Origin of the sequence: Effusibacillus pohliae DSM 22757 (genome assembly GCF_000376225.1) — a bacterium.
GTDB lineage: Bacteria > Bacillota > Bacilli > Tumebacillales > Effusibacillaceae > Effusibacillus > Effusibacillus pohliae.
The window spans coordinates 1-103238 of the sequence record NZ_AQXL01000129.1 but is presented as its reverse complement, the minus strand read 5'-3'; the positions used below and the strand labels follow the sequence as shown (position 1 = coordinate 103238).

General features: G+C 55.2%; 112 protein-coding genes and 3 pseudogenes. 37 read left to right on the top strand and 78 right to left on the bottom strand.

Annotated features, from left to right (window positions below; all coding sequences use genetic code 11):
- A partial coding sequence (locus C230_RS23015; RefSeq protein ID WP_169332854.1) for a hypothetical protein occupies window positions 1–245 on the top strand: 245 nt, incomplete at its 5' end.
- Between the two features lie 26 nt (window positions 246–271).
- Here C230_RS23015 and C230_RS0114165 read toward each other — a convergent pair.
- Window positions 272–520, bottom strand: a complete 249-nt coding sequence (locus C230_RS0114165) for a helix-turn-helix domain-containing protein (protein WP_018132710.1) — start codon at window positions 518–520, stop codon at window positions 272–274.
- Between the two features lie 163 nt (window positions 521–683).
- Here C230_RS0114165 and C230_RS0114160 point away from each other — a divergent pair, with 163 nt between their 5' ends.
- From C230_RS0114160 to C230_RS0114135, 6 genes are read left to right on the top strand one after another with little or no spacing between them, the layout of a single operon-like run.
- Window positions 684–1103 carry a helix-turn-helix domain-containing protein gene (locus C230_RS0114160; protein WP_018132709.1) on the top strand — a complete coding sequence of 140 codons (420 nt, stop codon included), beginning with the start codon at window positions 684–686 and terminating at the stop codon, window positions 1101–1103.
- 5 nt (window positions 1104–1108) lie between these two features.
- Window positions 1109–1300: a hypothetical protein gene (locus tag C230_RS0114155; RefSeq protein ID WP_018132708.1), complete on the top strand. Its 192-nt coding sequence runs from the start codon at window positions 1109–1111 to the stop codon at window positions 1298–1300.
- Between the two features lie 28 nt (window positions 1301–1328).
- Window positions 1329–1880, top strand: a complete 552-nt coding sequence (locus tag C230_RS0114150; RefSeq protein ID WP_018132707.1) for an ImmA/IrrE family metallo-endopeptidase — start codon at window positions 1329–1331, stop codon at window positions 1878–1880.
- Window positions 1881–1918: 38 nt separating this feature from the next.
- Window positions 1919–2791, top strand: coding sequence for a DUF6731 family protein (locus C230_RS0114145; RefSeq protein ID WP_018132706.1), 873 nt, complete (start codon window positions 1919–1921; stop codon window positions 2789–2791).
- Between the two features lie 6 nt (window positions 2792–2797).
- The gene (locus C230_RS0114140) at window positions 2798–3256 is read left to right on the top strand and encodes a hypothetical protein (protein ID WP_018132705.1); all 459 of its coding nucleotides are present in this window, start codon (window positions 2798–2800) and stop codon (window positions 3254–3256) included.
- A 53-nt stretch (window positions 3257–3309) separates the two neighbouring features.
- On the top strand, window positions 3310–4851 hold the full coding sequence (locus tag C230_RS0114135; protein ID WP_018132704.1) for a recombinase family protein: 1542 nt from the start codon (window positions 3310–3312) through the stop codon (window positions 4849–4851).
- 11 nt (window positions 4852–4862) lie between these two features.
- On the opposite strand, the gene yhbH is transcribed toward C230_RS0114135, so the two are convergent.
- Window positions 4863–5885 (bottom strand): sporulation protein YhbH, encoded by a 1023-nt coding sequence (gene yhbH / locus C230_RS0114130; RefSeq protein ID WP_018132703.1) that lies wholly within the window; start codon window positions 5883–5885, stop codon window positions 4863–4865.
- 194 nt (window positions 5886–6079) lie between these two features.
- Window positions 6080–7978: a PrkA family serine protein kinase gene (locus C230_RS0114125; protein WP_018132702.1), complete on the bottom strand. Its 1899-nt coding sequence runs from the start codon at window positions 7976–7978 to the stop codon at window positions 6080–6082.
- A gap of 357 nt (window positions 7979–8335) precedes the next feature.
- On the opposite strand from C230_RS0114125, the gene C230_RS20525 reads away from it, so the two are divergent.
- Entirely contained in the window at window positions 8336–8917 is a 582-nt protein-coding gene (locus tag C230_RS20525; RefSeq protein ID WP_156807466.1) for a TetR/AcrR family transcriptional regulator, read from the top strand.
- A 41-nt stretch (window positions 8918–8958) separates the two neighbouring features.
- Here C230_RS20525 and C230_RS20520 read toward each other — a convergent pair whose 3' ends face one another.
- The 7 genes from C230_RS20520 to C230_RS21470 form a co-directional block, all read right to left on the bottom strand.
- On the bottom strand, window positions 8959–9630 hold the full coding sequence (locus C230_RS20520; protein WP_026174326.1) for a L,D-transpeptidase: 672 nt from the start codon (window positions 9628–9630) through the stop codon (window positions 8959–8961).
- Window positions 9631–9738: 108 nt separating this feature from the next.
- Entirely contained in the window at window positions 9739–11028 is a 1290-nt protein-coding gene (locus C230_RS0114110; protein ID WP_018132699.1) for a helix-turn-helix domain-containing protein, read from the bottom strand.
- Between the two features lie 75 nt (window positions 11029–11103).
- Window positions 11104–11265: a metallophosphoesterase family protein gene (locus C230_RS22665; protein ID WP_018132698.1), complete on the bottom strand. Its 162-nt coding sequence runs from the start codon at window positions 11263–11265 to the stop codon at window positions 11104–11106.
- Window positions 11262–11996 (bottom strand): HAD family hydrolase, encoded by a 735-nt coding sequence (locus tag C230_RS0114100; protein ID WP_018132697.1) that lies wholly within the window; start codon window positions 11994–11996, stop codon window positions 11262–11264. Before C230_RS0114100 ends, C230_RS22665 begins: the two co-directional genes overlap by 4 nt.
- A gap of 16 nt (window positions 11997–12012) precedes the next feature.
- On the bottom strand, window positions 12013–12843 hold the full coding sequence (locus tag C230_RS0114095) for an MTAP family purine nucleoside phosphorylase (protein WP_018132696.1): 831 nt from the start codon (window positions 12841–12843) through the stop codon (window positions 12013–12015).
- Window positions 12844–12858: 15 nt separating this feature from the next.
- On the bottom strand, window positions 12859–13317 hold the full coding sequence (gene trmL / locus C230_RS0114090) for a tRNA (uridine(34)/cytosine(34)/5-carboxymethylaminomethyluridine(34)-2'-O)-methyltransferase TrmL (protein WP_018132695.1): 459 nt from the start codon (window positions 13315–13317) through the stop codon (window positions 12859–12861).
- 210 nt (window positions 13318–13527) lie between these two features.
- Window positions 13528–14469 (bottom strand): amidase domain-containing protein, encoded by a 942-nt coding sequence (locus C230_RS21470; RefSeq protein ID WP_018132694.1) that lies wholly within the window; start codon window positions 14467–14469, stop codon window positions 13528–13530.
- Between the two features lie 231 nt (window positions 14470–14700).
- Here C230_RS21470 and C230_RS0114080 point away from each other — a divergent pair, with 231 nt between their 5' ends.
- Together C230_RS0114080 and C230_RS0114075 are read left to right on the top strand one after the other, a co-directional pair.
- Window positions 14701–15450, top strand: coding sequence for an IclR family transcriptional regulator (locus C230_RS0114080; protein ID WP_018132693.1), 750 nt, complete (start codon window positions 14701–14703; stop codon window positions 15448–15450).
- A gap of 152 nt (window positions 15451–15602) precedes the next feature.
- Complete coding sequence (locus C230_RS0114075; RefSeq protein WP_018132692.1) at window positions 15603–16679, top strand: isocitrate/isopropylmalate family dehydrogenase; 1077 nt, start codon at window positions 15603–15605, stop codon at window positions 16677–16679.
- A gap of 70 nt (window positions 16680–16749) precedes the next feature.
- Here the strand turns inward: C230_RS0114075 and C230_RS0114070 are convergent.
- Window positions 16750–18189: pseudogene (locus tag C230_RS0114070) on the bottom strand (immune inhibitor A domain-containing protein); the annotation flags it as partial.
- Window positions 18190–18734: 545 nt separating this feature from the next.
- Between C230_RS0114070 and C230_RS0114065 the strand changes: the two are divergent.
- The gene (locus tag C230_RS0114065) at window positions 18735–19973 is read left to right on the top strand and encodes a phosphotransferase (protein ID WP_018132690.1); all 1239 of its coding nucleotides are present in this window, start codon (window positions 18735–18737) and stop codon (window positions 19971–19973) included.
- 36 nt (window positions 19974–20009) lie between these two features.
- On the opposite strand, the gene C230_RS0114060 is transcribed toward C230_RS0114065, so the two are convergent.
- The 8 genes from C230_RS0114060 to C230_RS20510 all read right to left on the bottom strand — a co-directional run bounded on the left by C230_RS0114060 (window position 20010) and on the right by C230_RS20510 (window position 27200).
- On the bottom strand, window positions 20010–20459 hold the full coding sequence (locus tag C230_RS0114060) for a DUF523 domain-containing protein (RefSeq protein ID WP_018132689.1): 450 nt from the start codon (window positions 20457–20459) through the stop codon (window positions 20010–20012).
- Window positions 20456–20962: a methylated-DNA--[protein]-cysteine S-methyltransferase gene (locus tag C230_RS0114055; protein WP_018132688.1), complete on the bottom strand. Its 507-nt coding sequence runs from the start codon at window positions 20960–20962 to the stop codon at window positions 20456–20458. The genes C230_RS0114060 and C230_RS0114055 overlap by 4 nt, the downstream gene beginning before the upstream one ends.
- Window positions 20946–22118: a tRNA epoxyqueuosine(34) reductase QueG gene (gene queG / locus C230_RS0114050; protein WP_018132687.1), complete on the bottom strand. Its 1173-nt coding sequence runs from the start codon at window positions 22116–22118 to the stop codon at window positions 20946–20948. The genes C230_RS0114055 and queG overlap by 17 nt, the downstream gene beginning before the upstream one ends.
- 89 nt (window positions 22119–22207) lie before the next feature.
- A complete protein-coding gene (gene rnhA / locus C230_RS0114045) occupies window positions 22208–22639 on the bottom strand; it encodes a ribonuclease HI (RefSeq protein ID WP_018132686.1) in 432 nt (143 codons plus the stop codon).
- Window positions 22640–22730: 91 nt separating this feature from the next.
- Entirely contained in the window at window positions 22731–22910 is a 180-nt protein-coding gene (locus tag C230_RS0114040) for a hypothetical protein (protein ID WP_018132685.1), read from the bottom strand.
- 16 nt (window positions 22911–22926) lie between these two features.
- The gene (locus C230_RS0114035) at window positions 22927–24201 is read right to left on the bottom strand and encodes a Ger(x)C family spore germination protein (RefSeq protein ID WP_018132684.1); all 1275 of its coding nucleotides are present in this window, start codon (window positions 24199–24201) and stop codon (window positions 22927–22929) included.
- The gene (locus tag C230_RS0114030) at window positions 24176–25291 is read right to left on the bottom strand and encodes a GerAB/ArcD/ProY family transporter (protein WP_018132683.1); all 1116 of its coding nucleotides are present in this window, start codon (window positions 25289–25291) and stop codon (window positions 24176–24178) included. The genes C230_RS0114035 and C230_RS0114030 overlap by 26 nt, the downstream gene beginning before the upstream one ends.
- Entirely contained in the window at window positions 25284–27200 is a 1917-nt protein-coding gene (locus C230_RS20510) for a spore germination protein (protein WP_018132682.1), read from the bottom strand. Before C230_RS20510 ends, C230_RS0114030 begins: the two co-directional genes overlap by 8 nt.
- A 172-nt stretch (window positions 27201–27372) precedes the next feature.
- On the opposite strand from C230_RS20510, the gene C230_RS0114020 reads away from it, so the two are divergent.
- The gene (locus C230_RS0114020) at window positions 27373–28086 is read left to right on the top strand and encodes a YhcN/YlaJ family sporulation lipoprotein (RefSeq protein ID WP_018132681.1); all 714 of its coding nucleotides are present in this window, start codon (window positions 27373–27375) and stop codon (window positions 28084–28086) included.
- A 61-nt stretch (window positions 28087–28147) separates the two neighbouring features.
- A complete protein-coding gene (locus tag C230_RS0114015) occupies window positions 28148–28960 on the top strand; it encodes a DUF2935 domain-containing protein (protein ID WP_018132680.1) in 813 nt (270 codons plus the stop codon).
- A 59-nt stretch (window positions 28961–29019) separates the two neighbouring features.
- Here C230_RS0114015 and aroF read toward each other — a convergent pair whose 3' ends face one another.
- From aroF to C230_RS20505, 8 genes are all read right to left on the bottom strand, one after another.
- Window positions 29020–30069, bottom strand: coding sequence for a 3-deoxy-7-phosphoheptulonate synthase (gene aroF / locus C230_RS0114010; RefSeq protein ID WP_018132679.1), 1050 nt, complete (start codon window positions 30067–30069; stop codon window positions 29020–29022).
- A 376-nt stretch (window positions 30070–30445) separates the two neighbouring features.
- Window positions 30446–30742 carry a DUF2614 family zinc ribbon-containing protein gene (locus C230_RS0114005; protein WP_018132678.1) on the bottom strand — a complete coding sequence of 99 codons (297 nt, stop codon included), beginning with the start codon at window positions 30740–30742 and terminating at the stop codon, window positions 30446–30448.
- Between the two features lie 76 nt (window positions 30743–30818).
- Window positions 30819–32246 carry a bifunctional metallophosphatase/5'-nucleotidase gene (locus tag C230_RS0114000; RefSeq protein WP_018132677.1) on the bottom strand — a complete coding sequence of 476 codons (1428 nt, stop codon included), beginning with the start codon at window positions 32244–32246 and terminating at the stop codon, window positions 30819–30821.
- Between the two features lie 96 nt (window positions 32247–32342).
- On the bottom strand, window positions 32343–32498 hold the full coding sequence (locus tag C230_RS23010; protein WP_018132676.1) for a hypothetical protein: 156 nt from the start codon (window positions 32496–32498) through the stop codon (window positions 32343–32345).
- Window positions 32499–32593: 95 nt separating this feature from the next.
- On the bottom strand, window positions 32594–34177 hold the full coding sequence (locus tag C230_RS0113990) for a long-chain-fatty-acid--CoA ligase (RefSeq protein WP_018132675.1): 1584 nt from the start codon (window positions 34175–34177) through the stop codon (window positions 32594–32596).
- Window positions 34178–34460: 283 nt separating this feature from the next.
- Complete coding sequence (locus tag C230_RS0113980; protein WP_018132673.1) at window positions 34461–35039, bottom strand: HDIG domain-containing metalloprotein; 579 nt, start codon at window positions 35037–35039, stop codon at window positions 34461–34463.
- Window positions 35040–35058: 19 nt separating this feature from the next.
- Window positions 35059–35679 (bottom strand): YktB family protein, encoded by a 621-nt coding sequence (locus C230_RS0113975; RefSeq protein ID WP_018132672.1) that lies wholly within the window; start codon window positions 35677–35679, stop codon window positions 35059–35061.
- A 22-nt stretch (window positions 35680–35701) separates the two neighbouring features.
- Window positions 35702–36931 (bottom strand): glycosyltransferase family protein, encoded by a 1230-nt coding sequence (locus tag C230_RS20505; RefSeq protein ID WP_018132671.1) that lies wholly within the window; start codon window positions 36929–36931, stop codon window positions 35702–35704.
- 75 nt (window positions 36932–37006) lie between these two features.
- Between C230_RS20505 and C230_RS0113965 the strand changes: the two genes are divergently transcribed.
- Together C230_RS0113965 and C230_RS21465 are read left to right on the top strand one after the other, a co-directional pair.
- On the top strand, window positions 37007–37909 hold the full coding sequence (locus C230_RS0113965; RefSeq protein WP_018132670.1) for a complex I NDUFA9 subunit family protein: 903 nt from the start codon (window positions 37007–37009) through the stop codon (window positions 37907–37909).
- A gap of 170 nt (window positions 37910–38079) precedes the next feature.
- Window positions 38080–38409 (top strand): cupin domain-containing protein, encoded by a 330-nt coding sequence (locus C230_RS21465; protein WP_018132669.1) that lies wholly within the window; start codon window positions 38080–38082, stop codon window positions 38407–38409.
- A gap of 67 nt (window positions 38410–38476) precedes the next feature.
- Here the strand turns inward: C230_RS21465 and C230_RS0113955 are convergent, their stop codons facing one another.
- The 4 genes from C230_RS0113955 to bioA form a co-directional block, all read right to left on the bottom strand.
- On the bottom strand, window positions 38477–38842 hold the full coding sequence (locus C230_RS0113955; RefSeq protein WP_018132668.1) for a type 1 periplasmic-binding domain-containing protein: 366 nt from the start codon (window positions 38840–38842) through the stop codon (window positions 38477–38479).
- Window positions 38843–39003: 161 nt separating this feature from the next.
- The gene (gene bioB / locus C230_RS0113950) at window positions 39004–40005 is read right to left on the bottom strand and encodes a biotin synthase BioB (protein ID WP_018132667.1); all 1002 of its coding nucleotides are present in this window, start codon (window positions 40003–40005) and stop codon (window positions 39004–39006) included.
- Between the two features lie 21 nt (window positions 40006–40026).
- Window positions 40027–40737 (bottom strand): dethiobiotin synthase, encoded by a 711-nt coding sequence (gene bioD / locus C230_RS20500; protein WP_018132666.1) that lies wholly within the window; start codon window positions 40735–40737, stop codon window positions 40027–40029.
- Window positions 40734–42089: an adenosylmethionine--8-amino-7-oxononanoate transaminase gene (bioA, locus tag C230_RS0113940; RefSeq protein ID WP_018132665.1), complete on the bottom strand. Its 1356-nt coding sequence runs from the start codon at window positions 42087–42089 to the stop codon at window positions 40734–40736. Before bioA ends, bioD begins: the two co-directional genes overlap by 4 nt.
- 209 nt (window positions 42090–42298) lie before the next feature.
- Between bioA and bioF the strand changes: the two genes are divergently transcribed.
- Genes bioF through bioC form a run of 3 tightly spaced genes read left to right on the top strand, consistent with a single transcriptional unit; the run spans window position 42299 to window position 45073 of the window.
- On the top strand, window positions 42299–43483 hold the full coding sequence (gene bioF, locus C230_RS0113935; protein ID WP_018132664.1) for an 8-amino-7-oxononanoate synthase: 1185 nt from the start codon (window positions 42299–42301) through the stop codon (window positions 43481–43483).
- Window positions 43480–44238: an alpha/beta fold hydrolase gene (locus tag C230_RS21460; protein ID WP_018132663.1), complete on the top strand. Its 759-nt coding sequence runs from the start codon at window positions 43480–43482 to the stop codon at window positions 44236–44238. Before bioF ends, C230_RS21460 begins: the two co-directional genes overlap by 4 nt.
- Window positions 44216–45073, top strand: coding sequence for a malonyl-ACP O-methyltransferase BioC (gene bioC / locus C230_RS0113925; RefSeq protein ID WP_018132662.1), 858 nt, complete (start codon window positions 44216–44218; stop codon window positions 45071–45073). The genes C230_RS21460 and bioC overlap by 23 nt, the downstream gene beginning before the upstream one ends.
- Here bioC and C230_RS0113920 read toward each other — a convergent pair.
- Window positions 45060–45737, bottom strand: coding sequence for an MgtC/SapB family protein (locus C230_RS0113920; protein ID WP_018132661.1), 678 nt, complete (start codon window positions 45735–45737; stop codon window positions 45060–45062). The genes bioC and C230_RS0113920 overlap by 14 nt on opposite strands.
- Before the next feature lie 32 nt (window positions 45738–45769).
- Window positions 45770–46567, bottom strand: a complete 798-nt coding sequence (locus tag C230_RS0113915; protein ID WP_018132660.1) for a Cof-type HAD-IIB family hydrolase — start codon at window positions 46565–46567, stop codon at window positions 45770–45772.
- Window positions 46568–46818: 251 nt separating this feature from the next.
- On the opposite strand from C230_RS0113915, the gene C230_RS0113910 reads away from it, so the two are divergent.
- Window positions 46819–47373 carry an RsfA family transcriptional regulator gene (locus tag C230_RS0113910; protein ID WP_018132659.1) on the top strand — a complete coding sequence of 185 codons (555 nt, stop codon included), beginning with the start codon at window positions 46819–46821 and terminating at the stop codon, window positions 47371–47373.
- Between the two features lie 151 nt (window positions 47374–47524).
- On the opposite strand, the gene fabL is transcribed toward C230_RS0113910, so the two are convergent.
- On the bottom strand, window positions 47525–48283 hold the full coding sequence (fabL, locus tag C230_RS0113905; RefSeq protein WP_018132658.1) for an enoyl-[acyl-carrier-protein] reductase FabL: 759 nt from the start codon (window positions 48281–48283) through the stop codon (window positions 47525–47527).
- Between the two features lie 55 nt (window positions 48284–48338).
- Entirely contained in the window at window positions 48339–48815 is a 477-nt protein-coding gene (locus C230_RS0113900; RefSeq protein ID WP_018132657.1) for a DUF402 domain-containing protein, read from the bottom strand.
- 131 nt (window positions 48816–48946) lie between these two features.
- On the opposite strand from C230_RS0113900, the gene C230_RS0113895 reads away from it, so the two are divergent.
- Complete coding sequence (locus C230_RS0113895) at window positions 48947–49828, top strand: metallophosphoesterase (protein ID WP_018132656.1); 882 nt, start codon at window positions 48947–48949, stop codon at window positions 49826–49828.
- A gap of 206 nt (window positions 49829–50034) precedes the next feature.
- Window positions 50035–50805 carry an enoyl-ACP reductase FabI gene (gene fabI, locus C230_RS0113890; RefSeq protein ID WP_018132655.1) on the top strand — a complete coding sequence of 257 codons (771 nt, stop codon included), beginning with the start codon at window positions 50035–50037 and terminating at the stop codon, window positions 50803–50805.
- A 68-nt stretch (window positions 50806–50873) separates the two neighbouring features.
- Here fabI and C230_RS0113885 read toward each other — a convergent pair whose 3' ends face one another.
- Window positions 50874–51068 carry an iron-sulfur cluster biosynthesis family protein gene (locus C230_RS0113885; RefSeq protein WP_018132654.1) on the bottom strand — a complete coding sequence of 65 codons (195 nt, stop codon included), beginning with the start codon at window positions 51066–51068 and terminating at the stop codon, window positions 50874–50876.
- 196 nt (window positions 51069–51264) lie between these two features.
- On the opposite strand from C230_RS0113885, the gene C230_RS0113875 reads away from it, so the two are divergent.
- The gene (locus C230_RS0113875; protein ID WP_018132652.1) at window positions 51265–51489 is read left to right on the top strand and encodes a hypothetical protein; all 225 of its coding nucleotides are present in this window, start codon (window positions 51265–51267) and stop codon (window positions 51487–51489) included.
- A 139-nt stretch (window positions 51490–51628) separates the two neighbouring features.
- Here the strand turns inward: C230_RS0113875 and C230_RS22660 are convergent, their stop codons facing one another.
- Window positions 51629–51805 (bottom strand): hypothetical protein, encoded by a 177-nt coding sequence (locus C230_RS22660; protein WP_018132651.1) that lies wholly within the window; start codon window positions 51803–51805, stop codon window positions 51629–51631.
- An 83-nt stretch (window positions 51806–51888) separates the two neighbouring features.
- Here C230_RS22660 and C230_RS0113865 point away from each other — a divergent pair, with 83 nt between their 5' ends.
- Complete coding sequence (locus C230_RS0113865) at window positions 51889–52926, top strand: glycosyltransferase (protein WP_018132650.1); 1038 nt, start codon at window positions 51889–51891, stop codon at window positions 52924–52926.
- Here the strand turns inward: C230_RS0113865 and C230_RS20490 are convergent.
- The 9 genes from C230_RS20490 to C230_RS0113810 form a co-directional block, all read right to left on the bottom strand.
- A complete protein-coding gene (locus tag C230_RS20490) occupies window positions 52883–53599 on the bottom strand; it encodes a FadR/GntR family transcriptional regulator (RefSeq protein ID WP_018132649.1) in 717 nt (238 codons plus the stop codon). The two genes, C230_RS0113865 and C230_RS20490, sit on opposite strands and share 44 nt — an antisense overlap.
- 113 nt (window positions 53600–53712) lie before the next feature.
- Complete coding sequence (locus C230_RS0113855; RefSeq protein WP_018132648.1) at window positions 53713–54357, bottom strand: Bax inhibitor-1/YccA family protein; 645 nt, start codon at window positions 54355–54357, stop codon at window positions 53713–53715.
- Between the two features lie 95 nt (window positions 54358–54452).
- The gene (locus C230_RS0113850) at window positions 54453–54833 is read right to left on the bottom strand and encodes a hypothetical protein (protein ID WP_018132647.1); all 381 of its coding nucleotides are present in this window, start codon (window positions 54831–54833) and stop codon (window positions 54453–54455) included.
- 14 nt (window positions 54834–54847) lie between these two features.
- Window positions 54848–55021 (bottom strand): hypothetical protein, encoded by a 174-nt coding sequence (locus C230_RS22655; protein ID WP_018132646.1) that lies wholly within the window; start codon window positions 55019–55021, stop codon window positions 54848–54850.
- A gap of 140 nt (window positions 55022–55161) precedes the next feature.
- Window positions 55162–55473, bottom strand: a complete 312-nt coding sequence (locus C230_RS0113835; RefSeq protein ID WP_018132644.1) for an MFS transporter — start codon at window positions 55471–55473, stop codon at window positions 55162–55164.
- 12 nt (window positions 55474–55485) lie between these two features.
- Window positions 55486–56565, bottom strand: coding sequence for an A/G-specific adenine glycosylase (mutY, locus tag C230_RS0113830; RefSeq protein WP_018132643.1), 1080 nt, complete (start codon window positions 56563–56565; stop codon window positions 55486–55488).
- Between the two features lie 63 nt (window positions 56566–56628).
- The gene (locus C230_RS22650) at window positions 56629–56799 is read right to left on the bottom strand and encodes a hypothetical protein (protein ID WP_018132642.1); all 171 of its coding nucleotides are present in this window, start codon (window positions 56797–56799) and stop codon (window positions 56629–56631) included.
- 494 nt (window positions 56800–57293) lie between these two features.
- A complete protein-coding gene (locus C230_RS0113815) occupies window positions 57294–58484 on the bottom strand; it encodes an ornithine--oxo-acid transaminase (protein ID WP_018132640.1) in 1191 nt (396 codons plus the stop codon).
- 35 nt (window positions 58485–58519) lie between these two features.
- A complete protein-coding gene (locus C230_RS0113810) occupies window positions 58520–59635 on the bottom strand; it encodes an aminopeptidase (RefSeq protein WP_018132639.1) in 1116 nt (371 codons plus the stop codon).
- Window positions 59636–59800: 165 nt separating this feature from the next.
- Here C230_RS0113810 and C230_RS0113805 point away from each other — a divergent pair, with 165 nt between their 5' ends.
- Window positions 59801–60022, top strand: coding sequence for a hypothetical protein (locus C230_RS0113805; RefSeq protein ID WP_018132638.1), 222 nt, complete (start codon window positions 59801–59803; stop codon window positions 60020–60022).
- 121 nt (window positions 60023–60143) lie between these two features.
- Here the strand turns inward: C230_RS0113805 and C230_RS0113800 are convergent, their stop codons facing one another.
- From C230_RS0113800 to rlmD, 4 genes are all read right to left on the bottom strand, one after another.
- Entirely contained in the window at window positions 60144–61424 is a 1281-nt protein-coding gene (locus tag C230_RS0113800) for a DUF4097 family beta strand repeat-containing protein (protein ID WP_018132637.1), read from the bottom strand.
- Between the two features lie 25 nt (window positions 61425–61449).
- The gene (locus C230_RS0113795; RefSeq protein ID WP_018132636.1) at window positions 61450–62979 is read right to left on the bottom strand and encodes a fumarate hydratase; all 1530 of its coding nucleotides are present in this window, start codon (window positions 62977–62979) and stop codon (window positions 61450–61452) included.
- Between the two features lie 116 nt (window positions 62980–63095).
- On the bottom strand, window positions 63096–63860 hold the full coding sequence (locus tag C230_RS0113790) for an EAL domain-containing protein (protein WP_026174324.1): 765 nt from the start codon (window positions 63858–63860) through the stop codon (window positions 63096–63098).
- Between the two features lie 191 nt (window positions 63861–64051).
- Window positions 64052–65467 carry a 23S rRNA (uracil(1939)-C(5))-methyltransferase RlmD gene (rlmD, locus tag C230_RS0113785; protein ID WP_018132634.1) on the bottom strand — a complete coding sequence of 472 codons (1416 nt, stop codon included), beginning with the start codon at window positions 65465–65467 and terminating at the stop codon, window positions 64052–64054.
- A 461-nt stretch (window positions 65468–65928) separates the two neighbouring features.
- On the opposite strand from rlmD, the gene C230_RS0113780 reads away from it, so the two are divergent.
- The gene (locus C230_RS0113780; RefSeq protein ID WP_018132633.1) at window positions 65929–66315 is read left to right on the top strand and encodes a helix-turn-helix domain-containing protein; all 387 of its coding nucleotides are present in this window, start codon (window positions 65929–65931) and stop codon (window positions 66313–66315) included.
- Between the two features lie 20 nt (window positions 66316–66335).
- Window positions 66336–66740 carry a MerR family transcriptional regulator gene (locus tag C230_RS0113775; protein WP_040393629.1) on the top strand — a complete coding sequence of 135 codons (405 nt, stop codon included), beginning with the start codon at window positions 66336–66338 and terminating at the stop codon, window positions 66738–66740.
- Here C230_RS0113775 and C230_RS0113770 read toward each other — a convergent pair.
- The 5 genes from C230_RS0113770 to csaA all read right to left on the bottom strand — a co-directional run bounded on the left by C230_RS0113770 (window position 66737) and on the right by csaA (window position 69866).
- Window positions 66737–67234, bottom strand: coding sequence for a hypothetical protein (locus C230_RS0113770; RefSeq protein ID WP_018132631.1), 498 nt, complete (start codon window positions 67232–67234; stop codon window positions 66737–66739). The two genes, C230_RS0113775 and C230_RS0113770, sit on opposite strands and share 4 nt — an antisense overlap.
- 197 nt (window positions 67235–67431) lie before the next feature.
- Window positions 67432–68040, bottom strand: coding sequence for a GNAT family N-acetyltransferase (locus C230_RS21455; RefSeq protein ID WP_018132630.1), 609 nt, complete (start codon window positions 68038–68040; stop codon window positions 67432–67434).
- A 76-nt stretch (window positions 68041–68116) separates the two neighbouring features.
- Window positions 68117–69172 carry an HD-GYP domain-containing protein gene (locus tag C230_RS0113760; RefSeq protein ID WP_018132629.1) on the bottom strand — a complete coding sequence of 352 codons (1056 nt, stop codon included), beginning with the start codon at window positions 69170–69172 and terminating at the stop codon, window positions 68117–68119.
- A gap of 34 nt (window positions 69173–69206) precedes the next feature.
- Window positions 69207–69377, bottom strand: a complete 171-nt coding sequence (locus C230_RS22645) for a hypothetical protein (protein WP_018132628.1) — start codon at window positions 69375–69377, stop codon at window positions 69207–69209.
- A gap of 159 nt (window positions 69378–69536) precedes the next feature.
- A complete protein-coding gene (gene csaA / locus C230_RS0113750; protein ID WP_018132627.1) occupies window positions 69537–69866 on the bottom strand; it encodes a chaperone CsaA in 330 nt (109 codons plus the stop codon).
- A 241-nt stretch (window positions 69867–70107) separates the two neighbouring features.
- Between csaA and C230_RS0113745 the strand changes: the two genes are divergently transcribed.
- Complete coding sequence (locus tag C230_RS0113745) at window positions 70108–71784, top strand: S8 family serine peptidase (protein ID WP_018132626.1); 1677 nt, start codon at window positions 70108–70110, stop codon at window positions 71782–71784.
- 100 nt (window positions 71785–71884) lie between these two features.
- Here the strand turns inward: C230_RS0113745 and C230_RS0113740 are convergent, their stop codons facing one another.
- A complete protein-coding gene (locus C230_RS0113740; RefSeq protein WP_018132625.1) occupies window positions 71885–72139 on the bottom strand; it encodes a DUF6154 family protein in 255 nt (84 codons plus the stop codon).
- A 276-nt stretch (window positions 72140–72415) separates the two neighbouring features.
- Here C230_RS0113740 and C230_RS0113735 point away from each other — a divergent pair, with 276 nt between their 5' ends.
- From C230_RS0113735 to C230_RS0113710, 6 genes are all read left to right on the top strand, one after another.
- Window positions 72416–73144, top strand: a complete 729-nt coding sequence (locus C230_RS0113735) for an amino acid ABC transporter ATP-binding protein (RefSeq protein ID WP_018132624.1) — start codon at window positions 72416–72418, stop codon at window positions 73142–73144.
- A gap of 28 nt (window positions 73145–73172) precedes the next feature.
- Window positions 73173–74030, top strand: coding sequence for an ABC transporter substrate-binding protein (locus tag C230_RS0113730; protein WP_018132623.1), 858 nt, complete (start codon window positions 73173–73175; stop codon window positions 74028–74030).
- 81 nt (window positions 74031–74111) lie between these two features.
- Window positions 74112–74771 carry an amino acid ABC transporter permease gene (locus C230_RS0113725; protein WP_018132622.1) on the top strand — a complete coding sequence of 220 codons (660 nt, stop codon included), beginning with the start codon at window positions 74112–74114 and terminating at the stop codon, window positions 74769–74771.
- A 4-nt stretch (window positions 74772–74775) separates the two neighbouring features.
- Complete coding sequence (locus C230_RS0113720; protein WP_018132621.1) at window positions 74776–75426, top strand: amino acid ABC transporter permease; 651 nt, start codon at window positions 74776–74778, stop codon at window positions 75424–75426.
- Between the two features lie 86 nt (window positions 75427–75512).
- Entirely contained in the window at window positions 75513–76787 is a 1275-nt protein-coding gene (locus C230_RS0113715; RefSeq protein ID WP_018132620.1) for a sensor histidine kinase, read from the top strand.
- The gene (locus C230_RS0113710; RefSeq protein WP_018132619.1) at window positions 76788–77690 is read left to right on the top strand and encodes a response regulator; all 903 of its coding nucleotides are present in this window, start codon (window positions 76788–76790) and stop codon (window positions 77688–77690) included.
- Between the two features lie 13 nt (window positions 77691–77703).
- On the opposite strand, the gene trmB is transcribed toward C230_RS0113710, so the two are convergent.
- The 4 genes from trmB to pepF all read right to left on the bottom strand — a co-directional run bounded on the left by trmB (window position 77704) and on the right by pepF (window position 83093).
- Window positions 77704–78351: a tRNA (guanosine(46)-N7)-methyltransferase TrmB gene (trmB, locus tag C230_RS0113705; RefSeq protein WP_018132618.1), complete on the bottom strand. Its 648-nt coding sequence runs from the start codon at window positions 78349–78351 to the stop codon at window positions 77704–77706.
- Window positions 78352–78481: 130 nt separating this feature from the next.
- Window positions 78482–79984, bottom strand: a complete 1503-nt coding sequence (locus C230_RS20480; protein ID WP_169332853.1) for a bifunctional diguanylate cyclase/phosphohydrolase — start codon at window positions 79982–79984, stop codon at window positions 78482–78484.
- Window positions 79985–80276: 292 nt separating this feature from the next.
- The gene (locus C230_RS0113695; RefSeq protein ID WP_018132616.1) at window positions 80277–80852 is read right to left on the bottom strand and encodes a DUF5317 domain-containing protein; all 576 of its coding nucleotides are present in this window, start codon (window positions 80850–80852) and stop codon (window positions 80277–80279) included.
- Window positions 80853–81269: 417 nt separating this feature from the next.
- Window positions 81270–83093 (bottom strand): oligoendopeptidase F, encoded by a 1824-nt coding sequence (pepF, locus tag C230_RS0113685; RefSeq protein ID WP_018132614.1) that lies wholly within the window; start codon window positions 83091–83093, stop codon window positions 81270–81272.
- A gap of 207 nt (window positions 83094–83300) precedes the next feature.
- On the opposite strand from pepF, the gene C230_RS0113680 reads away from it, so the two are divergent.
- Window positions 83301–83702, top strand: coding sequence for a globin domain-containing protein (locus C230_RS0113680; protein WP_018132613.1), 402 nt, complete (start codon window positions 83301–83303; stop codon window positions 83700–83702).
- A gap of 54 nt (window positions 83703–83756) precedes the next feature.
- Here the strand turns inward: C230_RS0113680 and C230_RS0113675 are convergent, their stop codons facing one another.
- The 4 genes from C230_RS0113675 to C230_RS21450 form a co-directional block, all read right to left on the bottom strand.
- Window positions 83757–87560, bottom strand: coding sequence for a dynamin family protein (locus tag C230_RS0113675; RefSeq protein WP_018132612.1), 3804 nt, complete (start codon window positions 87558–87560; stop codon window positions 83757–83759).
- Between the two features lie 68 nt (window positions 87561–87628).
- Complete coding sequence (locus C230_RS0113670; protein ID WP_018132611.1) at window positions 87629–87916, bottom strand: MurR/RpiR family transcriptional regulator; 288 nt, start codon at window positions 87914–87916, stop codon at window positions 87629–87631.
- 5 nt (window positions 87917–87921) lie between these two features.
- Complete coding sequence (locus C230_RS23725; protein WP_018132610.1) at window positions 87922–88440, bottom strand: aminotransferase class III-fold pyridoxal phosphate-dependent enzyme; 519 nt, start codon at window positions 88438–88440, stop codon at window positions 87922–87924.
- Window positions 88441–88448: 8 nt separating this feature from the next.
- Window positions 88449–90362, bottom strand: coding sequence for a diguanylate cyclase (locus tag C230_RS21450; protein ID WP_018132609.1), 1914 nt, complete (start codon window positions 90360–90362; stop codon window positions 88449–88451).
- 264 nt (window positions 90363–90626) lie between these two features.
- Between C230_RS21450 and C230_RS23930 the strand changes: the two genes are divergently transcribed.
- The gene (locus C230_RS23930; protein WP_018132608.1) at window positions 90627–90722 is read left to right on the top strand and encodes a DUF378 domain-containing protein; all 96 of its coding nucleotides are present in this window, start codon (window positions 90627–90629) and stop codon (window positions 90720–90722) included.
- A gap of 20 nt (window positions 90723–90742) precedes the next feature.
- Here C230_RS23930 and C230_RS23925 read toward each other — a convergent pair whose 3' ends face one another.
- The 5 genes from C230_RS23925 to C230_RS0113630 all read right to left on the bottom strand — a co-directional run bounded on the left by C230_RS23925 (window position 90743) and on the right by C230_RS0113630 (window position 94478).
- On the bottom strand, window positions 90743–90868 hold the full coding sequence (locus C230_RS23925) for a hypothetical protein (protein ID WP_018132607.1): 126 nt from the start codon (window positions 90866–90868) through the stop codon (window positions 90743–90745).
- A gap of 161 nt (window positions 90869–91029) precedes the next feature.
- Window positions 91030–91659, bottom strand: coding sequence for a spore coat protein (locus tag C230_RS20470; RefSeq protein ID WP_018132606.1), 630 nt, complete (start codon window positions 91657–91659; stop codon window positions 91030–91032).
- Between the two features lie 58 nt (window positions 91660–91717).
- Window positions 91718–92434: a TenA family transcriptional regulator gene (locus tag C230_RS0113640; RefSeq protein WP_018132605.1), complete on the bottom strand. Its 717-nt coding sequence runs from the start codon at window positions 92432–92434 to the stop codon at window positions 91718–91720.
- A gap of 163 nt (window positions 92435–92597) precedes the next feature.
- Entirely contained in the window at window positions 92598–92867 is a 270-nt protein-coding gene (locus C230_RS0113635; protein ID WP_018132604.1) for a hypothetical protein, read from the bottom strand.
- A gap of 27 nt (window positions 92868–92894) precedes the next feature.
- On the bottom strand, window positions 92895–94478 hold the full coding sequence (locus tag C230_RS0113630; RefSeq protein ID WP_018132603.1) for a bifunctional metallophosphatase/5'-nucleotidase: 1584 nt from the start codon (window positions 94476–94478) through the stop codon (window positions 92895–92897).
- Between the two features lie 195 nt (window positions 94479–94673).
- Here C230_RS0113630 and C230_RS0113625 point away from each other — a divergent pair, with 195 nt between their 5' ends.
- Together C230_RS0113625 and C230_RS20465 are read left to right on the top strand one after the other, a co-directional pair.
- Window positions 94674–95621, top strand: coding sequence for a phosphate/phosphite/phosphonate ABC transporter substrate-binding protein (locus C230_RS0113625; protein WP_018132602.1), 948 nt, complete (start codon window positions 94674–94676; stop codon window positions 95619–95621).
- An 84-nt stretch (window positions 95622–95705) separates the two neighbouring features.
- Window positions 95706–96566: a polysaccharide deacetylase family protein gene (locus C230_RS20465; protein ID WP_018132601.1), complete on the top strand. Its 861-nt coding sequence runs from the start codon at window positions 95706–95708 to the stop codon at window positions 96564–96566.
- Window positions 96567–96617: 51 nt separating this feature from the next.
- On the opposite strand, the gene phnE (C230_RS0113615) is transcribed toward C230_RS20465, so the two are convergent.
- From phnE (C230_RS0113615) to C230_RS20455, 9 genes and pseudogenes are all read right to left on the bottom strand, one after another.
- A complete protein-coding gene (phnE, locus tag C230_RS0113615) occupies window positions 96618–97415 on the bottom strand; it encodes a phosphonate ABC transporter, permease protein PhnE (RefSeq protein ID WP_018132600.1) in 798 nt (265 codons plus the stop codon).
- Window positions 97412–98191 carry a phosphonate ABC transporter, permease protein PhnE gene (gene phnE / locus C230_RS0113610; protein ID WP_018132599.1) on the bottom strand — a complete coding sequence of 260 codons (780 nt, stop codon included), beginning with the start codon at window positions 98189–98191 and terminating at the stop codon, window positions 97412–97414. Before phnE (C230_RS0113610) ends, phnE (C230_RS0113615) begins: the two co-directional genes overlap by 4 nt.
- Window positions 98188–98961: a phosphonate ABC transporter ATP-binding protein gene (gene phnC / locus C230_RS0113605; RefSeq protein ID WP_026174320.1), complete on the bottom strand. Its 774-nt coding sequence runs from the start codon at window positions 98959–98961 to the stop codon at window positions 98188–98190. The genes phnE (C230_RS0113610) and phnC overlap by 4 nt, the downstream gene beginning before the upstream one ends.
- Window positions 98962–99050: 89 nt before the next feature.
- Entirely contained in the window at window positions 99051–99422 is a 372-nt protein-coding gene (locus C230_RS0113600) for a VOC family protein (RefSeq protein WP_018132597.1), read from the bottom strand.
- On the bottom strand, window positions 99409–99750 hold the full coding sequence (locus C230_RS0113595) for a Rossmann-fold NAD(P)-binding domain-containing protein (RefSeq protein WP_156807462.1): 342 nt from the start codon (window positions 99748–99750) through the stop codon (window positions 99409–99411). The genes C230_RS0113600 and C230_RS0113595 overlap by 14 nt, the downstream gene beginning before the upstream one ends.
- Window positions 99751–100191: 441 nt before the next feature.
- Window positions 100192–101202 (bottom strand): cytochrome d ubiquinol oxidase subunit II, encoded by a 1011-nt coding sequence (locus tag C230_RS0113590; protein WP_018132595.1) that lies wholly within the window; start codon window positions 101200–101202, stop codon window positions 100192–100194.
- Between the two features lie 27 nt (window positions 101203–101229).
- Window positions 101230–102564: a cytochrome ubiquinol oxidase subunit I gene (locus tag C230_RS0113585; protein ID WP_018132594.1), complete on the bottom strand. Its 1335-nt coding sequence runs from the start codon at window positions 102562–102564 to the stop codon at window positions 101230–101232.
- A 181-nt stretch (window positions 102565–102745) separates the two neighbouring features.
- Window positions 102746–102853, bottom strand: a pseudogene (locus C230_RS22640) (TerC family protein); the annotation flags it as partial.
- A gap of 175 nt (window positions 102854–103028) precedes the next feature.
- Window positions 103029–103238, bottom strand: a pseudogene (locus C230_RS20455) (group II intron reverse transcriptase/maturase); the annotation flags it as partial.

Sequence of the window (103238 nt, the reverse complement as noted above, 5' to 3'; positions counted from 1 at the left end):
TAAGTGGCATGAAATCCGATATCATCGATATCAAATCCCAGATGAACCACCGCTTCAATACGCTTGAAACCAAACTTTCGTTCGTCCAGCAGGACATCTCCGACATCAAACAAAAGATCGCTTCCATCGAAGAACAGACTGCCCGCGCGAGCGAACTGCAATCGCCAATCACTGATCTGCAGAAGCAAGTTCAGGATCACGAAGCGGACATTCGTTTGATCAAGCGTGTTTTGACGAACCAGTAGTCGTCGTAACTGCGGCGACTCACCCCCTATGCCGTGCTGGCCGATTGTTCATCTTTTGCCATTTTGGCAAATTCATCTTCACAAAAAAGCTGTTCCATCGGAATTTCAAACTTATTGGCGATCATTGGGATGTGATGCGGCTTAAACTTGCACCTTCCCGATTCGGCGTAATAATAGCCAGTGGCCGTTTTATATCCCAGATAAGCCGCCATATCTTCGAGCGATAGATTGTTTTCAATCCGTAATCTTTTAATCTTCTGAAGATCTACCTTCACGTTACACACCCCTTCATTTTGCCGAATCGGTAAATCTTGACCTAATCATACTTTACCAATACGGCAAAGTCAATATTCTTTTTACCTTTTTGGCAAAAATATTTTTCCGTTTTGGTAATGGTGATATATTCTAATTACCGAAATGTTAAAAGGGGATTCCAACATGACGCTTGGAGAACGCCTGAAGTATGTTCGTGAAAAACGCAATATGTCGCAATTACGTGTCGCGCAAGCTATTGGGATCAGTAATGTGCAATTATCTCGTTACGAGGCCGATGAACGTAAGCCTGATCCAGAAACATTAAAGAAATTGGCGGAGTTTTACGAGACAACCACAGATTATCTACTCGGTTTAACAGACGAACCCAATACTGATAATAATGCTTTAGTCTTCGGACAAGCATTCGACCTCACGCTCGAAGAACAAAAAGTCCTTCAGGAAATGCGCGAGCATCCGAAATTCGCGGTATTCTTCCACGATCTCGCATCTGCACCGGAGGATAAGATCCGCAAGCTCATCAAGATGTGGGCCATCATCAAAGAGGACATCGAGAACGACGATGACGAGGAGCCGGAGGATTGATCATTATGAACCACGAACTCAAGCAACTGCTGCAAACGATCCTGCGAGCGGAGTTGGAGCCGATCCGCCAGGAACTACAGACGCTCAAGACCGACGTGGCCGCCATCAAGGAGACAATGGCGACAAAAGAGGACGTTGCGGATCTGCCGCTCATCAAACGTGCTGTTGACATTGCGGAGCTTCGTCGCATCAAATAATCCCGCACAACAAGGAGTCTGAGTCGAAGTGAAACTTGCCGACCTGCTTCCAGCCAGACGAACCCCCAGCATCACGGAGCAGATCGCGAACGGCGTGATCGAACGCTTTGGCTACCAGCGCCCGGATGAGATCGACATCGAAGAGATATGCGACCACTATAAGATCAAAATCAAGCCCTCTCCGGAGCCTGATGTGACGTACTCGGTATGTACAGGGTTTCGCAAGGGCTTTATTTATCTGCAGGAAACGGACGACTGGATCCAGCGAAAGGAATTACTCGGGGAGGAGTTCGCTCACCTGTACCTACATACCATCAGTCAGATGCAATCGACCCGGGAAGTCACCGCCAAGCAAGAGAGGCAGGCGAAGGACTTTTCCGCCTACCTGTTCATGCCGTGGAAGATGCTGCAGGATATCGTGATCGCGTACGACCAGCCCGTGGACATCGCGATGCTTGCTGATGAGTTTCTGGTGTCAGAAGAGTTTGTGTATTACCGATTGTCGCTCATCCTCCCGGAGAAGGCCGACGCACTTGCGCGGACCAAAGCCGGGTTTGGGTATATTAGGTGGATTGAGTAGGACAAGTCATATAAGCACAAAAAGGAAGTGGATTAAAAATGGCGATCAACATCGATTTTTATCAAGTACAAGAACAAACCGGTACGACATTACAATCTGTGTTTGAAGCCATTGCAAAAACGGATCCTCTGCAGCGTACAAGGAAAGCAGGCAATGAGTACGCTTCCATTGTGGAATTAATAAAAGACGGAGATGTTTGGCTCGGAACCATAGTAAAGATTCGTATGAATCAGATTCCGAGAAAAGCAAGCCTGTCCGGTGTGGTTGAAGACTTCGATTTAAAAGATGACGAGGGGGTGGGAGAGGAAGTTTCCTTCCTTTACGATCCTGCACCCAAAATTAGAGCTCTTGTCCTTCAATACAACCACTATGGTGTCAGAGCAGGTTCTTTCCGAGAGTATGTCTCGCACTTTATGGAAAATGCAATATTCGACTTATATCCTATTCTAACAACTGATGCTCTTGTGAGAATGTCAAAGAAGAAGATCATCAAAAAAATCGAAGTCCAGTTTGCCGCTCCGAAAAATAGTAATATTTTTGCCGATGCAGATACGAATACAAAATCGTTGATCGACATTCTCCACTCAATGGCCGGTGGTAAAATCTACATGGAAGTGTCGGCCGATAAAGGAAAAGATGAATCACTGAGTTTTAAACCAATACAACGAATCATTCAAACTATGTTAGGTCATCGGGAAGAAGTGCAAATCCTAAAATTGCACGGGAAAGAAACTGAAAACGAGTCAACGAAGCCGATTGACCTGCTCCATGACAGAATGGTGGAAACAATAGCTTTCCGGCAAACTCGGCAAAACCCACTGACGCGAGAACAGATGTACTCTTTTCTCAAGGAGGCGTATAATAGGAGGAGAGGTGAAATTAACCAACAATTTCTTATAGACGGGGATTGATGACAAATGAAATACCGGACAGAGAGGTCTTATCCTCTTACGGTGAGTTTTTTCTTTGGAGCCGTCTGTTTCTTTGTTCTATGGTTTTTTCAGATCCCCACGTCCGAACTGATAAAGGATGTCCTTGCCGCCACAGTAAACCTCGGGGCAATTTCAGTGGGTTTTCTTGCCACTGCACTAACGCTGTTTTATGCGTTGGCGGAAAAGGAAATTGTCAAAACACTCAAACATACAAAAAGACCTAATCAGAGCAAGTCGGTTTACGATGAGATTTTAAGATATATGGTGAATGCCATCGTAGTTGCCCTGATTCTTACACTTTTCTGCATAGGCGGGATATTTTTTGCAGAAACACAGTCAAAAATCTTGTTCTACGTCATAACCTCAGTTTGGCTCTTTCTGTTGATGTACGCAGCGCTTTCTCTTTTTCGGGTTATCAGTATTCTGGCTAGCCTGCTAAGGTGACCACAGCACAGCCCCCTGTGGGCTGTTTTCTTTTTCGCAAGGAGGAACGTTCGATGTCTTACCCAACCGATCTCACACACGTTGCAGTATATCTCCGAAAGTCCCGCGCCGATATCGAAGCCGAAGCACGCGGCGAAGGCGAAACGCTTTCCAAACACCGCCGGGCGCTGTTTGAACTGGCCAAGAAGTACCGCTACACCATAACAGACGTCTACGAGGAGATCGTGAGCGGCGAGCGGATCATCGACCGACCGGAGATGCAACGGCTTCTTCACGCCGTGCAGGAGGGCAGATACAACGCCGTACTCTGCATGGATATCGACCGTTTGGGCCGCGGTAACCTGGTCGATCAGGGACTCATCCAGGACGCGTTCAAAGCCTCCAGGACGCTCATAATCACCCCGCGAAAGGTATATGACCTGCAGGATGAAATGGACGAGGAATGGTCCGAATTTGAGGCTTTCATGGCACGCCGGGAACTGAAGATCATTACCCGCCGCCTGCAGCGTGGCCGCCGACAGAGCGCGGCGGAAGGCCGGAGCATTTCCAAAAAGCCGCCCTATGGGTACCTGCGCGACGAGAACCTAAAACTGTACCCGGATCCTGAATCGGCACCGGTGGTAAAAATGATCTTTGACATGGCGCTGAAGGGTGAGGGCCGGAAAGCGATCGCAAACAAACTCACCGATCTTGGCATTCCCTCGCCGGCGGGGAAAAGCCGGTGGGATCTGTCAACCATCAGTGAGATCCTCAAGAACCCAGTTTACCTCGGACATATCGTGTGGGGGCGCGTGAGCTACCGTAAAGACCCTTCTGGCGGCGGTTACACCAGGACTAGAGTCAGTCGGGACGCATGGATCGTGAAAGAGCATGCTCATGAGCCGCTGGTGGACGAGGAGACGTTTCAACAGGTACGGGAACTCGCCAAAAAGAAGCAGCCCCGCGTGCCGAAGGAAAAGGAGTTGTCCAATCCTCTGGCAACTCTTGTTTTCTGTAGCGAATGCGGGCACGCCATGCGGCGGCTCCCAACATACAACCGGCCGTATAATCGTCTTATGTGCGGAACTTACGGCTGCACCACCCGCGGGGCGCGCTTTGAGATCGTGGAGGAACGCCTAATCCAGATCTTGCGTGACATGCTATCCGGATTTCAGGCGGACGAGCAGATGAACGTCGCCAAGCCGCGAAAACGATACGCCCTGCTCGAGCTGACGGAACGAAAGATCGAGGGGTTGCTGGGCAGCATCGAAGAACTGCAGAAACAGAGGAACAACCTGCACGATCTCCTGGAACGGGGGATATACGATGTGGATACGTTTCTGGAACGTAACCGGATCGTCAGCGACCGGTTGGAGCAGGCGCAGGATGAACTGGAGAAGGCCAACGAAGAACTGGCCTATCTGAGAGAGCAGGAACAGCGGCAGGAACAGATCGTTCCGAAAATGACACGGGTGTTGGAAGCCTACGAGAAAGCAGAAACGGCCAAAGAAAAAAACGACCTGCTGAAAGAGATCGTGGAAAAGGTCATTTATGTCCGGCCGCAGGAATGGAAAGATGTCGATCGGTTCGATTTGGAAGTGTATTTGCGGTTTTGATTACAGCATTGTTAGTTATAATGATTCACTTCCCCATAGCCGAAAAGGTTGCATATCGAACAGAGTTGCCGGATGAGGCGGACGCATTTTTCATTGTCGGAAGTCAGGTTGTCACCATCTGAGAAATGAAACGGGTAGACGTTATAACGATCGGGATGATACCTGTTTTGCACCAGATCGAGCGCCAACTGGTAGGCGGAGGAACAGATCGTGCCGCCGCTTTCCCCTTTGGTGAAAAACTCGTCTTCCGTAACAATCTTCGCTTCCGTATGGTGAGCGATAAACTGGATGTCGACGTGCTCGTATTTGCTGCGCAAAAACCGCACCATCCAGAAAAAGAAGCTGCGGGCGATATATTTTTCGAACGTTCCCATCGAACCGGACGTGTCCATCATCGCCAGTACGACCGCGTTGCTGCGGGGCACGCGAATTTCCTCCCAGGTTTTGTACCGCAGGTCGTCCGGGCTGATTTTGTGGATGCCGGGCTGCCCCTGCAGGGCGTTGCGCTTGAGGGTTTCCATGATCGTCCGCTTTTTGTCGATGTTGCCGGTCAGCCCTTTTTTGCGGATGTCGTTAAACCGGATGTCGGTCACGGTGATTTCATCCTGCAATTTTTGTTTCAGATTGGGCAGTTCCATATTTTCGAACAAAATGGTTTGCAACTCTTCGACCGTCACTTCCGCTTCATAGTAATCGATGCCCGGCTGGTCGCCGGCGCCTTCTCCCTGGCCGGGACCGGGTTTCAGATCGCCGTCACGCCCGAGGACGTCACCCTCCTTCGACGTTCCGTCGCCCTGCCCGCCATGCGGCTGTTTGTTGTAGTTGAAGCGAAAACGGTACTCATCCAGAGAACGGATGGGGACTTTGAGAATCTGCTTTCCATCTGACATGATGATGCTTTCTTCGGTGATCAGGTCGGCCAGATTTTTCTTCAGTGCCTCGCGCACTTTCTCCTGGTGACGCAACTGATCCTGATGTCCTTTCCGATGGAGCGACCAATCCTCCCGTGAAAGGGTAAAATTGGGTCTTGTCACAGCCGTTCCCTCCTTCCGTGACATCGCTGACAGTGCCGACGCTCCTTCCTGCTTTATTCTATTCACGATTGCGAAAACTCGTCCCTGATCCCCGTGCAGAATCGAAAATCGGATAACAAGGCCCCAACAAAGTGCGCGGAGCTGCGAACCATAACCGAGTACTTCGTTGGGGACCCACAAAAACATTCGCAAGTTTAGCGATTCAGCAGGCTGCCGGTGTAGCGCAGCAATTCGTTGGCACAGATCGGGCAGTAGCCGTGCTCGTCGATCAGGCGCTTGGTGACTTCGTTGATCTTCTTCAACTGGGTGGCGTCCGGCGTCTTGGTCGATGTGGTGATCTTGACCACATCTTTCAAGTCGGCGAACAGCTTCCGTTCAATCGCTTCCCGCAACCGCTCGTGCGAGTTGTATTCAAATTTTTTGCCGCGCCGCGCGTACGTGGAGATGCGAATCAGAATTTCTTCCCGGAACGCTTTTTTCGCGTTTTCGGAGATGCCGATCTGCTCTTCGATCGACCGCATCAGTTTTTCGTCCGGATCGATCTCCTCGCCGGTGATCGGGTCTTTGATCTTTTGCCAGTTGCAGTAGGCTTCCACGTTGTCCAGGTAATTCTCGAGCAGCGTCTTGGCCGATTCTTCATAGGAGTAGACAAACGCCTTCTGCACTTCCTTCTTGGCTTCCTCGTCATACTCTTTGCGGGCGATCGAGATAAAGTTGAGCAGACGTTCCCGCTCTTCCTTCGTGATCGACGGATGCTGGTCGAGCCCTTCCTTCAATGCCCGCAATACATCCAACGCGTTGATGCATGGGGTGTCACGGCGAATCAGGGCGCTCGAGATGCGGTTGATCACATAGCGCGGATCGACTCCGCTCATGCCTTCATCCGGTGCTTCCGCCCGCAGTTCCTGCACGTCCTTTTCCTTGAAACCCTCAACCGTAGTGCCGTCGTACAGGTACATCTTTTTGACCAGGTCCATGCCCTGTTTTTTCGATTCTTTCAGCCTGGTGAGAATCGAGAATATCGCGGCCGTGCGCAGCGCATGCGGGGCGATGTGGATGTTTTTCAGATCGCTTTGTTTGACCAGCTTTTCGTAGATTTTGACCTCATCCGAAACCCGCAGATTGTAGGGGATCGGCATCACGATCATCCGTGATTGCAGCGCCTCATTTTTCTTGTTGGCGATAAACGCCTTGTATTCCGATTCGTTCGTATGGGCGATGATCATCTCGTCGGCCGAGATGAGCGCAAACCGGCCCGCTTTGAAATTGCCCTCCTGCGTCAGCGACAACAGGTGCCAGAGGAACTTCTCGTCGCACTTCAGCATTTCCTGGAACTCCATCAAGCCTCGGTTGGCTTTGTTGAGTTCGCCGTCGAACCGATAGGCGCGGGGGTCTGACTCCGACCCGTACACCGAGATCGTCGAAAAATCGATGCTTCCCGTCAGATCGGCAATATCCTGCGATTTGGGATCGGACGGCGAGAACGTCCCAATGCCGATCCGATCGTCTTCCGAGAAGACGATCCGTTCCACCAGCACGTCTTCCACCCGGTTGCCATAGTCGTTTTGCAGCCGCAACCGGCAGGAAGGGCAAAGGTTTCCTTCGATTCGCACGCCAAGCTCTTTTTCAAATTCGGGCCGCAGTTCATTCGGAATCAGATGCAGCGGTTCCTCGTGCATGGGGCAACCTTTTATGGCGTAGACGGCGCCTTCCGGGGTGCGGGTGTACTGCTCCAGTCCTCTTTTTAAAAGAGTGACGATCGTTGATTTTCCGCCGCTGACCGGTCCCATCAGCAAAAGGATCCGCTTGCGCACGTCCAGCCTGCGCGCGGCCGAATGGAAATATTCTTCGACGAGCCGTTCCAGTGCAGCATTCAGGCCAAAAATTTCTTTTTCAAAAAAACGGTACCGTTTGCGTCCGTTCTCATCTGTATCGATTCCCGCAGCTGCGATCATATTGTAAATACGGGAATGGGCGGTTTCAGCGATCTTGGGATTTTTGCGCACCAGGTCCAGGTAATCGACAAACCTTCCTTCCCAGGCGAGTTGCTGTTCTTGAGCCCTGTACGCTTGCAGTCGATCCAGAATGTCCATGTTCACTCCCCCTTCGTGCGGCCTGGCACCCTCTTACCCGCCGCAAGAACCACCGCTTTGCCCCGGAATTCGCGTGAGCGACGCTCAGATCCGGAAGTGTCCGGTCGTTCGATGGCGGGGCCGGAAACGAATGTGCCGATGGCGCAACTTGTGCTTAGAGTGCTTTCTGTCTGGGCCCTTGCCCTGAAACCTCCGGTTCGCCTTTGGTCTTTTGATCAGTATATTTGAGAGAAGCCGTTTGTATAACTATTTGTATGCAAGCCCGACTTGTCCGTTGCCAGAGGGCTAGGTGTTTTTCTGACGTTTGCGAATAGAGGACAAATATGATAGGGTGAAATACAGATACCAGGGTGTGTGGTGAGATTCTTGCGTCAGGACAAAACGAGTTTAATCTTTCAGGCGGCGATCGATATCTTCTCCGAGCGCGGATTCGACCGGGCGACGATGGACGATATCGCGGCCCGCGCCAATGTGGCAAAAGGGACAATTTATTACCATTTCAAAAGCAAGGAGGACTTGTTCCTGTTCCTTGTCGAAGAAGGCATCGATCTGCTGCGGGAAGCGGTGCATGAACAGATACGGCCCGATATGACGGGCAAACAGAAGCTGGAAGCCGCTATCCGGCAGCAAATTGAATTTTTCGGCGAATACCGTGATTTTTGCATCATCATGCTGCGCGAGGCATGGGGAGCGGAACAGCGGCAAAAAGAATTCCGGAAAATGCTGACCGAGTACACGAAACTGCTTGAGGGACTGATTGCGCAGGGAATCGCGGAAGGGAGTTTTATCAAGACAGATCCCGAATCGGCCGCCTGGACGGTGTTTGGCGGAGCGGCCATCGCCTCCCTGCACTTGCTGCTGGGCCGCAGGGAATACAGAGCGGACCAGCTGTCCCGCCAGGTGACCGCGATTTTGCTGGAAGGCCTGCAAGCCGATTGAGGAAAAAGCGTGCCCGCGAGGAGCACGCTTTTGTTTTGCCGTTAATCCCGGATGACGACTTTCGTCTTGACCGGAATGTTGTCATAAATCCACTTGGCGTCGGGCACCGTCAACCGGAGGCATCCGTGCGACGCTTTCTGCCCCAGCTTCCTGGCTTCCGCTTCGATCACGTTGCCATTTTTGTCCATGGGTACGCTGTGGAAAAGAAACTCGCCATGATTCTTCCATGACACCCAGTACTTGGCTCCTTCCTGGTATTGCGGCGAGAAAAACCAGGTATCCCGCTCCGGTTCCACGTAAAAGGTGCCGCGCGGCGTGGAATTGTCAGGTTCCGTGTCAAGCCCCGAAGACGTAACCATCGTATAGATCGTTTCGTCCCCTTTTTTAATGTAGACCCGCTGATCTTTGATCGAGATGTCGATCCAGATCGGATCTCCTTTCTGGATCTTCGGATAGTTCCCGCCGGAGGGAGCCATCCAGTTGACCGGGACAGCTGTCGTATCCTGTTTGACTGAATCGGCCGGGCGGCTCTGATCGGCAACCGAATCGTTTCCGCTGGCAGCAGATGCCCCCGCTTGTCCCGTGGCAGAAGATGCATGCGCAACCGGTTGCTGCCTGTCCTTCGCCGGTTGCGCCAACTGCCCGCAACCGGCCGTTGCTGTTGCCAAAATCACAAGGGAAGTAAATGCAGCCATTCGGATTGCTCGTTTCATCAATTCACAGATCCCTTCCAAAAATGATGTGCTCCGCATCGTTACCCGAGTCTCTTGCCTTCATTATACCTTTCGGCCAGCAAACCCGTCCAGGATCACTGCGGCCGGTTACAGAACAAAGCCCCGCTCTTTCAGGTTGGCTTCCATCGCAACTCGCATATTCTCAAGCGCCTGCACCGCGCCGGTCAGGTCGCCCGATTCCTTGTAAAGCTCACCCAACAGCGAGTAACTGTAGGCGAGATCGCGCGGCAGGTTCGCCTGTTTGAAGAAATGGATCGACGTTTGCAGCGCTTCCATCGCTTCATCAATGCGGCCCTGTTCCTTCGCCGTCTTCGCCCATGTCCGGTAGAGAGCGGCTCGTTGAGCATCATCGACCGCCTTGTCGAGCGCCAGTTGGCAATGGAATTTCGCCTGTTCCAACTGCCGCGTCTTCAGGAAAATGTTGGAGAGAGCGCCATGCACCGAAGCGATCCGCTCCTTTAGCCCAAACGCTTCATACTCTTGCAGGCATTCTTCCAGCAAAGCGATTGCTTCCGGCGTTTGTCCCGCCTCCGCCTGGAGCGTCGCATACGTTTCTTTGATCTGAATCGACAGCTTCAGATTGTTCAAATTTTTGTTGATGCTGAGCGCATGCTGGGCGAAGTCGGACGCTTTGTCAAATTCCCCGAGTTCCCGGTGCAACCGGCTCAGATTGAGATACACGTCGGCGATCGCCTTTAGGTTGGACGTGCCGGACAGGAGAGTCATCGCTTTCTCGTAGGCCGATTTTGCCGCTTCGAACTCGCCCAGGTAGTTGTTCAGGGCGGCCACTTCCTGCAGCAGTTCCGCCCATTCGAACGGATCCGGATTGTCCATCTCTTCCAACAGGCGGTTTGCCCGGTTCCAATGATAGATCGCCAACGGATAATGATGCCGCTGTTGCTCGATCCGCCCCATCTCTTTCAGCGTTTGCACCATAGCCGCCACATCCCGCTTGATCTGGGCGGCCGACAACACCTGGTCCAACATTTCGACCGCCTCATCCAGCCGGCCGACGCTGCGGTAGCAAGCAGCCAGATCCCGCTGGATTTCCTGTTGGTGCATCGGCAGCGACTGGCCGTCCGCCAATTCTTGCAGAATTGGGATCGCCTGGCGCGGTTCTCCCGCTTCCATCAGCGCTTTCGCAAACCGGAAAGAGCTGATTTTTTCGCTTTGCTGCTGCATATCGGTGAGAAAATATTCGATCGGCGTTTCCAACCGATCCGCAATCCACTTCAGCAAGCGGTGCGACGGATTGGCTTTGTCCGCCTCGATCTGCGAAATCATGCTGGGCGTCACCCGTCCGCCGCCGAGGTCGCCTTGCGTCAGCCCCTTCTGGATGCGAAGTTCGCGAATTTTTTGTCCGAGTGTTTTGGTCATCGTGATACCCCCGTTTGCAAAATACTGAATTTCTATTGAGCCAGTATTAACGGGGTTAAGTCGTTTTATACGCGTTCAAAAGTAAATCCATTCAAGTTGAATGGTGTCTGCCAACCGCATCCGATCGCCCGCATGGATAATCCAATCGCCCCCCTGCAAACGATTCTGCACGATCACGGGCAGCTCCTTGCCTTTTTTCGGAAGGTGGGTGTCAGACAGCACGCCGATCGTGATCATCGGCAGTTCCCTTGTGCAGTGCGATCCGGTAACCGCTCAATAAATTCCAGCAGGTCTTGCAGCGTGCCCTGCTCCGTGATGCAGTCCGGCTGGAGATTCCGATCGATCAGACAATCGGTCACCAGGTAGGTTTGCAGGCCGAGTTTCGCGGCGATCATATCCTCATAGCCGTCGTTGCCGATCATCATGCACTCTTCCGGCCGCTTCCCGATCTTCTGCAAAATCTCCCGGAAATAATTCGGATTCGGTTTGCAAAAATGCATCTCTTCCAATGTGGTGACAAGCGCGAACGGAAGGTCAGCAATGCCGGCCCACTTCATGCGCGCCTCAATCGCCGCCCGCGGAAACAGCGGATTGGTGGCCAGCACCGCCGTATACCCCTTGTCGATTGCCGTCCGGACCAGTTGCCGTGCCAGCGGGGTGGGCCGCGTCAAGTGGCTGAGCATCTGAAATTCCCCTTGGTAAAAATCGACAAAAATCGGCCAGATCTGCTCTTCGCGGAGTCCGCTCTTTCCGAGAAAATCCTCCTTGAATACCTGCTCGTTCGTCTTGCTCGGGTCGTCGCTTAGCACCATCGCTTCGGTCGAGGCCCAGAGTTGTTGAACAAACCTGTCTTTGTCCAGCAGATGCGAGACGCGCGAGACCAGGCGCTGAAAATACCCCTTCATGAACTGATCGTTGTCGAGCGGCAACAAAGTCCCGTCCAAATCAAACAACAAGGTGGTTAGCATGAAAGTTCCTCCACTTTTACTGCTCTTTCAACAGCGTGTCTTTCCGCAAGTCGGCGCAGCCGCAATCTTCGTGCACGGGGGTTTCCCTCATCGCGTCGATCAGCATCCGGCCGATCGTCTTCGGTTCATTATAAAAAATGTCTTTCAGCTCCTCATGCTCCCAATCTTTCACGATGCCCTCCGCGTAGTTGACCACCAGATCCAACCGGGCGTAGCAGGCACCGATTTCGCGCGCCAGGTAGACTTCCGGACACATGCTCTGTCCGACCACATCGGCGCCGGCGATTTTCAGCGCCTGCACTTCCGCCACCGATTCAAAATGGCGGCCATCCGTATTCGCGTAAATCGCCCGGTCGAACACCCGGCCGACCGCCCCTTTTTCCGCGGCCGCAACCAACCGGCGGCGTCCGTGCGGACAGGTCGGCTGCCGCATGATCAGCAAATACGGCCCGCCAAGCCCGACATCGACCCGCATCGAACGGTCGATATAATCGGTCGGCACCACGATGTCCCGCGGCCGCAGGAGATGGTTGATCGCTCCCACGCCGCCTTCGGCGTAGATTTTTTTCACGCCCGCCTGCTGGAACACCCAGAACAACTGCTGGGATGCGACGCCGCGGGTGACCACGTTCGGCCGCCAGCCGTGCATCTTCACGGTCAGAACCTGTTTGCCGCCCAACCGGAACAGTTTAAAAACAGGACTTGTCCCGTAAGGTGTCTCAAACTCCAGGTTGTCCGCCAACACCTCACAGTCGTCCAGTTCGAGATCTTCCGGAAAACGGATCGAAAATGTGCTGGACCCGCCGATGATCGCATAGGGGGTTTTCGGTATTTCGTTTGAGCTCATAAGTCTCCTCTCCTGCTATTTCAAATTTGGAAATCCCAATTGCCGCAAGGCTTCGAAAACGACGATCGCGACCGCATTCGACAGATTGAGAGAACGCGCCCCTTCGATGATCGGGATGCGGATGCAGGTATCCAGATTGGCCTGGATCAATTCATCCGGCAGCCCCTTCGTTTCCTTGCCAAACACAAAAAAGTCATCCGGCCGGTATGCAAAATCGGTATATCGTTTCCGACCCTTGGTCGATGCGTAGAAAAACCGCCCATGCGGGTACTTCGCCTGCAGTTCCGCAAAACTGTCATGGTAATGCAGATCGAGCAGATGCCAATAGTCAAGCCCCGCCCGCTTCAACTGCCGGTCGTCGGTCGAAAAGCCGAGTGGCCGCACCAAATGCAAAGTGATTCCCGTAGCCGCGCAGGTGCGCGAGATGTTTCCCGTATTCGCCGGAATTTCCGGTTCTACAAGTACGATGTGCATCGTGCAGATCGACTTCCTTTGCTGTGTCTTTTCGCTAACATGATTTCTCAGTCAAGAGTAGCGAATGTTTCCCGAAGTTGCAAGGCAGCCGTCTCCCGCCCCAGGATTCCCCACAGCAACTCCGGCCCTGGCTCCCCCACCCAAGCGAGCGCGAAGCGGCCCGAAAAAACAGGATTCCCCGCATGTGCCGCGAGGAATCCCGACCGGTTGTCAAAACACATCCCGGATCCGCAAAAGCCGGTACTTCGTTCGCTCCGACCAGGCGTAGCTGTCCTGATAGTCCCAATAGCGGCGATGGCTGGCGACTGTGTGGGCGTTCACCAACGGCATCCCGTACCGATCAAAATCGACAACGATCGTATTGTGCTGCCACCTGCCGTCGCCATCCCAATCGTAGCAAATCACATCCCCGACCAGCAGTTCGCGCGGATCGTTGATGGCTATTCCCCGTCCCGAACCTTCCAGATACCAGCGAAACGCATGCGCCACCGCCCAACTGTAGCTCCACGACGGATGGCTGCCGTGCCGGTACCACCATCCGCGATCCTTGCGCGGATGGTAGGCCATCGGCATGCCGCCGGCGTACAGGCATTGGGACACGTAATTGGTGCAATCCACCTCGAACCGCTTGTACTGCGGATTGTACCCGCTCCACCAGAGTTCCGCATACCGCTGCGCCTTCCGGCGGTCGTATCGGGCCTGCCGCACCGCCTGCTGTGTATCGAACAGACGAAAATCCAAATCTCCTTTCACCAGGTTCCGCTCATCTTTTTCCCCGATCCGGTCAAACTTCTCAAGCTTCCACCTGCCTCCCGAATGAATCAGCGTCACACGGACCGGCTGCAGCCGCGCTTGGTGTTCCAATTCCTCTCCGTCGTTATAGATCCAGGTGAGTTGTTCCAGTACATCAACGTGCAATTTTTCGTTCGATACGGGCGCGGCCCTGACGATTTTCAGATTGGTGCGGCTTTTTTGATACTGAATCCCCCGTCCGGCAGCGGAACGGTGCAACGCATGAATGTCTTCGAGACAAGTGCGAACCGCCTCCGGCCCGCTGGCCAGCTGCAAAATTTCCTCCCCGTCGCCGGACAGCCAGGCCCGATTTTTTGCTTCGAAAAATTGTTGGATGACCTGTCGCCACTCTGTGTTCACCACGTCGCCCTCCCTCACAGCGATTACCACAACATATGCAGCCCGCCCAGCAGGAGTGCACGCCTGCCCGACCACAGCCGTTCGCTTCCCCTGATCCGCAAAAGATACTTGGTGGCGTTTCAGTAAAAAATACAAAAAGATCGTTTATCATTGTCTTGCAATATGGTATGCTATTGTATGAAACGACGTTCCACACAATGAAACATCAGTCCTCCCGGCGAGGTGTCGGTCATGGATCAGGAAAAAGGAACCGTGCGGGCAGTGGAGAGGGCGCTTGACATCCTGCTATGTTTTTCCGGCACGGAAATGGAATTGGGGCTCAGCGAAATCGCGAAGAAAGTCGGCCTGCACAAAAGCACGGTGCACCGGTTGTTGGCTTCGCTTGAAAGCAAAGGGTTTATCCGCCGCAACCCGCAAACCGACAAATACCGGTTGGGCTGGAGCGTGCTCGAACTGGTCAGCAATGTCTACCAGTCGGACGATCTCGCTTCAATCGTCGTGCCGCAGATGACGCAGTTGCGGGATGAAGTGGGAGAAACGATTTCGCTTTACATACGGGTCGGCAAGGAACGGATCCGCACGCAGGCGGTCGAAAGCAACCAACCAGTTCGGCGCGTGGCCAATATCGGGCAGCGGCTGCCGCTGTACGTGGGAGCCTCCGGCAAAGTGTTGCTCGCCTGGTCCGATCCGGATGTCGTCGAAGCTGTAATGAACGATCCGGCTTGGCCGGAAGAATTGTCGAAACGGGGATTCCTGGAAATTCTCGCAAAAACCAGGGACAACGGGTTCGCGATTTCAATTGAGGAACGCGAGCCGGGCGCGGCTGCCGTCGCAGTGCCGATTTTTGGACGGGACAAGCAAATTGTGGCAGCCTTGTCGATCTCCGGCCCGGTTGACCGTTTCACGCAGGATGCGGTGCAGCGTTTTATTCCGGCAGCCCGGCAGACCGCGCAGATCATCAGCAAAATGTTGGCGCGCTAGTGGATCATGACCTGAAGGAACGTCGGCAGAATGGCTTTGCAGCCGCAACAGGCGATGTAAGTTTGCTCCTCGTATGGCGAAAACTATCCGGGAGTCAAAATGCACTCCCTTCCTGTTGCTTGTGGACTTATCGTTGATTGAGGTGAAGGCAAGTGAAAAAAAAGACGGTTGTCGTGATGGAAGGGGACCAAACCGGACAGGAACTGCTGGAAGAAGCGCTGCGCGTGCTGGATCCGTCCGTGATCGGTCTCGATATCGAATTCAAACGGTTTGATCTGTCTCTGGAAAACCGCCGTGCCACCAATAACCAGGTGGTGCACGAAGCGGCGCAAGCGATGAAAGAATGCGGTTACGGCATCAAAGCGGCCACCATTACGCCGGAAACGCCGGGCGATGTGGGATCGCCGAACGCGATTTTGCGGAAAGGCATTGACGGCACCGTGATCATTCGGACCGGCCGCCGGATTCCTGGCGTCAACCCGTTGCCCGGCATTCACGCTCCGATTTCGGTCGTGCGGATGGCGGTGGACGATGCCTACGGCGCGAAAGAATGGCGGGAAGGGAAAGGACTTGACGAGGTGGCGTACCGCACGGAAAAAATCAGCCGCCGCGTCTGCCGCGGCGTCGCCGAGTTTTCCTTCATCCAGGCCCGCAAGATGCGGGCGAAAGTGTTCGGCGGTCCGAAATACACGGTGTCCCCGGTGTACGAAGGCATGCTGAAAGAGGAAATGGACCGGGCGGCGGCCAAGAACAAAGATGTCCGGTATGAACCGCAATTGATCGACGCGACCTACGCCCTGCTGCTGAACAGCTACGGCGAACCGCTGGTGATTCCGGCGCTCAACCGGGACGGCGACTGCCTGTCCGACCTCGTGCTGCAGATGTTCGGCTCGATCGCCGGCTCGGAATCATTGTTGATCTCGTTTGACGAAGACTACAACCCGCGCACCGTGATGGCCGAAGCGCCGCACGGAACGGCGCCCTCGCTGTTCGGCAAAAATGTGGCGAATCCGATGGCGATGATTCTTGCCGGAGCAGCGCTGCTTTCCTTCTTTCATACGGAGGAAGCGGACCGCGCATCGCGGGCGATCTATGAAAGCACATTGGAAACGATCGTCGACGGAATCCGCACGGCCGACCTGGGCGGCTCCACCGGCACCCGCGAATTCACCGACGAAGTGATCCGCCGGGTGAAAACCAAATTGGAAGTGTGGAGCACACTCGCATAGATCGTCCGGAAAAAGACCCGTTCCTCGCCTTTTGGGAGAGGACGGGTCTTTTACTCATTTACTTGTGCAGCTACTTGTGCAGCCAAACGGCGCCTGCTGAATTGTCTTTCGCTTCCCCGACCACTTCAAACTTCAGTCCGTAGTTTGGCACCAATCGTCCGGCGTCCGGAATCCGGCTGTCGAGGTAGGATTGCGAATCGTCAAACTTTCTGACTCCCTCAAATCCAGGCGACGAGATCGCGCCCCACGATTTGTGCACATAACTCCAGGCTGGAGTCCGGTCGTACGAGAAGGCCGCATCCGCGATCTGGTAACGGGTCGAATTGGCGGTTGTCTTCGTTCCGTTCAGATCGAAGTACAGAACATCGTGCGCGTGGGAGTCGACAACCCCCAGGAAGCCTTTCCCCGGATGCAGTCCAACCCAGTTGTCGAGGTAGCTGTCATCCCCGTACCAGACGAGCAGACCGGTGTTGTACTGCGCGCCGCGGGCGTATTTTAAGCCTTGATCGGCGCCCGCGTAGTTTCTCCATTCCAGATAGTAGTAATGTTTCTTGTAGTCGATTCCGTTGGAGACGCGGAATCCGTCGAGCGTGAACTGCGGCGTCGTTTCGGCGTCGTCAAAAAATTTGACCTGCCCATCCACCGTCAACGTGGCGTTGTCCAACGCGAACCCGTCGGGCGCATACCCGCCGTCGGTCACATATTCAAATCGAAGCTGTACTTTTTTCCCAGTGAATCGGCCGAGGTCGATCGATTCGTCCACCCATTTGCCGTTCGTCGTGTGCGGGAAGTCGTTGCCGCCGTATGTTTTGACGGTCGTCCAGGTGCTGCCGCCGTCGGTCGACGCTTTCACATAGAGGTAGTCGCAGTCACAGCCGGATTCGATCTCATAGTACGCTTTGTAGCCAAACGTAGCAGCGGTTGCGTTCGTCATATCGAACACGGGCGACGTCATCGCGGTGTGCAGGTCGTCCCCCTTGTTGCTGTAGTAATACTGCTTTCCGAATGCAGGCTGGATGCCCTGTACCGGTTTGTCAGGCAGATTGACTTTGACGATGCCGGGGCGGTCCGATTTGGTCACGCTCTGGTCGACAATATAGCCTGTGCCATGATTGTCGAGCTGATCCGCGTTCACTTCCTGAATGTTCGCCCAGTTGCCGCCGATCGTTTTCTGGAAAAATTCCTTGTTCTGCGGACTGAAGCTGGTCGGTTGCGTGCCGGCGATTTTGCCAGCCCAACTGCCGCCGCTCATGATCGACCAGACGCCAACCGGTTCGCCGTTGCCTGTATAGTTGGTGTCATATTCATCCGGCAATCCGAGGTCATGGCCGAATTCGTGCGCGAACACACCGACCGCCCCGTCTTCCGGCTCGATCGTGTAATCGAACGCCGCCACCTTGCCGCCCCAGTATCCGACCTGGGACTGGGTGTTCGGAATCGGAAACGGTCTGCCGAGCGTCCAGCGGTGGGACCAGATCGCCTTGTCCAGCTTGCCGTCGCCGATTCTCTCAAACTGTTTTTGCGCCCCCTGATCCTGTTTCGCCTTGCGTTTCTGCTCCTTCAGAAACTCCTTTACCTGTTTTTCCAGGCCGGACGGTTCCGCTTTCTCCTGAACGCCCTGAATGGCCGGATTGTTCGGCGATTTGCTCGCGATATACTGCTGCAGTGCCTGTTTCACCTGCTCGGCGGACGCGTTGGGCGGTATGACGCCCCGTTGCTTCAGCGTATCCGCCAGCCGCTCTTCCGGGATCGTGTTCGGATCAATCGGAGCCGATTCCAGAACCGGATTGACTCCCGCCTGGTTCGTCTGGGCGCTGACGAGCGGAAATGCCGGCAGAGAGCCGAACATGGTGATCGCCAGCGTGTATGCCAGAATTTTACGTTTCAAGTATGACTTCCCCATTTTCGTTTGGTTCAATTAGACTATACAAAATTTCGTAATAGAATGGTAGATTTAATTTTCCTCTTTATCCTACAAAATCAGACATTTTATTCCTGACGGAGCCCACTCCTTTTCAGCCGTTGCTTCATAGGCTGATACAGGGAGGTGAAGGTATGGCAAACAAAAACGCGATTTCCTCATGGATGAAAGAATTGTGGAAAGAACTGACGACGCCGCCCGCCTTTATGAACATTCCTGCACGGTCGAAACAGGGCCCGCCGAAAAACAGGCCGACCGCGACAGACGAGGAATCGCGACGCCGGCCGTATCGCAATCAATCGGCCGGCGGCCACGGCGGTTGGGATGACGAAACTGCAGAACAGCCTCGTGAAGATGTGGACCTGATATTGCGAGCGAACCGGTTTGCGCCGAAGATTTTGCATCACTATCCGTTTGTTGTCAAACGGGTGGTGCCGTTTGGTTCTGTCATGCAGCTCCACACGTCCGACGGGATCGTCGGGCTGAAGCGATCCCATGCCAGCCAGAAAAGGCTGGAGTTCATGGCAAAAGCATTGCAGTACGCGGAACGAAACGGTTTTTCCCGGTTCGCCCGGATCATCCCCAACAGCAAAAAAAATCTGTTCACGCCGCTCGGTGAACAGATCTATTACGCAACCGAGTGGATTTCCGGGGAAGAGGCCGATTTTTCGTCGATGCTGCATATCGCCGCGGCCGCTTCGGCGATCGCCGAGTTCCATCACGCTTCGCGCGGCTTCGCGGCGACCGGCTACAACCCGCCCGGCGCGTTCGGACTCAACAAAGTGCTACAGTCGCGCGCCAAAGATTTCGATCTGATCCTGGACAAGGCGCGCGGCAAGCGAAAACCGGATGCGGTCGACCGGTTTGTCATCCGCCGCATCCCGGCTTACAAAAAGCAGGCGCAGCAGGCAGCCAAACTGTTGGAAGACAGGCGCTGCCGCGATTTCCTGCTGCGGGACCAAACCAATCCGGGCCTTTGCCATCTCGACATCACGCCGAAAAACCTGATCTATGCGCGAAAAAACGGGATGCATCTGATCGACTTCGAGTTGCTGTCGTTTGGACCGAGGATGCTCGACATCGGACACTTCATCCGCCGCTGCCTGCAAGACAACGATTGGGTGCGCGAACCGGCTCTGATCGCACTGGTGCAGGTGAACCGGGTGCAGCCTCTCCTGCATGCCGAGTACCAGATTTTGCAGGCGCTGCTGACCTTTCCGCATCCCGTCTGGCGGAGCTGCCGCAACCACTACATGGGCAAACCGACCCCGTACACCCTGGCCCGGCTGGAACGACTGCAGGAGCAAGAGCCGGCCCGGCAAGCCTTCCTCGAAGATTTCGCCAGCCACGTGGAACGCCACCGGGGGAATTGAAAAATGGAAAAACCTGCAGATTGCCAGGCACCCAATCTATTTTTTATACGTCTCCTCGGAACTCACACGGATGCCGTTCGCTTCCAGCAGGGCGGCTGTTACGCCCCGGCCCGGCTTTTTACCGCCGGTAAAAGACCCGTCATAAATCACGGACGAGCCGCAGGAAGGACTGCGTTCCTTCAAAACCGCCCGGGTGGCGCCGATCAGCCTGGCGATCCGCAGCGTTTCTTCCGCTCCTTTCAGAAACGCATCGGTCACATCGACGCCTCCGTCAGTCATGACGCGTGCCTGTCCTTCCAACACATCCTTCCCTACGCCGCCCACGATCTGGGCTGGCGGTCTTGGCGTAGGCAAGCCTCCCATCTGTTCCGGGCAGACGGGAATCGCTTCTCCCCGCTCGACCATCTGTTTCAATTCTTCCACCAGGTTTGAGTCTCCGTCATACCGGCAGTGGCAGCCGATCAAACAAGCTGAAATGAGGATCATCGCAGATACCCCTCCACACGCAACAGTGCCGCCTTGATATCCGTCCGGGTGCCTGCGTATCCGACCAGATCCCCGTTCTTGCCAATCACGCGATGGCAAGGGATCAAAATCGGCAGCGGATTCGCCCGGTTGGCCTGCCCGATCGCCCGCGGCGCTTGCGGCATGCCGATCGCTGCCGCAATCTCCGCATAACTCCGCACCTCGCCGTAGGGAATGGCGCGCAGCTCATTCCAAACCCGCTTGCGAAACTCCGTCCCTTCGAGACTCAAAGGGAGATCGAATTCGCGCCGTTCTCCCTTGAAATATTCGTCCAACTGCCGGACCGCCGCCCGGCACAGCGCTGGGTTGCGCGGCAGGTCTCCCAGCTCCGCGCGGTACTCCTGCCATTCCTCGTCTGTCATCGCCACCTTGCGAACGCCCCGTCCGTCCACGACCACGTGGATCGGACCGATCGGCGACCGGTAGATGTCATAGCCGATTTTTCCGTCAGATGCTGATTTCACAGGACGATTCCTCCTCATTTACCCAGCGCATTTCGTGCCGCACCTGCGGGTCCGTCTCGTTCGCCAGTGCAGCTTGCACCGCCTCGCGGGCCGCGTCGCCGCCGATCCGGCCCAGTGCCCAAGCGGCCGTACCGCGAATTTCCGGCCGCCCGTCTTGCAACAGTTCGATCAGCTTGGGCACCGCCCGCTGGTCTCTGATATTGCCCAACGCGATGATCGCGTTCCGCTTGACGACGGTCAACCCCCGCCAGGCGGCGGCCGTTTGGCCAAAGATTCGCTTGAACTCACGGTTGCTCATCTCCAGCAACCGCAGCAAATCCGGGTACGAAAGCTCCCGATCCGGCAGGAACCCTTCGTACGTACCCGCTTCCGCCCCTTTGTTCGAAGGGCAGACCGCCTGGCAGGTGTCGCATCCCCAGATCCGTGTTCCGAATTTCGTGCGGAATTCCTCCGGCACAAATCCTTTCATTTGCGTGATAAACGACAAACACTTGCTGGAATCGGTCGTGAACGGATCGACCAGCGCCCCGGTCGGGCACGCCCGGATGCACAGGTCGCAATCACCACACAGCGAGGTGGGGCCGGGAGGGCTCGGTTCGATCGCAACGTCTGTTACAAGCTGGCCGAGGAACACCCAGGAACCGTATTTTTCCGTGATAATGGAACAGTTCTTGCCAAACCAGCCGATCCCGGCGCGCTGCGCAACGGAACGGTCGACCAGCGGACCGGTGTCCACGGAAGAATGGTACGCGATTTTCCTCCCCACCTGGTTTTCGATCTCCACGGCCAGCGCGTCCAATTTTTCGCGCAGCACATGATGGTAGTCTTGCCCCCAGGCATACTTGGACAACGCACCGCGAATCCCTGTTGGGCGCTTTAATGTGGCGTGCTGTTCGGTATGATAGGCCATCGCGATCGCGACGATCGATTTGGCGCCCGGCACCAACTCCGCCGGATTGATTCGCTCTTCGATTACCGGGTGCTCGAAACCGGATTCATACCCTTTTTCCCGGTACATCTGGAGCGTTGCGACCACATCTAGAAAGGGCTCGACCGTTGTCGTTCCGATCAGGTCAATGCCGAGCTTCTCCCGAATCACTTCGATGTCCTGGCGGGTCAATTCCCATTGAGCCGTTTGGGCAGTTGTGACAGCCACTCTCTCCTCCCCCCTTTCTCGTACATGCAGGCAAGTTGCAGACAGCTGCAAATGATGTTCAGCCAAAAAAAGGCCGATCCGCTGTAATGCTACTTCGGCGTGGCCTCCCGGGCAAGCTGGTCGCACCGCTCGTTCCAGAAATCGCCCGCGTGGCCTTTCACTTTCAGCCACTCCACCTGGTGGATGTTGCACAGGCGAAGCAGCTCCTGCCAGAGTTCCTTGTTGGCAACCGGCTCTTTTTTTGCGCTCATCCAACCGTTTCTTTGCCAGCCGACGTACCATTTTTCCCTGAAGCAGTTGACGATGTACGCGGAATCGCTGTACAGTTTCACCTTGCACGGTTCCTTCAGCCGTTTGAGCGCTTCGATCGCGGCGGTCAGCTCCATCCGGTTGTTGGTGGTCACCCGTTCGCCGCCCGATATTTCCTTCGTCCTGTCCCCATATATCAGCACGGCTCCCCAGCCGCCCGGGCCTGGATTGCCGGAACAAGCCCCGTCCGTGTAGATCGTCACTTCTTTCATGCGTCCCCCCCTCTCTGCGTTCCATTATAACAGCTTTTGATAACAGCTTTTGCAACCCGTCCCAGGTAAGCTGGCCAATTTTCAATCGCTGTCAAATCGTGTGCCGCAGGAGAGCCAAGATCGTAACTGCGAGCGCAATCACGGCCAAGCCATACGCTCCATACGCTCCCATCCTGAGCCGCTTGGCCGCCATCCACCGGCCAAAATTGATCGTGTAAATCGCGACCCCAACCGGAATCAGCATCTGCGCAATCCAATAGATCCACTGCATTGTCTGTTTCCTCCACTTACCGCGAATTGAAAGGAGCCAACTGGGTACCGATACGCCGCAGCTGCAGATCGACTTCAACATTCACAACCGCATCCCGCAACCGGTTGCGGTAATCGAATGCCCGCATCTCTGGCAGCGTCGCAAACTGTCCCCGTATCCGCTTAAAAATGCCAAACGGATCGGCCTGGTGCTCGCGAAAAACCCGGTTAATCATCGCTTCCTGCCGGGTTTGCAGCCGCTCCCGAATCGATCGTTCGAGGATCAGCAAATTTTCCGGGCGGGTATAGTCGATGTGCGACTGAGTGCCGATCAGGTCTCCTTCCAGCCGTTCCCTGATTTTGATGCGCATCGGATTGGCATGCAAATCGACGTCCACCACCGGCGAACGGGCATGTTTCAATTCGACGCTGACATACTTGTCCTGCACCAGCGGATCGGAAAAATCCATCTGCGTCCGCAACAGTTCCCCGCGAACGGTTAACAGCATGCGCGTGTCGATTCCATCGAGCGTGGTCACCAGGCGATCATTTCTAAAAATCGCTGTTCCGACAAAATCGAGCGGATTGCCGCCCTGCCGCACCACTTCCCCCGGGCGAAACGACAGATTGGTCTGTGCGCCTTGTTCCCGCGAACCGAATTCCCGGTCGGAACGATCCTCCTGATAGCGGTTGATCGCGATCGTCGGGGCAAATGCATCCTCGTTCGGTGCCTCCATCGAAACGACAAATTCGTGCAATTTCTTGTTGGCCGTCAGCCCCGTGTGGCGGCCAACATCGTCAAGCGACTCGGTCAACCGGGTGATCGACTGTTCGAGAATCGGCTTGTTCGATTCATACGCTTGTCTGACGTTTCCCTGTACGATAAAAATGGTGATCGTCCGGCGGAATTCCCGCAGCCGCGTCAACGGCCGCAAGTATTCGATCACCCCTTCCCGCGCCAGCGAATCGCCGATCACCAGGTTCGCCAAATGGATCAGCGAGATTCGGCGTTCGACCGTGGTATTCAACAGGTTCAACGCTTCCGGTAGCGAGTGGGCGCGAACCGTCACCGGTTTCTCACCTCCGGCCGCCTCCTCTTTGCCGCCTCCACCGCCGCCTCCCGAGCCGTCGGCCGATTTTCGCGGGACCGCAATCCTGGCCGTCACATCGATCGTGTTATCCGGACCTTTATCCAAACCGAGGGAAACGACAAACGCCAATCCTTCCAGCTCGACCCGGTCGTAACAGCCGGTGACCGAACCGGCCAGCACGCTCACCAGCAACAGACTAAGAAGTCGGCGAAGCCTGTTCATCCGCTGTTTCCTCCTTCCTGCTTCGGACGCCCACCCATAACAACATGACAAGCGGCAGCGCGATGGCGACCACCCATCCCCAGCGGAGAACATAGTGAGTGTTCAGCGCCATCGTCTCCGGCAGATTCCTGGGGAAAAACGCCAATGCATAAACGATCAATGCCACAGGAAACACCAGCGGGCGGTTGACCGGCATTCGGAAGGCAAGTGCGATCAGATAGGTGCTGATCCAGACACCTGCAGCGATTTTGATGAGCGCCATTGCCATCCAGATCAAAACAAAGGCGGCCTCCAACCGTTGCATGAATCGCCCGATGTAAATCAGCCTTCCCAACTGATACAACGGGAACGGAACCTGGGCGCCCGCTTCCGGGGGAAACACCAGGGTGAACGCCAAAGTGACAGCCGAGTAGATCAAGCCAACCGCTACGGTGCTCCAAAAGCCGATTTTGACCGAATCAGCCGGATCCCGCAGGCGAGAGGCAAGAATCGCGAGCAGCAGGATGTTCACAAACAACCCGGTGAAAATCCAACCGCCGTAAAGCAGGTGCGGCAGTCCGCTCCCCCATATCGGCAGCAGATATGCGGGATTCATCCAGTTGGCGTTGAGAACGAGCAATGCGGCCAGTCCGAGCAGCAGCCAGGGGGTCAGCAGCCAGGAGACGCGGGACAGCCCTTCCACTCCCTTATAGGCGTAATACACCACCGTCAGCAAAAAAGGGACCGCCACAAACGAGATGGGGGATCGCGGCAAGACGGTGGTGATGGCCGTCTCAATGAACAGTCTCATCTCACTCGCCGTATTCAGTACAATCACAACCGGCAGGACGAGTCCAAAGAGGACAGCGGCCAACGCCGCCCCCCGTCGCCGGCCGGGAACCACCACCTGACCCTTGCGGCGGGCGAGAACGGGACCGACCGCCGACCAGACGAGCAAGCAAAAGCCCATCGAAACCAGCGGGATCATCCAACCGGCCGAACCGCCGTACAACACCAACTGTTGTGGGTAATTGAGAAATATGTCGGCGACCGATGCGATCACCACCAGTGCAAACAGCTCAAACCGTCCCAAATGTCCCGTCCTAACCATCCGTTCCACCGCCTTTGTCAGTCGCCTCCCTGTTTTCCGTCCGATTTCCCGTCTCTGCCTGTTGCCGCTTGCGGACGGTCGGATCCCATGGACGTGTGACATCGCGCTGCCGCCTGCGATCCTGCGGATACAGGGGAGCGGGCCGTATTTCCTGTGCATAAACCGGCCCGCGCAAGATCACGTCTGGGGAAGACGACTTGTACGGGGCTACCGGTGACAGCATCGGAACCCCGAACGACTTGAGGCAAGCCCAATGCATCAGCAACACCATCAGTCCCAGGATAATGCCGTAAAATCCCCATGTGCCGGCAAGTACCAGAAACACAAAGCGCAATGTGCGAATCGCGAAGCCAACGTTATAGTTTGGCAGGGTAAAGGAGGACAAGGCGGTCACCGCGACGACGATCACCAACAGCGGGGATACGATTCCTGCCTGCACGGCCGCCTGGCCCAAAATCAACGCACCGACGATGCCAATCGTTGGGCCGATCACATTCGGAATCCGAATCCCCGCTTCCCGAATCAGCTCAATCGCCAATTCCATCAACAACAACTCGACCACGGCCGGAAACGGGACCCGTTCCCGGGCGGCCGCAATCGCCAGCATCAGATCGGTCGGAATCATCTCCGGGTGATAATTGGTCACCGCAATATACAAAGCGGGCAGCAACAGGGCGGTCAAAAATGCCGCAAACCGGATGACGCGAATCATCGATCCGAACGGAGCCCGAATGTACGCATCTTCCGCCGTGTGCAGCAACGACCAGATCATCGCCGGCATAATCAGCACGAACGGACTTTGTCCGACAAACACGGCCACATACCCTTCCGCCAGTGCCGCCGCCACCCGATCGGGCCGTTCGGTCGACAGCATCCGCGGAATCAGCCCGCGCGGCGGATCTTCGATGAACTGCTCAAGCACGCCGCTGTCCTGCAAAAACGCGACTTTCACCGCTTTGATACGCCGTTTTACCTCGTGCACCAGTCTCGGATTGGCGATGCCGTTAACATACATTACCGCAATGTCGGTACTCGCCAGTTCCCCCACCTGCATCATTTCCGTAATCAACCGTTCCGTGCGCAGCCGCGATCTGACCAATCCTGTATTGGTGCGCAGATTTTCGGTGAACGCATCATGCGGTCCCCGCACCACCGATTCGCCTGTCGTTTCCGCGACGCTGCGGTGCTCCCACCCCTTCGACTCGACAATCAATGCTTTTTCCGCACCGTCAATAAACACGGCCGTCGAACCGGCCAAAATATTTTTCGTCACATCCTCCCATTTGTCGTATTCCATCACCTGATTGCCCGGTAACAGCTTCTCCTTGACCGTTTGCAGACGGTTCTTGACTCCTGTGTCAGGCGGAATCGAAGACAACAACATCAACGGTTCGAGGATGTGGGAGTTGATAATTTCCTTGTCGGCCAAGCCTTCCATGAATACCGCAAACGCTTTGATCGGATCTTCGCGCGAGATCGTGAAATCGCGGATGATCACGTCCGCGTTTTGCGGGAGATGAAAAATGTTCTCAACCAGCGCCCGGTTGATGTGCAATTCGTCCGACAGTCTGTCGGGAACCGGCCGATTTTTCGCCTGCTCCGCTGCTTTTTTTTGCTCGGCTTCATCCTTTTCGGCTTCGGCTTGTTTCGTTTCTTCCTGCTCCCCAAGCTTTTTCACGGGAATGAGCTTTTTGGGTTTCACTGTTTTGGCTGTTTCCGTTTCGCCCTCCTGCTCGGGTTCCGCCCGCTGCTTGCGGTGCTCGGTCTGCTTCGGCTCACGCAGCCGGTCCGGCTGGCGCTTGGGCGGTTCATCGTCGCCGTTTTCACGATCCGGAGCCAGGGAGAAATCCTCATCCACAATCGAATCATCCACTGTCAGGAGACGGCCGATTTTTGACCAGACAGACATGGAGGCACCTCCCTTACACCAAATGTATCCCTATGGTTTCCCCGTCTTTGGCTGCCCATACATATTTTGGCGGCAATCGGCTCACGCTACAGGTAACCCAGTACGGCGAACCGCCTGCCAGACGGATTTTGGCGGAACTGTCGCCGGATCGCAGCATGAAAGGAGTTTCCCTATGCGTCCCCGAACCTACATACTCGCGCTTGTCGTATCGCTGTCGGTCGGCGCAATGCTGGCCGCCTGCCAAAAAGGGCAAAATGCAAATCCGGACACGAGCGACATCCGGCAAGCCCATCCGCCCGAAATGATTTCGCAGGGGATCAAGGCGGACTACCGGATTGCCGAAGAATTAAACAAAATTCCCGGCGTGCAAGGCGCGGCAGTGCTGATTCACAATGGGGAAGCGTACGTCGGCGCGCACGTGATCGGTGATGAAAAGCAGCCGGACGCGTATATGAAAAAGCCGTTTGGAACCTATTACCCGAACGGGGAACAACCCTTCGCGAAAGGCGGCGAACGATCCTCCCTTTCCGGAAAAGGCGTACCAAAGACCAATGCCCACGGCGTACCTGATACTTCGCAAAACGGGGTGACACAATCAGGGCAGAATGTCAACGAGATCCCCAATCGGCCGGGCGGAACGGCACCCGCTCAGGAAAAGGCCGGTTCCGCCACCGGCAACGTTGAACCGGAGCTGGTCCGACAGATCGAAGCCAAGGTGAAAGCGATGGCGCCAAATGTAACCAGGGTGTATTTTACGGCGAAACGGGAGGATGTCGGGCAACTGCAGGGCTATGCCCGGTATATCCAGGACGGCGGGTCGATGGAACGGTTCGCCCAAGCGTTCGACGACACGATCAAACGCATCTGGCCGACTGCGAAACCGTAAGTTGAGGGAACATTCCTGGGCATCTGCACATATGTTGGTTCTGATGAGAGGAGGGATCAACATGAGCAGAACCGATTCCCGCGAGCAAGCGTTGTTCGAACACCGCTTTTGGCTGCAGATTCTCGGTGACCACGCCCGCTTTATCCTGAACAGTTTATCTCCCAAGGAGATCGAGGAAATTCGGCGGGCCAACCAACTGATGCACACGTTTGACAGTCTCCTGACGCAAGCCAGACGGCCGTTGACAGCCCCTGAACTGGCCGAATTAAACGGGCAGGCCCACCGGTTTACGGAACAAATCCGCGAATTCAAGCTGCACCTGCTCCGCCGCCACCTGCAGGGAACGATCTCGATCAACCTGCCGCCGACTTTACTCAATCACATGCTAAATGAACTGAGTGAATACCTGACGATTCTGCACTGTCTGCTGGCGGGGGAGGCGCCGCCGCTGCTGCATCCTGTGCACCATCATCTGGTCTGGCTGCCGGACGCCGCCGGCCATGCCGCCACGATCAGCGATGCGACAGACATGGCGGAAAAAAGGATCATTGAACAAAGCGACCGCTTCACCAAACACTTTGAACAATTTTACCTGAAAGCGGTGGAAGTCGCCGGCTACCTGCGGTCCGGCCTCGACCGGTTCCCTGCTCTGGCTCGTTTTAACCGGGAAACGGAACTGGAGATCAAACTGTTCATCCATTTTTTGCGGGAAATTGAGGAAATGCGGCTGACCGACGAATTGCTGGGCACCATCTCGCCGCTGATGGCCGACCACATGGCGCGGGAAGAGTGCTACTACCTGATCAAATTGGCGCAAGTGTCGGAACTCACCCCTCCCGGTGCGCACCCTCCTCGCGGTAATAAAAATGTATGAATACCATGGAACCCCTGTGCCCGTCACGACAAGCACAGGGGTTCCGGCTGCTACCTTTATTAAACCGATCTCACACCGGCGGCTTCCTCCACACCTTCCATCCGCAATCCGAGCGCCGCAACGAGCGCCCTGATCTCCTGCATCAAGGACGCAAACTGCTGAATCGTTAACGATTGTGCTCCGTCCGACAGGGCTTTCGCCGGGTTCGGGTGCACCTCGATCATCAGTCCGTCTGAACCGGCCGCGATGCCTGCCCGGCTCATCGCCGGAACGTATCCGGCAACCCCCGTCCCGTGACTGGGATCGACGATGATCGGCAGATGCGACAGGCGGCGGACCACAGGCACCGCGTTCAGATCCAGCGTATTGCGGGTGGCCGTTTCAAACGTGCGAATGCCGCGCTCGCAGAGAATCACATTCGGGTTGCCCCCGCTCAACACATATTCCGCAGCCATCAGCCACTCTTCGATGGTGGCGGACAGCCCCCTTTTCAGCATCACCGGTTTGTTGATCCTCCCCAGTTCGCGAAGTAGCGGGAAGTTTTGCATGTTGCGGGCGCCGATCTGCACGATATCGGCATACTCCAGCACCAGATCGAGGTTTTCGATATCCATCAGTTCCGTCACGATTTTCAGTCCGGTCAGTTCGCGCGCCTCCGCGAGCAGTTTCAACCCTTCCTCGCCGAGGCCGTTGAACGCGTACGGCGATGTGCGCGGTTTAAACGCACCCCCGCGCAGAATCTGAGCGCCCGCCTGCTTCACCGCAAACGCGGTCTCCAGCAACTGGTCGCGGTTTTCCACCGAGCAGGGGCCCGCCATCACCACGATGCTGCCGCCGCCAATTTGCACGCCGTCCACATCGATGAGCGTCGCATCCGGATGAAAATCGCGGCTGGCCAACTTAAACGGATGTGTCACATGCACCACCGATTCCACGCCCGGATAACTGGTAAACGGAAATCCTTCCACATTCCGCTTGTCGCCGATCAACCCGACAATCGTGCGCTCCTCCCCTTTTGACACGTGTACCTGCATCCCCAACTCCTGAATCGCTTTTTTCAGCGTCTCCAGTTCTTGCTCGGTCGCCCCTTTGCGCATCACGATCACCATCGTCCCCACTCCTCTGCCATTTTTGTCAAATAAAAAACGCCCCTTCCGCACAGAAGGGACGAACTGCTGACGAGTCCGCGGTACCACCCTGCTTGATCGCCTCGTTCCGCGCCCGGCTTCCCGGCCCGCGCCAGCGGCGATCCGCTCAGCTCTTGATAAGGGAGAGAGTCTCCCTGTCCGCTCCCGAAGTGTAATTCGGTCTTGCCGCTCCCCCGGTTCGCACCGGCCACCGGGTCTCTGAATTGGCAGCATGGCAAGCCTACTCGGCTTCGTTCTGTGCAGACATTCACTTTCGTACTTAGACGCTTTTATGCGCTAAACTTATACGCAGTATAGCACCCGTGCGGGAAACACGTCAACACAAAATTTTTTGAATTTATGACGGCATAATCTCGCCGTTCTCATCGATGCGAATCGGCGTCCGGCAGAACATGCAGGCGTCTTCCCGCCCGAGAACCTTTGTCGTTTTGCCGCAGTTCGGGCACTCGACCTGCGGAATCCGCATCGAGATCGCACCCATCCGGAAATAAATTCCAATACTGACGGCGATCATCAGCAAGCCGACAAGAAAGAAAGCCGGCAGCAGCGATCTGACGAACACGCCGAGATACATCAGCAGGAATGCCCCAAAAATCAAACCGAGCGCCAGATTGCGCAAACGCACCAGTTTCATGCCATTCACCCTTTATGGAAGTCTGTAATTCATGCTACTGCATCCGATTGCGCTTGTCCACCCAAAAAAGCGGCCGTCAGGCGCTCAGCGACCGCTGCTGCCAGCGCCTGACCTTGGCCCGTCCGATATTCGCCGGATCGCGCAGCGCCTGCTCGATCAGTTCCCGCAGGAAAAACGGTTCGATCCGAATCTTCTCGCCGCCCGCCAATTCCTCGTAGACCCCGGAAAACAGCAGATAATCAGCCGTCACCACCCGATAGTTCCGATCGTCGTCGATCAGCTGTCCCGCCGCTTCAATCCGCTCAATCTGTCCTCCGGCGTCGTGCGTCACCCGCAAACCGGACAATGCCAGCGAACCCACTTCCTTGCCGCGAAACCCGAATCCCATTCCCCGCCGATGCGTGTAGGCCGGATCCAATGCTTTCTGCAGTACGCTTCGAATCTGCCGTCCGGACAGTTCCACCAGCACCGGGTTAATCGGCGACGGGCAGCAGGCGAGCAACTGCCTTCTTGTTAGCGGACCGGGTTCCAGTCCGAACAGAAACACGCCTGTATTGAGCAGCGCAAGTTCCGCTTCCGCCACTTTGCGCATTTCATCCGCTACCAGGTTCCCCAGTTCCGATTCGGTGTGAAAATGGTGATCCAGCCGCTCCGGCAGCCAGACGATCATCCGGTCCATCACCTGTTCCGCCTGTCGGCGGCCCGCTTCCAGGATCTGCTGCAAATCGGGATCGGCCGGAACCGCCTCATCCCGCGGAATCACCCCTCCGCTGACACCGCGCACCCTGCGTCCCGCCTCGTCAAAATCGATCACCAGATGGCCAAAATACTGGGCGAATTTGCCCGCTTGCGCAATCCATAACCCACCCGCCCGTTCCGGTTGTTCCAGCACGTTGTGCGTATGCGAACCCAAGATGATATCCACGCCCTCAATCATACCCGCCAGTTTGCGATCGACCGACAGGCCCAGGTGGGACAACAGGATCACGATCTCCGCCCCCCGCATCCGCAGCTGCCGGACCAGCCCCGGAATCTGTTCGAGCGGATCCAGCGCATGGGTCCCTTCCATGTGATAATAATCGTTGAATGGGGCGGTCACCCCGAACACCCCAACTTTCACGCCGTTGCGTTCAATTACCAGCGTATCCTGGAAAAAAGGGAAGCGGCCGCCCGTATCCAGGTCGCGCAGATTGGCTGTCACCACCGGCGTGGCGGACATTTTACAGAGCGCCTCCCAGTGCTGCCGGGGGATAATCAGCCCCTCATTGTTGCCGAACACCCACGCGTCATACTGCATCGCTTTCAACAAAGACGCGTTGACGAGGCCCATCGTTCCTTCCGTCTCCGGATACATCCGGTCTGCATGGTCGCCGATATCAAACAGAAAAACCGTTTCCCCGCGCGCCAGCAGGCTCTCCCGCAAGCGGCGAATCTGCGTCGCTACTTTCAGATAGTGGTCCAGGTGACTGTGCACATCGTTCGTATGGATCAGGTGCAGGTTCATGTTTCGCCTTCTCCCGGAAAAAGCATTGTACCCCTATTATACTAAGAAAACCCCGATCCAATATCGAGGTTTCCAAATTGCTGAAGCGGATCCCGCCTATTTGCGGGTGGGATCCACTTCGTCATAGCTCAGTTTGGTGACAGTTGTGAAATCGCCCCGCTCCACGTCCCGCCGCGACGCTTCCTTGTCCCACTCGTCCGCCCCGGGAGCGATCGTCGGTTCATCCGCGGCAGTCTGCCGTTCCTGGTCCATGCGAATCCCTCCTTCTCCCCATAGCGTCCCCCGAAAACAGGGATTTGTTGTGGTTTCGCCTTTGAGGAAAAAGAGGGGCTGACGCGCAACAGGGGTCACGCCTGTTGACGGGACTGCCGTGCTTCTTCCCGCAGCGCCCGCCGCAGAATTTTGCCGACCGCTGTCTTCGGCAGCTCTGTCCGGAATTCGACGATGCGCGGCACTTTGTAGGCGGCCAATTTTTCCCGGCAGAACGCGATCAACTCCTCTTCCGTGAGCGACCGGCCCTGCTTGACGACGACCACCGCTTTCACCGTCTCGCCGCGATACTGGTCGGGAACGCCAACCACTACGGCCTCCTGCACCGCCGGGTGCTGGTACAGCACCTCTTCCACGTCACGCGGATAGATGTTGTAGCCGCTGGCGATAATCATGTCTTTTTTTCGGTCGATGATATAGAAGTATCCGTCTTCATCCATCTTCGCGATGTCACCCGTGTACAGCCAGCCATCGCGGATGGTGGCGGCCGTCTCGTCCGGCATGTTCCAATATCCTTTCATCACCTGCGGACCGCGAATCACCAGTTCGCCCGGCTGATTGGGCGGCAGCTCGGTCGTTCCGTCGGCCAGGTCGACAATTTTCGCTTCGGTGAAGGCGATCGGCGTGCCGATCGATCCCGGTTTCCGCTTCTCGATCGGATTGAAATGGGTGACGGGCGACGCTTCCGACAATCCGTATCCCTCGATGATCGTCCCGTTTGTCTTCCGTTCAAACTCGTGCATCACTTCCACCGGCATCGGGGCGGAACCGCTCACGCACAGCCGAATCGAGGAGATTCCGTACTCCTCCGCCTGCGGATGGGAATTGATCGCAACGTACATCGTGGGAACACCCGGGAACAGCGTCGGTTTGGTCGCCTGGATCGTTTGCAGCACTTCCTCCAGATCGAAGCGGGGCAGCATCACCAATTGCCCGCCGCCGACGATCCCGCCGTTCATCGCCACTGTCATCCCATATACGTGGAACAGCGGAATCACCGTCAAGATCCGTTCCTGTTCCTGTTCGTTTCCCCCCATTAAAATGTGGCTTTGGTAGGCATTAACCACCAGGTTGCGGTGCGTCAGCATCGCACCTTTCGAACGGCCGGTAGTTCCGCCTGTGTATTGAAGAACGGCCACCTCGTCGGCCGACAACTCCGGTTGCGGAGCAGGGCCGGCAGCGCTGGCGACAAACGATTCAAATCCAACCGAACCGTCATCGTATGTTTTTTCCGCAGGCGGCAGTTCAACGATAATTTTCTTCCGCAAGTGGGCGGCCCCAGGAACTGCGGCCAACCGCGGCAACAAGGGAGCGTACACGACCATCGCCTTGGCGCCGGAATCGGTCAGGTAATGCTCAATCTCGCGTTCGACCGACATCGGATTCACCTGCACAACGATGCCGCCGGCCATCAGGATGCCGTAATAGGCGATCACATACTGCGGGCAGTTGGGCAGCATGATCGCCACCCGGTCCCCTTTTTCAATACCCGTTTCACTGAGTGCAGCGGCAAATCGCTGTGCATATCCGAACAATGTCCGGTAATCGATCTCGCGACCGTAAAAATAGACGGCGCTCCGCTCGGGAAACCGCTTACATGTTTGCTCCAGCATGTCGGGCAGCGTCAGATTCAGAATCCCCAGTTCGTCCAACAATTTCATCAGCCCACTACCTCCTGCCACAAGTTTCGCACGATCCATCCGGACCGGCCGCCAAAGGGTATCATCCAACGATAACAGATGATACTCTATTCTACCAATGTTTTAAAATTTTCACAATCATTCATCGATCGATTTGCATGCGATCAACGAGCTTCTGCCAGTTGCACCCATTGTACTGCAGCCAGCCGTAATCTCCCTTAAAAAAAATAAAAAATGCGTCAAAAGCCCCCATCTTTTGACGCATTCCCCGATCGACCCAACGGTCTTGTGATCTATCTCCAAGCTACGCTTCCATCGCGACGCCGCGCAGCCCGAGTTCGTCCGCTCTGGTTTGCAGCGCCTCGATGACGAACTGAATGTGCTCATCCAAATCGACGCCCAGTTCTTCGGCACCCTTGTAGACGTCCTCGCGCGAGACTCCCTTGGCGAACGCCTTTTCTTTCAATTTCTTCTTGACCGCTTTCACATCCACATCGAAAATGCTCTTGGTCGGCCGTACCAGCGCCACCGCCATGACAAAGCCGGACAGCTCGTCGACCGCAAACAGCGTCTTGTCCATCAGCGATTCACGAACCGCACCCGAATATTCCGCATGGGCCAGAATCGCATGGATCACATCTTCCGGATAGCCCATTTGCCGCAAAATTTCACAGCCTCGAAACGGATGGTCTGCCGGCGACGGATACTGTTCGTAATCAAAATCGTGCAGCAGCCCGACGATCCTCCACTTCTCCACATCTCCCCCGAACTTGGCGGCGTACGCGCGCATCGAAGTTTCCACCGCAAGCGCATGTTTGATCAAACTCGGGCTTTTCGTGTACTGATTCAACAGCCTCCATGCATCTTCCCTGGTAAACTGCATTTCCTGCACCTCCGCAGCGTTATTTTTGCGGCAATGTATAGAGCGGGGCCAGCTCAAATATTGTCTGGCGGGCTTTGTCGAGAAACGCCTCGCCCGACATCGCAACCGCTTCTTCTCGGGGAATTTCGATCCCCACAAGCAGTTCACCGTTTTTGTTGTGCATCAGCCGCCTGGTGAAGTCGCCGATTTTTTCGTCCATCTCCGTGTGCGGTACCGGTTCCGGTTTCACATGATCGTCGTACCACAGCATATGGGGCGGAATCTCCGCCTTGATCGCCGGCCAGTTGCGGGCCAATTTTTCGCCGAATTCCCGTTTGTTCACACATTCGTAAATGATCGCAAACTGCACAAAAGCGTGGGTCGCCCACAACCCGATCTGAAAATGGGGCATCATCTTGTACCCGCGCGGGTTGGCGGCAAAGCTCACCCAGGAATCGTTCGGAGGGTTGGTGGTCCGCCGCGCGTGCTTGGCCACATGGACAAAAAATTCTTCGCCGTAATGGGCCGACAAATCGGGTGCCAGCGCCGCCCCGATCGCTTCAAACTTCGGCCGGACCCGCGCCTTCAGCGCTTCCATCCGCGGCCCCAGCCCCTCGATTTCAAACACGGCAAAATCCTCTTGCTCCCATCCGGTAAACATCGCTTTCGTCCCTTCCTTTCGTCTATAATTGATGAAACAGCCGGGCCAACTCGTCGGCAACCGACCGCGCGGTGAACATCTCCGTATCGTTCTCGTCCGCCAGCCGCCGGTAGCGGTTCAGGTTCTCCACCATACCAATCAGTTCCGCCGCGATCCGCTCTGGTTCACGCGGATCAGCAACCGGAAATCCGTAGCTGCGAATCAGGGCGCCGGTCGTGCCTTTTTCCGCCGTTATTCCCAGAATCGGCTTTCGCGCTCCGAAATAATCAATCAGCTTGGAAGGCAGGAACAGATTGACATCGCTCGGCGCGTCGATCAGCAGCAAAATGTCGCTGTTTTTCATCTCCGCGAGGCTTTTCAGGTACGGAACTTGTCCAACCCGTTCGATCGTCGTGCTTAACTGCGGACCGAACTTGTCAAACAGCGGCTGCAATCGCCAATCCACGTTGCCGATGAGGCGCAGGTGAATGCGGCCAGCTACCTCAGGCGCCTTCTCTCCCACAATCTGCAGAGCCTGCAACAGCGGCTCCGGCGATCGCAGCCCGTAAAAATCGCCGATGTACGAGACCGTCAGCCGGGAATCCTCCCCGTTTGCCTGCGACGGTGTCCCTTCCGCCTGCCCATACAATTGTTCGACGTAATAATGCGGCATGATCACCGACTTGCCTTTTACGTCCACGCCGGGGTAGTAAGACGCCACCAGGTCGCGGATTTCGACCGTCGGAAAAATCAATTTGTCCGCCGCATGGATCACTTTCGCCTCATTCCGCTCTTCCACCTGGTGCATCCTGGCGAGCGGATACTGATGGTACGGGTTGTGCGCCCACGGGTCGTTAAACTGCGCCACCCAGGGAACGCCCAATTTTTGTTTGAACGCATGCGCCGCCAGATGGCTGACTCCCGGCATCGAACGCGAGTAGATCAGCTTGTACGGGCCTTTCGGTTTATGGCGCAGCAGTACCTGTTTCATCCACTTGTCGTTGACGTCGTTGAACAGGGAAGCCCCTTTTTGGTACAGGCGGCGGACGATCTTGTTGGCCGGTTTCGGGTTGTGGTAACGGTGAATCTCGACATTCTCCGCAGCCGTCCGTTCCGCCAGCGTCTCATCCTTGCGAAAATCAACATCGTCCCCGGCCGCCACCAGCTCGATTTGAAAATGGCGGCTCAATTCGGGGAGCAGCTTGCCGACCAGAATCGATTCCGCAGACAGAATCGGCGGCGCAAAATAGGAGATCATCAATATTCGTTCCATACATCCTCCTGTGAATCCCAGATTCAGAACGTTATAATAAAATCAACCGATTCGAAATAATGGGGAGGCGTTTCCATGCGCATCTTTCTCACCGGCGGCACCGGATATGTCGGACAAGCGATCCTGCAAGCGTTGTTTGCGCAAGGTCATGACGCAGTTTGCCTGGTACGGCCCGGTTCCGAACAAAAATTGTCCATCTCCACACCGTACCCTGGCAGGCTCACGATCCGCCACGGCGATGTCCTCGACCCCGATTCGATCGAACGGGCGATGGCAGGCTGCGACGCAGCGATCCATCTGGTCGGCATCATCCGCGAGTTTCCCAAACGGGGGATTACGTTTCCGGCCCTGCACGTACAGGCGACCCGACATGTGGTGCAAGCGGCGCAGCGGCTTGGCGTGAAACGGTATGTGCATATGAGCGCGCTCGGGGCCCGCATCGGTTCCCCGTCCGGCTACTCCCATTCGAAAGGCATTGCCGAAGCGATTGTCCGGGACTCGGGATTGGACTGGACGATTTTTCGCCCCTCCGTCATTTTCGGCCCCGGTGATCAGTTTGTAAACATGCTGGCCGATATGATCCGCAAAACCCCGGCCGTGCCGGTGATCGGCTCGGGGGAATACCGACTGCAGCCGGTCGCGCTGCAAAACGTCGCCGCCGGATTCGTCCAGGCCTTGACCATGCCGGAGACGATCGGCCGCAGCTACGAAGTCGGCGGGCCCTCATCGTACAGCTACAACCAAATGATCGACGAAATCGCAGCAGCCATCGGGCGCAAGAAAGCGAAACTGCATATGCCGCTCGCTCTCATGTTTCCGATCGTACGGGCGATGGAACGATTCGCTTTTTTCCCGGTCACTCGCGCCCAGCTCACCATGCTGCTGGAAGGCAACACATGCGATCCAACCGCCTATTATGAAACGTTTGCAATCCGGCCGATCCCGTTTTCGGAAGGGATTCGGCAGTATGTACGATAACGCGGATCGCCGCCGTGAATTCGCTCATACTCTATTTCGGGATCGCCTCGACAAGTTCCTTCAATTCCCGAAAAATCCGTGTCCCGGAATATCTTTCCCGCCGACGGCGCATTCTACAGATGGCGTACAGATACGCGCATCCCACACGCTGATGGATTAGAGGTGATTGCATGTCCAAGGCGGAGACCGTTTTTCAACATGCGGTGCTTGACGAGCATTCGGTCTGCAAGGTCAACAATTTCACAGGACCGGATTTAACCGCCAACACGTATTATTTCAAACCGGGCCAATCGCTTGGCTACCGGACCCCGCTAGGCGGCGATGAAGTGTTTGTCGTCCTGCAGGGACAAGGCCAGTTCTTTCTCAATAACGGGCAGGAAGAAGCGGTCGAGGTCGAGACCGGCTCGATTATGTACATCCCGGCCGGTGTCAAATACAAGATCACCAACGGACACGCGGGCGACATGATTTGTACGGCCGTTCAACACCCGCCGCACTAAACACAGCCCGGCCTGTCAAAAGCAAAAACCAGTACCCCGGATTCTCCTGCCGGTACTGGTTTTTATTTTACGCGGTTGACAGCGCTTTTTCGAGTAGATCGGGCAGTTCAAGCGTAAACCTGGAGTTCGGGTAGACAAAATCACACCCTGCCGCCGCCGCCTCCTCGAGCGCCTCCTTGTCAACATGCGGGCCGTACGCGATAACGGGAATTCTCTCAGCCTTGGCTGCCCGCACGATCTCTTGCCATCCCGGCTTGACCGCCGTCAGATCAAAGATCAAGAGCGACGGATGAATCTCCCGGATCTTCTCGGCGAGTTCCTCGTTCGATGCGACAAAGATCACAATCGCTCCCAATTTTGCTGCCGTTTCGCGGATTTTCACCGTGTACATCAGATTCGATACCATTCCCAAAATCGTCCTGGCTGCCCCCATTGGCCTCGCCCCTTCCCACATAGTGTCTGTGCTTCTACACTACGCGAATTACGCGAAAAATGCAACAATGGCTGCCGCGACGCGAAATGCCATCGCCGAACGACCCCCGCCACGCCAATCGCTGGAGCCCAATCGCCAACCGGGCACGCACACGGTTCCTTTTATAACGCGCACTCCTCGATTTCAAACCCGAGATCTTCGATCATCTGCCAGTCCGCCACCGGTTCCTGTCCGGCTGTCGTCAAATAATCGCCGACAAAAATCGAATTGGCCGCATACAAGCCGAGCGGCTGCAGATGCCGCAGGTTCACCTCGCGCCCGCCGGCAATCCTGATTTCCTTCGACGGATTGACAAACCGCATCATGGCGAGCAGCTTCAAACATTTTCGCGGGTTCAGTTCCCGCCGGCCAGCAAGCGGGGTTCCGTCAATCGGATTGAGAAAATTGCAGGGAATCGAATCGGCATCCAGCTCACGCAGGGCAAACGCGATCTCCACCGCCTCTTCGTCCGTTTCGCCCATGCCAAAAATCGCCCCCGAGCAGGGCGAGATTCCCGACTCTTTCACCGTTTGCACCGTATCCACGCGGTCCTCGTAGGTGTGCGTGGAGGTAATATTTTTGTAATTGGCGGCGCTTGTGTTGAGGTTGTGGTTGTACCGGTGGACGCCCGCTTCCGCCAGCTTGCGCGCATGCTCCTCGTTCAGAAAACCGAGGCAGCAGCAGATTTTCAGGCTGGTCGTCGCGCGGATCTCTTTCACCGCTGCCACCACATGGTCGATTTCTTTGTCGGTGGGCCGCCTGCCGGACGCGACAATGCAGTAGGTGCCCGCCTTGCGGTTAATCGCTTCCTGCGCGCCTTCCAGAATTTTTTCCTTCGTCAGCCAGGCGTATTTGTCGATCGGTGCCTCCGATACGATCGACTGCGAACAATAGCCGCAATCTTCCGGGCAGAGACCGCTTTTGGCGTTGATGATCATGTTCAGTTTCACTTTTTTTCCGTAATAATGGTTCCGGATTCGAAACGCCGCCTGCAGAATCTCCAACACCTCATCATCGTCCGCCTGGACGATCGCGAGCGCCTCCCGTTTCGTCACCGGCTCCCCCCGCAGCACCCGATCCGCCAGCGCCTGCCAGTCGATTTTTTGTGCGATTCCCTGTGTCATGTACGATCCCCTCCGCATGATCTATATGGCTTTCAACTGGAACCGGGACATGATTGTCTCAAGCTGCACGCATTCCGCAATCGTCCGCCGCACTGCAGAAGCCTCAAACCGCTCCCCCAGCCACGGCACCGTTCCCAGCACCGGCACGCGCGCCCACTCCTCGATCAAGCCCGGATTGGTTTCCTCCGCCACCCCGATCGGACCGCTGCCGAGCCCCGACAGGATGACGCCGATTACCTCGATCCCCCGCTGCCGGGCATATTCCACTGTCAAAATCGTATGGTTCACGGTGCCGAGATTCGGGCGGGCAACGAGTAGAAGCGGCAGCCGCAACCGTACCGCCACATCTGCCACGAGCGAATTTTCCGCATACGGGACGGCCAGCCCGCCGGCACCTTCGACGATCACAAACGAGTGGCGGTCGGCGATTGTTCGATACGCCGCTTCGATCTCCCGCAGCGTCAAGGACACCCCCGCCCGGCGCATCGCCACCAGCGGGGCCAGCGGTTCCTCGAACGAATAAGGGCAAATCAGGTCCAGCGGATCGTCCACACCGGCAAGCGCTTGCAACCTCGCTGCATCGCCTTCCGGATCGACCGTCAGGTGACCGCTCTGCAACGGCTTGCACACGCCCGCATCGATGCCCCGTTCCCGCAGTGCGCCAGCCAATCCTCCCGCTACAATCGTTTTGCCAATCCCGGTATCGGTTCCTGTCACAAGCAACCCGTTCATGCGATTCCGCCCTCCGTCACATCGAGTATCGCCTGTTCGAGAATGTCCAGCATTCCATCCAGTTCCTCATCGGTCGACGCGAGCGGCGGCATAAACACGATCACGTTACCCAGCGGCCGCAAGAGCATGCCCAGTTCCCGGCAGCGCCGACAGACGCGAACCCCGATCCGCTCTTCCCACGGAAACTCTTCTTTCGTCGCTTTGTCTTTCACCAGCTCGATGCCGACCATCAGCCCTTTTTGCCGGATATCGCCGACATGCTTCCGCTCATACAGCTTGGCCAGCCTCTCTGCCACCCGCTCCGCTTTCCGCGCCACTTCCTCAACCAGCCTGGTGTCCTGCATCAGCTGCAGATTGGCCAGAGCAACCGCGCACCCCAATTGGTTGCCGGTGTACGAATGGCCATGGAAAAACGTTTTTTTCTCCGCATACTCTCCCAGAAACGCCTCGTACACCTGATCGGTGGCGAGCGTCGCCGCCAGCGGCAGGTAGCCGCCGGTGATCCCTTTGGCAACCGCCATCAGATCAGGCGTGATCCCATCATGTTCACACGCGAACATTCTGCCCGTGCGCCCGAACCCGACCGCCACCTCGTCGGCGATCAACAGCACCTCATACCGGTCGCACAGTTCCCGGATTTTCCTCATATACCCGTCGGGCATGACGATGATTCCGCTTGCCCCCTGCACGACCGGTTCCACAATCAGCGCCGCAATCTCATGCGCTTTCTCCCGCAATAGCGCTTCCGTTTCTTCCAGGCAGGCTTCCGCACACCGCTTGCCGTGCGGACTCCGATATTCGTAGGGGTATGGAGCACGGTACGCAGGGAACAACAGCGGGGAAAACGCTTTGTGGTACAAATCGATCGCTCCCACCGACACGGCACCGATCGTGTCCCCGTGGTACGCTTCCCGCATCGTCACAAACATTTTTTTCTCCGGCCGGCCCTTATGCTGCCAGTACTGAAACGCCATCTTGACGGCGATCTCGACCGCTTCCGCTCCGGAGTCGGAGTAAAACACTTTGTTCAATCCCGGCGGGCTGATCCTGACAAGCTGTTCCGCCAGCAAAATCGCCGGCACATTCGCCATCCCCAAGAGGGTGGAGTGAGCGATTTTGCCCAATTGCTCCTGAATCGCCCGGTCCAGCTCCGGCACCCGGTGACCATGCACGTTCAGCCAGATGGAAGAAACGCCGTCCCAATACTCGTTGCCGTTCACATCGCGCAGTTTTCTGCCTTGCCCGCTCTCGATGATCACCGGATCATCCGCCACGTACTCTTTCATCTGCGTGAACGGATGCCACAGATACCGTTTGTTTTTGTCCGCCAACGTTTCATATGGAATCCCCATAACTCCCCTCCTGCAGCCGCGAAAAGTTAACAGTATGTAAAAATAGAGTTAACAATCCAATGATACCATTGGCTGAATTTGTCAAGCAAGCAAAAAAAATAAGACGAGCCGTCCGGAATTTTGTAAACCAATAAAAACAATCCAGTTAACATTAGATGCAAAATCAGGTACTATCATTACAAAGAAAAACGCATACAGGGAGATTCGGAATGGAGAACCAACTCAAACAAAAGTTTCTGTCGGAACTGGAACAGTTGCGGCAAATCGCCCAAAATAGGGGGCTGGCGGTGATCGAAGAAGCGGAGCAGCCGTGGTTGCAGATCGGCGGCAAACGCCTGCTGAACCTCGCCTCCAACAACTATTTGGGACTGGCCGGACACGAACGCCTGAAAAAAGCTGCCTGTGCGGCAATCGAAACACACGGGTGCGGCGCGACGGCGTCACGGCTGATCGTCGGCAACCATCTCGTTTACCGCCGGGCGGAGGAATCGCTTGTGAAGTGGAAAGGGAGCGAGGCCGGGCTGATTTTCAACAGCGGATATACGGCGAATATCGGCATCATTTCCAGCCTGGCGGGACGGGATGCAATCATCTTCAGCGACCGTTTGAACCATGCCAGCATCATCGACGGGATCCGGCTCAGCCGCTCCGAGTGTCAACGCTACCGGCACAACGATCTCGATCATCTGGAATCGCTGTTGAAAAAAACTACTCCATCCAAACCGAAGCTGATCGTCAGCGACACGGTGTTCAGCATGGATGGGGATGTGGCTGATCTTGCGGGTTTGGTCACATTGAAGGAACGGTACGGCGCCCTGTTGATCGTGGATGAAGCGCACGCCAGCGGCGTGTTCGGACCGTACGGAGAGGGGTATGTGCACCACCTGGGATTGCAGGATCGGGTGGATGTGCAAATGGGAACGTTCAGCAAAGCGCTGGGATGCTTTGGCGCGTATGTGGCAGGTGACCGCTGGTTGATCGATTACCTGATCAACAAAGCCCGCAGCTTCATCTTCACCACCGGATTGCCGCCGGCCGTTTTGGCTTCCGCGGCTGAGGCGATCGAACTGGTGCAGGAGGACTGGCAGCGCAGGCAGGCCTTGCAGGAGAACAGCCGATTTTTCCGGGAAGAACTCGCGCGGTTGGGCTTCGATCTGTGCAACAGCAGCACGCAGATCGTCCCGATCGTCATCGGCCCCAACGAGAAAACGCTGTTGTTCAGCCAAAAGCTGCAGCAGTTGGGAGTTGCGGCGATCGCGGTGAGACCGCCGACCGTTCCGGACAATCAGGCCCGCATCCGGTTCACGCTGATGGCTACTCACCGGCGTCAAGATTTGGCTGAAGCGGTCGAAAAAATCGCCCTGGTGGGCAGAGAACTGGGAGTGATTCGATGAACCACACGCTGCTGTTTCTGCTGCCCGGTTGGGGAATGCCGTCTGCCGTTTGGCAGCCCCTGCTACCCGCTTTGGAAAACTGGTTCCAGCCGGTTTGTGCCGATTGGCGCGATATCCATGATGTCGCAGGATTTGACCGGTATGTGGCGTCGCTGTTGGCAGACCATGCAGGTGACCGCTTTTCGATCATGGGGTGGTCGCTGGGGAGCTTGGCGGCACTGCGGGCCGCGGCACTTTTTCAGGAGCGGGTGAAGCATTTGGTTTTGTTTGGTGCGACCAGCCGGTTTGTCCGTGATGATCGGGGGGAGCAGCAGCTCGGTTGGCCGAAACGGATGGTGGAACGGATGAAACGCCAACTGCTGGAGAACCGGGAACAAACGCTGGATGCATTCTACCATTCGATGTTTTCCGGAGAGGAAATCCGGCGGGGACTTGACCGCCGCCTGATCGGACAACTGCAGGAAACGAATCGTGCGTTTTCCACCGACCAGTTGGCGGCCGGACTGGATTACCTGATGCAGGCAGATGCTGCAGACTCGCTGCCGGAAATTCGCAGTGCGGTATTGCTGATCCACGGCGAGGCGGATCCAATCTGTCCGGTCGATGGTTCCCGCCGCATCGCCAGCCGGGTGAGCGGCCCGGTTCGCGTCGAGATCTTGCCAGACACGGGGCACGTTCCTTTTTACACGCAACCGGAACGGTGTCTTTCAGCCATACGGGAGATGGTGAAATATGGAGACTGCGAAAATCGATAAACAACTGCTGCAAAAACGGTTCAGCCAAAACGCGAAAACATACGACCGCTATGCAAACGTGCAAAAAATCATGGCGCAGACGCTGCTCGAGCTGGCGTTTGAATCTTGTCGGGCGAAGGTCGAGTCGGCGAGCCGCTTGCACATTTTGGAAATCGGCTGCGGGACCGGCTTTTTGACCAGCCGACTGCAGCAGTGCTTCCCCAACGCCCTGATCACGGCGGTCGACCTGGCACCCGGCATGATTGAGGTGGCCAGGACGCGGGTCGCAGGCGATTCGGTCCGCTTCCTTGTCGGCGACATTGAAGAGATGCCGCTTACCGGCACTTACGATCTGATTATTTCCAACGCAACGTTTCAGTGGTTTAACCAACTGCCGGCCACTGTCCAACGCTTGTTTCATGCTTTAAATCGGCAAGGCGTGCTGCTCTTTTCCACATTCGGCAACCGCACGTTTCAGGAACTGCACGCCTCGTTCCAATTGGCGCAAGCAAAACAGGGTGTATCGAACCGGCATACACTCGGACAGCCATTTTACAGTCTGCCGGAATTGCGACGGGTTGTCACCGATGCGCTCAATCGGGCCGAATATCGGATCGATTGCTTTGAACGTACAGAAATGGAGAGATTCGATTCGGTCCGCGACTTCCTCACTTCCGTCAAAAAAATCGGCGCTAACAACAGCACTGCCGGAGACTATTGCATCCGCCCCCGGCTGATCCAGGACATGCTGGCGATCTATGAACAGCGATACCGGGACGGCCGCTCGGTCGTCGCCACTTACCATACCCTGTTCGTGCAGATCGCAAAAATCGGCCCGGCTGCTACTCCCACATGATATCGGATACGCCGTCAACCGCCTGCAGGCGGTCGGTAAGCTCCAGCATGTCCTGTCCGGGCGGCATGCTGATCGTCAATTCGGCCCGAATCAACTCCCCTTTTCCGTCATGCAAATTGACATGCCGGATGTTGCATCCTTCACTGCCCAGCACCGACGCGATCTGGCCCAGTTGTCCGGGGCGGTCTGCCATCGTGATGGAGACCGTCTTGTAACGGCTCGTCTTCCGGATGATGCCATACTCCACATACGGCAGGGCAAGTGTTGTGAACAGGACAAGCACAGTGGCGAGAATGCTGGCAAAATAAAACCCGGTTCCAACCCCCAGCCCGATCGCCATCACCATCCACAACGTGGCGGCGGTCGTCAAACCGGACACGACCAGATCGGGCCGCACCAAAATCGCCCCGCCGGCGAGAAACCCGATGCCCGATATCGCTTGCGCCGCCAGGCGGGCCGGGTCAAACCGCGCGTTGGGGTGGTCGACCAGATTGCCGAATCCATAGATCGAGATCAGCATGATCAGGCAACTGCTGAGACAAACCAGTACGTGCGTTTTAAATCCGGCCTGCTTGTTATGGTACTCCCTTTCCCACCCAACGATCCCGCCCAATAACAGCGCGAGCAGCAAACGTCCGACAATCGTGTAATAATACTCCGGCATCCAGCTCACTCCTTTCCGCAAACGTGCGCAGATTACAAAAGCAATTTTTTCAACAATATGGCGATTCCGTCGTTTTCATTCGACTCGGTGATGCAGTCGGCAAGTTCTTTCAAGCGGGAATCGGCGTTGCCCATCGCCACTCCGACACCCGCCCAGCGGATCATCTCGATATCGTTCTCCTCATCGCCAAAGGCGATCACATCCTCGCGTTCAAATCCGAATGTATCTGCCAAGATCTTGAGTCCCGTCGCTTTCGACACACCCGCTTTCACCACTTCGATCACATGGTAGGGAGTGCTCCAATAGCGGTGGGCGACCAACCGGCTGTAGGTACGGTTTAACGTTTCCCGCAGGGGTTCAATCTTTTCAGGGCTGGTGCGAATCAAAACGCTCGTCGGGTGTTCCAGCAGATAGGCCTCGATCGGTCCGACGCCGCGCGGCGGTACGCCGTCCGCCAACAACTCCATGAAATCGTCCACTTGCTGCACATAATAGGCGTCCTTGACCTCCACCATTACGTTTTCCACAGCAAATCGCTTGCATTCCTCCACGATCTGCAGCACCACTTCGCGATCCAGCGGAAAATGAATATCCCGTTCCGGACGGACGGGATCGTGAATCAGGGCGCCGTTAAAGTTGACCATCGGAGCGGTCAAATCCAGCTCGCAATGGTAGTGTACACTGCTGCGGGGCGGCCGGCCGGTGGCGATCACCACCTCATGACCGCGTTCCCGCACCTGCTGGATGATTTGCTTGGTGCTGGGAAGAATTTTTTTCTCGTTTGTCAACGCCGTCCCATCCAGATCGATTGCCACCAGGCGACGTCTCATAGCAGCAGCTCCTCTCCGTTTTCCGCTTTTGCAACAATGTACCGTTGATGCGCGCATGCGTCAAGCAGCCAGCAGCCCGTTTTTGCCACGGTGCAAGCGGGCTAGCCGCCACGGCTCGCGAAACATCCGGGCAACCAAATGCATGCGCAAAGCCCGCCCGCATGCGCGCGCATGGTTTCTGAAAATAATGTATCAATCTTCCAATATACGGACATAAAGATAGTATAAAAGGCACTTTGGAGGGATACTCAGTGGAAACAGTTGAGCGTTGGACAACGCGATCAGACGCTTGGACACCCGAAGACGACAACAAACTGGCGGAGATCGTGTTGCGCCATATTCGGGAAGGCAGCACGCAACTGAACGCGTTTGTGGAAGCTGCCAACCTGCTCGGCCGCACGCCGGCCGCCTGCGGATACAGATGGAACGGAGTGGTGCGCCGCAACTACTCCGACGAAATCAAACAGGCCAAGCAGGAAAAGAAAAGCCTGTCGACGTTGAAGGGCCACTTTGCCCGGCGCCGGACCTGGAGCCCGGACCTCGAGGACACTTCGATCGACGGGATTATCCGCGCGCTGAAACAGCACGAACGGCTCTATTATGAGTTGCTAGACCGCAATCGCGAACTGCAGGAGCAAATCCATTCGCTGCAGCAGGAAGTGGAGCAACTGCAAGCGGAAAACCGGCAACTGCGCGACCGGGAAATGTCTTCCGGCAGCGCGGCCGACCTGTTGTCGGAAGACTCAAAGACGCTGTTGAAGATCATGGAACGCGCCCGCAAGCTGCTGGAAGCGGAGGAGAAGTGAGCGAACGAGGCAGGCATTCCAAAGCCAACCGGCGGTTGCAAAAAATGTGCCCGGTTTTGGGAATGCCTGTTTCCTCTCTCCCGGCCTAATGACAGTACAGTTTTCCGGCACACGCGAGATACAACTGATAGCAGGCGTTCCGCCGGGGCGATCAGCCCAGCAGCGAGACGCCGCCGTCGACGACGATCGTCTGGCCGCGGATCATCCATGCTTCGTCCGAGCACAGGAACGCCACCACGTTGGCCAGGTCTTGCGGTTCCACTATCCGCCCCGCGGGTGTCCGCTTTCTGGCCGACTCCAACAGTTCCTCCCGATTGGGAAAATGGGTCAGGGCATCCGTATCGACCGCACCGCCAGACACGGCGTTGACGACGATGTTTTTCGGCGCCAGTTCAACCGCCAGATAGCGGGTCAGCGCTTCGAGGGCCGCTTTCGATACTCCGACCGTCGTGTAATTGTCCAGCACCCGCATCGAACCGAGACTCGATAGCGAGACAATTTTGCCGCCGCCCCGCTTTTCCATCAATGGAACCGCTTTTTGCGCGCAAAACAGCAGCGCCTTGGCGTTGATGTCGAGCGTCCAGTCCCAGTGATTTTCCTTCAGTTCCATAAGCGGCAACAACACGCCGGATGCGGCGTTGGACACGAGGATGTCCAGACCGCCAAATTCCGCTTCGATTTCTGTGAACATCCCGTCGATTTTTTCGAGATCCCCGACATTCGCCTTGATCAAATGGCAGCGCACGCCCCTGGCGCGGATCTGTTCAGCCGTTTCCTCAGCCGGCTTGCGGTTTCGAAAAAAATTGATGATCACATCACAGCCCCGGTCGGCCAGCGTCAACGCGATCGCCTTGCCGATCCCCCGGCTGCCGCCGGTGACAAGAGCCACTTTTCCTGTAAGCGATGACATATGTACCTCCTCTAAACATCTCATCCAGTGATGCAACCCATTATACACCATTTGCTCATTCCAATGAATCGAACGGCGGCCGCCGCTCGCGAATCGCCTGCAGCAGCGCCTGCAGTCCCGCTTCCGCCTGCCGCACGGTCTCCGGCGGATACCCCATTTTCCGGGCGTTTTCCGCAAATTCCTCCCGGTCCAGAACGTGCGGGCTCCCGTCCGCCTCCACATACACATCAAGATCGTAGTCGACAAATCGGACCTGCCCGGCCCCCGCGTCGAATTCGGGCGGTGCCGCCACGTTGCAGTACCATTCGGTTCCTTCCGGTTTTTTCAGGATAAAGGCGTTGTACCATTGCTCCGGATGAAAATACGCCTCCACCTCATAATCGCTCGTCCACACCGAACCGTCCTGCTCGCGTACGGGAGTCTGCGCCGGAATCAGCAGCCGCAGCGGCCGTTCTTCGATCACCCAGGCGGCATCCCAACTGCGATGTTTCGCCCTGTTATGTTTCGTCGTCAAAATGGTGACTTTCCGCATCGGACAAACACCTTCCCCATCCATCTCTGCCAGATACTGACCGATGATTTTTGACTAGCAATCTCGTATCATAGTAAATAGTTGACATAAAAGGGCCGTCCTTTTACTAAACCACGAAAGGAGGGATCGACTTGATCTGGTGGTTGATTCTGGGATCTCTCGCCTGCGTGCTCGCCTATTCCTATTGGAACACATTTCGTCCGGTGTTGCGAGAGGTTGACCTCGCGATTCCGGAAAAAAGCGGGATCAGCGAATTGAAAATCGTGCAACTGTCCGACCTGCATATGGAACGTCAGTCGATCTCCCCGCATCGTTTGCATGATTTGGTGGCGGCCGCCAAGCCGGACCTGATCGTCATGACCGGCGACTATCTGGATCGCTACCACAATATTGGAAAATGCCTGGAGTATCTGAAAGCGATCAAGCGGATCAATCCGAAGTACGGGATTTATATGGTGTTTGGCAACCATGACCATTACCTGGGCGAGCGGATTGACGAGTTCCAGCAGGCGATTGAGCAGACCGGCTGCCATGTGCTACGCAACGAATCGAGAACGATCGACATCGCTGGCAGCAAGCTGACGATCATCGGGATCGACGATCACTGTCTGGGCAAAAGCGATCTTGAGAAAGCGTACGCGCATGTGCCGGAAGACGGGGTCCATCTGGTGCTGGCGCACGATCCCAATACGATTCTCGCTATGCGGGACCAACACAAAGCTGATTATATCCTGTCCGGCCACTTCCACGGCGGGCAATTCAATCTGATTCCCTATTTGCATCGCGTGATGGGATTTGGCGAACTGCCGAAACAGGACATCCTGAAAGGCATGCACCGGATTAACGGCAAGCGGCTGTATATCTCGGAAGGTTTGGGACAAAGCGGACTGAACGTCCGCCTGCGCTCCCGCCCGGAGATCACCGTGCATACCCTGCGCACCGGCGCTGCGGCAAGACGGCGCTCTGCTAGCGCCGCCCGCGAATCGCTGCAGCCCGCTTGGGAGACGTTGTAGCTCGGATCGCGTATATCGTAGGCGTGATCCTCGAAGCTTGCCTGACACAAGATGTCAGGAAGTTCGGTCCAACTCGCAGACCGGAGGCGTGACTCTTTGGGTCGCGCCTTTTTTCGTGATTCGCCGACGGGACAGTCGAACTTGTACACAACTTTTGGTAAAATATAGAGGCATGCCAAAAGGAAACTCGGAAGGGGATCACAATCATGCAAAACTTGCTGAAGGGAAAAACGATCTTGGTCATGGGCGTTGCCAATGAACGAAGCATCGCCTGGGGCATTGCACAATCGTTACATAACGCTGGCGCCCGACTGGCGTTCACCTACCAGGGCGAGCGGGTGGAACGCCGCATCAAGGAACTGGTAAAAGACATTCCGGACGCGATCGTGCTGCCGTGCGATGTGACAAAAGACGAGGAGATCGATGCGGTCTTCGCCGCGCTTGAAAGGGAAGTCGGCACCCTGCACGGACTGGTTCACTCTTTGGCATTCGCGCAAAAAGAGGATCTGGAAGGAAAGTTTGTCGACACGTCGCGGGCGGGCTACTCGCTCGCGCAGGACATCTCCGCCTACTCGCTGGTGGCCGTCACGCAGCGGGCGCGCAAACTGATGAAAGAAGGCGGCTCAATCGTCACCATGACCTACCTCGGCGGCGAGCGGGTCGTGCCCGGCTACAACATGATGGGCGTGGCAAAAGCGGCGCTCGACATGTCGATGCGCTATCTGGCGGCCGACCTGGGACCGGAGAACATTCGGGTGAACGCCATCTCCGCCGGCCCGATCATGACGTTGGCGGCACGCGGCGTCCGCGATTTCTCCACCATGCTGAAGCTTGTCTCCGAAAAAGCGCCCCTGCGCCGCGGCGTCACCCAGGAGGAAGTAGGCAACACCGCACTGTTCCTGATGTCCGACCTCTCGTCCGGAATTACGGGAGAGATCATCCACGTCGACGCCGGCTACAACATCCTTGGGCTGTGAACCGGTACCCCGGGCTGTGAACCGGTACCCCCTGTGTCTCCATTTCACAGGGGGTTTTTCCGCCTCGTCTACACATAAAACACGCCCGGTATCACCCGTTCCGGGCTTTTCAACCGATACGCTCCGATCGACTCGTCATAATCGATCGTCAGATTTTCCTCCATATAAACTTGCGACGATTTGTCCACCAGTACGTGCACATTGCCGAACGAATACACGTCATCCTGCTTTCTCGGCTCGTCCAGAGCAAGATCGTACGTCATCGTCGCCCCTCAGCCGCCTTCCATCACCATCATCAGCCGTATATACACGTCCGGCTGTTCGTCGCTCGTCCACTCGGCCAATTTTTCCCGCGCCCGTTCCGTCAATGTGATCACAAGGCTCACCCCGCAATGTATAAACTATCCCTGAATGTCCCCAAGCTATCACAAAACCATGCAAGCGTCGGAGGTGTCGCACATGTATGCAGGCCGCAGGCTGGAAGAACTGCAAAACGCCCCGCTATCGAGTTGGTCATGGGAAGAACTCGCCTATTTCAAAAATTCGCTGACCGATTTGGAAGATTTTATAAGTGACGAGGGAGCCCGGCTGCTACGCCGGATTGAAGGCGAGATCCGCAACCGCGGCGGTCTCCCTGAATACGGCGGCAGCTATGACCTCCCGTCAGGCATCATCACCGATTAACCGGAAAATCTGACAGTCTGACAAGGCGCGACACGGCGCATCAGCCGGTGGCGCCTCTTTATGTAATGTACCTTACTTTTTTCAAGCTTGACAAAGCGGAGCTGTTGCCCGACAATTCTCGATATGACAGACTGCCGGATTACTTGATAAACTTTTTTTTCAGGGAAAATCCGCCGCCTGCCAGCAGCACGCCGAGCAGCAGAAACAGAACCCCGTACCCGTACATGGCTTCCGAAAACAGAATGCCAACCATCGCAAAGCTGCCCATCACCAGCAGCGTCAGGATAAAATAAGCGATTTTCGCTCGTTTCGACATTGTGTCAACCTCCGTCCCGATCTTCTGTCATCATAACATCGCGGTTCGCTGCCATCAACCTGGAATGAAAGAAGGCTTTCCAAATGAACGTACTGATCGTCTTACCGCCCAACCAGCCGCGTTCAGGCGGCAATGTGACATACTCGAACCGAATCAAAAAGGGGCTCGCTCCCCATGGCATACATGTCGAAATCCGGCCGCTCGACCATGTGCGGCAGCAGGATTTTCAACAGGCGGACATCATCCATGCATTCAACGCGTTCCGAACGGGCCGCTTCGTACTGCCGACCGTGAAACAAATGAAAAAACCCATGATTCTCACGATCACGGGCACCGACATCAACGAGTATATGACAAAAGAGGAAACACGGGACACCACCTACAGCGTCGTCGATTACGCGTCGCGGATTATCCTGTTGACCGAGTCTTCCCGCCGGGAGCTGCTAAAACTGGTGCCCGTCGCCGAACCGAAATCGTTCGTCGTCCACCTCGGCATCGACCTGCCGCAAGGCAGCTGCAAGCAGCGAGCCGATTTTGGACTGGCAGCAGACGACTTTGTGTTTCTCCTGCCCGCCGGCATCCGCCCCGTGAAAAATCCGCTGGCTGCCTACGAGCCGCTGCGCAGATTACAGGAATGCCACCCGGCCGTGCGGTTCGCTGTGGCGGGCCCGGCGATGGACCCCGATCTGTTTGCGGAATTTAAAAAGCGAATGGATGCGGCCGATTGGGCGATCTACCTGGGAGAAGTCGACCATGGCGACATGCCCGCGCTGCTGAGGTCGTCCGATGTGGTGCTCAACACGTCCAAGTCGGAGGGTCTGTCACACGCGCTGTTGGAAGCAATGTCGCTCGGCAAACCGGTGATTGCCTCCCGCGTGCCGGGCAACATCGACTTGATCCGGGACGGCGAAAACGGTTTCCTGTTCAGCCATCAGGACGAGTTTATCGAAAAAGCCACACTCTACATCGAAGATCCGCAATTGCGGCAACGGCTCGCCAACGCCGGTCGACGCTGGGTGCAGGAACGCTATTCGACCACCCGTGAGATCGAGATGTTCAAGCAAATCTACAATGACGTCATGTGCCGGGAGCATCTGCTGAATAACCAACAGGTTTTTTGATGGCGTTTCCCACTTTCTGCAGATACTTCTCTGCAACACGGGACGCCCGCTCCGGGTGTCCTTCCCGGATCGCCTCCGTCCATTCCCTGTAGTAATCGGCCACTTCCGTATAAGGCAGCACGGGAAGCGTCGCCCGAATCACATCCACCAGCGCTTCCGTCAACGCGTTCATCAGGTTCTGGATCACCGGATTGCCGGTTGCAGCGGCGATCGCCTGATGAAAGCGGATGTCCGCGCTGATGATATCTTGCTCCGTGCAAGCCCATTCGTACTCCATCAGCGCAGCCGCAATCTCCTCATACGCTTCGCCTGTCCGGTTGGCCGCCGCCCACCGGCTGGCGCCCACCTCGAGAATCGTCCGCACCTCGTGCAAACTGGCCAGATCGCTGCGTCCGATCAACAAGGCGGCTTGCAAAGGCGCATAGAGATGCCGGTGCAGATCGGCCTGCGACACAAACGTCCCGTCGCCTTGCCGCAGCTCCAAAAGCCCCTTGGCTTGCAGGGAAGACAGCGCCTCGCGGATCGTCGGCCGGCTGACGCCGAACTGTTTCGCCAGTTCCTTCATCGAAGGAAGCTTGTCCCCCGGCTGCAGATACCCCTGCTCGATCATCGCCTGAATGTCGCTCGCTATCTGTTTGTAAATGGCCCTGTTCTTCGATTGATCCCGTTTCATACTTTTATTTTACGCGCCCATCCCGATGATTTCCACTGCTTTTCCGGCAATTTCCCTACACAAAAAAGCCGCGTTGCCAGCGCCCGCAACGCAGCTTGCACACAATCAGCCGCTCAATCTCGCCGCAAGTTCAATCCGAACAAGCGGAGGATGAACAGGAACAGGTTGACAAAATTCAGATACAGGTTCAGCACGACGATCGGCACATCTTCTCTGGCCACGCCAAATCGCGTAATCTGGGAAATATCGAACAGCGTATAGCCGATGAAAATCAGCACGCCCAGCAGCGTGTACACCCAATTGGCTGTGCTTGAGAACGGGATGAACAGACCGACGATTCCCATACCGAGCAATGCGAGCAGTCCCATAAACAAAAATCCGACGAGGAAGCTGAAATCCGCCTTGGTGATCGAGGCATACAACGCCGCCCCGCCATAAGCGATCACCGTTACGGCGAACGCCGCAAGGACCATCGGGGCACCGATTTCGCTTACATAATTCCAAATCGCCGGGTACAACGTCACCCCCGAGATAAACGTGAACGCATACAGGAATCCGTATCCGACTGCACGCCTGCGGCGAATCAACATTGCCGCAAACACCATGATGATCTCCACCACCATCAACGGCAGAAACAGCTCACGCGGTACATACTGCCCGACATACAAGCCGACAGTAGCGAACAACAAGCTAAAGAACAAAGCCGGAAAAATCTCTCCCATCGTTACGCGAACGCCGGAAGTATAGGTGCGATCCATAACATCTCCTCCTCGGTGCTCTCAGAGCTTGCAGGTGTACTTGACATTTCATGCTGGTCTTTCAGGGGACTTTGCTGTTCATACATGGAACCTGCCTACGCTTTAAACCGCGAACCAAGCTTCGTCAGCAGCTTGGAAATATCCGAATCGAGCAGCGGCCGCCCTTCCTTTTGCAACTTCTCGCCGATCCGGCCCAATTCGTCGTAAATATAGGCCAGCACTTCGTACTTGTCCTGCCCTTTTTTCAATTCCATGCCGGCACTTTTCAACTGGTCCAGATACACTTCGCCGCCGCCTGCGGTCGCGGTGCCAGAGGGCGTCGACTTGTCATACACGGCGATGATGCCGGAGTTATTGACGATAAAATACACCGTAAAGTACGGCGAGTTGAAAGAATCCTCTCCGTAGACAAAACTGGCGCATACGCACCGTTCCATTTTTCGGACTGTAAAATTGACCGTTTGTTCTGCAGACATAAGCCCTCCGCCAATCAACAGGACGATTGCGGCCCATCCGGAACGCGGACCGTAAAATCATCCTCGAATTCATCATACTCGATCTCAACCTGACTGATGTGGGAAGCGGCAAACGGATCCAGGACGAACCGCAGCCCCTTCACTTCAAACTGCCGGTCGTGCGGTTGTGGCTCATCCAGAGCCAGCAAATACCGAAAACCGCCTCATCCGGGAGCGACCTTAATCCGGATGCAGAGGTGCTCCTCATTCTGCTCCTGTTGAATCTGCCTGATCTTCTCGACCGCCAGGTCGCTGATCTGAATCATGCCATCTCCTCCGTATGTCTATTTTAACACATTTCTGTAAAAAACCATATTTTCATGCGCTCGCGACCGCCCTCCAGCAGCTCGTCCAGACGCGCCCGCAGCTCCCGATAGGCGGCTTGTTGGGTAAGCCCCTGCACGATTGACTCATACTGGCCGATCGATTCGACGGTAAACGTCTCAAGAAACTGGTTCGGCCGTTGATTGCTTTCCAGCACAGCGAAATCGTCAAGCCCCGCCGCCCGCATCAGCTGTTTCCACTGCGGCGACCACCGCAGATAGGCCGCCCGTTTTTCCGGCAAAATTTTATATTCAAAAAATCCCCGAACCTGTCCCATTCAAAAACCTCCCTAGACCAATCCGGCCAGCGCTTTCGCCAGCTTCTGATGGGCGACCGGCATCGGAAAATCGGCCAACTGCCAAACCTGCACCCAGCGCGTATCTTCCGCTTCTGCAGCTGCCCCGCCGTTCGCTTCACATGTATAAGCCTGCAAATTCCAGCGGATGTGGCTAAACGTATGCTGCACATTGGCAAAATGGGACTGTACCCTGACGGACAGGTTCCATTTTTCGGCGAAAATGCGTTGAAGGGCCGCTTTATGCGACTCGCCGCCGGCCACCTCCCCGCCAGGAAACTCCCACAGTCCCGCCAACAGCCCTTGCGGCGGGCGGCGCGTGATCAGCACACGGCCGGCATTCCAGACGATCCCGGTCGCGATGTCAATCGGACGAGGCGGCTTTTTCTTGCCTTTGACCGGCAGATCTTCCTGCACCCCTTCCTTGTATGCGCGGCACATGTCGTGCACGGGGCAGCGTTCGCATCGAGGATGTTTCGGCATGCACACCCGCGCCCCCAACTCCATCAACGACTGGTTAAAATTGGACGCCTCCCCCGGCGGAATCAGAAACTCGGCCAGCGCTTCAAACTTCTTGCGGGCAGCAGGCTTCGATACATCATCTTCGATCAGGAAAATCCGCGACAGCACGCGAAACACATTGCCATCCACCGCTGGCACCGGCACATTGTAGGCGATCGACAGCACCGCGCCAGATGTATATCGCCCGACGCCAGGGAGGGCCAACATCTCCTCCTGCTTGTCCGGCACCCGGCCGCCATATTTCGCTTTCACTTCGCGCACAGCCGCCTGCAGGTTGCGTGCCCGCGAATAATAGCCGAGTCCTTCCCACAGTTTCAATACTTCCTCTTCCGGTGCATCCGCCAGCGCCTCCACCGTCGGAAACCGTTCGATAAACCGATTCCAATAGGGAATCACCGTCTCCACACGGGTTTGCTGGAGCATCACTTCCGATACCCAGATTTTATAAGGATCGCTTGTCCTGCGCCACGGCAGGTCGCGTTTCGCCTCGTTGTACCACGCGAGCAGCCGCTTGCCGACTTCGGCCGCTTCCCTGTAACTCACATCCACCATAAAGCAAGCCCCTTTCTCCCCTCATTATATGTGGAGAACAGGGGCTTGCATAGCCATCTTCACCTACCAGCGCAGCCCGTATCTTTCACCCGGCATGGCAACCGGCCCGGAATCGGGCTCCGCCAACCGTTCCTGTACCCGTGACAGCTGAAACATCACACCGTCGGCCGGCGAAACGGACTCGCCGGATTCCGGCACAACCGGCAATTGAAACAGCAAAAAATACCTGTCCATCAGCAACCCTCCTGTCAAAACAGACCCGTCGGTCGACCGGGAATCGTGTCTTTCCCTCTACACTGTATGCCGAACCGGGCCATCGCGTCCCAATAGCCGGCAACGGTTGGCAACCTCCGACTTACGCTTTCCGGCGAGGTCGGCCGCTTCACGATTTCTGTTTCCACATCGACCACCCGAATCCGATCACAAGGACCAGCCCGATCACAGGCCATTTTAAAACGCGGAACCAGTAAAAAAACGACTCCCAAAACGCGTGCCATTGTGCCAATGCTTCCACCCCATGCGGCGTTGTCAGCTTCAGTATACAAGCCGCACGAATTTCGGAAAAGTTACATTTGCGTTACAAAACGAGGGGAGAGTGGCCGCGTGCTCTGCCATCCGCACATGAAAGACGCCATGCAAAAAGCGCCCTGCAGCCGGAGAGCGGCGGTTGACGCAGCGGCCGCATCCCTGGCAAAAGGCGCTTTTTCGAAAAAGGCCAATCTTCCCGGTCAGGACAAAACCTGCCGAATCCGTTCAAATGCCCAGTCGAGTTCTTCCTTACGAATGATCAACGGAGGGGCGAAGCGAATGGTCGTTGCATGCGTTTCTTTGCAGAGCAGCCCCAACGCTTTCAAGTTTTCACAGTAGGGTCTCGCGTTGGTATGGAGCTCGACGCCAATGAACAATCCCCTGCCTCGGATCTCTTTGATCTTCGGATTTTGGATCTGTTGCAATTGTTTCAGGAAGTAATCGCCCAGTTCGGCCGATTTGCGAGCCAGATCCTCGTCGACGATCACATCAATCGCCGCGTTGGCCACGGCGCATGCCAGCGGGTTCCCACCGAAAGTGGAGCCATGCGAACCGGGATCAAACACTCCAAGGATCTCCCGGTCGGCCGCCACGGCGGAAATCGGCATCACACCCCCGCCCAGCGCCTTGCCCAGAATGTACATATCCGGTTTGACGTCTTCCCAATCGCACGCGAACATTTTGCCGGTTCGGCCGAGTCCGGTTTGGATTTCGTCCGCCACAAACAGCACCCTCTGCTGTTTGCAAATTTCGTACGCCTGCCGCAAATAGCCTTCCGGCGGAATGATGATCCCGGCTTCCCCCTGAATCGGTTCCAGCAAAAAGGCAGCGGTGTTCGGGGTAATCGCCTGTTTCAACGCTTCGATGTCGCCGTACGGAATGATTTTGAAACCGGGTGTCAGCGGCCCGAATCCACGACGGTATGCTTCCTCCGACGAAAAAGAAACGATAGTGGTCGTGCGCCCGTGGAAGTTTCCTTCACAGACGATAATTTCAGCCTGGTTGTCCGGAACTTTTTTCACATCGTACGCCCAGCGTCGAACCGCCTTGATCGCCGTCTCCACCGCTTCCGCGCCGCTGTTCATCGGCAGAACCATCGGCTTGCCGGTCAGCCGCGCCACTTTTTCATAAAAAATATGCAGTTGGTCGTTGTGGAAAGCGCGCGATGTCAACGTGACTTTGTCCGCCTGCTCTTTCAGCGCCTGGATGATCCGCGGATGGCGATGCCCCTGGTTGAGGGCGGAGTAGGCGCTCAACATGTCCATGTAGCGGTTTCCTTCCGGATCCTCCACCCAGATACCTTCTGCTTTTGAGATCACGATCGGTAGCGGATGATAATTGTGAGCCCCGTAACGTTCCGTCTGCTCAATCACTTCGCGGGTAGATGGCATGCGCCGATCCCTCCGTTCGGTTGTCACTTGCTGTCCTACTTCAGGTTTTCCGGATTGAGCGGTTCCAATTCAGACACCACGAAGCGGCCATCCTTGCGAATCAGGCGATCATCGAACCAGATCTCGCCGCCGCCGTATTCGGGACGCTGAATGCACACCATATCCCAGTGAATCGCCGATTGGTTGCCATTATAAGCGTCATCATAGCATTGCCCCGGAGTGAAGTGGAAGGAGCCGTCGATTTTTTCGTCAAACAGAGTGTCTTTCATCGGCGTTTGGATGTACGGATTGAAACCGATCGAAAATTCGCCGATGTAACGGGCGCCTTCGTCTGTATCCAAAATTTTGTTGATCCGCTCTGTATCGTTGGCGGTCGCGTTGACGATTTTTCCGTCTTTGAATTCGAGCCGCACGTTTTCAAACGTGAATCCCTGATACGGAGTCGGGACGTTGAATGTGATCACGCCGTTGACCGAATCGCGCACCGGCGCCGAATACACTTCTCCATCCGGAATGTTGTGCTCGCCGTCGCACTTTTTCGAGCCGATCCCTTTGATCGAGAAGGTAAGCTCCGTGCCGGGACCGACGATTTTCACACGGTCGGTGTTGTCCATCAGTTCTTTCAGCGGGTCCATCGCTCTTGACATCTTGGCGTAGTCGAGCGTGCATACATCGAAATAAAATTTTTGAAACGCCTCGGTGCTCATGTCCGCCAGCTGCGCCATTGATGGATTGGGATAGCGAAGCACCACCCATTTCGTCTTTTTCACCCGGGTGGAACTATGTACCACATGATTATAGAGAGAATTGTACATTCTCATTTTGTCAGCCGGAACATCGGACAACTCCGAAATGTTGTGGGCGCCGCGGACCGCGATGTAAGCCTGCATTTTTTCCATCTGGAACGTGTCGCATTCCGCCCAGGTCCGGATTTGCTCTTCTGTTCCTTCCATCAGCAACCGGCGAATCACCGTGGAGTCCCGCAGGTTGACATGCGGATACCCTCCTGCCCGGTGCACCATTTTCACCAGCTCATTCACCAGCGGCGTATCGATGTTGAACGCTTCGATCAGCACATGTTCGCCTTTTTGCACATTGCACGAATAGTTCACCAGCACATCCGCCAATTTTGTCAGTCGTGGATCTACCATCGCGTTCGCTCCCCTCTTTGGTTTTGGATTGATCGTGCGTTGCTTCCATGAACAGTTTTATTTTATACTACCGTGCTAATATGTTCCAGCGAGCAAACTCAACCGCTAATTTCCTGACATGCATCTCCTTGATTCGAGCACACTACTGATGAGGAGGTGCTGTGTATGTGGGAAATGGTCTCGAACATGATTCCGATGGCCAATCGGATGATGCCGGGACGTCGGAACCGCGGGATGAACACAGCAACAGCCATGCTGATTGGCGCTGCGGTTGGCATTGCCACCTGGGAGGTGGTGCGCCGGACCACCCCGATGGGCAACCTCCGCGGTGTCAATGACAAGGCACTCTCCGACATGGCAGAAGAGGTTATGGATGCCATCCAGTAACCGCCGGACACAAAAAGAAGCACGGGGAGCAGTTCCCGTGCTTCTTGTCAATCTGTTACGCGCAAATCTCGTTTCATTAGCAGTATTTAGCAATACGGCCAATCTGTTCTTACCTGATTGCTTACAGGTTGGCGTTCAGTGTAATGGCCCCGTCTTCCGTTCGAACAAATACAGGGAAGGTACCTTTCCCCATTTTTTCCGTAACTTTCGATCCGTTGGGCGAAGAATCCGACTTGGTGGGGCCTTTCACCAGGCCGCGGCTCGACTCGCCGACAAACTCGAGATTCGACTGTTCGGGTACGCGGATCGATACCATGCCGCGAGCGGAACTCAGCATCCAGGCGCCGCCCACTTCGCTTTCGACCGTGATGCCCCCGGTGCCGGAGTTGAGTGTAACCGCTTTTTTCAGATGGGACGCTTGAATCGGACCGTTCTCGACGCGGGCGTCGACATCACCCTGTACCGAGTCGATCTGCACCCGCCCGTTTTTACAGACGATGCTGAGCGATCCCCCGATATGGCTCGCCCGAATCTGCCCGAATGTATTTTCCAGAACGGCCTTGCCTGTCACCTGATCCACTTCCAGGCTGCCTGCTTTCGTCTTGATTTCCAAGTCTCCCTCGACGCCGTTGACGGTCACTTGACCGTTATCATCGGCAATTGTCGCCTTTCCTTTAATCTGGCTGACATTCACATCGCCCGATCCGGTGCTGACCACCACGTCACCGACGTGATCCTTGACCGATACATTTCCGTTATGGGACAGCACCTGCAGGGCAATTTTTGCCGGCACAAAAATTTCCAGATCAACTCCCGTTATCTTCGACGACATTTCGAGCGACGGATCCACATCCACCCGAAACGTCGCCCCTTGCGTGACGCGGGGAGTGCCTTTTTTTGCCTCGTCGTTCGCCTGCTGGGCGTTTGCGTTTCGGACATGCACTTTCGTCTTGATCAAGATCGATTCGCTGTTCGATTGGCTTACCTTGACGGCGCCCGTGCGGCTATAGACCTCAAGCCGCTGCATATCTTTTGCCGCGAACCTCGCATCGGGCAACTCCACCGTTTTGTCTGTCAACGCATCGCGCACGTTGAGCAGGCTCGTTTGCACCATGCCTTGCATTCCCAGCATCGTCTGCTGCGAGTAAAGCGCGATTGAGAAGATCCCCACCAGACAAAGCAACGCGATGCTACGGGCGTCGACGCGAATGTCTTCATCCAGCTGTTGTTTTTTCACACAGTACAGACTCCACAAGAGTTCCGCTCCCAGTCCCAGAATCACGACTGGCCAAAACGGCAGGATCCGCGAAAACACCGGCTTGCCGAACGCCTGGTCAAGCAGCAGCAAAATTCCCAGAGCCAGTAATGTGAGAGCGCTTGTGAGAGTTCCGACTTTGCGCATTCCCGGTCTCCTTCACCCACTTGGCTTATGCAAACACTGGCTCTTTAAAATCGGCCAGTTTTTTCAGCGACTCTTGTTCCACATCCGCATGCAGGGAGTTTCCGTGCGCATCCATGGTAACGATGGCGGCAAACCCTTCCACCTGCAGATGCCACATCGCTTCCGGTATTCCGAACTCTTCCAGGAAGTGAACACCTTCGACCTCTTTTACGCACTTCGCGTAATACTGGGCTGCGCCGCCGATCGCATTCAGGTAGACAGCCCCATGCTCCTGCAGGCCAGCCAGCGTTTTCGCTCCCATGCCGCCTTTGCCGATGACAGCGCGAACGCCAAATTTTTTAATAATATCAGCCTGATACGGCTCTTCCCGAATCGACGTGGTCGGTCCCGCCGCCTTCACATGCCATTTGCCGTTTTCGTCTTGCAGCATCACCGGACCGCAATGATAGATGATGCCGCCGGCAAGATCAACCGGCGAGTCGTGGTCCATCAGATATTTGTGCAGCGCATCGCGGCCTGTGTGTACCGGGCCATTGATGATCACCACGTCGCCCACTTTCAGGCTGCGGATCTGCTCTTCCGTGACCGGCGCCTGCAGCACCACCTGGCGTCCGCCGCCGGCTACCACCCCTGCTTCCGCCGCCGGTTGCTCCGCCACAGCTTCTTTGTAAATCCATTCCTGAATCGCGCCCGTGGCAGGATCGATTTTGACACCTTGCCGCCGGAACGCCCAACAGTTGTAAGCAACCGATACAAAGAACGAAGCCGGCAGCCGATTCATCACACCCACTTTGCAGCCCAACAGCGTAATGTTGCCGCCAAAGCCCATCGTCCCGATGGAAAGCTGATTGGCATGCTCCATAATGTATTCTTCCAGCTTTCTCAAATCTTCGTTCGGATTGACATCATCCACGCGCCGGAACAATTGCTGCTTCGCTAGCGCATAACCGGACGTCCTGTCGCCGCCAATGCCAACACCGATGAAGCCAGCCGAGCAGCCCTGCCCCTGCGCCTGCCAAACGGCGTGCAAAATGCATTTGCGGATGCCGTCCAGATCGCGTCCCGCTTTGCCCAGCCCTTCCAGTTCGCAAGGGAGCGAATACTGAATGTTCTTGTTCTCGCAGCCGCCGCCTTTCAAAATCAGGCGGACGTCGATATAATCGTTCTCCCATTGTTCAAAATGGATCACGGGCGTTCCCGGACCCAGGTTGTCGCCCGAGTTCTTGCCGGTCAGCGAATCGACCGAGTTGGGGCGCAGCTTGCCCAGTTTTGTCGCTTCCGCGATCGCTTCCTGGATCGCTTTTTTCATCTCGATCTGGTTGGCCCCGACCGGACAATGAATCTCGAATGTCGGCATTCCGGTATCCTGACAGATAGGCCCTTCCACTTCTTCCGCCATCCTGATGTTCTCGGCGATGGTGGAAAGCGCCAGCGACGACCGCGTGCCCATTTCCTCCTGCAGGCGGGCGGCCGCAATCACTTTTTTCACGTCAGACGGCAAATTGGTCGATGTCTCAATAATCAGCTTGAGCATGCTTTCCTTAAATTGTTGCATCGTTGTCCCCACTTCCCTCTCAGTGCCGTGTCGCATTGTTTCTCTCCCAATATCATTACAAGTATAGCACACCCGCCAGCAAGCGGGCAATTAACATGTTTAAGTATTGTTTATAATTATTTAATGATTGCTTGGTAGCCGATTTTCCATTCATCCACCGGCACTTGATCGATCGGGCAAGGGCGGGAAAAATAATAGCCCTGCCCGTATTCGATCCCGATCTCACGCAGCTTCTGCAGATCCTCCAACAGCTCAATCCCTTCCGCAATCAGTTGCATGTTGAACAAATCCCCGATTTGCTTGAAATTCTCAATCATCAAGCTTTTCGCTCCGGATTTGTGGAGATCGCGCACGAGTTCCATGCAGATTTTCACAAAATGCGGCCGCATCCGCATCAGTTCCACCATGTTGGAATTGCCCCGGCCGAGATCGTCCATTGCGATTGCAACGCCCAGTTGGTCGGTAAAATGCCGCCAGGCAAAACCGGACGGCATGTGCTCGGTGACTTCCAGAACGACGGTATCCTCGCACGAAAACTTGAAAATTCTTACCGTTTGCTCGAGCGTCTGTTTCGAAACGTCCGCTTCAATATTGAAAAATAGTCCTTTTTCGAGAAACGGTTTGATCGTCTGAATCTTCTGGGTCAGCTTCCTGCAAGACAACAGCGTCAGTTGTTCCAAAACTCCATATTGGCGGGCAAGACTGAACATTTCGTCCGGCCGCAACACTCCGCCGGGTGCGCGGCTCAGAATTTCCACCGCTTCCACCCTTCCCGTGCGGAGGTTCACGATCGGTTGAGCTGCCAACTCGAGCGACTCATTGTAGAGCATATGAAACAAAAACATCGGTTTCAAATTTGCCGGAACAGATCCCTGATGCATGAATCCACCTCGCTGTAAACGGCGACCGGCCAGCAAAAAACCATTCCGCAGATTGCGTTCCATGAACCGGCCGGTTGCACAAATCCGCCTGATTATCCAAGCGGCCAGATGCGAGTGACTACGATATTCTTACTTCGCCAGTATGAAAGATTTTCCTTTCGAATTTTGTCTAACGGGAAAAATTTTATCGGTCAGGGACGCAGTTCCAGTTTCGTAACACTTTCGACATGAGCCGTTTGCGGAAACATATCGACCGGCTGTACATTGCGAATTTCGTATTTGTCAAGCAGGATGCTGCAGTCTTTCGCCAAAGTCGCAGGGTTGCAGGATACGTACACGATCCGCTTCGGCAACGCTTGCAGCAGCGCCCGCAACAGAGACTCGTCGCAGCCGGTGCGGGGAGGATCGACGACTACCACATCCGGCCGGTATCCTTTTTTTACAAGATCAGCCAGCACCTGTTCCGCCTGTCCAACGACGAACCGGGCGTTGCCGATTCCCGACCGTCCGGCATTTTCCCTGGCGTCCGCGATCGCTTCCGGAATCGCATCGATCCCCAGCACCTCTTTCGCCTGCGGCGCCAGCCAGAGGCCGATTGTTCCCACGCCGCAATACGCGTCCACAACAACTTCCTTGCCGGTCAGTTCAGCCGCTTCCGCCACCAGATTGTACAACTTTGTGGTTTGTTCCGGATTCAGTTGAAAAAACGCCCTTGGCGAAAGCGCAAACCGTACGTTGCCCAACCGTTCCTCAATCTTCTGTTTGCCCCACAGCAGAATCGTTTTCTCACCAAAGATCAACGGCGTTTTCGCCGGGTTGACATTCTGCATGATACTCGTCAAATCCGGCAGGCGCTGCCGCAAGCGCTCGATCAGCTCCCGTTTTTTCGGCAGTTCCTCCGTGCGGGTGACGAGCGTGAGTTGGACTTCTCCCGTTTCAAACCCGATCCGCGGCACGATCGTCCGCACGACGCCGGAATGCTTTTTTTCGTTGTAAATCGGTATGCTCAGTTCCTCCAGCGTATCGCGCACCACCCGTACAATCTCGTTGGTGGTCGGATGCTGGATGGGGCAATCGGAGGTGTCCACCAGCTTGTGCGTGCCGGGTGCGTACAGGCCGGCCATCACCCTGCCGCCAACGATCGTCACCGGCAGCTGAGCTTTGTTCCGGTACGCCCAAGGGTGGTCCATGCCGATCGTCGGTTGAATGGGCAAATCCTGCAAACCTGTATAGCGGGCGAACGACTCCCTCACCAGCTCCCGCTTCCATTCCAACTGGGCTTGATAATCAAGATGTTGCAACGTGCAGCCGCCGCACCGTTCATACACGGGACACGGAGGCTTCACCCGCTGCTTCGACTGCCGCACGATCCGCAGCAGCTTCGCCCGGGCAAAATTGGCTGCCACCTCCGTGATTCGGGCGACCACCTTTTCACCCGGCAAGGCACCGTCAACAAACACCACCTGCCGCTCGACATAGCCGATTCCCTCGCCGTTGATCCCCAATCGGTTCACGTCCATCGCCACCACTTCACTGGGCCGCAGGCGAATCGAGCCTGGGATCTGTCTGCGTCTGCCTGAGCGTTTTTTCGTTTGTAGAGTCATCATGGTGCCGTCCTTCCTTTCCGAAGTCCCCATCATTACGTGCCATATCCGCAACTGGTTCGGACCCAAGCTGACATACGTAAGCCTAGTATCACCAAGAAATCGCCAATGTTCAACTGTTTGTTTGCAATGAACCGGAACACCCGTTGCGAGGGGAGACCCCGGCAGCGCGGAGGCGAATCCGGAAGCACACTGCCGGGGGGGAGGACGGTGGTGAGGAGACTAAGAAAAACGGGGAGGAATCACGCGATCGAATGAGGCGGGATCGTACTACGTACGACAAATGTTCAGTCGATCGCGGGCGGGGTGAACTGACGTGTACAAATACTATACATAAATATTGCCGTAAATGCAATATTATTTTGTTGTGTTTTCTGGTGCTTTCCATCCGCTTTTTTTATACTCAAGATAGGACAATAATATGGCTCTATATTCGTATAGTTTAAGCAAGGGGGCAGACTGTGATGGAATATTACACGGTTGTGGAACTCGCAACCGTACTGGGAATCACCGAGGCGGCCCTCCGGCAGAAAATCCGGGCGAATGAAATTCCTTCCACGAAAAAGGAAGGGAAAATCGCCATCTCGACGGCCGATTTTGAAACCTATCTGGCAAACAACCGCTGCTGGGAGTTTGAAATCCCCGAATGGTCCCTGTACCTTGCACGCAAGCGGCCGATCAGACGCCAGTTCACAAAAGTCCAGGGAGCGCTTGCCATGCTTGAACAATACGGCATATCGATTGAACAACGCACGCTAAAACGATGGATTCAAAACCGGCAAATCAAAGCCTACAATCTGGGCGGTACTTATTACATCCCGCTTGAGATTCTGCAGAAAGAATTGACATGAAGCGCGTTGGAGGGATCGAGTTGAGCCCGATTTACTGCACGATCGAGCAGCTTTCCAAGCTGTTTCGGGTGGATTATTCCTCGCTGTTGGGGATGTTGCATCGGGATGCGGCGAACCATCCGGAGGTAAAAAAATTCAACCGATACGTCTTGTCCGAGGTGGCGGCGTTGCACAAAACAACCGCGGAACCGCTCGAAATCGATCTGGACACACCGTTTCTCACTTTGTATGAAGCGCAGGCCATTTTGTCGGAACAGCTCGGCCCGATGGTCTATTCGACCGTTCTGCGGAAAGCAGCGAAAGGGGAAATTCCCGCGTTAAAATTCGGGGATACGTATCGCGTTCCGGAGCCGATTTTGCTCAGGTATCTGCAGGAAAAAAAGATCTCGTACCGCGCCCGCAACCCGCAGGCAAAACGCGATTAAAGCCGCGGCACGTCCCGCAGAAAATAATAGATTTCCTGCATCCGCTTCGATTCCCTGACGCGGGTGGCGGCAAAATGGCTCCACAGGATGTCCATCATTCTTCCCTCATCATACAGCTCACCGTTTCGGATCACCAGCGGCCTGGCAAGACGGCCGTCTTTTTTTACGATCAGCCCCAGCAGGTCGCTCGCATTCGTCTGGATGCTGCACATGCACTCCAGCAGTTCGAACAGCCCCGCTTCGTCCATCCGGCAGCCCACCACTTTGCCGGCACAAAAGATGACAGACTTCCATCCCTGCCTGCCCCGCAACAGCAGTTGCGGCTTGTCCGGCGTCAGCAAAATCAGGTCGATCCAATCGTCCGCTGCCCGCACTTGACAGACGAAATCCCGATCCCACCTGGCAGTCAGTTCCCGGATGCGATTCTTTTCGAATGTAATCCGCACAGTTTTGATCTCAATCTCATAAGCCTGGCTGCCCGGTTGACTGCTCATCCTGTCAGGCCTCCACATGCATCTGAATTTTCCATCTACTTAACTACATGTTACATCATGTTGATTTAATTAATCAATACTGTTTTTGTTCTTCCAAAGTGTGCGGGCGCCCGCGAACGCTACGGACGACAAAAGCCGCCGGAATGGAGAGCACACCGTGCAATCCGGCGTCTCGACCATCAGGCGGCTTGACCGTCTTATCTCCCACGCAGCAAACCCGTTTTGGAACTGCGTTTTTTCGTCGGAACCGATTGTTTCAATTTTTTCGGCTGCCCCTTCTTGTTGAGAAACACTCCCATCCAGATGTCGTCGTCATATCCCTTTTCCGTCTTGATCGCCCGCATCTTGCGCCCTTCTTCATGGAACCCCATTTTTTTATACAGCGCCAGTGCCGGTTTGTTGGAGCCGCGCACTCCCAGCTCCAGCCGCTCGATCCCTTGCTCGGCCGCCCAGGCAAACGCCTCCTGCAGCAACTGTTCGCCCAGCCCCTGCCCCCGATCAGCGGCGGCGATCCCCATCCAGATCGTCGCGTTGTGCCCCATCCACGGCACCATCGACCGGTCGCAACGCAGCCAGCCGCAAATATCGCCATTTGGCTTGACCGCCACCAATGTCAGGTGGTTGCTCGCCACCGTATAGTAAAACTGCTGATACAGCTGCTCGATCCCGAACGGCAGCCTGGCACCCAACATGGCCTGCCCTTCCCTGCCCACTTCCTCCATCAACTGGTACAACTTCGGAATATCATGTTCCTGCCAACGACGAATCGTCACAGAGTCACCGTTGCGCAAACTGACGGTCCGCATACCATTCCACCCTCCTGAAGTTCCTCTCTCGACTTCTATATGCGGAAGAGTGGGCTTTTGACACGCTTTTTGGCGGTCACAGAACCTGCGTGATAAATACGGTCGTCTCTTTCGCCAGATCGATTTCCCGTATGGTAGGCTCGTCCCAATTCTTTTCGAACACCCGTACGATTGGCCGCGCCGGCAGACCGGCGTGTTGTCCGACGACCACTCCGACTTCGCCGGTGCTCAGCTTCACCGATACACCGTTCGGGTAAATCGCGATGCACTTGAGAAATGCGATCACCGTTTCCAGATCGAACCGTTTTCCGGCAAACCCCATCAAAAATTCGGTCGCCTCATGCGGCAACAGCGGCTTGCCGTTCCGTCCGTTGCCGGACACAAGATTATCAAAAAAATTCGCGACTGCCACGATTTTTGCGTAGCGATGGATGTCCTCCCCTTTCAGCTTGCGCGGATACCCGGTTCCATCCACGGATTCGTGATGCTGCAGCGCCACATGCGGAATCGTGATACTGAACTCCTTGATTTTCCGCAAACGCTTGTATCCGCGCCAGGTGTGCTGCTGATCGCCCTTTTGACTTGGTGGAAGCTCCGCGTCCTCAAGCTTCTTTTCCTGTTCCGGAATCTCGCACTTTCCGATGTCATGCAAAAGCGCCCCGGTCGCCAGTTCCTGCAGTTGCCCCCGCGGCAGTCCAAGGTGCGCCCCGATCACGGTCGACAGTGTGCAGACGTTCAACGCATGCAGAAACATCGCGTTGTCTTTGGTGCGGATATCACTCAGATGCACCAGTACTTTTTGATTGCGCAGAATCTCGTCAACGATGTTCGTTGTGACGTCCGAGATCGCTTTTGCAGACATCGTTTTACCGGTCTGTACGCACTGAACCGCGGTGGAAAAGGAGGCCAACGCCTGCCGTCTGGTCTGTTCCGACACCAGTTCCTCCGCCACCACATCGGAAAACCGTTCGTCCCGGATATAGACGGCGGTCACACCCAATCGCCGCAAGGTGGACAACATGCCAACCGTCAGTTGCACACCTGTGTTCAACAACGCCAAACCGTCACTTGTATAAATGCTGCGAGCCAGGATATTTCCTGGTTCGACAAGATCGATCGGTACGTAACGCATGTTGCAAGCTCCCCTCCAAATTCCTCACTTCCCACTAAAATTCGCCAGCCGGCAAAACCACTCCTGTTGCGACAAAAAAGATGCCCTGCAGACAATCGCTGCAGGACGGTTTGCAAATCTGCGGTTTGGTTGCGGCGCACCGGATCAGACAGCCCGCAGCTCCGTATCCCCCGCTCCTTGCTGAATCGGCCGGATGCGGTTTCACACCCCATCCCTCCTGCGGTTCCGGCGGCACTTTTGTTATACAATTATGAGAAGTCTGCACGTTTTATCCTTTACAATTTCAAGACAAAAAAAGGCGAGCATTCTGCCCGCCTTCCAGCACCACTTTCAAATTGTCAAAAATGGTCGGATCGAACATCGGTCAGGCGATCGGCGTTCCGTTCGGAACGTTTTCATCCGGCTTCAACAAAATTACATCTCCTTTTTCCGGCACACCCCCCAGAACTAGGACTTCCGAATCAAATCCGGCAATCCGCCGGGGCGGAAAGTTGACGACCGCCACCACCTGCCGCCCCACCAGTTGTTCCGGCACATAGCGCCTGGTGATTTGGGCGCTGGAACGCTTGATGCCGAGCGGCCCGAAGTCGATCTGCAATTTGATGGCCGGCACGCGGGCTTCCGGAAACGGTTCCGCTTGCAAGACCGTGCCGACGCGAATATCCAACTTCAGAAAATCGTCAATCGTCGCCATGCTGATTCCCCCATACCGTTTTTTCAGACAATTCAGGTCATCCATTATACCCGATCAAACGTCCTGCTTCAAGCTGCTCCGCTGTTAAGTCAACCGCTGTTACAACATCAAAGTTTCTATAATAAAAAATAGATAAAATAGTCTGAAAGAACTATTGTCAAGGAACATTCCTGTTTCTATAATCAAATTATATTCTATCGCGATAGAAATATTTTAACTATCTTCAAAGGAGATGAGGAACGTGAGGAAAAAGCTTGCATCCGGTCTCACCGCCGGCTTGTTGGTGCTCGCGTCGGTTACGGCCGTATCGGCGCAAGGTTCACCCAAGGCCAATCCGACCGCCGCTGCCAAGAAAATTCCGGTCATCGCCGACCTCAACCAAAACAAGCTGTTTGACAACCTGGAAGAAATGCTCGCTGCGGCGCAGCCGGACGACCGTTTCCCGGTGATCGTCATGTTCAACCAGTCATTTGATGACCGGGCGTACGCAGATCTGGAAGGCAAAATCGGAGCGTTCGCGAAGAAATTCAAGTACGAGGCGGCGTTCCACGGATTTGCCGCCGATCTGACGAAGAAACAAATCGAAGTGCTGCAACAATTGCCGTTTGTCGAACAGGTGGAATACGACATGCCGGTGCAAATGACGATGAATACAGCCCGGGCCTGGTTTGGGGTGGATAAAGCAACGGCTGACTTTGGACTGGACGGCGACCGCGACGGCAATCCGACCTCTTACAGCAAAAACGATGTTGTCGTCGCCGTCATCGACACCGGAATCGACGGCAGCCACGTCGATCTGGACGGCGGCAAGATCATCGGCTGGAAAGACCTCGTCAATAACCGGACGACTCCCTACGACGACAACGGTCACGGTACTCACGTCTCCGGGATTATCGCGGGAACGGGTGAAGGCAACGCAGCGTACAAAGGAGTTGCGCCAGGCGCCGCAATGGTCGGCATCAAGGTGTTGAACGCGCAAGGCAGCGGCACGATGAGCACGGTCGACGCAGGGATCAACTGGGCGATCCAAAACAAGGACACCTATGGCATCCGGATCATCAACCTGTCGCTCGGAACCAGCGGCAGCTCCGACGGTACAGATTCCACTTCGACGGCGGTGAACAACGCATTTGCCAGCGGTATCCTGCCGGTGGTGGCAGCCGGCAATGACGGCCCGGCACGCTACACGATCGGTTCTCCCGGTGCGGCAAGAGACGCTTTAACCGTCGGGGCGTTTGCCGATGTAGGCGAGAACGGATTTTTCGTGACCGACTTCTCCAGCCGCGGGCCAACCAAGGACAACCGGATCAAACCGGACATCATGTCGCCCGGGTATAACATCACGGCACCCAAGGCCAACTCGACGAACCAATACGTCACGTACAGCGGCACTTCGATGGCGACTCCCTTTACCGCCGGTGTAGCCGCGCTGATGCTGGATGCCAACTATTCCCTGACCCCGGCCGATCTCAAAGCCAAAATCACAGGCACCGCCCAGGATTGGGGACCGGCAGGCCAAGACATCGATTACGGATACGGACGTTTGCAAGCGTACGAAGCGATCAAGTCGGCAGGCGGTTACACAGGAACCGGACCCGTTGTTCCGAACCACTCGTATTTTGCCGGCACGCTTTCGAGCAGCGGCGCCTCCAAGACCTATTCGCTCAGTGTAACATCGACCGCGTATCCGATGGCGACCACTCTGATCATCAAAAATTGGACCAGCGGTGTCTTCGGCGGTTCTCCCGATTTTGACCTGTATGTCTACGACCCGAGCGGTACCCTGGTCGGCCAATCGGAAGGAACCACACGGCAGGAGCTGGTTACCTTCAAACCGACTGTCACCGGAACCTATACAGTCAAAGTCTATTCCTACAGCGGATCGGGCGATTATTTGCTCGATGTAAGCTACAAGTAAACAAGACTCCGCAACCACCCCTGCCCGAATACCCTTCAGCCCTCGAAAACGCGGCATGCCTGGCTCTCCAGGCATGCCGCATCCCTGTCCATATGAATCCTTAATGAATCCGGTCTGATGGAGCCGGCCAGTCCGGGAGCCCGGCCCCTTTTTCAATCAGCTTCACCCGCAGTTTGTCCACCATATACGTCCCGATCATCTGGTACAGCTCATCGTGCGTCATGTCTTTGACCAGTGCCAACAGTTCGTCCCGGTTCAACTCGGACAAAATCCCCGACACGATGATCACCACATCTTCCTCGTCGCCAGTCAGTTGGTTTTTATACAGCTCATACAATTGATCGACAAACTTCATCTGAGACACCTCTGATTCTGAACCTGTCCACATTTCATTATACCGCGTTGTTTAGTAAATCTATCCGCGTGCGGAAAGGACCGATTTGCCATCAAGCCGGAAATCCAGAAAAAATTGAATGCAAGCTGCATAAATTATGAAAATGAATAAAAATTTTAGTGATCGATCGTTTTTTCTTGTAGATTCCAGTAGATTTCTGTAGGTCTTCCTTTACAATCCGTTCAAGAAACATTCACATTTTTATGTATACTAGGTTTCTGCGCAGGGGGGCTCTCGGTGATCCATTTTCATCAGGTCAACAAATATTATGGTGATTTTCATGTACTCAAAGACATCAATTTGCACGTCAAAGCAGGTGAAGTCGTAGTCGTAATCGGTCCGTCCGGCTCCGGGAAGAGTACTCTGGTGCGCTGCATCAACCGGCTGGAAACGATTTCGAGCGGCGAACTGATCGTCAACAACATCAAAGTAAACGACAAAAAAACGGATATCAACAAACTTCGCCGTGATATCGGCATGGTGTTCCAGCACTTCAATCTGTATCCGCACAAAACGGTGCTGCAAAACATTACGCTGGCACCCATGAAAGTGTTGGGGCTCTCTGAGAAAGAAGCCAACGACATCGCGATGTACTATCTGCAAAAAGTCGGAATTCCCGATAAAGCGAACGCCTACCCGTCCGAGTTGTCAGGCGGCCAGCAGCAGCGCGTGGCGATCGCCCGCGGACTGGCCATGAAACCGAAAATCATGCTGTTTGATGAACCTACGTCGGCACTTGACCCGGAAACGATCGGCGAAGTGCTGGATGTCATGAAAACACTGGCCCGCGAGGGCATGACGATGGTCGTGGTCACCCACGAAATGGGATTCGCCCGCGAAGTAGCGGATCGCATTGTGTTCATGGACCAGGGACAAATCATCGAGGAGGCAACTCCGGCTGAGTTTTTTGCGAATCCGCGTGAAGAGCGGGCTCGCCTGTTCCTCAGCCGTATTTTAAATCATTAAACCAAATCTGGGAAAGGGGAATTGTCAAATGAATGTATGGAAAAAAGTGATGGGGATTGGACTGGCAGCCACTCTGACCGTCGCAACGATGGCAGGTTGCGGTAGCAGCTCCAAACCGGGCGGAGAAGGAGAAAAGAAACCGGCCGGTGAAGCTCCGAAAGCGCAGAGCAGCACGCTCGACGCCATCAAGCAACGTGGAAAGTTCATCGCTGGCGTCAAGTACGACCTTAACCTGTTCGGCTTGAAAGACCCGGCAACCGGCAAGGTCGAAGGGTTTGATGTGGACATTGCCAAAGCTCTCGCAAAGAAAATTTTGGGTGACGAAAACAAAATCGAATTGAAAGAAGTCACCTCCAAAACCCGCATCCCGATGCTGCAAAACGGGGATATCGACGCGATTATCGCGACGATGACGATCACCGAGGAACGGAAGAAGGAAGTCGATTTCTCCGATGTCTATTTCAAGGCCGGACAATCCTTGCTGGTGAAAAAGGACAGCAAGATCAACAGCCTCCAAGACGTGAACAAAAAAGGCATCAAGGTGCTCACCGCAAAAGGCTCCACTTCCGCCAAAAACATTCGGGAGAAGGCGCCGGAAGCAACCGTACTGGAATATGAAAACTACGCGGAAGCGTTCACGGCGCTCAAAGCGGGTCAAGGCGATGCCCTGACGACCGACAACGCGCTTCTCTACGGGATGGCCAAGCAGGATCCGAATTACCGTGTGCTGGAAGGAACTTTCACAGATGAGCCCTACGGAATCGCCGTTCGCAAAGGGGACACCGAATTCGTCAAGTTTATCAACGATTTCCTGAAGGAATTAAAAAGCTCCGGCGAATATGACAAGATCTATCAGAAATGGATCGGCGAAAAACCGAAACAATAATCCTGGCAGGCAGCGGGATGAGCGACACAATCCGCTCATCCCGCTTGCTTCCAGGGTCTGAAAAGGAGCTGGATCGGCAAGATGCTTCGTTTTTCGATACTTGTTGAACACTGGCATGAATATCTGCAAGGCTTTGCCAATACGGTGGAAGCCAGTCTGATTGCTTTGGTCGGCAGCTTTGTTCTGGGCACCATTATTGCCGTATTCCGCATCGCACCCGTTCGCCCTCTGAATTGGCTGGGCACCGCTTATGTGGAATTCATCCGGAACATTCCGTTGTTGCTGATCGCCTTCCTGTTCTATATCGCCCTGCCGACAGCGGGAATCAAGCTGGATGGGTTCGTCGCCGGCACTTGGGCGCTCACCGTGTATACGGCCGCTTTTATCGCGGAGGCGATCCGGGCCGGGATTCTCTCGATACCGAAAGGGCAAACCGAAGCGGCCCGATCATCCGGGCTGACGTATCTGCAAACGATGTGGTACATCATTTTGCCGCAAGCAATCAAAATTGTGATTCCCCCGATCGGCAACCAGTTTGTCAATCTCGTAAAGAACTCGTCCATACTCGGGGTGATCGCCGGATTGGATATCATGTATTATGCAGACCTGATCTCGTCCGATACATTTGTGACATTTGACGTCTATGTGTTCGTTGCGATGTTCTATCTCGTGCTGACCGTACCGCTCAGTTGGGGTGTCCGCTATTTGGAGCGCCGACTGGCCGGAACCGCTAGGGGGTGACAACATGGACTTTGCGGGCGCTTATTCGGCAGATCACATCAAGTTCTTGTTTGAAGGATTCGGTGTCACTCTCCAGGTCGCTCTGATTTCGATCGTGCTCAGTTTTGCCATCGCGATCATGATCGGCATCCTCCGTTATGCGAAAATCCCGGTTGTTTCACAACTTCTGGGCGTTTGGGTGGAAGGGATCCGCAACCTGCCGCTCCTGCTGATCCTTTTTGTCACCCACTTCGGGCTGCCGGACGTCGGACTGAAGCTCGACAAACTGCCATCGGCGATCGTCGGATTGGTCGTTTTTGAATCGGCCATGATCTCGGAGATCGTGCGCAGCGGACTGCATTCGATCGAAAAAGGGCAAATCGAAGCGGCCCGATCATCCGGCCTGACATATCTTCAAACCATGTGGCACATCATCCTGCCGCAGGCATTGAGACGGATGGTCCCGCCGATCGTCAGCCAATTTATCTCCTTGCTGAAAGACACGTCTCTGGCTGTGATCATCGGATTGCCTGAGTTGATGAACCATGCGCAGATTATCAACGGGCACAATTTTAATTATGTGATTCCGATCTATCTGATGGTCGCCTTGATGTACTTTACCGTCAATTACGGTTTGTCGCTGATCGCCCGGCGGTTGGAAATCAGACGCATCTAGTATTCTCTGGTACAAGACAAGATCTCTTTCTTCTAGTACTATAGGAAGAAGAAAGAGATCTTTCGTATGTGGAGAAGGAGCGATTGATGGGATACCGTGTCTCAATCCTGATCGGCATTCTGCTGGCGACCGCTTTTTTGGGCGAAATGAAAGTGAATCCGTTCGGCGATTCATTTCGCTTTTCGCTCGGTATCACCGCCTTTTTCTTCGGGATGGTCTGGTTTCGTTCCGTCCCGGTCCTTTTGACCGGATTTTTTATCGGCATTTCGATCGTCTGGTTCCGTGTCGCGCTCGATCTTTTGACAGAAGATTTGCACTGGGAAAAAAGTTTTCTTATCCACTTTCCGTCCACTTTCTATTATTTTTGTTTTGCTGTTATCATTCACGCGACCAACCTTCGGGCGTCAACCGAAAAACCGTTTCGGATGGGAGTGATCGGAACTGTCGCAGATCTGACTTCCAACTTTGTGGAACTCGCTGTCCGGATGGCAGTGGGAGAAACCTATCCTTTTACATGGCGGACATTTTTCATTCTGCTGTTGTTTGGCTGTTTGCGCAGTTTCTTTGTCGTCGGCCTGTACAATATTTTCACCATCCGCCAGGTGCGTGCCCTTGGCGAAGCCCGGCAACAGGAATTGGAACGGCTGATGCTGATCAACTCGAATCTGTATGAGGAAGCGCTCTACCTCACCAAATCGATGAGCCATCTGGAAGAAATCACTCGCAAAAGTTACCAATTGTACAGACAACTGATCGACTCTAACAGCAAAGGGGCGCTCTCCGCCCTCGCCCTGCAAATTGCCCAGAACGTGCATGAGGTGAAGAAAGATTCGCAACGGATCCTTGCGGGCTTATCGAAAATCATCCACCAGGAGGAACTCGTTCCTCGATTGAAGATTCGTGATTTGTGCGGATCGGTCATACGAGCCAACAAGCAATACGCCGAGATGATAGGAAAACAGATTGCATTTTATCAGGAGTGCGAGATCAATCTGTTCACCAATCAGGTGTATGCGTTGCTCTCCGTGCTGAACAATCTCGTCGCCAATGCGGTGGAGGCGATCCCGGTCAGCGGGCGAATTGAATTGAGATGCTTTCTCGAACGGGAGGAACTTGTCTTTCACGTGCTGGATACAGGCCCAGGCATCGCTTCCGAAGACCGGGAATGGATTTTTCAGCCCGGATACACAACGAAATACGATCTGTCGGGGAATCCGTCCACCGGCATCGGTTTGTCGCATGCTTTGGAAATTGTTCGTTCCTTGAACGGAACGATGACCTTATGTGATCACCCGGAAGGCATCACCTGTTTTGAAGTGCGTATCCCAACCACGCAATTGATCAGGCAGGAGGTTCAATAAATGCGGTTGCGCTTTTTTCTGATCGAAGACGATCCGGTTACGCGCAAAATGTTGGAGCGGATCATCGCGGAAAGCGGGCTCGGGGAAGTCGTCGGGCAAGCCCAGGATGGCCTGCACGTGTCGATTGATCATCTTTACCATGTGGATGTGGTGCTGATCGACCTGCTGATGCCGGGGCGTGACGGGATCGAAACAATCAAGACGCTGCGGGAGGAGGGATTCGAGGGAAGGTTTATCATGATATCCCAAGTGGAAAACAAGGAGATGGTGGGGGAAGCGTATTTGCAGGGGGTGGACACATTCATTCACAAGCCGGTGAACCGCCTCGAAGTGCTTGCCGTCTTGCGTAGGGTGGCAGACCATTTGTCCCTGGCGAGTTCGCTCAACTCCATCCGCCAGTCGCTGCGGATGTTGGATGAAAAAGCACAGGAGCCCCCTCAGATGGAGCCCTCTCCCCCCTTGGAAAGAAAAGTGCGCCATCTTTTGCTGCAATTGGGGATCGCGGGAGAAGCGGGGGCACCCGATTTGCTGCTTATCATGCGATGGTTGTCGCAAGAAGAACAAAACGGCCGTCCGTTACGCGACCTTCCGCAGTTAAAAGAGTTATACCTGTCCGTCCTGCGCATGTCCCAAACACAAAACGAACAGGAGTTGCAAAAAGAGGCCCGCGCCATGGAGCAGCGTATTCGCCGCACGGTCCTGCAGGCGTTCTCCCATTTGGCTTCGATCGGTTTGACCGATTATGCCAATCCGATCTTTGAACATTTTGCCCCGCGCCTGTTTGATTTTCAGGAAGTCCGCCTGCGCATGCAGGAAATTGAAAACGGCGAAAAAAACACCCGCTGCCGAATCAATGTGCGTAAATTTCTGGCCGCTTTTTATATGGAAGTGAAGCAACAATAAGTTGAACGGGCGGCTACCGCTTGTCTAAAAAGGCTTCCAACCGGTAAATCGGGAGCCCTTGTGCGGCGTATTTCGCTTCATATTCGGTCATCACATTTCCTTCGAACCCGCTGTTGTGCAGGTCAAACGTAATGTTGCGAAGCCGCCAGCCCGCTTCACAAAATGTATTCAGGGAGAACTCAAACAGTTTTTGGTTGTCTGTCTTGAAATGAATCTCTCCGTCCGGCTGCAAAATGTACCGGTATTTTTCGAGAAACGGCTTGGACGTCAGTCTGCGATCCGCATGTTTTTTCTTCGGCCACGGATCGCTGAAATTCAGGTAAATGCGATCCACTTCCCGCTCCCCGAAAATCTCCAGAATATCGGTCACATCAAAACAGACAAGTGCCAGATTCGATACATTCCGCTCCACTTTCTTGTCGTGCGCCCGGATGATTACTTCCGGGAATTTTTCAATCCCGATGTAGTTGATGTCCGGATTCAGAAACGCAAGGGTCGAGATAAATTGCCCACGCCCCGTTCCCAGTTCCACATGCAGCGGAGCCGTTCGCCGGAAGTACGCCTCGTTCCATTTCCCCTTGTACCGCTGAGGTTCTTGCACAAATTCATCCTGCATCCGAAAGAAGCGGGCCCGCTTTTTTTGCTTGCCGCGCAATCTCATCCTGCTCACCTGCCATTACCATTCAGCTTTCCCATTGCCCGCCAGTCCATCCAGGCGGACAAAAAACCTGTTCCATTGTACCACGATTCGACAGAAAAAACCCCCTTGAATCGATTCAAAGGGGGAATCATTAAGCGCCCTGTTCCATCTGTACCGTGCGCAATTCCTTTATCACCTCGATAAACGGTTCCACCAATTCGGGATCGAACTGTGTGCCGGAACACCGCCGCAGTTCCTCGATCGCTTCCGGAATCGTCTTTGTCTTTTGATACGGCCGGTTGGTGGTCATCGCGTCGAAACTGTCCACCACCGTCAAAATTCGGGCAGCCAACGGAATGTCGGTGCCCGCCAGACCATCCGGGTAGCCTTTGCCGTCATACCGTTCATGATGATGGCGGATGATCGGCAGACAAGGCGCCAGTTCCCGAATCGGCTTGACGATCTCTTCACCCCAGATGACGTGCATTTTCATGATCTCCCATTCTTCGTCCGTCAGCCGCGTCTTTTTGTTGAGAATTTCGGTCGGCACTTCCACTTTGCCGATGTCATGCAGCAAAGCACCGTACCTGATAAATTTGATCTCCTCTTCCGGCAGTCCGATTTTGCGGGCCAACGCTTCCGCGTATTCCATATCCCGCTCCGTATGGCCGAACGTGTAGCGGTCCTTCGAGTTGATAATCATCAGAAACGTCTTGATCATCTGGATCAGTTCCGTTTCTGCCTGGCCAAATTGAAAATGGGACTTCAGCTCGTCAACCAGGGAAGAGTACAGCTGCACCTTGTTGCGGCTGGTGTATTTCACTTTGTACAGCGCTTCGTCGGCCAACATGATCAGGTTCTCCTTGCTGGTGGCCATGCGGGGATAGGTTGAAACGCCGACCGACACCGTGATTCGTTTTTTCGGCATATGCTCCATGCCGTAAAATGAATGTCCCGCAATCCGCGTCCGGATCGACTCAGCGATCGCCAGCGCCTCCTCCGACTCGGTCCCCGGCAGCAGAACGGCAAACTCCTCGCCGCCATACCGGCAGACCACCCCATGCTCCGGAATCTCCTTCACCAACTCCTTGGAAATCTCCTGCAACAGCTTGTCCCCTTGCGGATGACCGTACATGTCATTGTAGATCTTAAAATAATCAAGATCAAGCAGTAACAGGGACACCGTCTCCCCTTTGGCGACCATCTCATTCAGCTTCTCCTGAAAATAGCGATGGTTATACAGCCCCGTCAATTCATCCTTGATCGACAGAAAACGGAAATGATCATACATTTCGTAATAATGCCGGTATGTAATGCTGAGAAAGAGGAGGATAATGCTGAGCAGGATAACGCCGCCAAGCCCCTCCGCCTGCAGGACGATGGTCATCAGGATGCCAAAAGACACAAATGTGAAATAGATCAGAACGGACTGCTTGTGAAGTAATCGTGCAATATTCTCCAGAAGTTGTGATTCGTTTCGCAATGTCATGTAAAAGCTTACAAGTGACACATTCGTCACAAAAAACACCAATATAAACGATAAATAAGTGAACGATTTGTCCAGATGGAAATTGCCAACGATACCGCCAGCCATTTCATATGCCAATAACCCCATATAGGCTGACAAACCGACTTGGCTGGTATTAAATAACACAATCTTCCAGTCTTGAACACGATTGATTAATAAAACAACTGCGATCAACAATACGATTAGCAATGTAGGAAATTTTCCATATAATATTCCCGCAGTAAACAGTAGAGGACTAAATAATGATAAGCAGTCTCCTGTCGGAAGAATAATTCTTCGCAGCTCAAAGACGGCTGCTATTCCAGCCAGTGTAACGATCGCCACCCATTCATAGGTGCTGATTGGTCTGTAATTTAAATAAAAGACAACCGAAAATAAGGTAACACACAAAAACACATACAAATTCAGAATGTGTTTTTTATCCAAAATTGTTCTGTGAAACACCATGGTCGACACTCCCTTGCTTGGGAGATCTCCTCCTGACCATTACCTTTTGGATCCAAAGAAATACCCCGATGCTGAACACAATATCCCCCAAACTGACCAACCCCTCGCGCGGATACGGAGCATGCAGATAGAAAATGTCCCCCAGCAAATTCAGATGCGTCTGCTCCGACATGGCGATATGCTTCCCGGACTGGCCCGCCAGCAAAGCGGAAACACCGTCCGGCGCATACTGCCTGACAATTCCCACATCGACCGGCATACGGCCGTCGTTTGCCGCCATCACCAGCAAATTCATGGCAATACCCGCCAGGATGAAGTGGAAGCCAGGCTGCCGCTGGTTGAAACAAGCGAACGCCAGCAGCGCCCCGTAGCTGATGATCACGGCTGGCAGAAGAAATGATTGGTTCAGTACTATAATAGCATATTGAACGCAGAATGCAAAAACGATCAGCCAGATCCGCTTCAGTTTTGCCTCGAACAGGTCACGCAATTTCCCGCCCCTGAATACCGCCACGATGATTCCGATAACAAAACCATCTATTAACATGTTTGCACTCCCCAACATAGAAATGGCCGGGTGGCCCCGGCTTTGACATCCATATTATTAATAATTTAGAACTTAGCACCCCAACCAACAGTATAGATAGCTCCTGCACTCAATGCAAACATGGTTGCCACAACGGCAAAAGCGATCGCTTTTTTCATGTTTCCGCACCTCCTCTCTGCACATCCCCCTACGATGTGAAAAATCCCCCACTTCAAAAACCAAGATCACCGCGGATTTAATTACATTTTTCGCGGGACAATCTCTACGACAATACTACTAGCATTTCAGTACGAATCTTGTCGAACCTTGTAAGATACAATAAATTTTTTGCTTCCACACCCGAACCTCCCCCATAAAATCGTCCCGCCTGACGAACAAAGCCTCTCCGGGTCGGAGAGGCTGACATCTGGTATCCGCCTATCGAACCTGTTCTGCCAGTTGCTCCATCTCATCCAGCAGTTTCTTGAACACATCGAGCGCATCGCGGATCGGCTGCGGGGAAGTCATATCGACGCCCGCCGCCTTCAGCAGGTTGATCGAATAATCCGAGCTGCCGCTTTTCAGGAACCGGATGTAACGGTCGACCGCCGGTTTTCCTTCCCGCAAAATCTGCTGGGACAAGGCGGTGGCGGCGGAGAACCCGGTAGCGTACTTGTACACATAGAACGCGTTATAGAAATGCGGGATCCGTGCCCACTCCATGTCGATTTCCTCGTCCACCACCATGTCCGGGCCATAATAGTCGAGATTCAGTTCGCGATACATCTGGCACAGCAGTTCCGGTGTCAGCGGCTCGCCCGCTTCCACTTTTTCATGCGTCATTTTCTCGAATTCGGCAAACATCGTTTGCCGGAATACGGTACCCCTGAACGCTTCCAATTGATGATTGATCAAATACATCCGTTCCCGCGGGTCGCTCGTGGTCCGCAGCAGGTGCTCAAGCACCAGCGCCTCGTTGCAGGTGGAGGCCACTTCCGCGACAAAAATCGTATAGTCCGAATACGTAAACGGCTGGGTGGTGTTCGTGAAATAGGAATGGATCGCATGCCCCATCTCGTGTGCAAGCGTAAACATGTTGTTCATATTGTCCTGCCAGTTTAGCAAGACAAACGGATGCGTGCCATAAGGCCCCCAGGAATAGGCTCCGCTGGTTTTGCCCTGATTCTCGTGCACATCGATCCAGCGGGAATTGAACCCTTCCTGCAAAATGCTCCCGTATTCCTCGCCAAGCGGTTCCAACCCTTTGGCAACGATCCGCTTCGCTTCCTCATAGGAGATCTTGAACTCGACATCCGGCACGATCGGCGCAAACAGATCGTACATGTGCAGTTCGTCGACACCCAGCAATTTTTTGCGCAGTCTGACATACCGGTACATCTCGGGCAAGTATTCGCGAACCGTCCGAATCAGGTTGTCATACACTTCGACCGGAATGTTGTCTGCGTCCATCGCCGCATGCCGAGCCGATTCGTATTTGCGGACTTTTGCGTAGAATACGTCTTTCTTGACGCTCGCGTTGAGAATCGCGGCCAGCGTGTTTTTCTGCTGGCGGTAAGTGGCGTAGAGCGCCTCAAACGCGTCTTTTCGCACCCGCCGGTCTTTGCTTTCCAGAAACTGAATGTATCGTCCCTTGGTAAGTTCCACCTCTTCCCCATTCTCATCGCGAATGGTCGGGAACTTGATGTCCGCATTGTTTAACATGCCGAAAATCGTCCCCGGCGCATGCGCCAGTTCGCCAACCGCAGCGAGCAGTTGTTCCTCGGCGGGAGACAGCACATGTTCCTTCGTCCGCAAAATTTCCTGCAACGCAAACTGATACAACTGCAATTCCGGTTCTTCCGCCATAAATTGTTCAAGCGTTTCCGGCGGAATGGACAAAATCTCCGGAGTGACAAACGCCGTCGCACTGGATGCCTGCACGCTGAGCGTGGCGGCCCGATCGGTCAGCGCCTGGTATGTAGCGTTCGTGTTGTCCTCATCGCGCCGCATGCGGGCGTATGCGTACAGCCTGCCCATTTTTTCCGCCAGTTGGTCCTGCACCTTCAGACAATCGAGCAGATTGTGTGCCGATTCCGCCAGTTTGCCCGCAAACCCCTGAATCTTGACGATCAGGTTCCTGACTTCCTGAAAATCCTGTTCCCACTGCTCTGTGGTGGCATACATGTCCTCCAGTTTCCACTTCATCTCATCCGGTATTTCATTTCGCTTTGGCAACATGCGTGCAGCGGGTGCGGCTGACATCTGTACCATCCTCCTTGACAAGTTGCTTGCATATCATACACAGTTTTTCCAATTATACCAAAACAAACGACACCATGCCGGTCTCTAATTGTATGACGGCGGCCGCTCGTACAGAACTTGTTGCTTTCGCTCCGGTCAGCCGCTGTTGAAATTCCACTCCCGATATGTTGAAATGAACATAGCACAACAGGAGAAAAGGAGCTTCTCATGAATTACGATGCAAACGTCAGTCCGTACGAGTTGATCGGCGGCGAACCCACGATTCGCAAATTGGTCAAAGCGTTCTACGCCCGCGTCAGGAAACATCCGGACCTGGCCCCGATTTTTCCGGGGAATTGGGAAGAAACCGAGCGCAAGCAATATCTGTTTCTGACGCAGTTCCTGGGAGGTCCTCCCTTGTATTCGCAGGAGTTTGGGCATCCGATGCTGCGGGCCCGCCACCTGCCGTTCCCGGTTACGCCAAAACGGGCGCAGGCATGGCTGTCCTGCATGCAGCAAGCGCTGGACGACATCCGATTGACGGGCGAGATTCGGGAGCATATCTGGCAGCGACTGGTACAAACCGCGCATCATATGATCAATACCGATGAACCAAAAGGTACCCCCTAAACCGGCCAAGGCTTGGATCCCCAAGCCTTGTTTGCACGTTCGGTGCCTTTTCCTCTACAGCAAATGATGCAAACGTTGTTCCGCCCGCTGCATCGCTTCGATGTCCATTTGCATTGACAAAGCGGCCAGCAACCCTGCCGCAAATTCGTTCGTTTCCTTGGTCACATCCTGCCGCAACTCCCCGACCACTTGCCGGAACGCATCCAGGTAAACGGTCTTCAAGATACGCTCTGCTTCCGCCAGGTAGGCTGCCACCGGCTCCTGCAGCAGTTTCTCGATCTCGCCCCGCATCTTTGTTTTTTGGTCCCGCTCAAAGAAATCTTTCGCGTTTTTGTAGAGCGACAGCGCACCGGCAAACCGGTTCAACTCTGCACCCGGCAGAGTGTCCGGGAATTCGGGTACCGGGAACGAGCGCTTCCGGTAGGGTTGCAGTTGACACCCGGGCATGTGTTTCTGCACCGTTTCGGCCAGTTGGTCAAAAATCCGCCCGCCAGCGCGATTGACCTGATTTTCGACACGGACGGCAGTCGCCCGCATTTCCTGCCCCAAATCGAACGCCAAAAAGCGAATCAATTCCTCCAAACAGCCGGCCAGCAGTTGTTTCACGTCTTTCGCATCGTCCCGCAGCACGGACGAACTGAACCGCTCGTTAAATGCGTCATAGTAACACAAGAACACCCTTTGCTTGACATAATAAATCAGTTCGTCAATTTCCTGTTCGATCGACCGGCTTTCCGATTCGGTTTGCACCTCCTGAACAGCCCGCTCCACCTGCTGCAGCGCTTGCCGCAACGCTTCGCGTTTTTCCAGCCGCACCGATGCATCCGCTTGCGCCGTATCGATGAATTCCCTAAGCCCTGCCGCGGCCCGGCGGATATCGGCCTCCGCTGCCTGCACCGCGACCGCGGTTAATTCCTCGATCGTAAAAGCGGCAAAATCCGTCTCAAACGACCGGATGCCGGAACGCTCCACCGCCTCTGCCGGTTGCGGCAGCGATGCCCCTTCCGGCGTCCCCGTCAGTTTCCGATAAAAACGGTCGGCAGACGGTGGCAACGCCCCTTTTTCCGCCAGCCGGGCCAGCAATGCCAGTTGGCTTGAGACCGGGTAAATCCGCGGCATGGAGATTCCGCAGGCGATCAGATTGTTCCGGACATGGGAGACGACGCCCGCCAGTTCCTCCTCGTCTGCTGCCAGGTCGGCCGCGTTGACCAGAAAGAACATTTTGTCCATCTCAAACGCGTCTTTCACCCGGCCCAACTGGATCAGGAACTCGCGGTCGGCGTTCGAGAACGCATGATTGTAATAGGTAACAAACAGAATCGCATCCGCATTTTTGATATACTCAAACGCGACCTTCGTATGCCGGGCGTTGATCGAATCGGCGCCGGGCGTGTCGATCAACAAAATCCCGTTCCTTGTCAGCGGGCAATCATAGTACAGCTCGATCCATTCGACAAAGCAAGCTTTTTCTTCCCGGGCGACAAAATCCCGGAACTGCTGCATGTCGACACGAAGTTCTTGTCCCAAGCGGTCCCGGATGCCGCTCCACCCCTGCTCGACCGCTTTCAGGAAGGAAACATGCGGCTTTGCCTGAGGCGGCACCCCCACCGGATCCAATGCAGAAATTCGCTGCAGCGCCTCGGCAAAAAACGGTTGGCCGTCATCCTCCACGTCATCCTCCAGTGCGTCCCCCTGCGGTTCCGGCAGCACGATTTGATGTCCCAGCAACTGCAACGATCCTTTGATATCGGCCGCAATGTCAGACAGAGACTTGATTTTTACGCGGACGCTGCCGTGCGGCCAGTCGACGGTCGGCGGCAGAATTTTGTTGATCGTGGCCGTCGTCGGATTGGGCGACACCGGCAGCACGAGATCGCCCATCATCGCATTGGCAAACGACGACTTGCCCGCTGAAAACGCTCCAAACAGGGCAACCGTAAACAGGCTCCTTTCGAGCCGTTCGGCCCGCGCCAACATGTGGGCGGCGATCGTTTGCAACCCCGGAATGGTTGCAGTCTCGCCAGCCGCTTGCCGCAGTTTGGCCGCCGCCTGCACCAGCGACGCTTTAAAATTTCCTGGTTGCTGTTCCATCCCAGCCTCGACAGCCGCCGCAAGCTGTGCTGCCGGTTCAGCCACCTGGTGCGTGGCGGTTTGGAGCGCCTCCGAAGCAATCGGATGCATCGGCCCCGGCCCAGCTTTGACCGCCGCCACTGCCACCGGATGAGCGGATGCCGCTGCGGTTACGGCTGCCCGCCGCTCTTCCTCCAGCAGCAGCCGCAATGCGCTCCGATATTCAGCCTGTCGCCGCTTCAGTTGCTCCAGTCCTTCGGCAGCCCGCAAGTATCGGGTTGCCGCTTCCAGCTTATTTTTCAGTTCCCGTGCCCGCTCGGAAGCATCCGCTTCCGCCAGCTTGGCCGCCCGCTCGATACAATCGGCGGCAGCCCGGCGGTACATGCTCTTCACTTCTGCCGCCAGGTCCTTCGCATACTGGTACATGTATTCGCGGGATGCCAACGCGCCCTCTTTTACCCATCCGGCCAGCATCTGCTGCGTGATCTCCAGCTGCAGTCCGTACACCGAGTTGGCGTACTGTTCATCCCGAATCCCGTACCGTTCCGGAATCTTCACCAGCAGATCCTTAACATGCCAATCCAAATTCGCGGATACTTTCCCCATAAAATCGGTATGCAGCTCCTGCAGCCGCCGCTGCCGTTCCGATTCGGTTTTGCTGCCGGCAAACAACAGCCCGACGCGGAATCCCGGTTTCCGGCTTTCCAGATAGCGGCCGGCCAATTCGGTCGTCTGGTAGGGCGTCAGAATGGCATTTTCAATCAATGTCTGAAGTTCCCGCTCCATCTCGGCTTTCAGTTCCGCCGCGACCGATTCGGATTGTGCCGCCTGTTTGTTCAACTGCACCACGCGTTCCCGCAACGCATCGATCCCGGCCTCGATCCCCGCAGCCTCCGCCTCTGCCAGCACCGCCAGATACCCTTGCTTTTCCGGCTCTTTTTTTGCCGACTCCAATTGCACATGATCCTCGATCAACTGCAGGGCGGATTGCACGATGCTCCGGCGGTGCAAGGGCTCCCTATGCCCCAGCAAGCTGCGAAGCGCATCCTGCAGCGCCCCCAATTGGTTGTACGGATGCCCGCTGTCCTTTAATGTGGTGAAAAAAATCCCGTCCGGTTCAATTCCCCAAGCGGCAAACGACTCTCCTACACTCCGCTGGTACACGTAAAACGGCAGTTCCAACTCGTTATGCTTGTCGATCTGATTGACCACCAACCAGACCGGCTTGCCGCTGTCTTTCAGGGTTTTCGTAAACCTGAAGTTGACTTCCGACAGAACATGGTTGTAATCCATCACATACAATACGATGTCGGCCAGATGCAGCGCGCTTTCGGTCGCCACTCGATGTGCATCGTCGGTCGAATCGATCCCCGGCGTATCCATCAGTTGCACACGATCCGGCAAAAAACCGGCCGGGTGCTGAACCCGGATCGTTTCAATCACTTCCCCATCCGCCGCGTATTCCTGCAGTTTCGACAAATCGGCCAACGGCACGTCAAAATAAGACCCGTCCCGCCGCCATACGCGCGCCCGGGATGGGCCGTTTTCGATCGTCACGACATTTGCGCTGGTCGGAATCGGGCTGGACGGAAGCACCCGACTCCCCAACAGCCGGTTGATCATGCTCGATTTGCCGGCCGAAAAATGGCCGCAGAACGCAATGACAAACCTGTCCTGCTCGTATTTGTCGGCCAACTGCCGCAGCTTACGCGCGTTTTCCCGGTCGCCCGCTTGCGCGAAAACGGTTTCCAACTGTTTCAGCTTGTCTCCCAGATGTTGAACTCCCATAGATCAATCTCCCATATGCAACCTGTAACTTCGAAGGGACATCCAGCGGATGAACCACCATTCGCGTATCAACTTCTATCCGATTCAAGATAGATTCCCAGCCCGCTCCAAACCTCTTCCAATTCCTCGAGGGTATCCAGCGCTTGCTCCGGAATCCGGTTGGCCATCGCCCGAATCAACCCCGTCAACAAAGACAGCGGCGCCACGAATGAATCCATGTGGGAAGCGATTCCCGTAGGCGTATAGAACACTTTATCCGCACATTCGGCCAGAGGGGAGAACGGATAATCAGTGACGGCAATGATCCACGCCAAAAACAACCCAAGCGAAACGCTGCTGCGGTCCGGGCCTCTCAAACTGCCTATTCACCTTGACGACAAGTATACGACAGAGCCCGGAATCCGACAACCGCCGATCTCACCCAGATGCCAGCCGTTTGGCGACCATTCGCTACCTGACCCAGCTCGGAAAATTTGACAGTATTGTCGCGAGAACGACCGAATTGCGAAACGGGATCGAAACACTCGCCGATCACTATCGCATTCCCGTCAGGACGTTGGGGGTCGGCACCGGCCACAAGAGAAATCGGGTTCCCGTTGCACGTTCCGCTGTGAAACACCACATCCTCTTTCCGGTTGGAGTGAAACGGGGAACACATTTCCAGAATGTCGCGCTTCCCGCCGACGATATCGATCGAAAACCCGCCTCCCACCGCTTTCCCCAATGCGGTCAAATCCGGCTGAACCCCATAAAACGCTTGCGCCCCGCCCAGAGCGACGCGAAAGCCCGTTTTCACTTCGTCAAAAATCAAAACCATCCCCAGTTGCCGGGTCAGCTCCCGCAACCGCAAAAAAAAAAAAACAGGGTACCGTTTCGGCATCCCGCTTTTTACACCGCACCGATCACCCGGTTTTTGCCTTTGCTTTTCGCTTCATACAAGGCGAGGTCGGCCAGCTCCAGCACCTGCTTCGGATCGTCGGAGTTCTCCGGGAAGGCGGCGACCCCGATTGAGACCGTAACGGGCGGGTCGATCTCCGATCGTTCGATTGAAGCGCGGATCCGTTCCGCCACCTGTTCCGCCTGCTTTTTCCCCGTGAACGGCAACAGGATACAGAATTCTTCGCCGCCGTAGCGGAACACTTTATCCGCCCCGCGGGTGACTTGCAGCAAGGTGGCGGCGACCAGCCGCATCACCTGATCGCCGGCCGTGTGGCCGTATTGGTCGTTGATCTGCTTAAAATTGTCGATGTCGACCATCAGTACGGAGAACGGTTTCTGTTGGGCGACATGTTTCGCGCTGTACTCCCGGTACGTTTTTTCAAAATGCTGACGGTTGTATACCTTGGTCAGGCCGTCCAGCTTCGATTCTTTTTCCAGCAGCTGAATATACTGGCCGTTGCGAATGATCGGCCCGGCGTGGATGCCGATCGTCGACAGCGTCACTTTTTCCCGGTCGGTCCACTCATGCCCGGACGGCCCATGCAGAAACAGGATGCCGATCAGATCATTTTCCGCCATCAGCGGCGTCCCGAGCGACCGCGCGACACCTGCCCGCAGGAAAAATTGGCCCATCTCCGACCGTCCTTCCACTTCCAGATAGCGATCCTGCAGCCGGGCCGTGTTCCCCACCTCCAACAGCGAGAACTCCGTCCGCTTTTTGCCACGCTGCCGCAGTTTGATGCCTTTCCAGGCGGACAAGCGGATGCAGTCCCGCGCTGCATCCACCAGCCAAACCGAAACTCCGACTTTCTTGTCGAGCAGAAAATAGGTTTTCAGCACCATGTCATGCAGCACGTCGCGCAACCGGATGCGGTTGGTCATCTCCCGCATCATCTCGATCAGCCGGTCCTGCATATGCTTCGTCTCAAGCATCTCAAGCCGGGTCTGCAGCGTGTGGATGACATGGCTGATCTGATACCCCAACTCCCGGAAAAAGCCGATCTCCAGTTCCGTAAAACAACGCTTGTACCGGTAATTGACAAACAGCACGCCGATCGGGCGGTCGAAGATCACCAATGGCAACGCCATGTAGCTTTCAATTCCATGTTGTCGGCAAAATTCGTGATCAGAGAAAGGATCGGTCAGCGCGTCTCGCACCAACATCACTTTCCGCCGTTGAATCGCCAGATACGAAGTTTGGTCCAACCCGTGCGGCGGCGGGAAGGAAATCGGCTTGCAGTCGGAACGCTTGATCGTGTATGTATAGACCGGAACCAGCGACTGCTCGTCCTTGCTCAGCAGCATGATGCCGCAAGCCGCGCCTGCCGCTTCGGAAGCCATTCGCATCGCCCGCGTGATGACATCATCGAAACTGGAAGTCTGTGTAATCGCCTGTGAAATGTCAACCAGCGCCGCATGATACTGGTCTTTGTCCTGCAGGATTTTTCTGGATTCGTACAGATCGGCCAACTGTTTGACCAACCGATTGGCGACCGCCACCGTTTTCCCTTGCAGGACGGCGGATACCCCGAGAAAACAGAGCACCGCTTGCAGCATCCCACCGGCATAGAGCGGGATATACAGGTTTCCGTCCTGCTCGACCCAGAACGAATCGCGCTGATTGCACAGCTCCGCCAGTTCCCGGCTGGAAACAGGCGCTTGCCGATGGGTGCCGATGATGGAATTCGAATGGAGAACAAGCTGACAGGTCCATTTTTCGGCCACGAACAAACAAGCCCCTTCCGCCTGCAAAACCGGTACGCCCAGTTGCATCACCTTGTGCAGAAGACGCTCGACAGGTTTCGTTTGTGTCAAGATGCGAAACAAAAGATTGGCGATGCGTAATTCAACCTGTTTCAGCATGCGAATTCCCTCATTTGGCCCCCACTCATCGAATCTGTCGCAACTGGTACCATTATATCAGAAACCTATAAAAAAGTTTAAAAATTAATTAGAAACTAAAAACTTTTCATCGGAATGCAGCAATATGCAACCAGGCAAAGTCAGCCGAATCCTGTTTGCATCCCCGGCTCGAACGGTCCGGCCGCGCTCCACGCGGATGTGCAACCATATCTGGCGATGGGCAGACTGAAACATAACGGAGGAGGGAGCAACTCGTGAATAAGAATGCGTTCACGCTTGGCTATCATCGGAGCTGTGAATGACTTGCTGGTTGGCCTGTTTCCATTCGATCTGGTTGCCAATCGGTTCGGAGGGCCGTAAGCCGCATTGAGTCGGATCGTCTACACGCTGATCGGGATCGCGGGGATTTGGTGCATCACTCTGCCGTTCAGGAAACGGATCGTCCCGTAAGCTTGCAACCAATCGCAACGGAACCCCGGTTCGGTTGCGGACCGAGGTTGCCGCATTTTCCTCCATTATAGCGTGTCTTTGCTGTTCTTTCCATCGAAACCGGTTTTCCCGGAAATCTCCCGCCCGTGGTCGGGGCCAGTATCGGGAACAACGGATCTTTTTGTCCCCACATACCAAAAGATGGGGCTCTCGCCCCATCTTGATCTCGATTGCCGGTTCACATTTTCGCAGCGTACAGAGAGCCCGCCTGATCCTGCCCTGCCCAAGCGGCTTCACCTGCCGGCTGCCCGCCACCCGCCATCGCCTGCGGAATCGGCTGGTAGTGGTGAAGCATCGTCTTGGCGGTGTGATCGTTCATCGTCGGAACTTGATACCAGCCGCGATGGTTCATGTAGTTGAACACCTCATACGCTTCCTGTGCACATGTGACGGACCCGTTGACCAACATTTGCCGCACGTTCGGATCCGCGCATTCCAATGCGGCCGCCATCCGGTTTTTCGCCGAGTTTTTGTGGGCGATCAGCACGGCCGTTGCGATCGATTGGTCGTTCATCTGCGCTGCCCCCGTTTGCGGCGCGGTCGGTTGCGGATTGCGCAGCCCGTAGCGGATATCGTATTGGTGTACCGTATGCATTGGCATCATTTTTGCCTGAGCGGTCGTATAATCATGCGTGTAGGCGACCAGTTGATTGTATCCCTGAATCGCCGACTGGATGTGGCGATGCAGCATGTCCCGCAGCGTCGGGTCCTGGCACTGCTGTTCATACACCGAAAAATGCTCGATCATGCACTTGTGCTCCGACAGGATCTCGTGCACTTCCATCGTTTCATGTGCCCCAAACGGCATTTCGATACACTCCTTTGCTGGATCTTTCCAGTGCTAGAGTGCCCGTAAATGAGAGCGATTATACGATCGAATCGTAAATCCCGTCATAAAAGTCGGCTTCCGACATGGCGATCGTCACGCCCGCCCGGTACATCGTCTGCAGATCCTGAGGGTCTTGATACTGCACCAAAATATCCTTGCAAAGTTGATAATGGCGCGGTTCGTGGTCATCCGCATGCACCACCCAGAAAGCGACGTTCAATCTGCGCGTCTGATTGTAGTTCGGATGCCGTAGCCCCTTGCCGATCAGCCCCATCACTTCGCCGGCAAACAATTCGGACCCAAGCCCCACAGCCGCCATCGCTTCCAACGGAGTGGCCGTTTGCAGGAAGTGCAGGAATGTCTCCACCGCCTGTTTCGGGGCGGGAGCGACCGGATAGTCCGGTACATGCTCATCGCTGATTTTGACATCCGGCGCGGCCGATTCCAAAAATGAGCGGTACAGCCGGGAATGATACCCTTTCGGGTTGCCGCGGCCCGCTTCGTCCCACAGATTGTCAGCGATCGGCACCCACCACTTGTCAATCGGCTCCATCGCCGCGATCGCCGCTCCCAGGATGCGGGGGAAGTTGCGGCTGTAGTAGCTGTATTGCAGGGCGAATTCCCGAATTTGCGCCTCGCTGAACTCCCCTTTTAGTAAAGCAGTGAGGAACCGTCCCTCGATAATGCGCTCCCTCACCTTCTGCATGACGGCCTGTTCGACCTCTTCATATGTACGAAAACCAGGTGTTTCCATGTTCGGCTCTCTCCTTTCTCCCTCTTCTATTCAAAAACCCAGTAGCCAAAACGTCAAGTCTCCATCTCTCAAAACTTGCCGCAGAAAAACAGGGAGGCGCTTCCGAAATAGGGTTCGTCAACAAAAGACGCCCTATACGAAAGCACCCCACACTGCTCACCGCTCACCCGAGCAGCCTACCGTTGAACCGCGCCACATACCGCTCCCACACATCTTGCGTGACCGGACCCAGATTCGCCTGGTACATGCCCAGCGACATATCGCAGCCGTCGCGGTCGTTTTCGCTGTCAAATTCGGCCGCGACGGGGGTGTCATCCGCCAGTTTGTACGTCAATACAAAGCCTGTTTCCGCCATCGTTTGTCCCGCCTTTTGCCTAAAATGTCCCCGATCCCGGAAAACGGCCGGCACCGCCTCTGAATTGGCTCGATCCATTCTGCCGGCTCCCCTGCTTTCCTCCGCTCAATCGTGCACCACTTCCCAATTGTGATCGCACGTCGCCTCGATCGTTCCCCGTTCCAAAATGTAACTGGCGATCAGTTCCGACACGTCGGTCGGAATGTCGCGCACCACCTCTTTGCCCTGGAACATGAAATAGTTGCCGCCGCCGCCCGCTCGGTAGTTGTTCATCACCACTTCGTAATATTCGTCCGGCTTGACCGGCTGCCCCTTGTACCTGAGCATCACCACCCGTTCACCGACCGGACGAGAAATATTGATCCGGTACTCGATCCCTTCCCACATATCGTAGTTGTAATGCTGCGGCTTCGGGGTCGTGAACCGCGGATTGACGGTGATCGGCCCGCCGTCGTATGGGGCAAAATAAGACGCGCTTTGCTCCAGAGCATCTTTGATATCCTGCCCGGTCACCCGCAGCACGCGCAGGGTGTTCGGGTAAATGTAATTCGCCACGATGTCGCGCATCGTCACATCCGGCTTGAAGCCAGGCGCCTCATTGTCAAACAGGGCGGTGTTCGAAATGTCGACTTGCCCGTAAGCCATCTGCACTCTGTTGATGAATTCGATCAACGGATTGTCTTTGGTACGGATTTCCATCGGGTCGTGTACAAGCATGTCGCCTTTGATTTTGCCGATCGGCTGATCCAGCCAGATTTGCGTCTTCTCTTCGTAAGGCCGCACCAGTTCGACGACTTCCGCATCCGGCTCGACGTTTTCCGCCGATAGAAGCTCCGCACTTTTGGCAGCCACCACCCAGCGGCCTGCCTGCTGCTCCAATTCAACCGAAACCTTACCCAATGCCCGCCCCTGGTAGCTTGGCTGCACAACCACCACGCCATTGACGGTGCCAGTGATCGATCGGTGCTGATGTCCGGTCAGCAGGACATCGATTCCCGGCACTTCCATGCAAAGCTGATAGCCCTGGTTTTCTCCGGTCAACTTTTCCGTCGGCTCCCCCGTTTCCAAATCCCGCTCAAAGCCGCCGTGGTACGACACGATCACCAGATCGGCCCGTTCCCGCAAAATCGGCACCCAGCGCTTGGCCGTTTCCACTGCGTCGAGAAATTCCATGCCAGCGATATGATGGGGGTTCTCCCAATTCGGGATATAGTGCGTGGTGAGCCCCAAAATGGCGGCGGTGATGCCACCGGGCAATTTTTTCAGCAGATACGGCTGACCGAAAAACGGTTCATCCGATCCGCTTTTCACAAGATTGGCGGACAGCCAGGGAAAGTTCGATTCCCGGATCGCTTTGCCGAGCGCGTCTTGCCCGTAGTTAAATTCGTGGTTGCCCAAAACGGCCGCGTCATACGACAGATGGTTGAGCACCTGGACCATGGGATCGGGCGGCCGATTGTCGATCCGGGCATGGTAATACGTGAGCGGCGTTCCCTGGATCAAATCCCCGTTGTCGATCAAAATCACATTCGGATTGATTTGACGTTCTCTGTCAATCAGTGTGGCGATTTTCGCCAGTCCCACCTCATACGGCTGGTTGTTGGCATAGTGAATCGGCAGAACGTGGCCGTGTACGTCGCTTGTCTCGAGAATGGCAAGCGTCGTCCGATTTCGATTCGACGCGCTCATGCAGCTTCCTCCCGTACTTCATCTGTCTTTCACTATAGCAACACCGTTTTGGAAACACAACCGACCCCACCATTCCACCCTTAAAAAATCGGGCCAGCAGCTGTGAAAAAATTTACATGGCATTAACATGAAAGCGTCGGAAGTATATGTTATAGTAATCTTGGAGCGCATACCACATTATGGGGGTTACTTGTCATGTTAAAAAAAGCAGTGGCAACAGGTTTTTCGATCCTATTGTCAGGCGTCCTGCTCGCAGGTTGCGGCGGCAAGGACAACGCGCCGCCCACGGGGCAGGGCGGAGCCGGCAAAGGGTATGTTCCGAAAGAATTGAATGTCCAATTCGTTCCTTCGCAAAATGCAGAAAAGCTGGAAGCAAAAGCGAAACCGCTGGAAAAATTGCTCGGTGACAAACTGGGCATTCCGGTTAAAGTCAGCGTTTCCACCAACTACAATACGATTATTGAAGCGATGGCTTCGAAGAAGGTGGATGTCGGATTCCTGCCTCCCAACGCGTACGTGCTGGCGCATGACGAAAAGAAAGCGGCAGACGTGCTGCTGCAGGCACAGCGCTTCGGCGTCGACGATGCAACAGGCAAACCGACCGACCAATTAGTAGATTTTTACAAGTCGATGATTATCGTCAAAGCCGATTCGCCCATCAAGACGATCCAGGACCTGAAAGGCAAGAAAATGGCATGGCAGGACGTCACTTCCTCGGCCGGTTACGTTTGGCCGGCAGCCGAACTGAAAAAAGCGGGGATCGATCCGGATAAAGATTTGCCCGGCAGCGTGACGGTGAAAGGGCATGACAAAGCGGTGCTGGCCGTACTGAACGGTCAAGTGGATGCGGCGGCCGTGTTCCAGGACATCCGGGCACAGATGAAAGATGTGCCGGACGCCGTGCAGAAAACGCGGGTTCTGATGTTCACGCAGCCGATCCCGAACGACACGATCTCGGTGCGCAGCGACATGGACCAGGAATTCCGGAAGAAACTCCAACAAGCGTTTATCGAGATCGCCAAGGATCCGGAAGGCAAGAAAGTGATCCAGGACATCTACACCCATCAGGGCTATGTCCCGTCGGACGACAAGAAGTTCGACATCGTGCGCGAATACGCCAAACTGGTCGGCCAGAAAAAATAAAGTTGGATGATTGGATGAAACAAGGCGACCCTCGGACTATCCGAGGGTTATCTTCGTATTATCAGGTGATCCGGAGGGAACAAAATGAACCGTTTTACTTTTTTCGTACCATTGCTTTTTGTTTCAATCTTTTCCACCAGTTGTTCCTCAGATGCAATTGAAACAAGATCTATCAAACGAGTTTACTATCAAGATCAAGTGATTGTATTGATGTATCACCATATTGATCCAGAGCAAAGAGGATCTTCTATTACGCTTGAGAATCTTACCCGTCATCTTGATACGATGCGAGAACAAGGTTTTCACTTTATTCGCATGAGTGATTATTTGTCTTTCGTGAAAGGAGAACAGAGCATCCCCGAAAATGCGGTCGTTTTGACATTTGATGATGGGTATGAAAGTTTTTACACATATGTTTACCCTGAGTTGAAGAAACGCGGTCTTTCGGCATCTAATTATGTCATTGTCGGATCAACAGATCACTTTGACCCGAAAAAAATCCCCCATCTAACCTGGGATCAAATGAGAGAAATGAAGAAGAACGGAATAGAGTTTTACAATCACACTTATGACTCTCACGAATTTATTAATCACAGCACAACCTTTGCCAGCCCAATTTTTCTTCCGGAAAAAAATCGTCTGGAAACACAGGAAGAATACCGGCAAAGAATATATGATGATCTTGCCTTGGCGGAAAAGAGACTCGAAGAAGAACTTGGACATCAACCTCACCGGGTTTTGTGCTTTCCGGGTGGTGTATATAACGATACCATTCTTGAAGTCTGCAACCAGCTTGGCATGAAGGTATTCCTAACCACAAATGAAGGTATCAATGACCGCAATCAGAAACTCGTGTATCGTATTTCGGCAGATGGCCTAACTGTTGAACAACTGCTTGAAAAGATACAAAAATATACGACTGCCAAAAGTACCAACACTCGTTAACAAGTCAATAAGAGCCGAGGGTCTAAGTTCAAGAAGAATAAACGAATCCGCCTACACCAGTTTTTTGCGGATATAGCCGGAAATCAGGTCGATCAGCGAGACCATCACAATAATCCCTAGCAGGATAATCACCACCCGGTCCCAGCTTCTTGCTTCCAAAGCGAAGATCAGCGGCGTTCCGATGCCGCCCGCCCCGATGATCCCGAGGATCGTCGCGGAACGGACGTTTATTTCGAACCGGTAGAGACTCAACGAGAAAAATTCCGGCAGCACCTGCGGAATCACCGCAAACCAGAGCGTCTGCAGCCGGCTGGCACCGCAGGCGGCCAACGCTTCCGTCGGGCCGAGATCCATGTTTTCGATCACTTCCGAAAACAGTTTTCCCAGCATGCCGATCGAATGGATGCCAAGCGCCAGCACCCCGGCATAAGCACCCGGACCGACCGCTTTGATGAACAGGATGGCCATCACAATTTCCGGAAAGGTGCGCACCACACTCAGAAAAAATTTGCCAAGGCCGGTCACGATCTTCAACCGGTTCATATTGTTGGCCGCCACAAACGCGAACGGGACACACAAAATCGCCGAGATAAATGTGCCCAGCACCGAAATCGCCAGCGTATCCAGCAATCCGCGCAGCAAATCTTCCCCTTCCGGGATATACACGTACGACCAGTCAGGATGCAACAGCCCTTGCAAAATCGACACGGTGACATCCCCGGCCGTTTCTTTCAAGCCGGTGAACGGGATGCCGGAGAGCGACCAGGCGTAGATGGCCAATACAAGCAGCGCAACCAGCCACACACGGATTCGAACTTTCAGCGGTTTTTTCAACACTTCGTTTCTCATAGCAGCTTCTCCCGGATTTTCGTACTGATAGTATCGATCAGCAAAACGGCCGCCAAGGTCAACAGAATGATCATCGACGCCCGGTCGTAGCGCAGTTGGTTGAGAGAACGGTCGAGCAGCAATCCGATCCCGCCGGCGCCCACCAGCCCGAGCACCGCCGCCGCCCGCACATTGACTTCAAACGTGTACAGAAAAAACGACATGAACTGGGCGGTCACCTGCGGCACCACGCCGAAATGAATCCATTGCAGTTTGTTGGCGCCAACCGAAGTCATCGCTTCCAGCGGACCGGGATCGATCGCTTCAACCGATTCGTATGCCAGTTTGGCGATCATCCCGAACGAGAAAAACGCCAGCGCCAGCACCCCGGCAAACGGGCCGAGGCCAAAAATCGCCACAAAAATCGAGGCGAACAGCAAATCGGGAATCGTCCGCACCAAATTCAAAAGAAAACGGGCGGGATAATACAACAGCGGGCTTTTCGTCACGTTGCGGGCGGCCAACAGCGCCACCGGAATCGCCAGCAAAGCGCCTGCCGTGCTGCCGACGACCGCCATTTGGATGGTTTCCAGCATCGGCTGCCAGATGACGCTGATGTACGACCAGTCGGGCGGCCACATGTCGAGCAACAGATTGCCCATCTCCGGAAATCCCTGAATCAGCTGCGCAATCGTCGCGTCCGTTTTGTAGGCGCTCCCCCACAGCAGCAACAACAGGAGAACCGCCGTCAGCACCGATTTCGTTTTGGGCGGAGGTGTGAAGGTGTCGCGGCTCATTCGGCGTCCACTCCCAACAGCTCGTCCTGTTTGATCGGACGGCCGTAAATCTCGGCAAACACGTCATCGGTCGCCGCCTCCACCGGGCCGTCGAACACCACCTGTCCCGCCCGCAGGCCGATAATCCGCGTGGCGTATTCCCGCGCCAAATCGACGAAGTGCAGGTTCACCACCGTCGTGATGCCCAACTCCCGGTTGATCCGTTTCAGGTCGTCCATCACCTGCCTGGTGGTCAACGGATCGAGCGATGCGACCGGCTCATCCGCCAGGATAATTTTCGGCTCCTGTGCCAATGCACGGGCGATCGACACCCGCTGCTGCTGCCCGCCGGACAGTTGATCGGCGCGCACGTAAGCTTTTTCCCGGATGTTGACCCGCTCCAGAGCCCGCAAGGCGATTTCCACATCTTCCTTCGGGAACAGACCGAGCATCGTCCGCAAGGTCGAATGGTACGCGACGCGGCCGGACAACACGTTGCGGATCACGGACGAGCGCTTCACCAGATTGAAATTCTGAAAAATCATCCCGATATCCCGGCGCATCCGCCGCAGCTGTTTACCGGTTGCGGCGGTGATCGATTGGCCGTCGATCCATATCTCCCCGTGCGTGATGTCGTGCAGCCGGTTAATCGAACGCAGCAAAGTCGATTTTCCTGCGCCGGACAAGCCGACGATCACGACAAATTCCCCTCTGTGAATCGTCAGATTGATGTCTCTCAAACCGACCGTTCCATTTGGGTACACTTTCGAAACCTGTCTGAATTCAATCATGCCGGAACCAACCTTTTTTAATTTTTCATTGCCGCTTGTTTGACAGATTGCTTCGACAAATCGTACCCGTTTTCCTCTTTTCTGCCATTCTATTCCCAGCAGCAAACTTCCAGCCGGTTCCCGTCCGGATCTCGGAACCCGAAGAACCTGACCGTTCCGTCGTCCTGCAACTCCTCTACTTCGACACCGCGGCTTTTCAGTTTCTCATAGGTTCCCTCGATATCGGATGTGAAGAAAATCGGATAGGCGGTGGCAAACCGCCGGGCCGGCATCACTTCGTCCGAATGCAGCTCATAGAGCGTCAGCGGCGTTTCTTCGCCCACCTTGAAAATCACGATCCTGTGATCGTCCTCCCCCACATAGAGCGGGGTCAATTCCAGCACCTCCTCGTACCACTTGCGGGCTTTCCGGATATTTTTCACCCGCACGATCACGGTATCGATCCGTTCAAACAGCCCCATCAGTCTTCCTCCTTCGCTGCATGCAAAAACCGGAATTGTTTCGCAAGGTCCGCTCGATCCAGTGCCAGGGCAGCACCCGTTTCAGCCAAATTTGTTGTTTCACGCCCTTCCCCACCGGATAGCGCAAATTCGGGTAGGGGGAGCGCACGGCTTGCATGATCGTGTCAACCACCGCATCCGGCTCCGGCGCCCGTTCCGCCACGCGCTCCACGTACCTGGCAATCATCCGCGCTCTTTCCGCATAGGGCGAATCCGATTTTGTCCGAAACGCCTGGAAGCCGGGCCCACCCGGTCCCGCGCCCCCACCTGTGCCCGTATTCGTTCGCACGTCCGCATCCCCTCCCGGTTTCTGCATACTCCTGTTGCGATCATATCATTGGCGCAAACCGACCCACAAGTGCATACTTGAGCGAGCCATTTGAAGTTTACAACTCTCCAAAAGTTTGTTGGTCCTTAAAAATCCGATCAAAGGTGCCATTTTGGTGAGCGTAATACTGGTGATATGCGAGCCGCCTTAGGCGGGTCGCTTTTCGTTTCCTCAGTTCCGCGAACGTACGAACGTACGTGCAAACGCAACGAACGTAAAAGAGAGCGACAACATGCCGCTCCCTTCTTATTTAGTGAACCTTACCGCCAGGCAAAACGGTCAAATGTCTACATGTACGTTCGACGTCCCAAAACATTTCCTGGTTCAATTCTTCTTTCAGCCCTTGGCGGCCTCATAACCATCAACGTCAACCGCTTTTTCGTCCGCGAGACAGCGCAGCCCCTATTTTCCCTTCACATACTTCGCATCGAACAGGAACAGACGCAGCAGCAGATACAAGGACGGCACCAGCAGGCACAAACCGCCGATAAACGACCAGATCAGCGCTTTCCCCATCACCGGATTGGTGACGCCGGAATGGATCGTCACGTACGGATAGAGCAGGTACGGCAGATGCGATTTTCCGTAGCCGAAAAAGGCGCTGGCAAACTGCAGCATGACCAGCACGAACGCCAGCCCGTATGATTTTCGCCGCAGGATCAACCCGACGGCCAGCAGGAAGCAGGCCAGCGACAGCGTAAACAGCCAACTGTGGTCCAGCATCGCGTTAAAATGGTCCAGGTTGTGGTTCCGAAGCGACACGAACACCAGAAAGCTGGCAAAAATCGTCGGGAAACTCCAGAACAGCGCCCAGATCCGCAGCAGTTCCTCCGCCTCGCGGTCTTCCGCTTTATGCGCATAGTAGGTGAGAAAACTGGCGCTGATGAACAACACGCTGACCAGCGCCAGAAACACCACCGACCAAGAGTAGGGGCTGGCGAACAGGCGGTCCATCAGCAAGTGCACCTGATCACCTTGCTTGACGATAAATCCGCCTTCCGAGATCGTCAGAATCGTCGCCAGTGAAGCCGGAATCAACAGCCCGGTCGCTCCATACAGAAAATGGGACACATGGCTCTTTTTCTGTCCGTATTGGTGAAACGCGTAGAACGAGCCGCGAATCGCCAGCAGGATCAAGGCGATGCTGCCCGGTACCAGCAAGGCGGTCCCGTAATAGTAGGCCGTGTCCGGAAAAAATCCGACCATCCCGACGATAAAGAAAATCAGGAACACGTTCGTCACTTCCCAGACGGGCGACAGGTAACGGTTGATCACGGCGTTGATGATCTCGCCCTTGCCCGTGATCCTGCCGTAATAGGAGAAAAACCCGGCCCCGAAATCGATCGAGGCGACAATCAGATAGCCGTACAGAAAAATCCAGAGGACGGTGATTCCAACCAGTTCAATCGACATCTGACCTCACTCCCTTCCAGCGACCGGTCAGCGGTGCGGAATGCCCCGCTGTTGCATTTCCAATTCAGGCGGATTTTTGCGGAACATGCGAACCAGTACGTAACTGCAGACGATGCCGAGTACCAGGTACAACAACGAGAACAAAAGCAGCATCTTGTCCACGTTGGAGGCGGTGGTCACACCGTGCGCCGTTCGCATATACCCGCGCAAAATCCAGGGCTGCCGGCCGATTTCCGTGAACACCCAGCCGAACTCGATCGCCAGCATGGCGAGCAGTCCGCCCAGCACAATCAGGCGAAGCAACCAGGGGTTCCACTCGTGCTGCGGCCGCCAGCGGCGGATCACCAGGAAGAGGAGCGACACAATCGTCAAATACACCCCAATGCCGACCATCAGATCAAAGAAATAGTGCACGTACAGAGGCGGCCACAAGTCTTGCGGGAACTCGTTCAACCCCTTCACTTCCGCGTTGAAATCGCTGTGTGCCAGAAAGCTGAGCGCCCCGGGGATGACCAGCCCTCCCTTCACCTCATGCGTGACCGGGTCCAACACGCCGCCGATGATCAGATCGGCGTTGCGCTCTGTGACAAAATGCCATTCGGCAGCGGCCAATTTTTCCGGTTGGTACTCTGCCAGGAATTTGCCGGACAGGTCCCCGATCACCGCCGTCGCCACGGCAAACACAAAACTCCACGCCACCGTCAGCCGCAGCGCTTTCCGGTAATAGTCGCCGCGCTTGCCGCGCAGGATTGACCAGGCGGTAATCGCGGCCAGAATGAAGGCGGAAGTCAAGTACGCAGAGGAGAGAACGTGCGCCACCTTGGTCGGGGTTGCCGGATTGAACATCGCCTGCAGCGGCTCTATCGACGTGATCACCCCATTTTCAAGCGTGAATCCTTGCGGTGTATTCATAAACGCGTTGACCGTGGTGATGAAAAACGCCGACGCGGACGACCCGATCACCACGGGAATCAGCAACAGCCAGTGATACAGCCGGTTTTGGAAGCGGTCCCACGTATAGAGATAGATGCCGAGAAAAATCGCCTCAAAGAAAAAGGCGAACGTCTCCAGGAACAGCGGCAGCGAGATGACCTGTCCAGCCACCTGCATAAAGCTCGGCCAGAGCAGCGACAGTTGCAGCCCGATGCACGTGCCGGTCACCACTCCGACCGCCACCGTTACGGTGAACCCGCGCGCCCAGCGTCTTGCCAGCAGCGTATAGTGCGGATCGTTGCGGCGCAAGCCCATCCATTCGGCGATCAGGATCATGACTGGCACGCCGACGCCGATCGTCGCGAAAATGATATGAAACCCCAGCGTCAATCCGGTTAGCATTCGGCTTTGCATGAATGTATCCAGCATGCTCTCCACCCTCCTTTGACGGTTTCTATTTTATGATAATCCAACCGGAGGACGGAGAGAGACGGTTTGCCGCGCCAGACTTTGACGGTTCGGTGGCGGTTTTATGTCAATTCTTTGAACCGGCGGTCGCAGGAGCCCTCCCCTCTTGGCAGCACTGGCTTGTACCCGCCAGCATGGCTGGTCTGCGCACCGCCAGCCCGATCACGATGGCATTGTCCCCGGCCAGCACCAGGTCGATCATGATGATCGCCAGCAACGCCGACCACACTTCCAGCGAAAACCATTCCATGTCTCCCACTCTCTCTTTTCCCATTTTTCTTTCGGTACTGCTCTAGCTGCTGCGCCCGCCTCGGACGGGTTCCCCTTCCAGACCCGCCCCCTTCGTTGTGGCAGCGGGCCGCAAATCGAGTAGGAGGGGGCGGCTAACCCCCGTCCTCTCACACCACCTAGCATGCGGGTCCGCACTAGGCGGTTCCAAAAGGTTGACGAAGTTCCAGATAACGTACAAGCAAACTTTTCAGCCCTTGTGCTTCCCAATAGGAAGTATCAAGGGCATTGTTTAGGTTGCGGGCCATTTCCCATGCCCCGCAACGGGAGTTGGCCATGATGTGAACCGCAAATTCCGGCACACCCAGTGCCCGTAGTTCCCGATAGCGTGTTCGCACTCGCTTCCA

What these genes read in the sequence shown, in the direction of transcription:
- trmL (WP_018132695.1), bottom strand. Translation starts at nt 13,317, where the DNA reads ATGCACATCGTACTTGTAGAACCGGAAATTCCGGCGAATACGGGAAAC.
- C230_RS21460 (WP_018132663.1), top strand. Translation starts at nt 43,480, where the DNA reads ATGAACCACACGCTGCTGTTTCTGCTGCCCGGTTGGGGAATGCCGTCT.
- C230_RS0113975 (WP_018132672.1), bottom strand. Translation starts at nt 35,679, where the DNA reads ATGTTTACCGGATGGGAGCAAGAGGATTTTGCCGTGTTTGAAATCGAG.
- C230_RS22660 (WP_018132651.1), bottom strand. Translation starts at nt 51,805, where the DNA reads ATGTCGAAACGAGCGAAAATCGCTTATTTTATCCTGACGCTGCTGGTG.
- C230_RS0114000 (WP_018132677.1), bottom strand. Translation starts at nt 32,246, where the DNA reads ATGAACCTGCACCTGATCCATACGAACGATGTGCACAGTCACCTGGAC.
- C230_RS0113835 (WP_018132644.1), bottom strand. Translation starts at nt 55,473, where the DNA reads ATGGGACAGGTTCGGGGATTTTTTGAATATAAAATTTTGCCGGAAAAA.
- rlmD (WP_018132634.1), bottom strand. Translation starts at nt 65,467, where the DNA reads ATGATGACTCTACAAACGAAAAAACGCTCAGGCAGACGCAGACAGATC.
- C230_RS21450 (WP_018132609.1), bottom strand. Translation starts at nt 90,362, where the DNA reads ATGCTGAAACAGGTTGAATTACGCATCGCCAATCTTTTGTTTCGCATC.
- C230_RS0113585 (WP_018132594.1), bottom strand. Translation starts at nt 102,564, where the DNA reads ATGCTGGATACATTCATGCAAAGCCGAATGCTAACCGGATTGACGCTG.
- C230_RS0114015 (WP_018132680.1), top strand. Translation starts at nt 28,148, where the DNA reads ATGAGCAGAACCGATTCCCGCGAGCAAGCGTTGTTCGAACACCGCTTT.
- C230_RS0113855 (WP_018132648.1), bottom strand. Translation starts at nt 54,357, where the DNA reads ATGGATCGCACCTATACTTCCGGCGTTCGCGTAACGATGGGAGAGATT.
- C230_RS0114065 (WP_018132690.1), top strand. Translation starts at nt 18,735, where the DNA reads ATGGCAAACAAAAACGCGATTTCCTCATGGATGAAAGAATTGTGGAAA.
- C230_RS0113865 (WP_018132650.1), top strand. Translation starts at nt 51,889, where the DNA reads ATGAACGTACTGATCGTCTTACCGCCCAACCAGCCGCGTTCAGGCGGC.
- pepF (WP_018132614.1), bottom strand. Translation starts at nt 83,093, where the DNA reads ATGTCAGCCGCACCCGCTGCACGCATGTTGCCAAAGCGAAATGAAATA.
- bioB (WP_018132667.1), bottom strand. Translation starts at nt 40,005, where the DNA reads ATGACACAGGGAATCGCACAAAAAATCGACTGGCAGGCGCTGGCGGAT.
- C230_RS22665 (WP_018132698.1), bottom strand. Translation starts at nt 11,265, where the DNA reads ATGATCACGATCGGCGTGCTGTCTGACACCCACCTTCCGAAAAAAGGC.
- bioC (WP_018132662.1), top strand. Translation starts at nt 44,216, where the DNA reads ATGGAGACTGCGAAAATCGATAAACAACTGCTGCAAAAACGGTTCAGC.
- C230_RS0113800 (WP_018132637.1), bottom strand. Translation starts at nt 61,424, where the DNA reads ATGCGCAAAGTCGGAACTCTCACAAGCGCTCTCACATTACTGGCTCTG.
- phnE (WP_018132599.1), bottom strand. Translation starts at nt 98,191, where the DNA reads ATGAGCCGCGACACCTTCACACCTCCGCCCAAAACGAAATCGGTGCTG.
- C230_RS0114125 (WP_018132702.1), bottom strand. Translation starts at nt 7,978, where the DNA reads ATGGACATTCTGGATCGACTGCAAGCGTACAGGGCTCAAGAACAGCAA.
- C230_RS0114110 (WP_018132699.1), bottom strand. Translation starts at nt 11,028, where the DNA reads ATGACCAAAACACTCGGACAAAAAATTCGCGAACTTCGCATCCAGAAG.
- C230_RS0113600 (WP_018132597.1), bottom strand. Translation starts at nt 99,422, where the DNA reads ATGGGGCTGTTTGAACGGATCGATACCGTGATCGTGCGGGTGAAAAAT.
- C230_RS0113720 (WP_018132621.1), top strand. Translation starts at nt 74,776, where the DNA reads ATGGACTTTGCGGGCGCTTATTCGGCAGATCACATCAAGTTCTTGTTT.
- C230_RS20520 (WP_026174326.1), bottom strand. Translation starts at nt 9,630, where the DNA reads ATGAAACGAGCAATCCGAATGGCTGCATTTACTTCCCTTGTGATTTTG.
- C230_RS0113790 (WP_026174324.1), bottom strand. Translation starts at nt 63,860, where the DNA reads ATGCATCAGGGATCTGTTCCGGCAAATTTGAAACCGATGTTTTTGTTT.
- C230_RS0114035 (WP_018132684.1), bottom strand. Translation starts at nt 24,201, where the DNA reads ATGAACAGGCTTCGCCGACTTCTTAGTCTGTTGCTGGTGAGCGTGCTG.
- C230_RS0114155 (WP_018132708.1), top strand. Translation starts at nt 1,109, where the DNA reads ATGAACCACGAACTCAAGCAACTGCTGCAAACGATCCTGCGAGCGGAG.
- C230_RS0113990 (WP_018132675.1), bottom strand. Translation starts at nt 34,177, where the DNA reads ATGAAATTGTTGGACGAACTGGGGATTCTGAATCTGACGCTGCCCGAC.
- C230_RS0113810 (WP_018132639.1), bottom strand. Translation starts at nt 59,635, where the DNA reads ATGGTAGATCCACGACTGACAAAATTGGCGGATGTGCTGGTGAACTAT.
- C230_RS23725 (WP_018132610.1), bottom strand. Translation starts at nt 88,440, where the DNA reads ATGCCGAAACGGTACCCTGTTTTTTTTTTTTTGCGGTTGCGGGAGCTG.
- C230_RS20465 (WP_018132601.1), top strand. Translation starts at nt 95,706, where the DNA reads ATGAACCGTTTTACTTTTTTCGTACCATTGCTTTTTGTTTCAATCTTT.
- fabI (WP_018132655.1), top strand. Translation starts at nt 50,035, where the DNA reads ATGCAAAACTTGCTGAAGGGAAAAACGATCTTGGTCATGGGCGTTGCC.
- C230_RS23925 (WP_018132607.1), bottom strand. Translation starts at nt 90,868, where the DNA reads ATGCGGCAACCTCGGTCCGCAACCGAACCGGGGTTCCGTTGCGATTGG.
- C230_RS0113875 (WP_018132652.1), top strand. Translation starts at nt 51,265, where the DNA reads ATGTATGCAGGCCGCAGGCTGGAAGAACTGCAAAACGCCCCGCTATCG.
- C230_RS0113710 (WP_018132619.1), top strand. Translation starts at nt 76,788, where the DNA reads ATGCGGTTGCGCTTTTTTCTGATCGAAGACGATCCGGTTACGCGCAAA.
- C230_RS0113625 (WP_018132602.1), top strand. Translation starts at nt 94,674, where the DNA reads ATGTTAAAAAAAGCAGTGGCAACAGGTTTTTCGATCCTATTGTCAGGC.
- C230_RS0113640 (WP_018132605.1), bottom strand. Translation starts at nt 92,434, where the DNA reads ATGGAAACACCTGGTTTTCGTACATATGAAGAGGTCGAACAGGCCGTC.
- C230_RS0114140 (WP_018132705.1), top strand. Translation starts at nt 2,798, where the DNA reads ATGAAATACCGGACAGAGAGGTCTTATCCTCTTACGGTGAGTTTTTTC.
- C230_RS0114020 (WP_018132681.1), top strand. Translation starts at nt 27,373, where the DNA reads ATGCGTCCCCGAACCTACATACTCGCGCTTGTCGTATCGCTGTCGGTC.
- C230_RS20510 (WP_018132682.1), bottom strand. Translation starts at nt 27,200, where the DNA reads ATGTCTGTCTGGTCAAAAATCGGCCGTCTCCTGACAGTGGATGATTCG.
- C230_RS0113695 (WP_018132616.1), bottom strand. Translation starts at nt 80,852, where the DNA reads ATGTTAATAGATGGTTTTGTTATCGGAATCATCGTGGCGGTATTCAGG.
- C230_RS0113850 (WP_018132647.1), bottom strand. Translation starts at nt 54,833, where the DNA reads ATGTCTGCAGAACAAACGGTCAATTTTACAGTCCGAAAAATGGAACGG.
- phnC (WP_026174320.1), bottom strand. Translation starts at nt 98,961, where the DNA reads ATGATTGAATTCAGACAGGTTTCGAAAGTGTACCCAAATGGAACGGTC.
- C230_RS0114145 (WP_018132706.1), top strand. Translation starts at nt 1,919, where the DNA reads ATGGCGATCAACATCGATTTTTATCAAGTACAAGAACAAACCGGTACG.
- fabL (WP_018132658.1), bottom strand. Translation starts at nt 48,283, where the DNA reads ATGTCATCGCTTACAGGAAAAGTGGCTCTTGTCACCGGCGGCAGCCGG.
- C230_RS0114080 (WP_018132693.1), top strand. Translation starts at nt 14,701, where the DNA reads ATGGATCAGGAAAAAGGAACCGTGCGGGCAGTGGAGAGGGCGCTTGAC.
- bioA (WP_018132665.1), bottom strand. Translation starts at nt 42,089, where the DNA reads ATGGGGATTCCATATGAAACGTTGGCGGACAAAAACAAACGGTATCTG.
- C230_RS23010 (WP_018132676.1), bottom strand. Translation starts at nt 32,498, where the DNA reads ATGGACCAGGAACGGCAGACTGCCGCGGATGAACCGACGATCGCTCCC.
- C230_RS0113740 (WP_018132625.1), bottom strand. Translation starts at nt 72,139, where the DNA reads ATGAAGTTTGTCGATCAATTGTATGAGCTGTATAAAAACCAACTGACT.
- bioD (WP_018132666.1), bottom strand. Translation starts at nt 40,737, where the DNA reads ATGAACGGGTTGCTTGTGACAGGAACCGATACCGGGATTGGCAAAACG.
- C230_RS0113795 (WP_018132636.1), bottom strand. Translation starts at nt 62,979, where the DNA reads ATGCAACAATTTAAGGAAAGCATGCTCAAGCTGATTATTGAGACATCG.
- C230_RS0113675 (WP_018132612.1), bottom strand. Translation starts at nt 87,560, where the DNA reads ATGGGAGTTCAACATCTGGGAGACAAGCTGAAACAGTTGGAAACCGTT.
- C230_RS0113900 (WP_018132657.1), bottom strand. Translation starts at nt 48,815, where the DNA reads ATGCGGAAAGTCACCATTTTGACGACGAAACATAACAGGGCGAAACAT.
- C230_RS0113980 (WP_018132673.1), bottom strand. Translation starts at nt 35,039, where the DNA reads ATGCAGTTTACCAGGGAAGATGCATGGAGGCTGTTGAATCAGTACACG.
- C230_RS0114060 (WP_018132689.1), bottom strand. Translation starts at nt 20,459, where the DNA reads ATGATCCTCATTTCAGCTTGTTTGATCGGCTGCCACTGCCGGTATGAC.
- C230_RS20490 (WP_018132649.1), bottom strand. Translation starts at nt 53,599, where the DNA reads ATGAAACGGGATCAATCGAAGAACAGGGCCATTTACAAACAGATAGCG.
- C230_RS0113815 (WP_018132640.1), bottom strand. Translation starts at nt 58,484, where the DNA reads ATGCCATCTACCCGCGAAGTGATTGAGCAGACGGAACGTTACGGGGCT.
- rnhA (WP_018132686.1), bottom strand. Translation starts at nt 22,639, where the DNA reads ATGAAAGAAGTGACGATCTACACGGACGGGGCTTGTTCCGGCAATCCA.
- C230_RS21465 (WP_018132669.1), top strand. Translation starts at nt 38,080, where the DNA reads ATGTCCAAGGCGGAGACCGTTTTTCAACATGCGGTGCTTGACGAGCAT.
- C230_RS0113725 (WP_018132622.1), top strand. Translation starts at nt 74,112, where the DNA reads ATGCTTCGTTTTTCGATACTTGTTGAACACTGGCATGAATATCTGCAA.
- trmB (WP_018132618.1), bottom strand. Translation starts at nt 78,351, where the DNA reads ATGAGATTGCGCGGCAAGCAAAAAAAGCGGGCCCGCTTCTTTCGGATG.
- C230_RS0114135 (WP_018132704.1), top strand. Translation starts at nt 3,310, where the DNA reads ATGTCTTACCCAACCGATCTCACACACGTTGCAGTATATCTCCGAAAG.
- C230_RS0113955 (WP_018132668.1), bottom strand. Translation starts at nt 38,842, where the DNA reads ATGGGGGCAGCCAGGACGATTTTGGGAATGGTATCGAATCTGATGTAC.
- C230_RS0113590 (WP_018132595.1), bottom strand. Translation starts at nt 101,202, where the DNA reads ATGTCGATTGAACTGGTTGGAATCACCGTCCTCTGGATTTTTCTGTAC.
- C230_RS0114100 (WP_018132697.1), bottom strand. Translation starts at nt 11,996, where the DNA reads ATGCTAACCACCTTGTTGTTTGATTTGGACGGGACTTTGTTGCCGCTC.
- C230_RS0113635 (WP_018132604.1), bottom strand. Translation starts at nt 92,867, where the DNA reads ATGGATCGAGCCAATTCAGAGGCGGTGCCGGCCGTTTTCCGGGATCGG.
- C230_RS20505 (WP_018132671.1), bottom strand. Translation starts at nt 36,931, where the DNA reads ATGGAACGAATATTGATGATCTCCTATTTTGCGCCGCCGATTCTGTCT.
- C230_RS0113780 (WP_018132633.1), top strand. Translation starts at nt 65,929, where the DNA reads ATGGAATATTACACGGTTGTGGAACTCGCAACCGTACTGGGAATCACC.
- C230_RS0114005 (WP_018132678.1), bottom strand. Translation starts at nt 30,742, where the DNA reads ATGAAACTGGTGCGTTTGCGCAATCTGGCGCTCGGTTTGATTTTTGGG.
- C230_RS22650 (WP_018132642.1), bottom strand. Translation starts at nt 56,799, where the DNA reads ATGGACAGGTATTTTTTGCTGTTTCAATTGCCGGTTGTGCCGGAATCC.
- bioF (WP_018132664.1), top strand. Translation starts at nt 42,299, where the DNA reads ATGGAGAACCAACTCAAACAAAAGTTTCTGTCGGAACTGGAACAGTTG.
- C230_RS0113965 (WP_018132670.1), top strand. Translation starts at nt 37,007, where the DNA reads ATGCGCATCTTTCTCACCGGCGGCACCGGATATGTCGGACAAGCGATC.
- C230_RS0114160 (WP_018132709.1), top strand. Translation starts at nt 684, where the DNA reads ATGACGCTTGGAGAACGCCTGAAGTATGTTCGTGAAAAACGCAATATG.
- C230_RS0113920 (WP_018132661.1), bottom strand. Translation starts at nt 45,737, where the DNA reads ATGCCGGAGTATTATTACACGATTGTCGGACGTTTGCTGCTCGCGCTG.
- C230_RS0114095 (WP_018132696.1), bottom strand. Translation starts at nt 12,843, where the DNA reads ATGAGCTCAAACGAAATACCGAAAACCCCCTATGCGATCATCGGCGGG.
- C230_RS0114040 (WP_018132685.1), bottom strand. Translation starts at nt 22,910, where the DNA reads ATGCAGTGGATCTATTGGATTGCGCAGATGCTGATTCCGGTTGGGGTC.
- C230_RS0113805 (WP_018132638.1), top strand. Translation starts at nt 59,801, where the DNA reads ATGTGGGAAATGGTCTCGAACATGATTCCGATGGCCAATCGGATGATG.
- C230_RS0113885 (WP_018132654.1), bottom strand. Translation starts at nt 51,068, where the DNA reads ATGACGTACGATCTTGCTCTGGACGAGCCGAGAAAGCAGGATGACGTG.
- C230_RS0113630 (WP_018132603.1), bottom strand. Translation starts at nt 94,478, where the DNA reads ATGAGCGCGTCGAATCGAAATCGGACGACGCTTGCCATTCTCGAGACA.
- mutY (WP_018132643.1), bottom strand. Translation starts at nt 56,565, where the DNA reads ATGGTGGATGTGAGTTACAGGGAAGCGGCCGAAGTCGGCAAGCGGCTG.
- csaA (WP_018132627.1), bottom strand. Translation starts at nt 69,866, where the DNA reads ATGGCGACGATTGACGATTTTCTGAAGTTGGATATTCGCGTCGGCACG.
- C230_RS0113730 (WP_018132623.1), top strand. Translation starts at nt 73,173, where the DNA reads ATGAATGTATGGAAAAAAGTGATGGGGATTGGACTGGCAGCCACTCTG.
- C230_RS0113715 (WP_018132620.1), top strand. Translation starts at nt 75,513, where the DNA reads ATGGGATACCGTGTCTCAATCCTGATCGGCATTCTGCTGGCGACCGCT.
- aroF (WP_018132679.1), bottom strand. Translation starts at nt 30,069, where the DNA reads ATGGTGATCGTGATGCGCAAAGGGGCGACCGAGCAAGAACTGGAGACG.
- C230_RS0113915 (WP_018132660.1), bottom strand. Translation starts at nt 46,567, where the DNA reads ATGAGACGTCGCCTGGTGGCAATCGATCTGGATGGGACGGCGTTGACA.
- phnE (WP_018132600.1), bottom strand. Translation starts at nt 97,415, where the DNA reads ATGAGAAACGAAGTGTTGAAAAAACCGCTGAAAGTTCGAATCCGTGTG.
- C230_RS0114030 (WP_018132683.1), bottom strand. Translation starts at nt 25,291, where the DNA reads ATGGTTAGGACGGGACATTTGGGACGGTTTGAGCTGTTTGCACTGGTG.
- C230_RS20470 (WP_018132606.1), bottom strand. Translation starts at nt 91,659, where the DNA reads ATGCCGTTTGGGGCACATGAAACGATGGAAGTGCACGAGATCCTGTCG.
- C230_RS0113760 (WP_018132629.1), bottom strand. Translation starts at nt 69,172, where the DNA reads ATGCGTTACGTACCGATCGATCTTGTCGAACCAGGAAATATCCTGGCT.
- C230_RS0113770 (WP_018132631.1), bottom strand. Translation starts at nt 67,234, where the DNA reads ATGAGCAGTCAACCGGGCAGCCAGGCTTATGAGATTGAGATCAAAACT.
- C230_RS0113680 (WP_018132613.1), top strand. Translation starts at nt 83,301, where the DNA reads ATGAATTACGATGCAAACGTCAGTCCGTACGAGTTGATCGGCGGCGAA.
- C230_RS21455 (WP_018132630.1), bottom strand. Translation starts at nt 68,040, where the DNA reads ATGCGGACCGTCAGTTTGCGCAACGGTGACTCTGTGACGATTCGTCGT.
- C230_RS23930 (WP_018132608.1), top strand. Translation starts at nt 90,627, where the DNA reads ATGCGTTCACGCTTGGCTATCATCGGAGCTGTGAATGACTTGCTGGTT.